Below are 115,343 nucleotides of genomic sequence, written 5' to 3'. Positions count from 1 at the left end.
CGGTAATAAAGACAATCAGTGGCTTGTGGGCAAACTGATGGATATTCTGTGCCAACAGCATGCCATCCAGTGAGGGGATGTTGATATCGAGGAAAATCACATCAACCCGATGCTGTTGCAGGTACTTCAGCACGTCCAGACCATCGTCAAAACAGGCTTCAATCTCGATTTTGCTGTGATGCTGAATCATCCAGCTCAGCTCCTGCTGCGCCAGGAATTCATCTTCCACAATAATGGCTTTCATAACAGATTCTCCGCCAGGCGCTGGCCATTCTTACTCAGCGTAAAGGAAATCTCGGTGCCCGGCTGATGCCGCACGATATTCAATCCCTGACCCGACAAAAGTTTTACCCGATGATGCACATTGAGCAGGCCGATTTTATTACCGGGCATTTCGTTACGCGCCACCCGTGCTATCACTTCGTCACTGATGCCCTGACCGGTGTCCCGCACCGAGATCCGTACCTGATCGCCCAGATCACGGACGCTCAGCGTCACCACGCCTTTGCCTTTACAGGGCTGGATGCCATGGACAATGGCATTCTCCACCAGAGGCTGGATCAGCAGACTCGGCAGCAGAAAATGGAGATCCTCATCGACGTCATAGATCATCGTCAGCTTATCGCCAAACCGGGCCTGCTCGATGGCGATGTAATCTTTCACCTGCCACAGCTCTTTACGGATGTCGATTAGCTCATCGTCGTTCAGTTCCAGGTTGTAGCGCAGATAGCGTGACAGATTTATCACCAGCTGACGGGCGGTATCGGGATTGAGCCGGATAGAAGAGGAGATAGCATTCAGGGCGTTGAACAGGAAATGAGGATTTATTTTACTTTGCAGCGCACGCAGTTCCGCTTTATTAGCCATCTCGCGCAACTGCTCGGCACGCGATACTTCAAGCTGGGTTGAGATGATTTGTGACAGGCCGATCGCCATCTCCTTCAGCGAGCCGGTAATACGGTGTGCGCGGCGATAGTAGATTTTCAGCGTGCCGGTGACTTTGCCTTTCTCCCACAGCGGGATCACAATCATGGAGTGAATATCTTTGGTGCGATGCGCTTCATCGTTGTTCTTAATGATAATTTTACCGCTGGCGATCGACTGCGCCGTGGTGGGGCTGATGCCATCATCCCCATGTTTATAATTATGTTCGCCATAGCCGACGTAGGCCAGAATCTGTTTTTTATCGGTCATCGCCACCGCATCGGCTTTGATCTCCCGTCGGATAATGTCACAGATGTTGCGCAGCGAGTCGCTGTTCACCTGACGGAACAGCGGCAGGGTTTTATTGGCGATCTCCAGCGCCAGCTTGGCCTGGCGGGCAGCAATCGCCTCTTTTTCCCCCTCGACGCTCTGCACCAGCAGCACAATGATGCCGATACTGGAGGCACCGAGGATCATCGGCAGAGCAATTTCTGACACAATCGCCAGCCCGAGTGAGGTGGGGCGCGCCCACACAACAATCAACAACATCGTCAGGGCTTCACAGAGCATGCCGCCGACGATACCGGCACGCCAGCGGTGCTCTTTCAGTACCCGGCGATTAATACCGCCCGCGACGATACCGGCAATGATGCTGGTAATCAGGCAGGGCACGGAGGTTACGCCGTGAATATCGATCAGAAAACGGTGCAGACCGGCAATAACCCCGGTGGCGATCCCGACCCAGGGACCAAACAGAATGCCACCCGCCATCACGGCGATGACCCGCACATTCAGCAGTGAACCATCGACATCGACACCCGACCAGGTACTGAACAGCGCAAACAGGGAAAAGATGGCAGTAACGGCTACTTTCTCCGCACGGGTGTGTTCATCTTTTTGCAGCAGCTGACGAAACGGGCGGGTGCGTGTCAGAAAGAACAGGCAGATCAGCATCAGGGCGGCGCGGTCAAATACTGCCAGTAACATCGTGAAGTGGGAGGACACAGGCGACTCGTCGGCAATGGAAAGTGCCTCTATGATAAAAAATGTGATCGCGAACCGCTAGCGTCCCGATCAATCACGGCGGGAGTTAGTGTTTCAGATCAATTTTTACGGCATATCTGCAAAAAGAGGAAAGGTTGAGTGCATTAAAGGGGAACAGTTTTTTCGCCCTGCAGAGGCTGGTCGCTAAGGTGCCGTTTTGCTATGTTGCGCGATGAGGTGCGCCAGTGACCGCTGGAAAACCGCGCCCATCGGGAGCAGCATATGCAACTTGTCACCGCCAGATTAACCCTGAGTAAATTACAGCCAGAAGACTGGCAACTGTTTCGTGCCGTCCATGAAGATCGCAACACCATGACCTGGGTGAGCGAAATCCCCGATGAAGCGGATATCCGCCAGCGCTTCACCGAGCGTCTGGCCCCCTGGCAGGCGAGCAGTTTTCATATGCTCTGCCTGGTTGCGCGACGTCGTGACAACGGTGAGCCGATTGGCCTGTTTGGCTGCAGCCCCGAATGGGAGCCATACCGTCAGGCGGAGGTGGGCTATATGCTGCTGCATCGCCACTGCGGTCAGGGATATGGCAGCGAAGCCCTGGCGGCGCTGTGTCAGTTTTTGCTTGAAGCCGATTTCCACAAACTCAAAGCGATGGTGATTGAAGGGAACTGGGCGTCACGCCGTATTCTGGAGAAAAACGGCTTTCAGCTGGAGGGCACGCTACGGGATAATTATCTGCTGAACGGCTGCTGGGTGAACGATTGGCTGCTGGGGCGGCTGAATCCGCAAAAATAAAAATATTTTCCGCCACCCTCGACAAAATGATCCTCGCCACGTTATGTTCGTAACGGGTCACCACAGTGACCCGCGTCGCTCGGACGGTCCGGGCGCTTACGTAATCCAGAGGACATCATGGCTGATAACAGCACACCCCGTCGTTTCTCGCGTATCGAACGTTTACCCCCTTACGTTTTCAACATCACCGCTGAACTGAAGATGGCTGCGCGTCGGCGCGGCGAAGATATCATCGACTTTTCAATGGGCAACCCGGATGGTCCGACTCCGCCACACATCGTCGAAAAGTTATGCCAGGTGGCGCAGCGTGACGATACCCACGGTTATTCCACTTCTCGCGGTATTCCGCGCCTGCGCCGGGCGATCTCGCGCTGGTACGCCGATCGCTATCAGGTTGAGATCGATCCTGAATCAGAGGCGATTGTCACCATCGGTTCCAAAGAGGGGCTGGCGCACCTGATGCTGGCGACGCTGGATCACGGTGATACCGTGCTGGTGCCCAATCCCAGCTATCCGATTCATATCTACGGTGCGGTGATTGCCGGGGCGCAGGTACGCTCGGTGCCGCTGGTGGCGGGTGTCGACTTCTTCAATGAGCTGGAACGCGCCATTCGCGAGAGCTATCCCAAGCCAAAAATGATGATCCTTGGCTTCCCGTCCAACCCCACCGCACAGTGTGTGGAGCTCGACTTTTTCGAACGGGTGATTGCGCTGGCGAAGCAGTACAACGTGCTGGTGATCCACGATCTGGCCTATGCCGATATCGTCTACGATGGCTGGAAAGCACCATCGATTATGCAGGTGCCGGGCGCGCGTGATGTCGCCGTCGAATTCTTTACCCTGTCAAAAAGCTACAACATGGCGGGCTGGCGTATCGGTTTCATGGTGGGCAACAAAGAGCTGGTCGCCGCGCTGGCGCGAATCAAAAGTTATCATGACTACGGCACTTTTACGCCACTGCAGGTGGCGGCGATTGCGGCGCTGGAAGGGGATCAACAGTGCGTGCGCGACATCGCAGAGCAGTACAAACGCCGCCGTGATGTGCTGGTCAAAGGATTGCATGAAGCGGGCTGGATGGTGGATAACCCGAAAGCCTCAATGTACGTCTGGGCAAAAATACCGGACCATTACGCACATCTGGGGTCGCTGGAGTTTGCCAAGAAACTGCTGCAGGAGGCGAAAGTCTGTGTCTCGCCCGGTATCGGGTTTGGCGACTATGGCGACACGCACGTGCGTTTTGCGCTGATAGAGAATAGCGATCGTATTCGTCAGGCGGTACGGGGAATTAAAGCGATGTTTCGTGCCGATGGCATATTGCCAGGCAGCATAAAAATGGAAGAAGAACGCTGACAGCCAGCAGGGGCGACTCAGGGGTCGCCCCGTGGCGGCACTGTCACGCCATTACTTCAGCAGCAGAACAAAGGTTCCGAACCAAAGTAACGCGAAAAAAGATATTCCCATCAAGGCATATTTCACAAAGCAACTCCTCTGAGCGGTTACGATGATGGCGATCCCAAACCAGTGCAACGCGAACAGATGTGGAAAAGAGATCGCCATTTACAGTCATGGTCTGCTCTTTTCCGGGTTGATCTGAATAACTCAGAACAGGATCGAGCGCTAATTTACGCGTAATCCTCCCCAAATGAAATAGGTCCGTTCTGAGATATTGCTCACAATTTTACGGCACTTCGATTTCAGGGATCGCCGACATGCCTACACGTAACTGAGCCAGATGCTGTTGGTCGCCATCCAGCACAATTTTCACCGGCAGACGTTGAACGACTTTAGTGTAGTTGCCGGTAGCGTTATCGGGAGAGATCGCCGAAAAAGTTACGCCGGTGGCCGGTGCGATGCTGTCCACATGACCTGTAAAGGTCTCGCCCGGCAGGGCGTCCACCCGGATCCGCACCCGCTGACCGGGACGCACATCGCTTAACTGCGTCTCAAGATAGTTAGCGGTAATGTAGGTTTGCTGCAGTGGCACCACCGCCAGCAGACGGGTGCCGGCTGATACGTACGCGCCGGTCCGCACCGAGCGCTGACCCACCATGCCGTCAACGGGCGCAGTAATGCGGGTGTAGGAGAGATTCAGTCTGGCCTGATCGACGCTGGCCTTCGCCGCTGCAACGTCCGCTTCTGCTGAACGCACCGCCGCCTGTAGCACTCCCACCTGTTTTACTGCCGACGCCAGCGCGGCCTGACTCTGATGCACGGCTGCCAGCGCCGAGCGCTGGTTTGAGCTGGCTTTCTGCTGATCGTCGGCTGCCACGGTACCGCTTTTATAGAGGCGGTTATAACGATCGGCGCTCTGACCGGCATACTGTGCAGAGGCTTCACTGGCCGCCACGATGGCTTTCTGCTGATCAATCACCGACTGCTGCTGCTCCAGCTGTGCCTGGCTGCTCAGCAGTTTCGCCTGGCTCACCTGCAGGTCAGCCTCCGCACTCTCAAGCGCCACACGATAGTCACGATCGTCCAGCGTCGCCAGCAGCTGACCCGCTTTGACCTGCTGATTATCCTGCACCTGCACGTGGCTGATGTAGCCCGAGACTTTCGGTGCCACCAGGGTGTAGTCCGCATTGACGTAAGCGTCGTTGGTGCGGTGATCATTGCCGGTCATCAGTGACCAGACCACAAAAGCGATGGCCAGTAACACCAGCAGCAACAGACTCAGCAGCAGGGTTCTTTTCATTTCGAAAGCACGCATATTCAGTTATTCCGGGAAGGGTTTTGAATCAAAGTTTGAGGCGGCCACACCCGTTTTGGCAGGATGGCGGTAAGCAATAACAGGCAGGCGGCAAAGCCGGTCAGCATCAGCCAGCTGTCGCTCAGACCAAGGATCGTGGCCTGATGCCTGACCAGGGTGGCGAATCCGCTGAGATTATCGGCGGCGCTGATGCTGCCATCCGGCAACAGCGGCAAGCTGCTGCTGGCCTGACTGGCCGTCGGCGCTGTCATCAGCCAGCTGCGACTGGCCGCCTGATTAATCAGCACACTGGAGTGAAACTGCTCACGATGCGAAAGGAAAACCTCAACCAGCGTAGAGGCAGCGATGCTGGAAAAGCCGCGCACCGTATTAAACATCGCCGAGGCAAACGGGCCTTCTGGCGGGGCCACAACGCTGGTGGCGCTCATCAGTATCGGCAAAATAATCATCGGTTGTCCGAACGCCTGCAGGATCTGCAGCAGCCAGAAATTCTGTCTCGCCCAGTCACTGGTGATCTGTGTGCCCAGCAGACAGGAGGTCACCAGCAAGCCGACGCCCGCCGTCAGCATCCAGCGGCAGTCGATCCAGCGGATATTCAGCAGGGCTGCAATCAGCGGTGCGATCAGCAGTTGCGGCAGGCCCACCGCCAGCGCCAGCGGGGCAAACTCAAGGGTGCGAAAGCCGCTGACCTGAGCAAAATAGGCCGAAGGCAGCGCGGAGCCAGAAAGCCCAAGGATGAGCACGCAGGCCAGGCCCAGCAAGCCATGCGCCAGATTTGGCCGTCGGAGCATCTGCAATTTAAACAGCGGCAGCGGGTGAAACCACTCATTAATCAGGAAAACCAGCAGCAGCGGCAGCGCGGTGAGCAACATACCGGTAATCAGTGGCGAGTTCAGCCAGTCGAGGCGCTCACCCTGGGTCAGCACCAGAATCAGCAGCGCAACACCACTGCAGCCGGTCACCATGCCGAACAGATCGATCTGCTGAAAGCGTTCCGGTCGCAGCGGATCCTGGGGCAATCCCCATCCTGTCAGCAGCATAGCGATCAGCATCAACGGCACGACCTGCCAGAACACCATCATCCAGCTGACGTGATCGGTCCACAACGAGGCCAGCGAGGCCGCCATATTGGGGCCAAACGTCGCGGTCAGGGCATAGCCCGCCAGGCCAAAAAGTTTAAAGGGCGGCGGCAGAAAGCGCAGGGCGACCGTCATCAGCATTGGCGGTAAGGCGCCGCCAAACAGGCCCTGCAATACGCGCAGGCTGATAAACAGCGTCGGATCCCGCACCAGCGGCAGCAGAATGCCAGTCAGCATAAATCCCGCCGACACGCCTAACGTAAAACGCCGCAGCGACAGGGTGACGGCAAACCAGGGCGCAATCATCATGGCGGCCACTTCTGCCGCCTGATAGCCAGAGATAATCCAGCTACCCTGATCGTAACTGATGCCGATCGCGGCACGGATATCGGCCAGCGCGATATCACTGACGCGATCGTTCAGCCCGGAGGTCAGGGCGGCGATGAGCACGCCGACTAATCCCAGTGCCAGTTGCAGTGTAAAAGGATGAGGGGCCGGCGCGGCGGCAGGCTTAGCGTTCATTGCAGGCGATCTCGTTATTATGATGCAGTGTACTGCGATGTGATACAGGTCGTAATATTACATCCCGGTATACTGTATTGCAATGTGGTACAGGCTGTAAAAAGTGCGGCATTCGCGCTACAGTAAGGCAGCTCAAACAGGACGACGCTATGGCACATCAACCCTCCAGCCGCGAGGATGAAAAAACGGGCGGTATACAGGTCATCGCCCGTGCGGCAAAAATTCTTAATGCGCTTGGCGAACAGCCCGGCGGCATGAGCCTCGGTGAGATCGCTCAGGCGGTCGAACTGCCGCGCTCAACGGTGCAGCGTATTGTTGCCGCGCTCGACAGTGCAGAGCTGGTGCGCAGCAGCGGGGCGGGCGGATTGCGTCTGGGGCCAGCGCTGTTAAAACTGATCTCCAGCGTACATACCGATGTGGTTGATCTGGTCAGTCCGCTGCTGGAAAAACTCTCTTCCGACACCAATGAAACCGTCTCGCTGGCGCGCGCCAGCGGCAGTCAGCTGGCGATAATTCACCACGTGGTGGCGTCGCGTGAGCTTCGGGTGGTTCCGCATATGGGACTCAATCTGCCGCTCTACAGCACCTCCGGTGGACGGGCGTTGCTGGCGCTGGAGTGTGAAAAAGATGTACGGACGATCGTTGGCGACGCCTGGCAGGAGTTAACCGATATGACGGTGAAAACGCTGCCTCAGTTGCTGCAACTTATCAGGGAAGTGCGCGAAACCGGTATCGCCGTGGATCGCGGTGAAACGCTGGAAGGTATCTCTACCATGGCGTTTGCGCTGGATACGCTGTTTGGTCGTTTTTCTGTCTCTTTGCTGGTGCCCTCTGCACGTTTTCTGCGACACGAAGCCCGTTTTCGTGACGAGATGCTGAAGTGTAAAGAGGCACTGGTGCGTGAAATCGGCAAAGTCGCCGCGATAGAAGGATAAGCATTCGATGAAAACCCTGCTGATGGCCATTGATCACTCTCCGGTAGCGGAAAAAGTGGTCGCCTTAACCATTGAAGAAGCGCTGGCGCATCGCGCCGAGGTGGTCGTGCTGTGCTGCGTCGATCCCGCTTACTCCTCCTGTAATCAGCCAATGGAAATTGATGCGGGTGAGGATCCGGCCGATTTTGTGGCTGCGCAGGATGAGCAGAATACGGCAGAAATGGTGGTGCGCCATGCACTGGCTCCGTTACTGCGTGCGGGCATTAATGCGCGGGGCATGATTCTGGCGGGTGACGCGGCAGATACTATCGTTGCCCAGTCGCAGCAGCTTAAGGCCAGCATGATTATCATGGGACGTCGCCATCTCTCCTCTTTGAATCGGCTGTTAAAAGGCTCAGTCAGCGCATCGGTTATTGAGCGCGCTCACTGTCCTGTGCTGATCGACGTGCGTAAGGATTAATCCCGCCGCATGAATGCTCTGCTTTTTATTACGCTGGCCGCGTTTGCGCTGCTGGCGCTGATTGTAATTGTACTGATCAAAACCACCCGGCTGCGTTTGTGGCAGGGGCTGATCATCTTTCTGCTGCCTCTGATACTGGCGAACCTGCTCTGGTTCAGCTGGGTTGCGCCGCATCAGTTGCAGGCCAGTCAGCGTGAGCAGGCGGTAAATCAACTGGCAAAGATGCCCGGTTATCGGGTGCTGCAGACTCAGGAACCGGCGTTATGGCTGTTGCTGACCCAGGAGCTGACCCGGCGCATCCGTGCGGGGGAGCCAGCTGAGAAGGCGACGGGCGAGCTACGTGGCTGGCTGATTGAGGTGATTAATCAGCGGCTGATGCGCGGAACTGACGCGGCGGTGGTCAACTATATCAGCGTCTCAGTTGAAGAGATGCGGGCGCTGAACCAAATCGATCCGGGCCTCTGCTTCCGTTATCTCTATCCGCAGGTGAGTGGCGGCATCAATCTGCTGACCACACTGCCGCCGTCGCTGAATCGCAAAGAGGCGGATGCCATGGAGCAGCTGCTGCTGAACAGTCCATTGCCCGATCAGCCACTGGATAAGGCGCTGGCGCAGGATGATCTGCAAAAAATTGTCGCCCGGCTCTATCAGCAGTGGGGGGATAAGCTGCAGCAGCTGAATATGCCTGCCGACACGGCGGTTGATCGCTCATCGCTGTGTGCCATGTCGATTGATCTCTACAGCGCGATTCTGGCATTACCTGACAAGCGCGCCGCTAACCTGTTACGTAGAATGATTGCACTGACTGGCCAGTAAGCGGCAGCGGAGCAGCGGAATGGCGGGCGAAAAAAAGCCCGCTAAGCGCGGGCAGGGAAGAGAGGAACAGATTTTTATTTTTGGCATTTCCTGGTGTGGTGCAGTCTTCGTTTTGTCTGAATGCATCTTGTCACGCCGTGCATGATAGTGATAGCCGTTTAATCGTATTACATTAATCGGTAAAAGCTTCTCAAGTTTTGAACTTTCGCGCATTAATCCTATGGATGCGCGGCATGCTGCGTCATAAACTGCGCGGCAACGTGAGGATAACTTAATGAAAAAACTAATAACCGGCGCACTGGCGCTGATTTTGCTGAGTGGATGTACTGCCAGCAAACCCGGGGCATTTGAACGTGTAGATGAAGATCCAGGCTCAAATACCGTGCAGTACCGTTTTGACCCGGTAAAGGTCAATCGTGATGCAATGAATATTGATCTGGCGAATTACTGCAGTAATAAAGGCTTTGATAAAGTCGAGGCGTTACCTGCGCAGGAGAGTCATATTCCGGGACTGCAGAAAGCGTGGTTCCAGTGTAATTATGCTGTGAAAAGCTAAATAAAACGGGCGGGATAATTATCCCGCCCTTAAAGTGTAATGCTTTTATTTTATGCTGTGTGACATCTTTGCCCGTTAGCGGCGATGGTGACCGCCATGATACCCACCGTGATAACCTCCATAGTAGCCTCCATGATATCCGCCGCCACCCCCGCGGTGCCAGCCATTGTCGTGTCTGGGGCTGATGATACAACCACTTAATAAGGTCATCAGCGCAACCACCGAAGCGACTTTAATTAATCTCTTCATCGGAAGCTTCTCCTCTTTTCCAATGACTATGACACTACGCTGGAAAAGTGGAGTGAAGATGCAGGCTTTGTAGAGTTATTTAAGAAGGTATGACGGAATATTTCAGAGGGCTGCGTTTTGCAGCGGAGAATAATAAAGAAATAAGAATGAACTGAATAGTAAATACTATCAAAGAGAATAGTCTCAAAATCAAGCGAAAATAATTCTCATTTGAAAGTTTTTACAACTACATTATTAGCATGTCAGTTCAATGGGAGAGAAACATGGCGCATGACGTTAAAAATATTCTGGCTTTACAGGCTGAACTGGGCGAATGCCCGCTCTGGTCAGTGGAAGAACAGGTGCTGTACTGTGTCGATATTCTGGCACCCGCCATTCACCGTTTTGATCCGGTCAGCGGTGAACTGCAAACCTTCCCGCAGGCGGAAGAGGTGGGATGCATCGGTCTGCGTGAGCAGGGCGGTCTGATAGCAGCATTACGTGGCGGTGTCTGGCTGCTGGATGCGCAGGGTAAGCCAGAGAGAAAGATCGCAGAGAATCCCGGTGTGGCTGCGCAAAGTCGCTTTAATGATGGCCGCGTTGATCCCTGGGGGAATTTCTGGTGCGGCAGCCTGTGGGAACCGCAGGACAAAAATGGCGGGCTGCTGTGCCGCGTGACGCCTGACCTGAAGCTGGAGGTCAAAGCGCGTGACATTAAAATTTCCAACGGGCTGGCCTTCTCTCCCGACCGGCGCTGGATGTATCACAGTGACACGCCGAATGAAGCGCTCTATCGCTATCCATTAAATGCGCAGGGCGAACCGGGCGAACGCACCCTGTTCCGCCGTTTCGACGCGAAAGGTGGATTGCCGGATGGTGCCGCAGTGGATAGCGAAGGATTTTACTGGTCCGCACAGTTTGATGGCGGACGCGTAGTACGCATCGATCCCCAGAGCAGCGAAATCGTCGATGAGATCCTGCTGCCGGTGAAGTGGCCAACCATGGTGGCCTTTGGTGGCGCCGATCTTAAAACGCTGTTTATTACCAGTTCACGGGAAGATCGCACCGAAGAGGAGCTGGCACGCTATCCGCAGTCAGGCGATATCTTTGCGGTGGACGTCTCGGTGGCGGGCATGGCAGAGCCGCGATTCCGCGGCTAAACGTGAACGGGCCGCTCTGGCGCGGCCCGTCGTGATGGTTAATGACGTTGCAATACAGGTGTTGCTGTAACAGAACTCTGTGGTAAGCGGATGGTGAGTGACAGGAACAGGGAGATGACCAGCAGCGTCATAATCAGGCTGAAGGTGACGGTGAACCCGCCAAACAGCGAGGCGACCAGTGAGCCCAGCACGCTTCCGATACCAAATCCGAGATAGAGCAGACCATAGTTTTTTGTCAGGTTGTTAAGGCCGAAAAAGTCACTGACCAGCGACGGGAATACCGTGATGGTACCGCCAAAGCTGAAGGCTACACAGGCGAGTGACAGGAAGAAGGTGATCTCATTCATTCGGGTAAACAGCAGCACGCTCATCCCGATCAGCGACACGATTTGCGCCAGTGAAATAACCCGGATGCGCATCATTTTGTCAGACAGTATGCCCAGCACCAGACGGCCACTCAGGTTGGCAATCGCAATCACCGTTACCGCACTGGCAGCGGTCTGCGTAGTCAGATGCACCAGCCCTTCGCCGATATCTTTGGCAACGCCTATCACATAGAGACCGCTCATGCAGGCTGTCAGGAACATCAGCGCCAGCATCCAGTACTGAGGCAGACGCACCGACTGTGCCAGTGTGTAATCCCGCGCATGTTGCTGACCATTCGTGCTGCTCCCGGTATCCTGAAGGGGGGCATCACGCATCAGCAGTGCACCGAGGATAATCATCGACATCGCGAGCACGCCCCAGATCATAAAGGTCTGCTCCAGACCCACCGTTGCCAGCAACGCCCCGCAGATAAATTTGAATCCCAGACTACCAAGACCGTAAGCGCCAATCGCACAGGCAGAGATCATCCCTTTGCGCTCCGGAAACCACTTCACGCAGTTTGAGAGCGTCATCAGGTAACCTGCGCCATCCGCCAGACCCACCAGCAGCCCGGCGCTGAAATAGAGCATCATCAGGTTATTAGCATGCGCGGTAAGCCAGAAACCCAGCGCCATCAGCACACCCGCCCCGATAGTGACGCGGCGTACGCCAAAACGTTCCTGTAATTTACCGGCCAGCGAGGAGGCAATAGCCAGCCCCAGACTCAGCAGACCAAACGAAAAAGCGACCTGACTGACCGTCGCATCCAGCTTCTGTGACAGCTGGCCGTTGAACAAACTCCATGTGTAGACTGACCCCAGCGCGAACTGAGTGATTACCGTTCCGAACAATGTAAGCCAGCGAGCACGCTGGTAAGAAGCCTGTTGAGTCTGGTTCATAATTTTTCTCTCCCATCCGGGAATCTGGAAACTGCGGTCAGAATAAAGCAGTGATTCGCGCGCGTGAGCAGTAAAGGCATGAACGGAACGGATCGGGGAATGAAATGCCATTCAGGCGGTATGAATGGCATCGGGAGGGGTTGGCAACGTCGCGTCAAAAGTAAGCAAAACGGCAGCTTAATGATTAAGCGTAATTAGCCGTAAGATAATGTTTCAATCAGATGATTCTGTGAGCAGGTTTTCAGATTATTTGCCAGGCTAAGAGTTCACTTATCAGGAGGAAATATGAAAGACCGGACATATGAATCCAGCACCAGTGAGGATGAAGTTTGCTGCATCATCGGTCAGGCGGTGATTGAACTCAGTACAGAACAACAGCCTGTGACCAAATCGACGCTGGCATTAAAACTGCTGTCGATGGCCGATCGTGATAGTGACGATGAGCGTGTTTTGCTCTACTGGATTGCGCGTAAAGCGATCAATAAACCACAGAAACTCCTTCAGCAGCAGTGGGCATAACGCCCATCCGGACGCGGGCCTCAGCCCGCCTCCGCGTCAGATGATTATCCGGCGACGACTTGCCGGCCAACGGGCAAACATCACGACATTGCCCAGTAAAATCATGACAAGGCCAGGGATGGCGCTGGCATGCCACTCATATCCTTCATAACGGGTAGAGAGTGCCAGCGCCACCAGCGGAAACAGCACCGTTGTATAGGCAGCCCGACTGGCTCCGATACGTCCCACCAGCGTAAAATAGGCCCCGAATCCCATCACCGATCCCACGATAGCCAGATAGATCAATGCCCCAAACCACTGTGTATTCCATGTCGGCTGCAGCGAAACACCCTGCAGCAGCGAGACCAGTGCCATGATCAGCGCACCGTATAACATGCCGTAACTGTTGGTTGTCAGCACGTCACGTTGCAGACGCTGATGCCGCTGACTGATCATATTGCCGAATGAAAATCCCAGCGTACCCAGCGCACTTAACCCAATGCCCCACATCAAGCCGGTCGAGGCCTGAGTGCTGCGCAGATCGTGCCAGAACAACGCAACAATGCCCGCCATGCCGAGCACTATCGCCGGAATCAGACGTGCGGAAGGGCGCTGACGGAAAAATATCCAGCTGTTAATGGCGTTATACATCACCGCCATAGAGAAAATGACCGACTCCAGTCCGCTGCTGATATAGCCAGAGGCGTAATAGAAGCAGACAAAGTTGAAGCCAAAAACGCAACAGCCCTGCAGCACACAGAAGAGGTGATCCTGCAGCGTCAGCCTGTGCAGACGCTTTATCAGCTTAAGCAGCAATAACATGACCAGCGAGGCCAGCAAAAAACGCCAGAAGACAGCGACAGTTACGGCGCTGATGCCTGCAGACTGTTGCGCATAAATCGCAATCCAGGTCGTGCCCCAGATCAGCACGACTGAGAGATACAAAAACAGGTTCATTACCAGATTCTCCACCGCAAAACGCCGAGTCTGCACCCGCAACGCTCCCTGGTCTTGCAGCGGATAGCGCAGGGTTTGCAAAATCTTGCGCATTTTTACTCTCTGTCCCGATGTGCTCTGTTTTCTGTCCCACGCAATCCGTAAACTGGCACTCTGTTTATCTGAACTGATACCCCGATGAGTCGCTTCCAGACCTTTGACATGCTGCAACGACACAAAGCACAACTGCGCGATCAGGTGCAGCTTCACAGCGGCATTCAGCTGGCAGCCTGGTTTAATAGTGGCGATCGCGTGACAAACCTCAGCGACCATCACACGCTGAGCCTTTACGTGGCGGGCGGCTACGATACCTGGCATAAAACCCCGCATGGCTGGCGTAACGGTGGCGCACCGGACCGCTTCTGTCTGATGCCGGCAGGCACGGAATCGACCTGGGATCTGCGTGCGGATCTCGCCTTTGTTCATCTCTATTGCAGCGAGAACCAGCTACGGCAACTGGCCGAACGGGTTTGGGACCGCAGTCCGGCGCAGTTAAACCTGCATGAGAAAGTCTTTTCTGCTGATGACCGCATTACCCAGCTCTATCGACACTTTCTGCTGAGCAGCGACTGGCAACAGCCCGCCAGCCAGCTGACGCTGAGCAGCGCATCAACACTCTTGCTGACCCATCTGCTGCAGCACTACAGTGAAGTAAAGTGGCAACTGCCCCAGGTGCGGGGTGGACTGGCTCCCGCGGTATTACGGCGGGTTCTGGAATTTATTGAAACCCATCTCGATCAGCCTTTAACCCTGTCTGTGCTGGCGCAGGAAGCGGCATTGAGTGAGTTTCACTTTGCCCGCATGTTCCGTCACACCACTGGCGAGGCACCACACCAGTTCGTGATGCGCCGTCGTATGGATCGTGCAAGGATATTGCTTGAGCGGCCCGATCTTACGCTGACCGATATTGCCCTTCAGTGTGGTTACCACTCTTCAGCCCACTTCAGCCATCGTTTCCGGCAGGTTTATGGTATGACGCCCTCGGCGTGTCGTCGGGAAAGTCGATGAACTTCTTAGCGGCAACAGGCACATTAGCAGCGTATAACAGTGCCACAAATCATTAACATAAATTATTATAAAAACTAACCCGTTTGGGCTGGTTCTCGTTTTCACTTTCTGCCGCTATCCTGTAAAAAAAGCATGAACCGCACTTTTTAGCATTGGGTAATTTCTCTGTTCAATCCCGCAATGAACTATTCACTGAAACATTTTTTAGTCCCAGCTATCATGCGCCCCACAGCAGAAATCTTAAGAAAAATCTTATATATCAGATCAGTATCAGATTTTTGCTGGCAAGTTTATCCTGTTACATATGGTTACATATTATCATTTCCTTTGGTTGACCCACTATTTCTAAACTCGCACCATGGGTGTTTATCTGAAAAATAAATTCAGGATTTACGCTCTTTCATCACGTCATATCGCCAGTAAATGGAATGTACTCGCTTCTGACCGCAGGTTCTGCTTTTCACTGAATGTTTAATAGCAGGAATGTTTTATGGCAGGGTAAGCCATTCTTAATATTTGACACTGGCTGTGGCGGTTTCTATCACTCCATAGAACAGGGACAGCCATGTCTAACTCTTCCTTTCAGTCCGAAATACCCAAGGCACGTATCAATTTAAAACTTGATTTGCATACGGGCGGGGCGAGCAAGAAAACCGAACTCCCCCTGAAATTACTGGTGGCGGGCGACTTCAGTAATGGTCAGGAGTCCGCGCCACTCTCTGAACGCAAAAAAGTTAATCTGAACAAAAATAACTTTGACTCAGTACTTTCCGAATATTCCCCAAAAGTAAATCTCACCGTTAAAAACACGCTTGCCGGTGACGGTAACTACTTTGACCGTGCCGAGTACATCAAGTGGAAATCGTTTCGTGAGACGGATGATTCCCGCTATATCGGTCTGGTGATGCCGCGTGTGCTGGGCCGCCTGCCGTATGGCCCGGATACCGTACCCGTGCGCAGCTTCAACTATGTTGAAGAAGTGAAAGGCCCGGATCACGACAAATACCTCTGGGCCAACGCATCCTTCGCCTTTGCATCCAACATGGTGCGCAGCTTTATCAATAACGGCTGGTGTGTGCAAATCCGTGGCCCGCAGGCCGGTGGTGCCGTTCAGGATCTGCCTATCCACCTGTATGACCTCGGCACCGGCAATCAGGTGAAAATTCCCTCTGAAGTGATGATCCCGGAAACCCGCGAATTTGAGTTCGCCAATCTCGGCTTTATTCCGCTCTCCTACTACAAGAACCGCGACTACGCGTGCTTCTTCTCGGCGAACTCGACCCAGAAACCAGCCCTGTATGACACCGCAGATGCGACAGCCAACAGCCGCATCAATGCGCGTCTGCCGTACATCTTCCTGCTGTCGCGTATTGCCCACTACCTGAAGCTTATACAGCGGGAAAATATCGGGACTACCAAAGACCGTCGTCTGCTGGAGCTTGAGCTGAACACCTGGGTTCGTAGTCTGGTGACTGAAATGACCGATCCGGGCGACGAGCTGCAGGCTTCTCACCCGCTGCGCGACGCGAAAGTGACGGTGGAGGATATCGAGGACAACCCGGGTTTCTTCCGCGTGAAGCTCTATGCCGTGCCGCACTTCCAGGTGGAAGGGATGGACGTCAACCTGTCGCTGGTCTCCCAGATGCCGAAAGCTAAATCCTGAGGCGAGGGAGAGCAGGGATGAAAATTTACCGCCCACTTTGGGAAGATGGGGCCGCTCTGGCCCCGCAACAATTCCAGCAGCAGGCCCGTTGGAATGAACGTGTTGCAGACATGGTCGCCCGGATGGGTATTTCTCATCCCTGGGGCGTGGTTGCGGCAGAATTTGATGATGCAGTGCTTGCGCTCTCGCGCCTGAATGCAACACGTCTGGTGGTGCGCTTTCAGGACGGGACCGCCGCTGCGCGCGTGCGCATGAGTCTTGATACCGTGCCGGAACAGCTGACCCGCATTCGCTCGCAGATTACCTCTCTTGAAATGGAGAAGCAGGCGCTGCTGGAAGATATCGCCGTTGGCACTCAGAGTCATGGTGAACGCCCGACCGGTCTGTAAAGTTTATACCAGTATTTTTGTACGGTCAGGGCGTGACAGGATGCGTGGAAGTGACCCTTCATGCAGAAGGCAGTGTGACGTCTGTGGGGCGCCTTTTCATGCGGGCAGGTCATTTCAGTGACTGGTCCTTTACTCCGCCGGGAGCATTATCCCGTCCCGGACAGAGTTTTGATGAAAGCACCTTTTTTAGTCTGATTCTGGCGCTTCTGCCATAACTGCTGGTATTGCAGTACCCGTTCCTCTGAATATGCCCGTATAAGCGTTAATCCTCCATATTTCCGTACGCGTCAAAATGGACAACTGGTCATGAATCACATCCCCCCACATAAAATCAAAACCGGTGGTGACCCGCGCACGCTACCGGATTATGCCGCCCTGCGTGATGAACTGAGTAAGCTGACACATCCGGCTCGCCCGGATGTGAACTGGCGTTATGCCGAAAAACGCTGTCTCTCACTGTTTGAGCAGAATGGTGTGGAGCTACAGACGCTGTCCTGGTACACGCTGGCCCGAACGCAACTGGCTGGTTTATTGGGGCTCAATGAAGGTCTGGCGATACTCGAGGCACTGATAAGCCATCAGTGGGGCGCACTCTGGCCGCAGCCTGTCCATGCCCGCATGAAAATCCTCAGCAGTCTGAGTCAGCGTTTACAGCAACTGATTCGCTCGCTCCCGCTAAATCACAGCGACCTTACCACAGGTTTTAATAACACAAACACAGCAGCAGCTTGCCCGGCTGGGTAAATTGCCTCCTGACTGGAATATTGAATACAGTCGACAGTTGCTGGAACAGGTCCGGGTACTTTGGCCGGAGCAGGCTAAGCCACTAATCCAGCAGTGGCAGCAACAGCTTAATGCTGCCGCATTGCCAACAGAACAGCTGAATGGCTGGTCTCAGGGAATGGCGACACTACAAAAACTGAGTGACAGGCTGAACGAACTGGATGTGCAGAAAGGAAAATACCTGACGGTCAGTGAGCTGAAGTCAGTCGTTTTTTCCGCTATGCAGTCCTTTAATCAATCCATACCGGCTGAAGAGCAGCTAAGGGTATTATCACAAAATCCAGCAGGCGAACCTTTGCCTGCGGCTGTCAGAGCTCAGCTGGAGATGCATCTGAAGCAACTGATTGCCCGTTATGCAGAAATAAAACAGGATTCATTAAAATAAAAAAGATATTCGAAGCACAGGTATCCAGCTAATAATCCAGACCTGGCAGGTCATAATCACAACTCATTCACTGGTGTTGATGGATTTGACCAAAGAACATAGTCAGGGCCGGCAAATGATTATTGATTCTGAGAAGAAAAAGGGCAAAGGGGGATAGCCGTCAGTAATGGCTTGTTATTGATTATTAAGAGTTTTAATTGACTGGGCGGGTTTAAGTACAGGGCAGGCCTGGTGTCCCCTGCAGGAATCGAACCTGCAACTAGCCCTTAGGAGGGGCTCGTTATATCCATTTAACTAAGAGGACAGCGGCGCGCAGTATAGCGCAAACAGGCCGTGAGATTCACTACGTCGCCGTCCGTTTGCTCATTCCGCCAGCAATTCCGGTTTTCTGCACGCGCTAACGTTACGTGCAGAAAGCGGATACAGCTGTACTGAAGTCCGGGATGTCATCCAGACTGAAGCGGCACCCCGACTCTTAAATCTTCACTCCCTCTTTACAGCAGCCACTTCCAGTAAACGTTTTTCAGACGCCCGCCTGGCAAATCGCCTTCAGCAAACAGACCAGAAAGGCAGACAGAGCGGTTCAATCTGCTCTGTCTGCCCTGGATTTACTCAGCCTTTTCCTGCTCTTCACGCTGGCGACGTTTCTCCTGCTTCTTCTTCTCAGCCTTCGCTTTAGCCACGGCCGCTTCACTCATGTCGTTGCGGATCTGCGCGTGGCTGATCAGGGCAAAAATCAGCGTGCCGCCGGTAATGTTGCCGAGCAGTGTCGGCAGGGCAAACGGCCAGAAGAATTCATGCCAGCTGATGCTGCCATTAAAGACCAGATAGAGCACTTCCACCGATCCCACCACGATATGCGCCAGATCGCCCAGCGCAACCAGCCAGGTCATCATCACAATCACCAGCAGTTTGGCACCCCCCGCCGAGGGGAACATCCAGACCATGGTGGCGATAATCCAGCCGGAGATCACCGCATTGGCAAACATCTCGCCGGGCGTATTTTCCATCACCTTCATACTGATGTTGGTAAACGCCTGACGGGTAGCTTCGTCAAATATCGGCATCTCATTAAACGCCAGCGCACCCAGTGCCGTCCCGATCAGGTTACCCAGCAAGACGATGCCCCATAAACGTAATAGCAGGGCGCCATTACTCCAGGTCGGTTTGTGCATCACCGGCAGGACTGCCGTGACGGTATTTTCGGTAAACAGCTGCTGACGCGCCATGATGACGATAACAAAACCAAAGGTATAACCCAGGTTTTCAAGCAGAAACGCCCCTGGTACGCCATCCAGATGCACCTGAAATATCCCCTTCGCCATCAGCGAGGCGCCCATGGATAAGCCCGCCGCAATGGCTGACCAGAGCAGCGCCATACCATCGCGCTCCAGCTCCTTCTCCCCATCCTGGCGGATCTCTTCATGGATGGCGGCGGCGCGGGAGGGTAAAGCCTCCTCATCGACTTCGATGTCAGTGCCCTTATCCTTCTCTTCACTCTCGACGTCGTTAGGACCCTGTTCATTACCTGATGAAGGCTTCATATTTTCTCCTGGTGATAGTGCTGTCGCGTAATAAGCGTAGCCGTTTTTTATTTGCCGATAATGTAACGATCGATGCGAATAAGCGTAACAACGTTTTTCGGAACTGCATTTTTATTCAGACTGCGGGTGATACCGCACGAATAAACCCATGGCATCGAAACTGAGCGGTGGCTCACACTTCGGCCCACAGCAACATTGTGGTAATATCCCGGCCACTTTTGGCTGGTGCGATTCCCCCCTCGATGTTGGAAATCATTACGCTCACTTGTGCATACGACGAACGTGCGCTGTTCCGGCAGCTCTCATTTCGCGTCTCTGCAGGCGACATTGTGCAGATTGAAGGCCCAAATGGTGCCGGTAAGACCTCACTCTTGCGGCTGCTGGCTGGCCTGAGCCGTCCTGAACAGGGTGAAATACGCTGGCAGCAGCGGCCAATCCTGCGGCAGCGCGAAGCCTGGCATCAGGCGATGCTCTATCTGGGCCATCATCCCGGTGTCAAAGGCGTGCTTACGCCGCTGGAAAACCTGCGTTTCTACCATCCTGATTGCAGTGATGCGCAGATCTTTGCTGCGCTGGAAAGCGTCGATCTCACGGGCGACGAAGAGGTGCCGGTTAGCCGGTTATCGGCGGGCCAGCAGCGTCGGGTAGCGCTGGCGCGTCTGTGGCTCAGCCAGGCCCGCATATGGATTCTCGACGAGCCGCTGACCGCCATCGACAAAGCGGGTGTTAAAAAATTAATGGCGAAATTCGCCCGGCATGCCGATAACGGTGGCGCAGTGATCCTGACAACCCATCAGGATTTGCCCGCGGATGCTGCGCGGGTGCGTAAAATTCGCCTCGGCGACGGGGAGGCAGGCTGATGCTGTTTCGCCTCATCCAGCGTGAATTGCGCATCGCCTTTCGCGGCGGGGCGGATGTAGTCAATCCGCTCTGGTTTTTCCTGATTGTTATTACCCTGTTTCCGCTGGGCATCGGACCTGACCCGCAACAGCTGGCGCGCATTGCACCGGGCATAGCCTGGGTTGCCGCGCTGCTGGCGTCGCTGCTGGCGCTGGAGCGGCTGTTTCGCGATGACTTCAGCGATGGCTCGCTGGAGCAACTGGTACTGCTGCCGACGCCGCTCCCGGTAACGGTTATCGGTAAAGTAGTGGCGCACTGGCTGGTCACAGGCGTGCCGCTGATAATCCTGTCGCCGCTGGCCGCGCTGCTGCTGTCACTGGATTTTAATGGCTGGCGGGCGATGGCCCTGACACTGCTGCTCGGCACGCCAACCCTGAGTTTTCTCGGCGCGATTGGTGTAGGTCTCACGGTGGGTTTACGGCGCGGTGGCGTACTGCTTAGCCTGCTGGTGCTGCCGCTGGCCATTCCGGTCTTGATCTTCGCCAGTGCGGCGATGGAGGCGGCCAGTCAGGGGTTGCCGATTAATGGCTATCTGGCGATTCTCGGCGCGATGCTGCTGGGCAGCGCCACGCTCTCCCCGTTTGCCACGGCGGCAGCGCTAAGAATTACTTTGCAATAACAGCCGTTGAAATAACCGCGCGTAAAAGACGCGGCAACACTCTTTTATCGTTAATGTGAGCATTTGATATGTGGAAAGCGTTACATCAGCTGGCCAGGCCCGAACGGCTCTATCAGTTTTCGGGGCGACTGGTGCCGTGGTTCGCCATCTCAGGACTGGCGGCGTTGCTGCTGGGCTGGGCCTGGGGCTTTGGATTTGCTCCCGCTGACTATCAGCAGGGCGACAGTTTCCGCATCATGTACATTCATGTGCCCGCCGCGATGTGGTCGATGGGCATTTATGCCTCGATGGCCATCGCCGCCTTTATCGGTCTGGTGTGGCAGATGAAAATGGCCGATCTGGTTTCCGCCGCCATGGCACCGGTGGGCGCGGTCTTTACCTTTATTGCGCTGGTCACCGGATCCGCATGGGGTAAGCCGATGTGGGGGACCTGGTGGATCTGGGATGCGCGCCTCACTTCGGAGCTGGTGCTGCTGTTCCTCTATATGGGCGTGATTGCGCTCTGGCACGCTTTTGATGACCGCCGCACCGCAGGCCGGGCCGCGGGTGTTCTCATCCTGGTCGGCGTAGTTAATCTGCCGATCATTCACTTCTCAGTGCAGTGGTGGAATACCCTGCATCAGGGCTCGTCGGGCATTCTCCAGCAGGCGATTGCGCCAGTGATGCGAACACCGCTGCGCTGGGCAATCATCGGTTATCTGCTGGTATTTATCACGCTGACCCTGATGCGGCTGCGCAACCTGATTCTGTTAACCGAACGTCATCGTCCCTGGGCGATTGATGTGGCGAAGCGAGGAGAGCAGGCATGACACCCGCCTTTTCCTCCTGGCACGCCTTCTTTGAGATGGGGGGCTACGCCTTCTATGTCTGGCTGGCGGTTGCCTGCACGCTGATTCCGCTTGTCGGGCTGACGCTGCATACCCTGTTGCTGCGCCGCCGCCTGCTGGCTGAGATCCGCCAGCGCGACGCGCGGGAACGCCGCATCCGGGCAGCGAAATCTAAAAAAGCCGCGGCTGAAGCGGCAGGAGAGACATTGTGAATACCCGTCGACGCAACCGCCTCTATGCGGCAGTGGCGATTCTGCTCGGCCTCGGCCTGGCCACCGCGCTGGTGATGTATGCGCTGCGCTCAAACATCGATCTGTTCTATACCCCAGGTGAAATCCTCTACGGCAAAGGCGAAGCGCACGAGAAGCCCGAAGCGGGTCAGCGGCTGCGCGTCGGCGGCATGGTGATGCCCGGCAGTGTCCGGCGCGATCCGAATACGCTTGCCGTGTCGTTCAAACTTTATGATGCCCGCGGCGTGGTTAGCGTCAGTTTTGAAGGCATCCTGCCGGATCTGTTCCGTGAAGGGCAGGGCGTCGTCGCGCAGGGCGTGCTGGCGGCGGGCAACCAGGTGATCGCCAAAGAAGTCCTGGCGAAACATGATGAGAAATATACGCCGCCGGAGATTGAAGACGCGATGAAGAGTAATCACACCGGCCCGCAGTCGCTGTATCAGGCGGGAAATAAATCATCATGATGCCCGAGATTGGTACTTTTCTGCTCTGCCTGGCACTGGGACTCTCCCTGCTGCTGAGCAGCTATCCGCTGTGGGGCGCAGTGCGCCAGGATGCCCGCCTGATGGCGATGGCGCGTCCGCTGGCCTGCGGTCTGTTTATCTGCATCGCGGCGGCTTTCGCGCTGCTGGTCTGGGCCTTTATCAGCAACGATTTTACCGTTGCCTACGTCGTCACAAACTCCAACAGCCTGCTGCCGGTTTATTATCGCATCGCCGCCACCTGGGGCGCGCATGAAGGATCGCTGCTGCTGTGGGTGTTGCTGCTCAGCACCTGGACATTGGCGGTGGCGATATTCAGTCGCGGTATGCCGCAGGATGCGCTGGCACGCGTGCTGGCGGTCATGGGTATGATCAATCTCGGCTTCCTGCTGTTTATCCTGCTGACCTCGAATCCATTTGGCCGCACGCTGCCGGACTTCCCGATAGACGGGCATGACCTGAATCCGATGCTGCAGGATATCGGCCTGATCTTCCATCCGCCGCTGCTCTATATGGGCTATGTCGGCTTTTCGGTGGCGTTTGCCTTTGCTATCGCCTCGCTGATGGCCGGACGGCTGGATACGGCCTGGGCGCGCTGGTCGCGTCCCTGGACCACGGCGGCCTGGGTCTTTCTGACGATTGGTATTGTCCTTGGCTCGGCCTGGGCCTATTACGAGCTGGGCTGGGGCGGCTGGTGGTTCTGGGACCCGGTTGAAAATGCGTCGTTTATGCCGTGGCTGGCAGGTACCGCCCTGATGCACTCGCTGGCGGTCACGGAAAAGCGAGGCACCTTTAAGGCCTGGACCGTGCTGCTGGCGATTACCGCGTTTTCGCTGAGCCTGCTGGGGACGTTCCTGGTGCGATCCGGGGTGCTGGTGTCGGTGCATTCCTTCGCCTCGGATCCGGCACGCGGGATGTTTATCCTCGCGTTTCTGGTGATTGTTATCGGCAGTTCGCTCCTGCTCTACGCTATTAAAGGCGGGCAGGTACGTGGCCGGGTGCAGAATGAAACCTGGTCGCGCGAATCGTTTTTGCTGAGTAATAACGTGCTGCTGATTGCCGCGATGCTGGTGGTTCTGCTCGGCACGTTGTTGCCGCTGGTGCACAAGCAACTGGGCCTGGGCAGCATTTCGGTCGGTGAGCCGTTCTTCAACACCATGTTCAGCTGGCTGATGGCGCCGTTTGCGCTGCTGATGGGGATCGGGCCACTGGTGCGCTGGCGTCGCGATGAGCCGCAGAAGCTGGCAAAGCGGCTGGCGCTGGCGCTGATCGTGACCCTGGCCTGTTCCGTCATCATTCCCTGGTGGCTGCAGGATCGCATTGAGGCGATGACCGTGGTTGGCCTGCTGATGTCACTCTGGATTATCGTGCTGACGCTGCTGGAACTGCATGAGCGCGCCACTCACCGTCATCCGTTCTTTGCCGGTTTACGTCACCTGTCGCGCAGTCACTGGGGCATGGTACTGGGCCATCTTGGGGTAGGGGTGACGGTGATCGGTATTGCATTCAGCACCCAGTACAGCGTGGAACGCGATGTGCGGATGAAGGCGGGTGATAGCATCGATATTCATCACTATCACTTTGTCTTCCGCGGCGTGCAGAATCTGCAGGGGCCTAACTACAGCGGCGGCATGGGCATCATCGATGTCACGCGCAACGGCAAACATGAAGCGACGCTGCAGGCAGAGAAACGCTTTTATACGGCCGCCCGCACCATGATGACCGAAGCGGCGATTGATGGGGGTTTCAGCCGCGATCTCTATGCGGCGCTGGGCGAAGAGCTGGAGGATGGCGGCTGGGCCGTGCGCATCTACTACAAACCCTTTGTCCGCTGGATCTGGTTCGGTGGCGCGCTGATGGCGCTGGGTGGGCTGTTCTGCCTGTTTGATCCCCGTTATCGCTCGCGCAAAAAAGCGGGAATTGAGGAGCGGACATGAACAAAAAAATCCTGTTTATTCCCCTGATGCTGTTTCTGTTGCTGGCGGCGGCGCTGCTGTGGCAGCTGACACGTAATGCCGATGGCGACGATCCGACCCGTCTCGAATCCGCTCTGATCGGCAAGCCGGTGCCGCTGTTCCGGCTGGAAGCACTCGATCAGCCAGGCAAAACCTACGACCAGCGCGTGCTGACAGATGGTAAACCGATATTGCTGAACGTCTGGGCGACCTGGTGTCCGACCTGTCGCGCCGAGCATCAGTATCTGAATACGCTGGCGGAGCAGGGCATTCGCGTCGTCGGGCTGAACTACAAAGACGATCGTCACAAGGCAGTTAACTGGCTGAATACGCTGGGCAACCCCTACGCGCTGAGCCTCTATGATGGCAACGGCATGCTGGGACTGGATCTCGGCGTCTATGGCGCGCCGGAAACTTTTCTGATCGACGGTAAGGGGATCATCCGTTATCGCCACGCGGGCGATCTCAATGCGCGCGTCTGGGATCAGGAAGTGAAACCCTTGTGGGTGAAATACAGTGCGGAGGCGGGATCATGAGAACGCTGTTACTGCTCTGCGGCCTGCTGTTCAGCATCAACCTATGGGCAAGCATCGACACGCTGCAATTTGACTCGGTGGCCCAGGAAGAACAATACCGCGACCTGACCGCTTCACTACGCTGTCCGAAGTGTCAGAACAACAGCATCGCCGACTCAAACGCCATGATTGCCGCCGATATGCGGCTGAAAGTCTATCAGCTGATGAAGCAGGGCCAGAGTCGCCAGCAGATCATCGACTATATGGTGGCGCGTTACGGTAACTTCGTCAGCTATTCGCCACCGGTCACGCCCTCAACCCTGGTTTTGTGGGCTGGTCCGGCGCTGTTTGCGCTGCTGGGCAGCGCGGTGATTATCCTGCGCAGCCGTCAGCGCAAAACCCGCAGCGAGCTGGATGAAGATGAGCAACAGCGTCTTAATGCGCTACTGAAGTCAGACAGGAAGCCGTAATGAGTGCATTTTGGATTACCCTTTTTCTGTTACTGCTGGTGGCCTGTACGCTGTTTCTGGCGGCGGGCTGGCGGCAACGACAGGCCAGCACAGGCGATCGCGATCGCCTTAATCAGCGCTTCTACCATCAGCGGATAGATGAGCTGGCACAGGACGAAGATCAGGGCGTCGTCACTGAGCGTCCACTGATGGAGCGGGAGTTACAGCAGACACTGCTGGCGGATATTCCACCGACACAGACGATGAAATCACACAGCAGCAGCCGCTGGATTTTGCTGCCGGGCCTGATCGTGCTGATTGGGGTATCGCTGGGAACTTACCTGAAAACCGGTGGCCTGGCACAGCTCACGGGCTGGAAGCAGGTGCAGCAGGCGTATCCTGAGCTGCGTGCCCGACTGATGGACCCTGGCGCTAAACCGCTGAGCATGGAGGAGCTGGCGCGTTTACAGCTCGGATTGCGTACCGCGTTGCAAACTGAACCGGATAATCTGGCTGACTGGACGATGCTGGGACGGCTCGGCATGGTGCTGAATAATGCCGACATCGCCAGCCAGGCATTTGAGCATGCGCTACAGCTTGCTCCCAACGATTTGGCGCTAAAACAGGATTATGCCGAAGTCCTGACGCGATCCCCCGATCCGCAGGATAACCGTCAGGCGTCACTGCTGCTGCAGGCATTGCTTAAAGCGGATCCGCAAAACCTGCGTACGCTGAGCCTGCTGGCATTTAATGCTTACGGACAGCAGCAATATGATCAGGCTATCGACGCATGGCAGACCCTGCTGGGTCTGTTGCCGGCCGGTGATTCGCGACAGGCGATGATCGCCCGCAGCATCGAAAAGGCCAGAAGTGCCGCCGGGCAACAGAGTCGTCAACTGGCACTGACCGTGACGCTGGCACCTAAGGCAGAAAAAATGTTACCGCAGGACGGAGTGTTGTATATTTCGGTTTCTGACGGTGCTTCACCGGTGCCGGTGGCTGTTAAGCGGATGCCGCTCAGTCACTTCCCGTTGTCGCTGACGCTGGATGACAGCAACGCCATGATGCCGGATCGCCTGCTTTCGGCGCAGCATCAGGTCGAGGTCCGGGTGCGAATCTCCCGCGACGGAAGCGCCAATCCCCGGCCGGGTGACTGGCTGGGCCTGAGCGCAGTGACGCCCTGGGATGGGCATCAGCCGATCGCGGTAGAGATTAATCAGCAGCTTCCCTGAACGCATCAACTGACCGCGTTCAGGATGATGCGTGCCATTGCCTGCTGCCTCTGGCACAAAGTCAGCTATGCTCATCGGGTAAGTCGATACGATACCGGGCTGTGACCTGAACGATGGGTAGACCTTTTTCATCCGCACAGGGAGATTGGAATGAATTATCGCCTGACCAGCCTGGCTGTCGCCAGCGTCCTTCTGGTAGGTTGTGCCAGTTCAAAGCCGGCGAATAGCGATCCTGCTCAGCGCAGCGATCCGTTCGAAGGCTTTAACCGCACGATGTTTAACTTTAACTACAACGTGCTGGATCCGTATGTATTGCGTCCGGTCGCTGTGGCCTGGCGTGATTATGTGCCGGTGCCGGCACGTACCGGCCTGAGCAATTTCCTCGGCAACCTGGAAGAACCTGCCAGCATGGTCAACGCCATCCTGATCGGTAACGGACGTGATGCAGGTATTCACTTCACCCGTTTCTTCCTGAACAGCGTGCTGGGACTGGGCGGCTTCATTGACGTTGCCGGTAAAGCGAATCCGGAACTGGCGCGTGAAGAGCCGCACCGTTTCGGTACCACGCTGGGTCACTATGGCGTCGGCTACGGGCCTTACGTTGAGTTGCCTGCTTACGGCAGCTTCACGGTGCGTCAGGATGGCGGCGACTACGTTGATACGCTTTATCCGATCCTTGGCTGGCTGACCTGGCCAATGTCGATTGGTAAATGGACGCTTGAAGGGATTGAGACCCGCGCGCAGCTGCTGGACTCTGATGCAATCCTGAAACAGCAGAGCGATCCGTACGCCTTCATCCGTAACGCTTACTTCCAGCGTCACGACTTCCTGGCGCGCGGCGGCAAGCTCAAGCCGGAAGATAATCCTAACGCAGCCGCGATTCAGGATGACCTTAAGGATATTGACGCCGAGTAATCGCCCGCGCTGAGCAGCCAGAGATGGCGGTTTTTGCCTCTTTGCGCAGCGCGTATGCTCGCTGAGCCATTAAGCGATCCACGGCCACAAAAAAGGGCGACTCACCAGAGTCGCCCTTTTTGATCGTATCATCTAGTCAGAACTTATAGTTAAAGTTCGCGCCGTAGAGCCAGGCCTTGCCTTCAGAGGTAAAGGTATAAGGACCTTCTTTCACCGTCACTTTCTGTCCGTGCATGTAAGAGATGCCTAAATCAACCGAGGCATCATCGTTAAAGGCGTAAGAAGTACCGGCACTCAGCCATAAACGATCCTGGTCCGGGATGGAGATAGAGCGCTTATCGGCCGGAACCGGGCTGTCATCAAACGCAATACCGGTACGGAACGTCCAGTTCTTGTCGTAGGAATAGGTTGTGCCCAGTGCAATGCGGTAGGCATCGTGGAAGCTTTCATCTTTATAGAACAGCGTCTGGCCGTTAGAGCCAGTGGCTTTCAGCTCCTGGAACTGGCTCCAGCTGGTGTAAGCCATGCTGTAGTGAACCGCCCACTGCGGGGCCACTTTATGCCAGCCTGACACTTCCCACATCTCTGGCAGATTCAGCGTTAACGCGCCAGGAACGGTGGTGCCGTTGGTGCCAAAAGGTACGCCTGACACTTCTGGATTATTCACCGCATTCAGCCGGGATGAGAGATTACTTTTGTAATCGCCATCAAAATCAACTTTCACTTCTGAACGATAGGTAAAGCCGAAGCGGTTATTTTCATCCACTTCATACAGGATGCCAGCATTCCAGCCGTAGCCCCACTCATCGCCTTTCAGATGGGCAACCTGCGTATCAGCCGGAACCCCCAGCCGCGCGCCTGACTCACCGGCATAACGCTCAATTTTGGCTTTAGCGTAAACCGCATCAAAACCGATGCCTGCACTAAAATGTTCATTAAACCGATAAGCGGTGCTGAGATTTAAATTGCCGGTCATCAGGTCAGTTTTACCGCCGTAACCGCCAGCGGTGTAGCCATTATTAAACTCTGTTGCTAAGCCGTAGTTTGAGGTTGCAGAGGCGCCAATCCACCACTGATCGTTGATGGGCTGGACGTAATGAATATTGGGTACCCACTGATTAGGGGCAATATTATTCGCATCCAGGCTGCGGCCACTGGGACTGCGACCACTGATATTTACATCCGGCGCAATATAGACAGCCCCGATAGAAAATTCCGGGCGATCCATTAACGCCATTGTCGCCGGGTTACGGCTGGCAGACGCCGCGGTATCACCCATTGCCCCTTCGCCTGAATATGCGCGACCTAAACCAATCGAAGAGAATTCATTTAACTGAAACCCAGCAGCGTAAACGTGGGAAGAGACAAGCGCCACTGCAGCCGCCACGGCTGACTTTGCAAACAGGTTTTTATGGTTCATGACCACAACCTCATGTGAATTATTATTTAACGCTATAACGTCGCGTAACAAAGGACGGCGGATTGTAGGGACTGATGTAAAGCGCACATATCAGACCAGTGCGGAGAGTATAGGTCCGACCTGTGTGCATGTTGCAATATTGTTTTTAAAATATTTCAGGTTTGATCGCTTAAAATTCGATCTGCATAACAAAAAGCCCCTGATCCTGGACAGCATAACCATTCCAGTTTGTTCTGGATCAATTTTTATTGTGATATTCGTCACTTAGCAACAGGTGCGTGGCGCATCTTTCAGCGAGCAGGTAAGATTTCGTCCATAAAATCGCTCAACCTATGCAATTGCTGGTCTGGAGAATGAAATGACTGATGCCATTAAAAAATGCAGTGCGACCGAAACCGCAGCCTGTTGTTGTGTTGATGTCGGCACGGTAATGGATAACACCGATTGCACCGCCAGCTGGTCAGAATGGTTTGCTCAGCGTGCCGATGCGGAAGCGAAATTAGCGCAACTGACCGAACGTGCCCGCGAGGTTGAATCAGAACCCTGTCTGATTGAATCGCGCTTCAGCGAAGTGGATCAGGGAGTGCAGCTGGATATCGATTTCACCTTCAGTTGCCAGGCTGAAACCATGATTTTTCAGCTCGGTTTGCGTTAAGTCCCATTACGCCGCGTCACTGCGGCGTTTTTCATTTTCGTGTTTCCCTTCGCACTTTTTCCCTTCCGATATTGGCGGCTCACCCGCTTGTGGTTAACACTGATCAGGTCAGACCTCTTCAGGCAATGATGCCACAGTCCCAGCCACAGGTGAGAACAATGAGCAAAGCGCAGCCGCTGCTGACGCGTGATGGTGAACGCATCGCAATAACCCACGGATTACGCACCCCTTTCTTACGCCAGGCGACCGGCTTCCATGGCATTCCCGCCATTGAGCTGGGACGTATGGTGGTCAGCGAATTAATGGCGCGCAGTGAACTGCCGGCTGAGGTGATCGAGCAACTGGTCTTTGGGCAGGTGGTGCAGATGCCGGAAGCGCCGAACATTGCGCGTGAAATTGTATTAAGCAGCGGGCTGAGTGTGCATACCGATGCCTACAGCGTCAGCCGTGCCTGCGCCACCAGCTTTCAGGCGGTAGCGAATGTGGCAGAAAGTCTGCTGGCGGGCACCATCTCTGCTGGTATCGCCGGTGGCGCAGACTCTTCGTCGGTGTTGCCGATTGGGGTCAGTAAAACGCTGGCCCGCGCGCTGGTGGATCTCAATAAAGCCCGCAGCTTCGGTCAAAAACTGCACATCCTGCGGCGTCTGCGTCCGCGTGATCTGCTGCCGGTCCCGCCCGCAGTGGCGGAGTATTCGACCGGCCTGCGCATGGGCGACACTGCGGAGCAGATGGCTAAGAGTCACGGCATCACGCGCGAAGCACAGGATGCGCTGGCGCTGCGATCCCATCAGCATGCCGCAAGGGCCTGGCAATCCGGGGTACTGAATCAGGAAGTCATGGCAGCCTTTGTGCCGCCGTGGAAAAGCGCCATCGATCAGGACAATAACGTGCGGATGAACGCCAAAGCGGAGGATTACGCCCGACTGCGTCCGGCATTTGATCGCCAGCACGGCAGCGTCACCGCGGCCAACAGCACGCCTCTCACCGACGGCGCGGCGGCAGTGATTCTGATGCGCGAGGGCCGCGCCCGTGAACTGGGCATCAGGCCGCTGGGCTATCTGCGCAGCTACGCCTTTACCGCCATTGGTGTGCAGCAGGATATGCTGCTGGGCCCGGCTTACGCTTCACCACTGGCACTGGATCGCGCCGGCATAACCCTGGCCGATCTGACGCTGATCGATATGCATGAAGCTTTTGCTGCCCAGACGCTGAGCAACCTGCACATGTTTCGCGACGAGCGCTTTGCCCGTGAGGTGCTGAATCGGCCACATGCGCTAGGCGAAGTGAATGAAGAGCGCTTTAACGTGCTGGGCGGATCGATCGCCTATGGTCATCCTTTTGCCGCCACGGGTGCGCGCATGATCACCCAGACGCTGAATGAATTACGCCGTCGCGGTGGCGGGTTAGGACTGGTCACGGCCTGCGCGGCAGGCGGCCTGGGTGCGGCAATGATTCTGGAGGCCGAATAATGGAGCAGAATGCGTTTCATCTGAAGATGCGACTGGATCACGTCGGCATCATTACGATCGATGTCCCTGGTGAGAAGATGAACACCCTGAAAGCGGAATTTGCCGGGCAGATCACCGCCATCATTGCGGAAGCGCGACGCGATCCGCAACTGGCTGGCCTGGTGCTGATTTCCGGCAAAGCGGACAACTTCATCGCGGGCGCAGACATCAGCATGATTGACCGCTGTAAGAGCGCGCAGGAAGCCGAAGCGCTGGCAAAACAGGGCCAGGAAGTAATGGCTGCGCTCGACGCGCTGCCGTTCCCGGTGGTCGCGGCAATCCACGGCACCTGCCTCGGTGGCGGGCTGGAACTGGCGCTGGCCTGTGATGCCCGTATCTGCTCGCTGGATGATAAAACCCGCCTCGGTTTGCCGGAAGTGCAACTCGGCTTACTGCCAGGCTCTGGCGGCACTCAGCGGCTGCCACGCTTAATCGGCGTGCAGCAGGCGCTGCCACTGATTCTGACCGGCAAAGCTCTGCGGGCGAAACAGGCCCGTAAGCTGGGCGTGGTCGATGACGCGGTGCCGCAGGCGATTCTGCTGGAGACCGCCATTGCCCGGGTGAAAAAGGGCAAGGTTAGTGGACGAACGCTGCCGCTGCGCGATCGTCTGCTGCAGGGTCCGGTTGGCCGTCAGGCGCTGTTTGCGCTGGCGACCCGACAGACCGCAGCCAAAACGCAGGGTAACTATCCGGCAGCAAAACGCATTATTGAGGTGGTACGCATCGGGCTGGAGCAGGGCAGTCGGGCCGGACATGAGGCTGAAGCACGCGCTTTTGGTGAGCTGGCGATGACGCCAGAATCTGTTGCGCTGCGCGGGATCTTTTTCGCGACTACGGCCATGAAAAAGGAGCGGGGCGGTGAAGCGGAACCCGGCACCGTTAAGCGTGTTGGTATCCTCGGCGGCGGCCTGATGGGCGGCGGCATCGCCAGCGTCACCGCAATCAATGCCGGGTTGCCGGTACGCATTAAAGATATCAGCCTGGAAGGGGTGAACCATGCGCTGAAAACCAGCTGGGAACTGCTGAGCAAAAAGGTTAAACGCCGCCAGCTCTCTCCGGCACAGCGTCAGCAGCAAATGGTACGTATCACGGGCGGCATCGATTATCAGGGCTTCTCACAGCACGACGTGGTAATTGAAGCCGTATTCGAAGATTTAGCCCTGAAGCAGCAGATGGTCAGCGAAGTGGAGGCCCACTGTCAGCCGCATACGCTGTTTGCCTCAAATACCTCTTCGCTGCCGATTGAGGCGATCGCCGCCGGCGCCCAGCGTCCTGAGAACGTCATCGGGCTGCACTATTTCAGTCCGGTAGAGAAAATGCCGCTGGTGGAGGTGATTCCTCATCTGAATACCTCTACCGCGACGCTGGTGACGATTGTGGCGCTGGCGCGCAGCCAGGGTAAAACTCCGATTGTGGTGGCGGACAAGCCGGGCTTCTATGTTAACCGCATCCTGACGCCCTATATAAATGAAGCGATGCGCTGCCTGCTGGAGGGCGAGCCGATTGACCATATTGATCGGGCGCTGGTGAAGTTTGGTTTTCCGGTCGGCCCGATTCAGCTGCTGGATGAGGTCGGTATCGACGTTGGCAGCAAAATCAGCCCCATCCTGTATCAGGCTTATGGTGAACGCTTTGCCGCCCCCGCTGCTTTTGATGCGGTGCTGAAAGATGGCCGCAAGGGGCGTAAAAACAGTAAAGGCTTTTATCGCTATGACCAGCCGCGCTGGCAGCGTAAAAAACCGGACGCTTCGCTGTATACGTTGTTGAAAGTCTCGCCGCAGGCCAGGCAGAGTGAAGCGCAGATTGCTGAACGCTGCGTGCTGATGATGCTGAACGAAGCGGCTCGCTGTCTTGATGAGCAGGTGGTTCGCTGCGCCCGCGATGGGGATATCGGTGCGGTGTTTGGCATCGGCTTTCCGCCTTTCTTAGGCGGCCCGTTCCACTACATGGACAAACTGGGCGCGGCGGAAGTGGTCAACAGATTAACCCGGCTTGCGCAGCAGCATGGCGAACGATTCACACCCTGTGAGGCGCTGATTCAGGCGGCTGCAAAATAGACGAAATTTTACATTTCTGCTGAAAATGGAATAACCAATCCGATTCAGCGGCTTAGAAAAGCGCCGCCAGAGTGTGCGGCGCAGCATGATTCTGAGAAGTGCTTATTTAATAAACAACCGGTTGACTATACTAAAGCCATTAGGGTAAAACACAGCGTTCATTCGCAGAGTGAAGAGTCAGGCGCTACGCGTCGGGCGATGTCGACAAACAACAGCGGTGCTTTATGCAAGTTTTTATCATGCGTCACGGCGATGCGGCTCTGGAAGCAGCCAGTGATTCAGTCAGGCCTTTAACCTTATGTGGCTGCAATGAATCACGTCAGATGGCCAACTGGCTTAACAGCCAGACGCCGGACATTGAGCGTGTCCTGGTGAGTCCCTATTTACGCGCGCAGCAAACGCTCGCGACCGTGCGTGAAGCCTTTCCCCTGCCGGAAAGCCAGGACGTTCTGCCGGAATTAACGCCGGGCGGCGATCCGGAGATGGTCGGGTGCTATCTGCAGGCCCTGGCGAATGAAGGCGTGAAATCGGCTCTGGTGATTTCACATTTACCGTTGGTGGGGTATTTAGTCTCTGAACTGTGCCCGCAGGAAGCACCGCCAATGTTCGCCACTTCCGCTATTGCCTGCGTGGAATTCGATCCCGCAGCGAGTGCCGGTAAACTGCTGTGGCAGGTCAGTCCCAAAAAGCTGGCTAAAGCAATCTGACGTCTGTGGGCCGATCATTCCGGCCCTTCTCAGGGCAATTCAGGCGGTTGCCACTCCTCAATCTCAATCAAAACCAGCAGCGCGGCGTCACCGCCGAACATTTTGGGTGCCTGATGAAAAGCCATCACCCACGGATGCTGGGCCAGCCACAGCGGCGTCTGCTGCTTCAAAATATGCTTTCCATGACCGGTCATGACGCTGGCGCAGAACAGATGTTCACGGCGGCAGGCGGCGATCAGTGCCCCCAGTTCCTGCTTGGCCTGCTGCTGCGTTAAGCCGTGCAGATCGAGGAAAATCTCCGGCGTATAGTCGCCACGACGTAATTTTTTCAGCTCAAAATGGCTGACATCGGCGCGCACATAACGGGTAGCACCTTCCGTTGAGAGCAGCGGCTGAAACTCATCCGAAAAGTAATGACTGTTGTCCGCCTGCTCTGAAAGCAGACGCTTTACCGGGATGTGGCGGGTTTTAACCGGCGCTTTGTGGACAAACGTGTCCTGTTTTAACTGGCGTGTACCCGTCATCAACTGGCGAAACAGCGCCTGGTCATCCGGGCTTAGTGGTGTTTTTTTACTCATGGCAGGTCAGTCATATCAGAAAAGGCTGTCACACAGCAGAGCCGATACCTTACCGTTAAGCGTCATTAAATGTCAGCTTTTTCACCTCGCTGCGCTGAATTCTCCCCGGCTTCATGGCACACTACTGGCCGATTTAGCAAAAGGCCTGCGGAGGGCTACGTGGACAAAATTTTCGTCGATGAGGCAGTGAACGAGCTGCACACCATTCAGGACATGCTGCGCTGGGCGGTAAGCCGCTTTTCCGCTGCCGGAATCTGGTACGGACATGGCACAGACAATCCCTGGGACGAAGCCGTTCAACTGGTCCTGCCGTCACTCTGGCTGCCGCTGGATATTCCTGAAGATATGCGCAATGCGCGTCTGACCGCCAGCGAACGTCTTCTGATCGTTGAGCGCGTCATTCGTCGCGTTAACGAGCGCATTCCGGTCGCCTATCTGACCAATAAAGCCTGGTTCTGCGGCCACGAGTTCTTTGTTGATGAGCGCGTGCTGGTGCCGCGTTCACCGATTGGCGAACTGATTGAGAACCGCTTTGCCGGTCTGGTCAGCACGCCACCTCATCATATTCTGGATATGTGTACCGGCAGCGGCTGCATCGCGATTGCCTGCGCCTATGCCTTCCCGGAAGCGGAAGTGGACGCGGTGGATATCTCTACCGGTGCGCTGGCGGTTGCCGAGCAGAACATTGAAGAACATGGTCTGATTCATCAGGTTACGCCGATTCGCGCTGACCTGTTCCGCGAATTGCCACCGCTGAAATATGATCTGATCGTCACCAATCCGCCGTATGTTGATGCGGAAGATATGGATGATCTGCCGAACGAATATCGCCACGAACCAGAGCTCGGGCTGGCGGCAGGCAGCGACGGCCTGAAGCTGGTGCGTCGCATTCTGGCCTGTGCACCGGATTATCTCAGCGAGCAGGGCGTACTGGTCTGCGAAGTGGGCAACAGCATGGTGCACATGATCGAGCAGTATCCCGACGTGCCCTTTACCTGGCTGGAATTCGACAACGGCGGTGATGGCGTCTTTACGCTGACGCGCCAGCAGATTGTCGACGCAAAACACCATTTCTCTTTTTACAAAGACTAAAAGTGGGGCGAAGCATCGCCCGCCGAACCCTGAGAAGGAAACAGCATGGCCGGAAACAGCATCGGACAATTTTTTCGAGTAACTACCTTTGGCGAGTCCCATGGGCTTGCGCTGGGCTGTATCGTTGATGGTGTGCCGCCAGGTATTCCGCTGACCGAAGCGGATATTCAGCATGATCTTGATCGCCGCCGTCCTGGCACATCGCGCTATACCACGCAGCGCCGCGAGCCGGATCAGGTGAAAATTTTGTCCGGTGTCTTTGAGGGTGTGACTACCGGTACTTCGATTGGCCTGCTGATTGAAAATACCGATCAGCGTTCGCAGGATTACGGCGCTATCAAAGATCTCTTCCGTCCGGGCCATGCTGATTACACCTACGAGCAGAAATATGGTCAGCGCGACTACCGTGGCGGTGGACGCTCGTCGGCGCGCGAAACCGCGATGCGCGTGGCGGCCGGTGCGATTGCCAAGAAATACCTGCAGATGAAACACGGTGTCGTGGTGCGCGGCTATCTGTCACAGATTGGTGACATCGCCTGTGAGCTGAAAGACTGGAGCATCGTGGAAGAGAATCCGTTCTTCTGCCCGGATGCGGACAAGCTGGAGGCGCTGGATGAACTGATGCGCGGCCTGAAAAAAGAGGGCGACTCCATTGGCGCTAAAGTCACGGTCATGGCAGATCACGTGCCGCCAGGCCTGGGCGAGCCGGTATTTGACCGACTGGATGCCGATCTGGCGCATGCGCTGATGAGTATTAATGCCGTTAAAGGCGTTGAAATCGGCGACGGCTTTGCGGTGGTTAACCAGCGCGGCAGTCAGCATCGCGACGAGATCCGCCACGATGGTTTCCAGAGCAACCACGCCGGGGGCATTCTGGGCGGCATCAGCAGCGGCCAGACCATCAGCGCCAATCTGGCGATGAAACCAACCTCCAGCATCACCGTGCCGGGTAAAACTATTACCCGCGACGGCGAAGAAGTGGAGATGATCACCAAAGGCCGCCACGATCCCTGCGTCGGGATCCGCGCAGTGCCGATCGCCGAGGCGATGATGGCGATCGTCCTGATGGATCATCTGCTGCGCCAGCGGGCGCAGAACGGTGACGTTAACAGCTCCGTACCGCGCTGGTGATGCCATGAAGGCTCTTCTGCTTACTCTGAGTGCGCTGTTGATCAGCGCCTCCAGCCTGGCGGCGACGCCGTGGCAACGCATCCAGCAGCCGATCACCGGCGCACCGCAGTCAATCGGCGGCTTTGCCAACGGCTGTATTGTTGGCGCCGAGGCGCTGCCGCTGAATTCACCGCACTATCAGGTGATGCGTCAGGATCAGCGGCGCTACTTTGGTCATCCCGATCTGATTCAGTTTATTCAGCGTCTCAGTACGCAGGTGCATAACCTGCAACTGGGCAACGTGCTGATTGGTGACATGGGCATGGCAGCAGGCGGACGTTTCAGCAGCGGTCACGCCAGCCATCAGACCGGGCTGGATGTCGATATCTGGCTGCAACTGCCGAAAACCCGCTGGAGCGCCCAGCAACTGCTGAAGCCGCAGCCGCTCGATCTGGTCGGGCCGGGTGACAAAAATGTGATTGCGCGCCACTGGCAGCCAGAAATTGATAGCCTGATTAAACTGGCCGCCAAAGATGATGATGTGACACGGATCTTCGTCAATCCGGCGATTAAAAAGCAGCTTTGTGCCGATGCGGGTAACGATCGTGACTGGCTGCGTAAAGTGCGCCCGTGGTTTGCTCACCGGGCCCATATGCATGTGCGCCTGCGCTGCCCGGCGGGCAGTATTGGCTGTGAAGATCAGCCCGCACCGCCTGCTGGCGATGGCTGCGGCGCAGAGCTGCAGAGCTGGTTCCTGCCGAAACAGCCTGGTTCGGGCGCGCCGGTGAAACGTGAGCCGCCGCCATTACCGCCTGCCTGTCAGGCCCTGCTGGATAAACATCTACTGTAAGGGATTCCATGGATTGGTTTGTGGTCAGCCCGCTGCTCGTCGGGCTGCTGTTTTTAATCGCCATGCTCGCCGGTTTTATTGATTCAATCGCGGGTGGCGGGGGATTACTTACGGTACCTTCGTTGCTGGCGGCGGGCCTCTCTCCGGCCCAGGCGCTGGCGACCAATAAACTGCAATCGGTCGGCGGATCGTTTTCCGCCAGTCTCTACTTTATCCGGCGTGGTGCGGTCAATCTGAATGAACAGTGGCTGAACATTGCCATGACGCTGCTGGGTTCCGTGCTGGGCGCGATACTGATTCAGCGCCTGCAGGCGGATTTCCTGCGCCAGATGCTGCCGCTGTTTTTAATCGCTATCGGTCTGTGGTTCCTGCTGATGCCGCGACTCGGCGAAGTGGATCGCGCGCGCCGTCTGCATGGTCTGGCCTTTGCCCTGGTCGGCGGCGGGGCCGTGGGATTCTATGACGGATTTTTCGGACCGGGCGCAGGATCTTTTTATGCGCTGGCTTTCGTCACGCTCTGCGGCTACAACCTTGCCAAAGCGACCGCCCATGCCAAGGTCCTCAACTTCACCTCGAACCTCGGCAGCCTGCTGTTCTTTATGTTCGGCGGCAAAGTAGTGTGGGGAACCGGCCTGATCATGATGCTCGGCGCTTTCTGCGGCGCGCGTCTGGGCGCAAGACTGGTGCTGAGCCGCGGACAGAAGCTTATCCGCCCGATGGTGGTGATTGTGTCTGCCGTCATGAGCATTAAATTACTGTGGGACAGCCATGGCAGCGCCGTTATGGCCTGGCTTGCCACGCTGCAATCGTAACCTAAAACCTGATACCGTCATGAACCCGACTCATCATTATGAACAGCTGATCACGCTGTTTGATCGCTGTTTCAGCGATGAATTTCAGACCCGTCTAATTAAAGGCGATGATGAACCGATCTATCTTCCTGCTGATGCCGAATCGCCGTGGAATCGTGTGGTCTTTGCTCACGGCTTCTACGCCAGCGCCTTGCATGAGATCTCTCACTGGTGCATCGCCGGTGAAGCGCGCCGCAAATTGGTCGATTTTGGCTACTGGTACTGTCCGGATGGCCGCGATGCGCTGACCCAGAGTCAGTTTGAAGCGGTGGAAGTGAAGCCACAGGCGCTGGAGTGGATGTTTTGTACGGCGGCAGGCTTTCCCTTCAACGTGAGTTGTGACAATCTCAACGGGGATTGTGAGCCGGATCGCATTGCGTTCCAGCGTAAAGTGCATGCTCAGGTCATGAGCTATCTGACGTCGGGCATTCCCGACCGTCCCGCGCGTTTTATTACCGCCCTGGCGGAATTTTATGGCAGGCCTTCATTAACAGCATCGCAGTTTCCCTGGCCGGACGATCTGTGATGCAGAAAGGCATTATTAAAAGAGGAATTGAGATGATCGCAGAATTTGAAGCGCGTATTCTGGCCCTGATTGACGACATGGTCGAGCATGCCAGTGACGATGAGCTGTTCGCCAGCGGTTATCTGCGCGGGCATCTGACACTGGCCGTCGCTGAAGTGGAGCAACTGGGCGAACATACGCCAGAAGCGCTGCAGATTCAGGTGACCCGCAGTCTGCAAAATGCCATTGCTGCCGGAGAACTCTCGCCGCGCGATCAGGCATTAGTGGTCGGGATGTGGGATAACCTGTTTGTTCAGGCACGCCAGCTCTCCGCGTAATGGTGCAGGGCGGCATGCCGCCCTTAGCGTCCGCTAAACGGCTTTTCCCTTCAGTAATTTCCTCACCCAGTAACGATTCGGATTGAGTGCTGCCAGGGTACTGGCATCCAGAGGCTGCGGCTCGCCCGCCAGCTGAGCTGCCAGTACTTCGGCCGCCAGCGGCGCACTGCACAGGCCGCGCGATCCCAGCGCCCCAAACAGATACAAGCCCTCAATATCGGGTGCGTCAGCGATATCGCTGCCTGCCGCCTGCTGTGCCGGTAAATCAGCATACTGCGCCAGCGTAGCAGCATAATCCGGCACGCCGCCCACCATCGGCAGGTGATCCCGGGTGGCGCAGCGCACCCCCATTCTTGCCTCTCCGTCACTGACATCCACCGTTTCGGCCCAGCTGCTGTCAGGCAGGCAATGCAGCAGGCGGCTGCGGTTCTCCTGCTGATCCTCCTCCCGATACGCGGTTGCGGTATCGCCACGGTGATAGCTGGCCCCGATACAGTGCGTACCAAACTGCGGGCTGACAGGCGTCAGATAGCCGTCGTAACAGAGCACCGTTTGCAGCGCGTTGAGGCCCGGCGTGGAGGGAACATGGCTTACCTGACCGGCCACCGGATAGGTCGGCAGCGGGGCGCTTTGCGCAAAGTCAGCAATCGCATGACCGTTTGCCAGTACGACGGTCGGATGACGTACCGCCGGACGATCGCTGAACGTCAGCGTCCAGTGATCATCCTCCCGGGAAAGCGCGCTCACCCGGTGCAGCCAGTGAATGCGCAATCCCTGGGTCTCGCCATGCGCCAGCATCGCGGTGGTCAGCTCTGCCGGTGAGAGCCAGCCGCCTTGCGGATAGAAAATGCCGCCACAGCCATGTTCAACATTTGCCCGTTTTTCAGCTTCTGCCACATCGACGCCACAGGCGATGATTTCAGGCAGGTCCATCGCCAGCATCTGATCGATCTTCTTACGGCTTTTCTCATCCCAGCCCAGCTGCAGCACACCGCTCCAGTCATGCTCATAGGTGACGGTTAATTGATCATAGAGCCGCCGGGCAAAGCTGAAGGCCGAGGGAAAAAAGGTGGCAAGTGCCGGGTCGTGCTGATTGAGCAGCGGATAGAGCGCTCCCTGACGATTGCCGGATGCGCCCAGCGCGGGCGCCTCATCGGCGCAATAAAGCGTTACCCGCCAGCCGCGACGCAGCAGCGCCAGCGCCAGGGTGGCACTGGCGACGCCGCCGCCAATCAGGGCTACATCACGCTGCTCCGCAGCCTGACGATGATACCAGGGCTGTGCGGCGGGCAGCGGAGGCGCATCCTGCAACGGCCCGCATAGCATTTCGCGCTTCGGACCAAATCCTTTGCGGCGGATGACCGCAAAGCCCGCCTGCTGCAGACCGCGCCGGACAATGCCTGCGGCGGTAAAGGTCGCGAAGGTCCCCTGCGGCCGCGCCAGTTTTGCCATCATGCCGAACAGCTCCGGCGTCCACATATCCGGGTTCTTTGAGGGCGCGAACCCATCCAGGAACCAGGCATCTACCTGACGATTCAGGCTCTCATCCAGCTGGCCCATCAGCAGGTTAATATCGCCCAGCCACAGGTCGAGCGTGATGCGGCCGCCATCAAACAGCAGACGCTGACAGCCGGGCAGGGCAGCGGGCCACTGCGCCTGCAGCGCCTCCGCCCAGGGGGCCAGTTCGGGCCAGTGCTGCTGCGCTGCGGTTAAATCTTCACGGGTTAACGGAAATTTCTCAAAGCTGATGAAATGCAGACGTTTTAAAGTGGCGTCGGGCTGTTCGCGCTGAAACGCATCGAACGCCTGCCACAGCGTCAGGAAATTAAGACCGGTGCCAAAACCGCTCTCCGCCACGATCAGCAGATCGCGCGGATGCTCAGCAAAACGCTGGGGAAAACCGTTGCCGCCAAGGAAGACATAGCGTGTCTCTTCCAGACCGTTGTCATTAGAGAAATAGACATCGCCAAACGCTCGGGAAACAGGTGTACCCTGTTCATTCCAGTTTAGCTTTGCATGTTCAACCGGGGTCAATTTCACGGTAAAGGCTCGTTTTTCAGGCAGTGGCGCGATTCTAGCGACCCGCGTGACATGACGCAAATTTACAAAAGGAAATAGCTGATCGGACTTGTTCGGCGTACAAGTGTACGCTAGAGTGCATGCCAATTAAGAAGAAGTGGATGAGGAAGATTGAATGAAACGTGCTGTGATTACTGGCTTAGGGATCGTTTCCAGTATTGGTAATAACCAGCAGGAGGTGCTGTCATCTCTGCGTGAAGGACGCTCTGGCATCACCTTTTCTGAAGAGATGAAAGATTCCGGCATGCGTAGTCACGTCTGGGGTAACGTTAAATTAGATACCACCGGCCTCATCGATCGCAAAGTTGTGCGCTTTATGAGTGATGCGTCCATCTATGCTTATCTTTCCATGGAAGAAGCGATTAAAGATTCTGGCCTCAGCGCTGAAGCGTATCAGAGCAACCCACGAGTGGGTCTGATTGCGGGTTCAGGCGGCGGCTCCCCACGTTTCCAGGTATTTGGTGCTGACGCAATGCGCAGCCCACGCGGCCTGAAAGCGGTTGGCCCTTATGTTGTCACCAAAGCGATGGCCTCTGGCGTCTCTGCCTGCCTCGCAACGCCATTCAAAATTCATGGCGTAAACTACTCGATTAGCTCCGCCTGTGCCACCTCTGCGCACTGTATCGGTAACGCCGTTGAGCAGATCCAGCTTGGCAAACAGGATATCGTTTTTGCGGGCGGCGGCGAAGAGCTGTGCTGGGAAATGGCCTGTGAGTTCGACGCCATGGGCGCGCTCTCTACCCGTTACAACGACACGCCAGAAAAAGCGTCACGCACTTATGACAATGAGCGCGACGGCTTTGTTATCGCCGGTGGCGGTGGCATGGTCGTCGTTGAAGAGCTGGAGCATGCGCTGGCACGTGGTGCGCATATCTATGCCGAAATCGTCGGTTATGGTGCCACTTCAGACGGTGCAGACATGGTTGCTCCATCAGGTGAAGGCGCAGTGCGCTGCATGAAGATGGCGATGCACGGTGTCGATACCCCGATTGACTATCTGAACAGCCACGGAACCTCTACCCCGGTGGGTGATGTGAAAGAGCTGGGTGCGATTCGTGAAGTGTTTGGCGATAACACGCCATACATCTCAGCAACGAAAGCGATGACCGGCCACTCTCTGGGTGCGGCTGGCGTGCAGGAAGCGATCTACTCGCTGCTGATGCTGGAGCATGGCTTTATCGCGCCAAGCATCAACATCACCTCGCTTGACGCGGCAGCAACCGGTATGAACATCGTCACTGAGCCGATGGAAAAAGAGCTGACTACCGTGATGTCTAACAGCTTTGGTTTTGGCGGTACCAACGCCACATTGACCATGCGTAAATATCAGGCGTAATTATTACGTCAGCACTCTGAAGGGCCGGCTTGCCGGCCCTTTTTGTTTTACAGCCCATCCGCTTTACCTCGTTCAACCCTCCGTTTTAGCCCTCCCGCTGCAGCAGCCGCAGCAATGTATCGCATCCTGCCACAATCTCGTCAGGCGTCAGTGCGGCAAAGCCCAGCATCCAGCCTTGCTGAGATGAAGGCCCGGCATAGAGCGGACTCAGACGCGGCAGCAGCAAACCCTGTTGAGCCGCCAATGCGCTTAATCGCGCTTCATCCTGTTGCAGTCTGACAGTTACCTGTAATCCGCCGCTGCTGACAATCGGCGTGATCCACGGCGACAGTTGCTGAGCGATTAGCGTCAGCAGCAGATCGCGACGGCTGTGATAGAGCTGACGCATCAGCCGCAGATGGCTGGCGAAATGTCCCTGTTGCAGAAAGGCGGCTGTGACAGCCTGCGGCAGCAGGGCGCTGTGTCCATCCAGCACGCTGCGTGCCTGGCCTATGGGGGTAATCAGCGCGGGCGGGACCACCATCCAGGCCAGCCGCAGGGAGGGAAACAGCGACTTCGAGAAGGTGCCCAGCGTAATCACCCGCTGATGGCGATCCAGTCCCTGTAGCGCAGGGATAGGACGTTCGTCGTAGTGAAATTCGCTGTCATAATCGTCTTCGATCAGCCAGCACCGGTTGCGCTGCGCCCAGTCCAGCCACGCCAGGCGTCGCGTCAGGCTCAGCGTCACGCCGGTAGGGTAATGATGCGATGGCGTCAGATACATCAGTTTTGCACTGCCGCTGGCGGGGATGGCACCTTCGGCATCGACCTCAATCCCGCGCACCTGTGCGCCGGCAGCCAGAAAGGCGTTACGCGCACCAGGATAGCCCGGCTCCTCCATCCATACCTCATCACCGGGATCGACGAACATCATTGCCAGTAACTGCAGTGCCTGTTGTGAACTGGTCAGAATGATCACCTGTTCCGGCTGGCATGCCACGCCCCGGGAAAGTGCCAGATAATCCGCGAGTGCGCTGCGTAACGGCAGGTAGCCGCAGGGATCGCCATATCCCATTGCGGCACTGCCTAGTGAACGCTGCACGCTGCTGCCGAGGCGTCGCCACGTGTCATGGGGAAAAGCGCGTAACTCCGGTGAACCGGCGGCGAATGCATGGGGAAAAGGGGGATCCTGACAGCCACCGGTTGCCAGTACCTGCTGGCCCCGCGCTGAGAAACGGACGGGCTGAGGCCGGGCCGGAAATGATGATGAGTGGGTGGGGATGATGATGGCAACAAAAGTACCGCGACCGGTCTCGCGTCGCAGATAGCCTTCACTTTCCAGCTGTCCGTAGGCCGCTTCCACCGTCACACGTGACAGACGCAGATCCTGCGCCAGCTGCCGACTGGACGGCAACTGCTGACCAGAATGCAGATGGTGCCGGTTGATCGCCAGTCGCAGGGTAGAGCAGAGCCGCTCGCGCACGCCGCCACTGGTCTGATGCTGGAAAAGTTGTAATAACGGTGAAGACATATGGGTCTTATACCTGATGGGGAATGGGTATCAGTAAGCAGTCCACTTTGCCGTAAACTGCAGACTCACCACAACAGGAGAATCGCTATGTCATCGGTTTTACGAATTCCGGCCGCCACCCCGCAGCAAAGCCTCGACTATCTGCAGGCAAAACTCGCTTTTTACACCGACGCCTGGGATCTGGCGGAAGATCTGGAACGGCAAATCCCGGATATCGTGGTAATCGATGCTCGCGCGCCGGAGGCTTATCGCGCCGGGCATATTTGCGGCGCGATCAACTTTCCGCATCGCGAGATGGATGCCACTACCACGGCCCGGCTCGATCGCAGCAAAGTTTATGTCACGTATTGTGACGGCATTGGCTGTAACGGCTCGACGAAAGCGGCCTGGAAACTGGCCTCGCTGGGATTTCAGGTGAAGGAGTTGATTGGCGGGCTGGATTTCTGGAAACGTGACGGTCATCCGCTGACCTGGGGTGATGCACCGGGCGAATGGCCAGTCGCCGCGCCCAAAGCATTCTGTGGCTGTTAACTCAGAGGACCACCCAGAGTAAAAGGGTGATGACGACCAGTGCGACAAAGAAGCCCAGCAGGGGGCGCTCTGCCAGAGGCTGAATCGCGGGCGGCAGCGACGCAACAAAGGGCGACCAGATCGGCTGCGGTTTAATCTCGCTGGCAGCCAGCGGCTGTTCGAGAAGTTTTTCTGCCCGGTCGGCGCGACGGCTGAACAGGAAGTTCAGCAGATCCTGGGTCTGCGTTACGGTGAGCACCGTCTGCGGTGTCGCCTGGAAACGCTGCTGGCTGTAATCCTCCAGTTGCTGCCGTTCCTGCTGATCAAGCGGCTGTTTCAGGGACGCTTCCAGCAATTGCAGCGTCGGTGCGCTGTGCTGACTCAACGTCTGACGTACCTGCAGATACTGTGTCAGCAGCGGGAAGTGGCGCGACGGGATGGGATCACCGCTGGTCAGATTCACCAGTTTCAGCGCAGCCGTCCACAGCTTACCGGTGGATTCGCCCGTGGCAGCGGCCAGGCGTACCACCTGCTGATTCAGCGTATGATGCTCGGCAGGCAGCAGCGTGCGATCGCTGACGCGGATCTGCTGCGGCTGAGGAATGGTCATCTGCCCGTTCTGCAGCATCGTCAGCACCTGGCGCAGCTGATCCTGGCTCAGCGCGCTCAGTACGGTCTGACCAAATTGCTGACGGATAAAATCGCTGACGGCCTGACGGTTATTCCCTTTCGGCAGCAGATCGGTGAGCTGGGTCATCAGCTGGCGTGTGGCATGCCCATTTTGCGTCTGCGTAAGGCGGCCATTAAGGTACTGTTCCGCTGCCGGAAAATGACGCGACTGCAACTCCGCTTCACTTTTTACGCCCACTTCATGGCGTACGCCCGCCCACAGTTCAGGCGCTTTAAGATTACTGAGCGATGAGATACGCACGATCAGCCGTTCTAACGTCGTGCGCTGCGCAGGGGAGAGGGGCTGTTCACCGGCCACTGAACCGTGACGCGTAACGCCAGTTTGCGGATTGACAGATGAACGATCGCCGACCGGCACACCGGGGCCGCTGAGTGGTTGCATGGCGGATTCCTTGGGAAAACAGAACAGCGTGGGGTGCGCCGGAAAATGAATAGGCCATGATAGCAAAAGCCCCCGGGAAATCCCACGGGGGACATGCGTTTCGGCGCGAGATTTACGCTTCAGCTGTAGCCTTTCTTCACTGCCATCCTCAACAGCACCCTCACTCGCCACAGCCGCGCTATTCAGGCCTGTGGGTGGCTCACCGGTTTACGGCGGGATAAGGGGGTACGCAGCCGCTGCGCCAGTATCACACCGCCAAGCGTCAGACCGCCGCCAATCCAGTGGTAACTGTGTAGTTGCTCATGCAGGAAAATCACCGCGATCACCGCGGTAAATACCGGGATCAGATTCATAAAGATACTGGTGGTGCTGGCACCCAGACGCTGCACACCGTGGATCCACAGGAACGGCGCGATGATCGAAGCAAACAGACCGGCAAAGGCCACCAGCGGCAGGTTGTGCCGGTTAAGCGCCACCTCGGGGGCCAGCAGAAAACCAGGCAACAGCAGTACGACACCAAATAAAATCTGCACATACAGGCTTTGCCAGATCGGCAGCGGCAGTGCCCAGCGTCGTGTCAGCACGCCATACAGCGCATAGGCGGCAGAGGCGGCCAGCATCAGCAGTTCACCTTTGCCCAGACCGTGATTCAGCAGCTGCATCACGTTGCCCTCACTGACCAGCCACACCAGACCGGTAAAGGAGATGATGCTGCCGAGCAGGATGCCCAGCGTCGGCGCAATCCGTAGGATCACCACGCTCAGCAGCACGGTGAGCAGGGGGATGAGGGCGCCGATAATGCCCATAAAGAGTGCGCTGACACTTTGTGCTGCGTAGTAGGCGAGACTCTGATAGAGCACCATGCCGAGCAGGCCAAGGATCGCCAGCCGCCAGAGGTGCGGTTTAATGACCTGACGCGTGCGCCACACGCCGGGCAGCACAAAGGGCGTCAGCACCAGCAGCGCCAGTAACCAGCGGTAGAATGAGATCGCCGCCGGATCGATCGCATCCGCCGAGAGTTTGCTGACAATTGAGTTGATCGACCAGATTATTACCGCAAAGAGCGGGTACAGGAAAAACATGCTGACTCTCCACACGCCATAATGAGGCGCAGTGTACGCTTGTCCGGATTTATTCAGATAGTTAATATCGGACAAATTTAGTTGTGGAGCGGACAGAATGACCCTGAAAGTGATCTACCAGCCGCCCCTTGACGCGCCGCAACTGCGCTACTTTATGCGTTATGAGCAGGCCAATGCCCGCACCGAATATCTGCCGCATGCGCATGCCTGGGGTCAGCTCATTATGGTGAAAAGCCACGTACTGGAGATGCAGGTCGAGGGTGAGCGATTGCTGACACCGGCAGATATTCCGGTCTGGATCCCACCGGGTCAGCTTCATAGTAGCTATAACCATCGTCAGGCACAGTTCCGTACTTTTAATCTGGCGGCTCCGTTATGCGCCGATCTGCCCCGGCGCGCCTGCCTGCTGCTGGTCGATCCCATTGCACATGCCATTATGGATGAGTTTGCTGAGCAGCAAATCGAGCAACCCGAAACGGATGCGCAGTGGCGGCTGTGCGAGGTGCTGCGCGATCGCCTGCAGCTGGCGCAGGTACAGGAGAGTTATCTGCCCACCTCTGACGATAAATTTCTGGCGCCGGTGTTACATGCGCTGGAAGCGCATCCGGGCGATAACACCACGCTGGCAGGCTGGGCGGCGCGGGTCTTTACCACCGAACGGACGCTGGCGCGTCGCTGCCAGCAGCAGCTTCATATGACCTTTGGCGAGTGGCGGCAGCGGCTGCGGTTTCTGCGCGCCATTGTGCTGCTGGAGCAGGGGGAAAGCGTGCAGAGCATCGCCCATGAGCTGGGATACAGTTCAGCTTCGGCGCTGATTGTGATGTTCCAGCAACAGGCGGGAACCACGCCCGAACGCTACCGTGCACGGTTAGGCTAACGCGTCGCTTTGTGCCAGAATAATTGCCTGATATGTAACTGACAGGAAAGCCGTGGTGAAAATTCTGGTCGATGAAAATATGCCTTATGCCCGTGAGCTATTCAGCCTTACCGGCGACGTGGTCGCGGTGCCGGGGCGTCCGCTGCCGGTGGCTGAACTGGCCGATGCCGATGGCCTGATGGTGCGCTCAGTCACCCAGGTTAATGAGGCCCTGCTGGCAGGAAAGCCGGTGAAATTTGTCGGAACCGCCACGGCGGGCACCGATCATGTCGACGAGAACTGGCTGCAGCAGGCGGGCATTGCGTTCTCTGCCGCACCCGGCTGTAACGCCATTGCGGTGGTGGAATATGTTTTTTCTGCGCTGCTGCTGCTGGCGGAACGCGATGGTTTCCAGCTGCGTGACCGCACTGTCGGCATCGTTGGCGTCGGTAACGTCGGTGGGCGACTGCAAAAGCGTCTTGAGGCCTGGGGCATCAAAACCCTGCTGTGCGATCCGCCGCGCGCCGATCGCGGTGACGAGGGGGATTTCCTGTCGCTGGAGGCCGTGACAGAGCAGGCTGATATTCTGACGTTCCATACGCCGCTGTTTAAAGAGGGCCCGTATAAAAGCTGGCATCTGGCGGATGCGGCGCTGCTGATGGCGCTAAAGCCTAATACTATTCTGATCAACGCCTGTCGCGGCCCGGTGGTGGACAACAGCGCGCTGCTGGAGGTGCTGAAAATGCGGCACGATCTTAGCGTCGTGCTGGATGTCTGGGAGCCGGAGCCGGATCTGTCGCTGGCGCTGCTGGATAAGGTCGATATCGCCACGCCGCACATCGCGGGCTACACGCTGGAAGGCAAAGCACGCGGCACCACCCAGGTGTTTGAAGCCTGGTGCGACTTTATTGGTCAGCCGCAGCAGGTGCCGCTCAGTACCTTACTGCCGGTGCCGGAATTCAGTGAAATCACCCTGAATGGCCCGCTGGATCAGCCAACGCTGAAACGCCTGGCGCATCTGGTGTATGATGTGCGCCGCGATGATGCCCCCCTGCGTAAAGTGGCGGCGAAACCCGGCGAGTTTGATCGCCTGCGCAAGCAGTATCAGGAGCGCCGCGAGTGGTCATCGCTGCAGGTGAACTGCGATGACGCCACAACCGCTGAGCTGCTGAACCAGCTGGGCTTTAACGCAATCATCTCCCCGGAATAGCGGGCGCTGCAGGTCAGGCGCCCTGGCGCGGTTTCCGCACTGAATTAATCAGTGAACGGAAGGCGCGCGCTGCTGGCATGTCTGCATGACGGCGGGTTCTGGGGGGATATACCCAATGGATTTCGGGTTGCATTGAGGCGGCAAGAGAACGAATCCCGATGAGCTTACTCATGTAAGTGATTCGGGTGAGTGAACGCAGCCAACAAAGATGCAACGTGAAAGACGACGGGGATAAATCTGAATCCCTGGGCGGTGAATATCACCGCCTTCTGTTTTTATGTCATTGTCTGGAGTAAACCAACATGTCTGACGGCTGGAATATTGCGCTACTTGGCGCGACAGGCGCAGTAGGGAACGCTGTACTGGAACTGCTGGCGGAACGCCAGTTCCCGGTTGGTGAATTATATTTGCTGGCCAGCGAAAACAGCGCGGGCGAAATCAAACGTTTCGAAGGCCGCTCGGTGCGGGTCGAAAATGCGGAGACGTTCGACTGGTCACAGGCGCAGCTGGCCTTTTTCGTGGCGGGACGTGACGCCTCGGCGCGCTTTGCCGAGGAAGCGGCCAATGCCGGTTGTCTGGTAATCGACAGCAGCGAGCTGTTTGCGCTGGAACCCGATGTGCCGCTGGTGGTGCCGGATGTGAATCCGCAGGTGCTGGCAGATTATCGCAATCGCAACATCATCAGCGTGGCGGATAACCTGGTAAGCCAGCTGCTGACCGCAATTAAACCGCTGGTGGATGCGGCCGGATTGAGTCGTTTACAGGTGACTAACCTGATCTCAGTCTCCAGCTACGGCAAAGTGGCTGTCGATGCGCTGGCCGGGGAAAGTGCCCGCCTGCTGAACGGTCTTCCGGCCGATGAACACCATTTTGGTCGTCAGCTGGCGTTTAACCTGATGCCACAACAGGCCGACGCAGAAGGCAGCGTGGAGAGTGAGCGTCGCCTGATTGATCAGGTGCGTAAGGTATTGCAGGACGAAGGCTTACCGATTGCGGTCAGCAGCGTACAGGCTCCGGTGTTCTACGGTAATGCGCAGATTGTGCATATCGAAAACCTGCGCCTGCTCTCTGCTGAAGAAGCGCGTGCCGAACTGGCGCTGGCGTCAGATATTCGTCTGAGCGAAGAGGATGAAGTGCCGACGCCGGTCACGGATGCCTCAGGCAACGGCGAACTGAGCATCGGCGCTGTGCGCAACGACTACGGTATCCCGGAGCTGCTGCAGTTCTGGTCAGTAGCGGACAACATTCGTTTTGGCGGCGCGCTGATGGCGGTGAAAACCGCTGAGAAACTGGTTCAGGAGTATCTGTAACCATGTCCGATGGTCAGACGCAAAAACTGGCGCTCGGCATCGAGTATGACGGTAGCCGTTACTACGGCTGGCAGCGTCAGAATGAAGTCCGCAGCGTGCAGGAGAAGGTAGAACGCGCGCTGTCGAAAGTCGCCGATCATCCGGTCAGCATTTTTTGTGCTGGCCGCACCGATGCAGGCGTACACGGGACGGGGCAGGTGGTCCATTTCGAGACCACCTCGCAGCGGCCTGATGGCGCCTGGACGCTGGGCGTCAACGCTAATCTGCCGCCGGATATTGCGGTGCGCTGGGTGAAAGCGGTGCCGGATGAATTTCATGCCCGCTTCAGCGCCACGGCCCGACGCTATCGCTACCTGATCTACAATCAGCGTCTGCGTCCGGCGGTGCTGGCGCAGGGCGTGACGCACTTTTACCATCCTCTGGATGCAGAGAAGATGCAGCGCGCCGGGCAGTGTTTGTTAGGCGAGAATGATTTCACCTCATTCCGAGCCGTGCAGTGCCAGTCGCGTACACCGTGGCGCAACGTGATTCACCTCAACGTGACGCGTCAGGGTCCCTACGTGATTGTGGATATCAAAGCCAATGCCTTTGTGCATCACATGGTGCGCAATATCGTGGGCAGCCTGATGGAGATAGGCTGCGGCAATAAGCCGGAGTCATGGATGGCAACGCTGCTGGCGGCGAAGGATCGGACATTAGCCGCAGCCACAGCCCGGGCAGAGGGGTTGTATCTGGTGGCGGTGGATTACCCATCCCACTTTGCTTTACCACAGCCGTCGATGGGACCGTTGTTCCTCGCGGATTAATTCACTTTCAGGACTTAAAAGGGCGCGCCATGGAGTTTCTCCATTTTCTGGTTGATTTTATTCTGCACATTGATGTGCATCTTGCCGAACTGGTTGCACAGTACGGTATCTGGATTTACGCTATTTTGTTCCTGATTTTGTTCTGCGAAACCGGTCTGGTGGTGACGCCCTTCCTGCCGGGTGACTCGTTGCTGTTTGTGGCGGGCGCACTGGCGGCGTTGCCGGGTAACGATCTTAATGTGCATGTGATGGTGGCATTATTAGTGGTGGCCGCGGTTCTGGGCGATGCGGTGAACTACACCATTGGCCGCCTGTTTGGCGAACGGTTGTTCAGTAACCCGAACTCGAAGATTTTCCGTCGCAGCCATCTGGATAAAACCCATGCGTTTTATGCCCGTCACGGCGGAAAAACCATTATCCTGGCGCGCTTCGTGCCGATCGTGCGAACCTTTGCGCCGTTTGTTGCCGGTATGGGCCATATGTCCTATCGCCACTTCGCGCTGTTCAACGTAACGGGTGCGCTGCTCTGGGTGCTGCTGTTCTCCTATGCCGGCTACCTGTTTGGCGATCTGCCGGTGGTGCAGGAAAACCTGAAGCTGCTGATTGTGGGCATTATCCTGGTCTCGATTCTGCCAGGTGTGATTGAAGTCTGGCGTCATCGCCGTCAGGCTAAGCAACAGAAGCAGCCGTAAGGCTGCGCTCAGGGGTAAGACCAGATTTTTATCCACAGTCTGAACAGGTTGTGGTTTAATGAGCGACATTTACCGTCTGCTGAAGCGGTTTTCAGCAGTATCAAGACGACTGGACCAGGTCAGTTTTAAACAGAAAGGTCATCAATGAGCTGGATTGAACGCATTCTTAATAAAAGCACCGGAACGCCTGTGCGCAAAGCCAGTATCCCGGAAGGGGTCTGGACCAAGTGTGACAGCTGTGGTCAGGTGCTCTACCGCGCCGAGCTGGAGCGTAATCTTGAGGTCTGCCCGAAGTGTGACCATCACATGCGGATGCACGCCCGTGAGCGCCTCGGCAGTGTCCTCGATCAGGGGACGATGGTTGAGCTGGGTAGTGAACTTGAACCTAAAGATCTGCTCAAGTTCCGTGACTCCAAAAAGTACAAAGATCGTCTGATCGCGGCCCAGAAAGACACCGGTGAGAAAGATGCGCTGGTGGTCATGAAAGGTCAGCTGCACGGCATGCCGGTTGTTGCGGCGGCCTTTGAATTTGCCTTTATGGGCGGTTCAATGGGCTCTGTGGTCGGTGCGCGTTTTGTACGTGCGGTTGAGCAGGCGTTAGAAGATAACTGCCCGCTGATCTGCTTCTCCGCCAGCGGCGGGGCGCGTATGCAGGAAGCGCTGCAGTCGCTGATGCAGATGGCGAAAACCAGTGCGGCACTGGCAAAAATGCGTGAGCGCGGTCTGCCTTATATTTCCGTGCTGACTGACCCGACTATGGGTGGTGTTTCGGCCAGTTTTGCCATGCTGGGCGACCTCAATATCGCGGAACCTAAAGCACTGATCGGCTTTGCCGGCCCACGCGTTATTGAGCAGACCGTGCGTGAAAAACTGCCGCCGGGCTTCCAGCGCAGTGAGTTTCTGATTGAAAAGGGCGCGATTGATATGATCATTCGCCGTCCGGAAATGCGCTACAAACTGGCAAGCCTGCTGGCAAAAATGATGAACCTGCCGGCACCGCTGCATGATGGTGAACAGTCCGCTCCGGCGACGACTGAATCGGAAAGCAACGAGGCCTGACAGGAGATAGAGAGGTGCGTCCAAAGCACCTCTTACCAATGCACCGTATACCGCAGCAGCAGCCTGCCAGGTATAAATAAGCAAAACGGGACATATGGACAATCTTCACCTTCCCCAAGCCACGTCGCCTTTGGCCACGTGGCTTTATTATCTTGAGCACCTGCATACTCAGGCCATTGAACTGGGTCTGGACCGTATTCGTCAGGTAGCGCTTCGTCTCGACCTGCTGAAACCCGCTCCTTTTGTCTTTACCGTGGCCGGTACTAATGGCAAAGGCACCACCTGTCGCACCCTGGAAACGCTGCTGATCGCCGCGGGTTACCGCGTTGGCGTGTACAGCTCACCGCATCTGGTGCGCTATACCGAGCGCGTTCGGGTTCAGGGAGAGGAGCTGAGTGAAGCGCAGCACTGCGCCAGTTTTGCGGAGATTGAAGCCGGACGTGCAGATATTTCGCTGACCTATTTTGAATTTGGCACGCTCTCTGCGTTGAATCTGTTCCGCCAGGCGCAGCTGGATGTCGTGATCCTCGAAGTCGGCCTCGGTGGACGGCTGGATGCGACAAACATCGTGGATGCCGATGTCGCGGTGGTCACCAGCATTGCACTCGATCACACCGACTGGCTTGGCCCGGATCGCGAAAGCATTGGGCGTGAAAAAGCCGGTGTGTTCCGGGCGGGAAAACCTGCGGTCGTGGGTGAACCGGATATGCCGCAGAGTATTGCCGTGGTCGCACAGGAAAAAGGTGCGCAGCTGATGCAGCGCAACCGTGACTGGTCGTGGCATGCGCAGGCAGAAAGCTGGTCACTGCGTGATGCGACAGGTGAGCTGAACGATCTACCGCTGCCACAGGTGCCGCTGCCTAACGCGGCGACCGCGCTGGTGGCGCTGCGGGTCTCCGGGCTTGAGGTCAGTGAGGCGCAGATTCGCGCCAGCCTGCCGCTGGCGATGCTGCCAGGCCGTTTTCAGACCCTCAGCGAATCACCGCGCGTTATTCTGGATGTCGCCCATAACCCGCATGCGGCAGCATATCTGGCGTCGCGGCTGGCTGCACTGCCGAAACGCGGCAAAGTGCATGCCGTGGTGGGCATGCTGCATGATAAAGATATCGCCGGAACGCTGGCGGCGCTGGCACCGGTGGTCGATGCCTGGTACTGCGCGCCCCTCGAGGGTCCGCGCGGCGCCAGTGCTGAGCAACTGCTGAACAACCTGCCGCAGGGCGAGGCTTTTAGTTCGGTTGAGCTCGCCTGGCAGCAGGCACGCCAGCGGGCAGCGCCGCAGGACATTGTGCTGGTCTGTGGTTCATTCCACACCGTTGCACAGGTCATGGAATCGATTGAAACGGAGAAAGGACGTGGCAAGTAAGTTTCAGAACCGTTTAGTCGGCACCGTTATTCTGGTCGCCGTTGGCGTGATTGTGCTGCCAGGGCTGCTGGATGGTCAGAAAAAGCATTACAAAGAGGAGTTCGCCGCCATTCCGCTGGTGCCGAAACCTGACGATCAGCAGGACAGCGAAATGGTGCCGCCGGTAACCCAGTCGCTGCCGGCACAGCCGCCGGAAGGCGCGGGCAATGCGGTCAGCAGCAGCAATGGCAATGGCAACGGTAAAACCAACGCTACGGCAGAGCAGGGTCGGACTCAACCGGAAGACGAGAGCGATCCGGTAGTGGTCTCGCCGCCGCCGGTTCATCAGTCTGTGCCCGCACAGACGGTGACGAAGCCGAAGGTCGTTGAGCAGCAGAAACCGAAAGTAACAGAGCAGCCTAAGCAGAAGCCGGTCGAACAGCAGAAGCCAAAAGTCGTGGAGCAGCCTAAACCTAAACCGGTTGAACAGCCTAAAGTGGTCGAACAGCCGAAGCAGGAAGAGCCGCCGAAAACGGCAGAGACGACAGCGCCGGCAGGGCAGGCTTATGTGGTGCAGTTAGGTGCGCTGAAAAACGCCAGCAAAGTGAATGAGATTGTCGCGCAGCTGCGGCTGTCGGGCTATCGCGCCTTTACCGTGCCTTCAACGCCGGTACAGGGTCAGATCACCCGCATTTACGTTGGGCCTGATGCGTCGAAAGCCAAAATGCAGAGTGCGGTTGGCGAGCTGAAAAGTATCTCAGGACTGGGCGGTGTCGTGAAACCCTACAGCGCCCGCTAAAACGGGCGATTGGCGCTGCCGATAGCAGTAACAGGCAGCGTCTTTTACCCCTCAGACAGCGCGTTTAATGCGCGCTGCCGCGAAAAAAATTGACGATTTTCAACGGCCTGTCCGGCCGAGAATCACCCGGGCGATAGCGTTTTTTTTCATCGCCTTTTTTATGGATGCAGAAAAAGAAAACCGCTACGCAAACGTTTTCTTTTTCTGTTAGAATGCGCCCCGAACTGGATGCAGGGGTGCAATTGCACTGGCGCTGGAAGAGTTCATGATCTGGATTGATTACGTCATTATTGCGGTAGTTGGTTTTTCGGCTCTGGTCAGCCTGGTCCGTGGGTTTGTCCGTGAAGCCTTATCTCTTGTTACCTGGGGATGCGCGTTTTTTGTCGCCAGTCATTACTACGCCTACCTTGCAGTCTGGTTTACAGGTTTTGACGACGAACTGGTTCGTAACGGTATCGCTATCGGTGTGCTGTTTGTGGCGACCCTGATTGTGGGGGCCATTGTGAACTACGTTATCGGCACGCTGGTGGAAAAAACCGGCCTGTCGGGAACCGACCGGGTGTTGGGCGTCTGTTTCGGGGCATTGCGTGGTGTGCTGATCGTAGCCGCTTTGCTGTTCTTCCTCGATACATTCACTGGCTTTTCCAAAAGTCCGGACTGGCAACAGTCTCAACTCATTCCCGAGTTCAGTTATATAATCAGGTGGTTTTTTGATTACCTGAAAAGCACGTCGAGTTTTTTACCCCGGTGATGTGACCGGGAGTGCGGCTTAATGAGGAAATGACAACATGTGCGGTATTGTCGGTATCACCGGTTTCATGCCGGTCAACCAGTCGATCTATGACGCGTTAACGGTGCTCCAGCACCGCGGGCAGGATGCCGCAGGCATTTGTACTATCGATGCGCTGAAATGTTTTCGCCTGCGAAAGGCAAACGGCCTGGTCAGCGACGTTTTCGAAGCACGCCACATGCAGCGTCTGCAGGGCAATATGGGGATCGGTCACGCGCGTTATCCAACCGCGGGAAGCTCCAGTGCCTCTGAAGCGCAGCCATTCTATGTAAACTCCCCGTATGGCATCACCCTGGCGCACAACGGTAACCTGACCAACGCCCACGTGCTGCGTAAGCACCTGTTTGAAAAGGGCCGCCGTCACGTTAATACCACCTCAGATTCTGAAATCCTGCTGAACATCTTTGCGCAGGAGTTAGATCGTTTTCAAAACGATCCGCTGACAGCCGACAACATCTTTGCTGCGGTTGCTGCCGTGCATCAGCAGGTGCGCGGTGCCTATGCGGTGGTGTCGATGATTATCGGCCACGGTATGGTCGCCTTCCGTGATCCTAACGGTATCCGTCCGCTGGTGCTGGGCAAGCGCGTTATCGCTGATGGTCGCACCGAATATATGGTCGCCTCCGAGAGCGTGGCGCTGGATACGCTGGGCTTTGAGTTCATCCGTGACGTTGCACCGGGTGAAGCGGTCTATGTGACTGAAGCGGGCCAGCTGTCTACCCGTCAGTGCGCTGAAAATCCGAAAAGCAATCCGTGCCTGTTCGAGTATGTCTATTTTGCACGTCCCGACTCCTTCCTCGACAAAATCTCGGTCTACAGCGCCCGTGTTCGTATGGGCACCAAGCTGGGTGAGAAAATTGCGCGCGAGTGGGAAGATCTCGATATCGACGTTGTGATTCCGATTCCTGAAACCTCCACCGATATCGCGCTGGAAATTGCACGTATTCTCGACAAACCCTATCGCCAGGGCTTCGTGAAGAACCGGTACGTTGGCCGTACTTTTATCATGCCGGGCCAGCAGTTACGCCGCAGCGCGGTACGCCGCAAGCTCAACGCTAACCGCGCCGAATTCCGTGATAAAAACGTGCTGCTGGTGGATGACTCTATTGTTCGCGGTACCACCTCAGAGCAGATCATTGAGATGGCGCGTGAAGCGGGCGCAAAAAGGGTTTATCTGGCGTCAGCGGCGCCGGAAATTCGTTTCCCGAACGTCTACGGTATCGATATGCCCAGCGCCACGGAACTGATTGCGCATGGCCGTGAAGTGGAAGAGATTCGCCAGCTGATTAAAGCCGATGCGCTGATCTTCCAGGATCTGGACGATCTGATCGAAGCGGTTCGCGAAGAGAATCCGGACATTGCACAATTTGAGTGCTCGGTGTTCAACGGCATTTACGTGACGAAAGATGTCGATCAGCAATATCTGGAGTATCTTGAGTCGCTGCGTAATGATGATGCCAAAGCGCTTCAGCGGCAGAACGAAGTCGAAAACCTCGAGCTGCACAACGAAGGCTGATACCTTCAGCAGGCGGGCAGCATAAAACAGGGCGGGAGCAATCCCGCCCTGTTTGTTTTCAGAAACCCGCAGGCCGCGTATGATGGCCCATTGGCTGACATAAGGTTGGAATATGAAACGACTCATCATTGGCATCTCTGGCGCAAGCGGGGTGATCTATGGCGTGCGCATGCTGCAGGTGTTGCAGCAGGTGGAAGAAGTAGAAACGCATCTGGTCATGAGTCAGGCGGCGCGTCAGACGCTGGGACTGGAGAGCGATTATTCGCTGCGTGACGTGCAGGCGCTGGCCGATGTGGTGCATGACGTGCGCGATATTGCAGCAAATATCTCATCTGGATCGTTTAAAACGCTGGGCATGGCGATTTTACCCTGCTCAATGAAAACGCTCTCTGGCATCGTCCACAGTTACAGTGACTCGTTGCTGACCCGTGCGGCTGACGTGGTGTTAAAAGAGCAGCGTAAGCTGGTGCTGTGCGTGCGCGAAACCCCGCTGCATGTTGGCCATCTGCGAATGATGACCACCGCCGCAGAGCTGGGTGCCATTATCATGCCACCCGTGCCGGCATTTTATCATCGGCCTGAAACGATCGATCAGCTGATCGATCAGACCGTTAACCGGGTTATCGACCAGTTTGATATCGAATTATCGGAAGATCTCTTCACGCGCTGGCAGGGTGCATAAAGTTCCGCTGGCGCACTTATTTAGTGCATAAGCGCGCCTCGGATCACTCTTCGTGCATTTGACGCACCAAAAGTTAACAACGTCGCTTTTTCTCTTTTACTTCACTGCTATATTCCCCTCACAAACACAGCGTTTTCGCCTGTCTGACATCACGCTAACAGCGTGGTTAACTTGCAGAACTGGCATGAAACATGCAAATTACTTTGCGCAAACACATCACGAACCACATAACAAAAAGCACTTCACTTGAGGGTAATCTATGAAAAAGCGTGTTCTGGCTCTTTCCCTGATGCTGGGCTTATCCAGTGCTGCCAGCGTCTTCGCGGCGGTTCCGGGTTCAATCCGTATCGGCACAGATCCAACTTACCCACCGTTTGAGTCGAAAAACGCGCAAGGCAAGTTAGTGGGCTTCGATATCGACCTCGCTAACGAAATCTGTAAACGTATTCATACCCAATGTACCTATGTAGAGAGCGACTTTGATGCGCTGATCCCTTCGCTGAAAGCGAAGAAAATTGATGCCATCATCTCCTCACTTTCCATCACAGCGAAACGTCAGGAAGAGATCGCCTTCTCGGAAAAACTCTACGCCGCTAACGCGCGTTTAGTCGCGCCGAAAGGATCGAAAATTGAGCCGACCATTGAGTCCCTGAAAGGCAAAAACATCGGCCTGCTGCAGGGCACCACGCAGGAAACATACGCCAATCAGAACTGGCGGCCAAAAGGGGTAAACGTCACGCCTTATGCAAACCAGGATCTGGTCTATCAGGATCTGAATGCCGGTCGTATTGATGCTGCCTTCCAGGATGAAGTGCAGGCCAGCGAAGGATTCCTGAAGCAGCCGGTCGGTAAAAATTACGCCTTCGCCGGTCCGGCCGTGAAAGATGACAAGATTTTTGGCGTCGGTACCGGCATGGGACTGCGTAAAGATGACAGCGAACTGAAAGCCGCCATCGACAAAGCCTTTGCTGACATGCGTAAAGATGGCACCTACGACAAGATTGCGAAGAAATACTTCGATTTCAACGTGTACGGCGACTAACCATCCTGTCGCTTTACCCTCTGTGTCCGTTTTGCCGGGTCTGAGCCGGTTCTGCCAGGTGCAGAATCGGGTTCTTTTCCGCTAATGGCGGATGGCATCTGCAACAGAGAAGTAAAGCTAAACTGCCCGTCTCGCTTGCGGGCAGCGTTTCGTTTTCACCCCACGACAGGACCCTTTCGATGCTGTATGGCTATTCTGATGTAATTCTTCGGGGCACGCTGGTGACGCTGGAGCTGGCGCTCACTTCCGTCGTGCTGGCAGTGCTGCTGGGCCTGATTGGCGCAGGCGCGAAACTGTCGCGCAGCCGGCCACTGGCGATGATTTTTGAAGGCTACACCACGCTGATTCGTGGCGTGCCAGACCTTGTACTGATGCTGCTGATCTTCTACGGTCTGCAGATTGTCCTCAACCAGATAACCGATGCGCTGGGTATGGCGCAGTTTGATATCGACCCGATGGTCGCCGGTATCATCACGCTCGGCTTTATCTATGGTGCCTACTTCACCGAAACGTTCCGCGGCGCCTTTATGGCCGTGCCTCAGGGGCAGATTGAAGCAGCAACCGCGTTTGGCTTTACCGGCGCGCAGGTGTTCCGCCGCATTCTGTTTCCGGCCATGATGCGCTACGCGCTGCCAGGCATCGGCAACAACTGGCAGGTGATTCTGAAAGCCACTGCGCTGGTCTCGCTGCTGGGGCTGGAAGATGTGGTGAAGGCGACGCAGCTGGCAGGAAAAAGTACCTGGCAGCCGTTCTACTTCGCCATTGTGGCCGGTGTGATTTATCTGGTATTTACCACGCTGTCAAACGGTGTGCTGTGGTGGCTCAACCGGCGCTATACGGTAGGTGTAAAGAGGGCGAGTTATGATTGATATTATTCAGGAATACTGGAAATCGCTGCTCTGGACTGACGGTTATCGTTTTACCGGTGTAGCTATCACCCTGTGGCTGCTGATCCTCTCGGTCACCATTGGCGGATGTCTGGCAATCCTGCTGGCGATAGCGCGGGTTTCCCCTAACCGGTTTATCAGCTTTCCGGTCTGGCTCTTCACCTACGTCTTTCGCGGCACGCCGCTCTATGTGCAGCTGCTGGTGTTCTACTCCGGCATGTACACGCTGGAGATTGTGAAAGGCACTGAACTGCTGAATGCCTTTTTCCGCAGTGGTCTGAACTGTACGCTGCTCGCCTTTACCCTCAACACCTGCGCCTACACCACGGAAATTTTTGCCGGTGCGATTCGCTCGGTGCCACACGGTGAAATTGAGGCGGCACGGGCGTACGGCTTCTCTACTTTTAAACTCTATCGCTGCATTATCCTGCCATCGGCGCTGCGTACGGCACTGCCGGCCTACAGCAACGAAGTGATTCTGATGCTGCACTCCACGGCGCTGGCCTTCACCGCCACCGTGCCGGATCTGCTGAAAATCGCGCGGGATATTAACTCGGCGACCTATCAGCCGTTTACCGCCTTTGGTCTGGCGGCTGTGTTGTACCTGATTATCTCTTACGTGTTGATCAGCCTGTTCCGCCTGGCGGAACGTCGCTGGCTGGCCCACGTGAAACCCTCTTCATCGCATTGAGTAGAACTATGGCTGACAATAAATTAAGCGTCACCGAATTGCATAAGCGTTACGGTGAACATGAAGTGCTGAAAGGGGTCTCGTTAACTGCTAAAGCGGGCGATGTGATCAGTATCATTGGATCGTCCGGCTCAGGGAAAAGTACCTTTTTACGCTGCATCAACTTCCTCGAAAAACCGAGTGAAGGCAGCATCATGGTGAATAACCAACAAATCACCTTAGTCCGTGACAAAGATGGTCAGCTCAAAGTGGCTGACAAAGAGCAGCTGCGCGCGTTACGTACCAGCCTGACCATGGTGTTCCAGCACTTTAATCTGTGGAGTCACATGACCGTGCTGGAAAACGTGATGGAAGCGCCGATTCAGGTGCTGGGGCTGAGTAAAGCGGCGGCGCGTGAGCGTGCCATCAAATACCTCGATAAAGTCGGAATTGATGCGCGGGCACAGGCAAAATATCCGGTTCACCTCTCCGGCGGTCAGCAGCAGCGTGTGTCGATTGCGCGCGCGCTGGCGATGGAGCCAGAGGTGTTGCTGTTTGACGAACCCACTTCGGCGCTTGATCCGGAGCTGGTCGGGGAAGTACTGCGCATCATGCAGAAGCTGGCTGAGGAGGGCAAAACCATGGTGGTCGTGACCCACGAGATGGAGTTTGCCCGTCACGTCTCCAGCCATGTCATTTTCCTGCATCAGGGTAAAATCGAAGAGCAGGGACCGCCTGCGGAACTGTTCGGCAGCCCGAAAAGCCCGCGTTTACAGCAGTTCCTCAAGGGATCGCTGAAGTAACGGTTAGATGTTAGTTAAGGCGAGGGAATCAGGGCACCGGCGTAACGTGCCCTGCGCAGAATAAGTGCGAGCCGCGTTTGAGATTTTGCGTCATCTCTGCGTTCTGCCCTCGCACTCTGCATCCATGCTGAGATATCACTTTTGCAGTAGCTTCAGCGCCGTATCCTCATCGGTCACCAGTCCCGATACCCAGCCGCCCTGTAATGCGGCACGGATTGCTGGATACTTGCGCTCGCTACCCGCAAAGCCAATAATTTTACGCTGAGTGCGGCTTTCCAGTCGCACGCTGGTCAGTAGCTCATCCGTTTCGCCCCATACCCGCTCACCCTGCTGATTGAAAAAGTGACCGAGCATTTCGCCCACCACGCCGCGCCCATTTAGCGCCTCGACCTGCGCATCTGTGATGAATCCCTCGGCATTCAAAGGACAGCCCGGCATCACTTCGCCAATACCCACAAAAGCCACGTCCGCCTGTAATGCGCGATCAATGACGCGCTGGTAAACCTTATGCTGAACCCACATCGCTTTATCCTCTGGGGTGTCGGCGTATAAGGGGGCGGGGATAAAGAAATACTTACCTTGCATCTTTTCGGCCATCTTCAACGGTACGTCATAGCGAGTACCGGAATCATCCCGCGCGATGGCACCAATCATGGAAACGCAATGATGCTGCGGGCGATCAACCCAGGGTAGCGCATCAATCATTGAGCGCAGGGTTTTACCGGAACCAATACCGAACACCTGAGGCGTTTCCTCATTGATGAATTGTGTCATCACCGCCGCGCCTTCAACTGCCAGCATTTGTTGAATAGCCTCATCATTCAGACTGGCAGATGGCACAACGCGGCACAAATCCAGACCAAACTTCGCCTGTACCTCACGCGCCAGCTGCAGACAGTGTGTGACGGGATGATCAATTTTTACGTTCACCATGCCCATTTCACGTGCACTGGATACCAGCCGCTGCGCTACCTGTCGTGACAATCCCAATGCCTGCGCAATCTCCTGCTGTGTCACGCCTGCGACGTAATACATCCATGCGGCACGTGCGGCCAGCTCCTGCTTTTTTTCTTCTCTGCTCATCACGATGTTCCGTCGAATTTGAGGGGACATCTTAACGCCGTGCGGGTCGAAAAGCACTAACTGAGCAAAAGCCCGGAATGGGAGCAAAAATATTATTTGTGACTCAGCTCGCAGAAGGATCTTCGTAATAAGCACTATGCTACAGGTCATCGGGCAAATGCCCGTAGGTGTGGCAAATGTTTAAATGAGGCGATTATGAACAACCAATCAGTGTGGATGCACATCGGCGCGGGATCTTTTCATCGTGCACATCAGGCGTGGTATCTGCATAAACTGCGTGAGCAGGGTGATGAAAGCTGGAGCATCGCGCTCGGCAATATCCGTAATGACGCAGTGCCGCTGCTCAATCAGCTCGCGGCGCAGCAGGGAGAATATGTGCTGGAAACCGTGACGCCTGAAGGTAAGCGCGACTACGAAACCATCACTTCGCTGCGCAAAATTTTGCCCTGGGACAGTGATATCAGTGCGTTGATCGAGCAGGGGGCCAGTGCGGAAACGCGTGTGATTAGCTTTACCGTGACCGAAGCGGGTTACTACCTGACGCCCGCGTTTACCCTGGATCTCAATCAGGCAGATGTGAAGGCCGATCTGGGTGGCGATATCCGCACCCTTTACGGTGCACTCAGCCATATTCTGACACAGCGTGTTGCGCAAGGCGGTCCGCCGGTTACGCTGCTGAACTGCGACAATCTGCGGCACAATGGTGAGCGTTTCCGTGACGCCTTCCTGGCGTTTCTTACGGCCAAAGGCGATACCGCGCTGGCCGACTGGGTGCGCACGCAAACCCGTTCACCGAATACCATGGTTGATCGCATTACACCCCGTCCTACTCCGGAGGTGGCAGAACGCGTGCAGGCGGCGACCGGCAAACAGGATGGCGCAGCAGTAATGGCCGAATCTTTTATTCAGTGGGTCATTGAGGATGATTTTATTGCCGGGCGCCCGGCGCTGGAAAAGGTCGGTGTTGAACTAGTGGAATCGGTACTGCCGTGGGAAGAGGCGAAAATTCGCATCCTCAATGCGACACATGCTGCGATTGCCTGGGCGGGCACACTGATTGGTCTGAACTATATCGATGAGAGCACCAGCCATCCGGCGATTTATCAACTGGCTCACGACTATGTGACCCAGGATGTCATTCCTTCTCTGTCTCCCAGCCCGCTTGATTTAGCGGATTATCGTGACGTGGTGCTGGCCCGCTTCAGTAATCCTTACATTAAAGATACCAATCAGCGCGTCGGTGCCGATGGTTTATCCAAAATTCCCGGCATGGTGACGCCAACCCTGCAACAGTGCTACCAGCGCGGTGCGCAGCCCACCGCAACGGCGGTGATTCCGGCACTGTTCTTCCTGTTTATGCAGCGATGGGCCGATGACAATTTACCCTATTGCTATCAGGACGGTGCGCTACAGGTCGATACGCTGCGTAAGCAGTTCGCCAGCGCCGATCCGCTCCATGCATACCTGAGTGATAGCGCGCTGTTTGCGGAACTGGCATCTGATAAGGCGTTTCATGAATTAGTCACCCGCCGTGTTGCGAGTTTGCAGCAGTGGCTGAAACAGCCTGAACTGGCGGCGGTGTAATTATGTATCTCGGCATTGATATTGGTACCTCAGAGCTTAAAGCGCTGATCATTAATACGCACGGTGAGATTGTGGCGGCTCAGCACGCCGCGCTGAGCGTGCAGCGTCCCCATCCCCACTGGGCTGAACAGGATCCTGAATGCTGGTGGCAAGCCTGCAGCGAGGTTCTGGCGGGATTACGTCATCAGTTTCCTCTGGCATGGGCCGCGATTCGCGCTATTGGATTATCGGGACAGATGCACGGGGCCGTGTTGCTGGATGCCGGGGGGAAGGTGCTGCGTCCGTGTATCCTCTGGAACGACACGCGCAGTGCACCGCAGTGTGAAAGGCTACGGAAGAGCAATCCCCGGATAATGGAAATTAGCGGCAATATGATTATGCCCGGCTTCACTTTGCCGAAACTGCACTGGGTCGCGGAAAATGAGCCAGAAATTTTCAGCCGCATCGATAAGGTCCTGCTGCCGAAAGATTACCTGCGCTGGCGTCTTACCGGGCGCTTTGTCAGTGAGCCTTCGGATGCTGCCGGAACGCTGTGGCTCGATGTCTCCCGGCGTGACTGGTCGGAAGAACTGCTGGCCATCACCGGACTGAAGCGTGCCCAAATGCCTGAACTGGTAGAAGGCAGTGCCATAAGTGGACGCCTGCAGCCGACGCTGGCGAGCGAGTGGGGTTTATCTACTGCGGTTACTGTCGCGGGAGGCGGCGGTGACAATGCCGCATCGGCAGTCGGTGTGGGGGCGGTGAATCCCGGTGATGCGTTTATCTCATTGGGTACCTCCGGTGTGATTTTTGTCGTAAACGACCGCTTACGGGCTGACCCTCAATGCGGGGTGCACGCCTTTTGCCATGCGTTACCGGGCCGCTGGCACCAGATGAGTGTGATGCTTAGCGCAGCCAGTTGTCTGCGCTGGTTGTGCAATCTGCTGTCGGTCAGTGAAAGCCAGCTGATGGAGGAGATGGTCCAGTTCAGTGATGAGCAAGTGCGTAGCGCCCCGGTTTTCCTGCCCTATCTGTCTGGTGAACGCACACCACATAACGATCCTGACGCATCCGGTTCTTTCTTCAATCTGCGCCATGAAACCCCGCGCGCCTTGCTGGGCTATGCGGTGGTTGAAGGCGTGGCATTTGGGCTGGCTGATGGGTTGAGTGTGCTCGGCGATGCCAGGCATCACATTCAGCAGTGCAGCCTGACCGGTGGTGGCGCACGTAGCACATTGTGGGCTCAATTGATTGCCGATGTGCTGCAACTGCCCATTGTTACCCATCCCGCCAGCGCATCTGGCGCGCTGGGTGCGGCACGTTTAGCGTGGCTGGCTGATGGCGGCCTTGAGCATGAGGTGTGTCTGAAGCCGGCTGTGCAGGCGCGCTACCAACCGGACGAGACGCGCGCTGCCGTGCTGCAAAAGCGGCTATGTCTGTTCCGGGAACTCTACGTCCAGCAACAACAGGTGCGCAGTTTGCTGCCTGCATAACGACTAACCAGACAGAAGGTAATTGTGATGCAATCGAACGAATACTGGTTTGGCTTACCGAAAAAGATGTTCTGGGGTTTCCTCGCTATCGCAATCTTTATGGCGGGTGATGGCTTTGAAATGGCGTTTCTGTCGCGCCATATCACCGATATGGGCTTTACGCCCGCGCAGTCTGCAGTCGTATTCACCTTCTATGGCTTAGCGGCAGCCCTGGCGGCCTGGGCATCTGGCGTGGTAGCCGAGTTGATCACACCGCAGCGCGCGATGATGATTGGCTTTGTGTTATGGATCGTGATGCATACGCTGTTTATGTCGCTGGGGCTTGGCCTGCGCAACTATCCGCTGATGGTGCTGTTCTACGGCATTCGCGGGCTGGCTTATCCGCTGTTTATCTACTCTTTCATGATGATGCTGGTGCAGGTCTTACCGCGCGAAAAACTGGCGGCGGCGACCGGCTGGTTCTGGGCGATGTATTCTGTCGGCATCGGGGTGATTGGCAGCTATCTGCCAAGTCTCACCATTCCGATGCTGGGGGAAACGGGGACGCTGTGGCTGGCTATTATCTGGGTGGCCTGTGGTGGGATCCTCGCATACTTCAGCCTGCGCAAGGTACCGGTGGATCGCTCTCGTGTGAATTTGCCGATGCGTGACAAGATGACAGAGATGGCGCGTGCCGTGACCATCCTGTTCACCAATCAGAATGTGTTTTATGCCTGCCTGATTCGCATCATCAACACGCTGTCGCTGTTTGGTTTCGCCATTATCATGCCACTACTGTTTGTCGATCGTCTCGGCTTTACCATCTCTGAATGGCTACAAATCTGGGCGGTGTTCTTCTTTGTCACTATATTTACGAATATCTTCTGGGGCCTCACGGGAGAGAAGCTGGGCTGGATCCGTCAGGTGCGCTGGTTTGGTTGCCTGGGGATGGCCATCTCCAGCCTGACCTTTTATTATCTGCCGCTGTATGCGGGTCATAACTTCTGGGTCGCATTAATCCCTGCGGTAATGCTGGGCATTTTTGTCGCCGCGTTTGTACCGATGACCGCTGTATTTCCCACGCTGGAACCGCATCATAAAGGCGCTGCGGTCTCTATTTACAACCTCTCCGCAGGACTCAGTAACTTTGTGGCACCGGCTATCGCCTCAGTCATGCTGCCGTTCTTCGACATTGTCGGTGTGGTATGGGCCTATACCGGGCTATACGTGTTCGCTGGCGTGCTGACCTTTATTATTCGTGTGCCACAACCGGGGCATACGCGTGAAGAGAAGGTAGTGAAGTCGCGTGTAGCAGAGCAGCGTAACTAACGAAACATACGGCGGCCCAGGGCCGCCGTATGTTTATCCTGCGACATCCTGCAGCGCTTCCTGCAAATCGTACCAGCGGAAACCAAAGCCTGAGGCTTCCAGCCGTTTTGGCAGCACATGCTGTCCTCCCAGCACCAGCACCGACGATTCGCCCATCATCAGTTTAATGGCGCTGGCAGGCGTGCGCATAAAGGCCGGACGATGCATCACCCGGCCCAGGGTGGCGGCAAACTGCTCGTTACGCACCGCGTAGGGAGCGACCATATTGAACGGACCCCGCAGATCATCATGCTCCAGCAGCCAGATAATGGCGTTTAGCATGTCATCAATGTGAATCCACGGCATGTACTGTTTACCACTGCCAATCGGCCCGCCGATGCCGAGTTTAAAGGGCAGCTTCATTTTGCTGAGTGCGCCGCCCTCAGACGCCAGCACCACGCCGGTTCGCAGCAGGCAGACGCGGGTGCGTTCGCTTTCAGCCGCGAGCGCCAGCTGCTCCCAGCGGGCGCAGAGCTGATGAGTAAACTCATCCTGACCCTGATCCTCTTCAGTCAGTACCAGATCGCCGGTGTTACCATAAAAGCCGGTTGCCGAACCTGAGATCAACACGGACGGTGGTGTGGCGCTGGCGTTGATCAGTGAGACGATCTGCTCGGTTATCTGCCAGCGACTTTCACACAGCTGCTGTTTATGCGGCTCCGTCCAGCGTTTGTCGGCAATAGGTTCTCCCGCCAGATTAATGACCGCATCGATCGTATCCAGGTTCGACTGTTGCGCCAGCCCTGACCAGAGCGCGACCTCTTCGCCCAGTTTTTCACGTGCGCTGACCACGTCACGCGTCACCACACTGATCTGATGCCCCAGCTGTTGCAGGCGCGGAATCAGGTGACGGCCAATCAGTCCCGTGCCACCGGTAATAAGAATGTGCATGTTGCGGCTCCCTTGATGTTTTTGTTATTTGCATCTTTCAGCATAGAAGAGTCGAGCCACTCTATCGTGAGTCGCGTCGCGCTTTCTTATTCCGGAGGCAGAGATCGGATCAGCTCAGCGTTGCCTTCCCAAATAAAAATCGGTAAACATGATGCAACCCTGACAGCCAATTGAGGTAACCGATGAATTATCCGTCCATCACCCTGTGGTCAGATTCATCATTTTTCAGTCCTTACGCCATGTCGGCCTATGTTGCTCTTACCGAAAAAGGGATCCCTTTCCAGCTGAAGCGCGTCGATTTGTCGCAGAATCAGCAATACGCCGCGGCTTACCGCGAGCTGTCGCTGACCTGCCGGGTCCCGACCCTGCAGATTGATGCGTTCCTGTTAAGCGAATCCTCGGCGATTACCGAATATCTTGAAGAGCGCTTTCCGGCGCCCGAATTTGAGCGCCTCTATCCCCGCGACCGCGAGAAGCGTGCCCGCGCCAGAGAGATCCAGGCCTGGCTGCGCAGTGACTTCCTGTGGATACGTCAGGAGCGTCCCACAGAAGTGCTGTTTGCCGGTGAGCGCTTTGCGCCGCTGACCGCATCAGCGCAGCAGGCGGTGGATAAACTGGTTATGGCCGTCGATCGCCTGCTGCCTGACGGGCAACAGAACCTGTTTGGCGAGTGGTCAATTGCGGATACCGATCTGGCGGTGATGCTTAACCGGCTGGTATTGCATGGCGATCCTTTGCCCGCGCGTCTGCGGGATTATGCTGAGTTTCAGTGGCAGCGAGCCTCAGTACAGCTGTGGTTAGCAGAAAGTGGTAAAAATCGGTAACAGCCAGGGCTTGCTCAGGCTGCCGGAAGTGATTACCTTACGCCACATAAAAATAAAGACGTGGCAAACTGCGTACCCAAGTGTACGCCAAACAGGAAAGGGTTACGGATGGTGGATCAAACTGCGGGTGACGGCATCGAGTGGGTCGATATCGTAAACGAAGAGAATGAAGTTGTTGCTCAGGCAACACGTGCGCAGATGCGCGCTGAGTGCCTGCGTCACCGCGCTACCTATATTGTGGTTCATGACGGTATGGGCAAAATTCTGGTGCAGCGTCGCACAGAGATAAAAGATTTTATGCCGGGCAAGCTGGACGCAACCGCAGGCGGCGTGGTGCAGAGCGGTGAAGATATGCTGGAGTCTGCGCGACGTGAAGCGGAAGAGGAGTTAGGAATTGCTGCGGTGCCGTTTGCTGAGCATGGCAAATTCTACTTCGAAGATCAGCACTGTCGCGTCTGGGGCGGTCTGTTCAGTTGTGTGTCACATGGGCCATTCGCCATGCAGGAATCGGAAGTCGATGAGATTATCTGGATGACGCCCGATGAGATCACCGCACGTTGTGATGAGTTCACTGACGATTCGCTTAAAGCGCTCTCTCTGTGGATGAGCCGCAACGGCGATAACCGGGCCTGAAAACGGGCGCTTTAACGCCTCAGCGATCCGCATTAAAGCCTCTAGCTCTGTTACCGGCGAAAAAAAGGCATGCCCTGGGGCATGCCTTTTGCGTTCTTACCTGACGCTTAGCCTTGTTCAGCCTGCTGAGACTGAATAGCGGTTAAGGCGATGGTATAGACGATGTCATCAACCAGCGCACCGCGCGACAGGTCGTTAACCGGCTTACGCATACCCTGCAGCATCGGCCCGATTGAGATCAGATCGGCTGAACGCTGTACCGCTTTATACGTGGTGTTACCGGTGTTCAGATCCGGGAAGATAAAGACGGTGGCGCGACCGGCAACCTGTGAATCTGGCGCTTTCGACTTCGCCACATCTTCCATGATCGCGGCGTCATACTGCAGCGGACCATCAATGACCAGATCAGGACGTTTTTCCTGCGCGATACGCGTTGCTTCACGCACTTTTTCAACGTCGCTGCCTGCACCTGACGTGCCGGTAGAGTAGGAGATCATCGCAACACGTGGATCGATACCAAAGGCTTTAGCAGAGTCGGCTGACTGAATAGCGATCTCAGCCAGCTGCTCAGCGGTGGGATCCGGGTTAATCGCGCAGTCACCGTAAACCAGCACCTGCTCCGGCAGCAGCATAAAGAACACCGATGAAACCAGTGAGCTGTTAGGCGCAGTTTTGATCAGCTGCAGAGGCGGACGAATGGTGTTGGCGGTGGTGTGAACCGCACCTGAAACCAGGCCATCCACTTCGCCACTCTCCAGCATCATGGTGCCCAGCACCACGTTATCTTCCAGTTGTTCCTGGGCGACCACTTCGGTCATCCCTTTGCTCTTACGCAGCTCAACCAGACGCGGCACGTAGTTTTCACGCACCTGTTCCGGATCAACAATCTCAACCCCTTTGCCCAGTTCAACACCCTGAGCCGCAGCAACACGCTGAATCTCATCCGGGTTGCCTAAGAGTACGCAGGTGGCGATACCGCGTTCAGCACAGATAGCGGCCGCTTTAACCGTACGCGGCTCATCACCCTCTGGCAGCACGACGCGTTTGCCCGCTTTACGCGCCAGCTCAGTCAGCTGATAGCGGAAGGCCGGTGGCGACAGGCGACGGCTGCGCTCTGACGTGGCGGTCAGTGACTCAATCCAGTCAGCATTAATGTAGCTGGCAACATATTCCTGCACTTTCTCGATGCGCTGCGTATCATCAGCGGGCACTTCAAGATTAAAGCTCTGCAGGCTCAGAGAGGTCTGCCAGGTATTGGTTTTCACCATAAACACCGGCAGGCCGGTCTGGAAGGCACGGTCACAGAGGCGCGCGATACGATCGTCAATCTCGTAGTTACCGGTCAGCAGGATAGCGCCAATCTCAATGCCGTTCATGGCGGCCAGACAGGCGGCGACAAGTACATCCGGGCGGTCTGCGGAAGTCACCAGCAGTGAGCCTGGACGGAAATGCTCCAGCATGTGCGGGATACTACGGGCGCAGAAGGTGACCGATTTAACCCGGCGGGTCTGAATCTCACCTTCGTTGATGATGCGCGCGTCCAGGTGACGACACATATCAATTGCGCGGGTGGCGATCAGATCAAAGCTCCACGGCACGCAGCCCAGCACCGGCAGCGGGCTGTCTGAGAACAACTGCTTAGGATCGATATTGGCGATGCTGGCTTTTGACGAGTCATCAAAAATTTCTGACAGGTCAGGGCGGGTACGCCCCTGATCATCGACCGGCGCGTTGAGTTTATTGATGATCACGCCAGTGATATTTTTATTCTTCTGACCGCCGAAGCTGCTCTGCGTCAGTTCAATGCGCTCTTTCAGTTGGGCCGGAGAGTCATTGCCCAGCGCCATCACGAAGACGATTTCCGCATTCAGGGTTTTCGCGATTTCATAATTCAGCGCGTTGGCGAACTGATGCTTACGGGTAGGGACCAGACCTTCAACCAGCACCACTTCCGCATTCTGCGTGTTGGCATGGTAACGGGAGATGATCTCTTCCATCAGCACATCCTGCTGGTTCGATCCCAGCAGTGATTCAACACGTGACATCTGCAGCGGTTCAGCGGCAGGAATCGAAGAGTTCTTACGGATAATAGTGGTGGTTTGATCCGGCGTATCGCCGCCGGTACGCGGCTGAGCAATCGGCTTAAAGACGCTGAGCCGAACGCCTTTGCGCTCCATGGCGCGGATAACGCCGAGGCTGACGCTGGTCAGGCCGACGCTGGTGCCGGTCGGAATGAGCATAATTGTACGTGACACGTTTGAACCTCTCAGTAATGGCAGGGTGTCAAAAACAACTCCGTCAGCTTGGGCTGACGGAGAGAAGTGTTTACGCAGTCAGACGCGCGGCGTCCTGGGCGATGACCAGCTCTTCGTTGGTCGGGATCACCAGCGCCGGGCGGGTGCCTTCTTTATTGATGTAACCAGACTTGCCGAAACGGGCCGCCAGGTTGCGATCGTGATCGACGTCAAAGCCCAGCAGTGCCAGTTTTTTCAGTGAGAGTTCACGAACCATCGCGGCGTTTTCACCGATGCCGCCAGTAAATACCACGGCGTCCAGGCGGCCATCCATCAGCGCAGTGTAGCTGCCGATATATTTCGCCAGGCGATGACAGAAGACATCCATTGCGCGCTTCGCATCTTCTTTGGTGGTGTAGTTATCTTCCACGTAGCGGCAGTCGCTGGTGACTTCAGTCAGACCTAACAGGCCAGACTCTTTGGTCAGCAGTTTATTGATGGCATCGACGCTCATACCCAGCGTATCGTGCAGGAAGAAGATAATTGCCGGGTCGATGTCGCCACTGCGGGTACCCATCACTAGGCCTTCCAGTGGGGTCAGGCCCATTGAGGTGTCCACACACTCGCCGTTGCGAATGGCAGAGACAGAACCGCCGTTACCGAGGTGGCAGGTAATAATATTCAGTGACTCAAGCGGCTTGTTGAGCATTTTGGCCGCTTCATGGGTCACATAGAAGTGGCTGGTACCATGCGCGCCATAGCGACGAACGCCATGCTCTTTATACAATTTGTACGGCAGCGCATAGAGATAAGACTCTTCCGGCATTGTCTGATGGAAAGCGGTGTCAAATACCGCGACATTCTTATCTGACAGGTGCGGGAAGTTTTTCATCGCTTCATCAATACCGATCAGATGAGCCGGATTGTGCAGCGGTGCAAAAGAAGAGGCGTCTTTGATGCCCTGTACCACTTCTTCAGTGATGATGACTGACTGAGTCAGCTTCTCGCCGCCATGAACGATACGATGGCCGATTGCAGCAATTTGTGCCGAAAGCTCAGGTTTTTGTGCCAGAATGGTTTTAACGATAAAGTTCAGCGCTTCACTATGCGCTGCGCCAGCACCCAGAGGCGCTTCCTGTTTTTCGCCTTCCAGCTTCCATTTGATGCGGGCTTCAGGAAGGTGGAAACATTCCGCCAGGCCAGACAGGAATTCTTCACCGCTGGCAGGGTTGAGGATGGCAAACTTAAGGGAAGAGCTGCCACAGTTCAGAACCAGAACTAACTTACTCGACATGGAAGTACCTATTTTTTGAGAGTGGCTAAATAAAACGCAATCAGACTAACAGCGTAGCCCATGAAAGCTGGTAGATTAATGACAAACATCATGCGGTAGACAGAATTCTGCATTTCCGCAAAAAAATTCGGCAATCTTACGCGAAAATTTGAAGATTGCCTCGTCTGAACCTGGCTCAGGCCTCTTCCCAAAAGCGCAATCCGCTTCCGGAAAGGGGGTAAAACGGCGTCAGAATAGCTGGAGTCACCTTTAAAGACAAAAATAATTGAAGGATGTCACGTAAAGTTGTGTAGTTATAACTATTTTTTAATTTTTACAGCATTAGTTGAGGTGAGCCATGGCGAATGAATCTGGCAGTACCAATTGGTTTCGGATGTTTCAGCGCGGCCAACACTATATGAAGACCTGGCCGGCTGATAAGCGCCTGGCACCCATGTTCCCGGAAAACCGTGTTTCATCGGCAACGCGTTTTGCTATTCGCTTTATGCCACCTTTGGCGATTTTTACGCTGACCTGGCAGATCGCGATGGGCGGTCAGTTAGGCCCGGCCGTGGCGACCGCGCTGTTTGCCTGTACCCTGCCGATGCAGGGATTATGGTGGCTGGGAAAGCGTTCTGTGACGCCGCTGCCGCCGACGCTGCTTAACTGGTTTCATGAAGTTCGTGCCCGGCTGGAAGAAGCGGGGCAGGCGACAGCGCCAGTAGAAGGCAAGCCGACCTATCAGGCGCTGGCCGATCTGCTAAAGCGGGCGTTCAAACAACTCGACCGCACTTTCCTCGACGATCTCTGACCTATCCCGGGCTGGCGGTAAAATATTTACCGCTAACCTGCGGCCAAATCAAAGAATGGTGATACGGCGATTTCCGTGTCGCTAACGCTGTGCAATGATTTCTCCATTGTCGATTAACTGAGCGGTCTCTGACCGGGAGTAAATGATGGAAATGACCCATGCGCAGCGTTTGATTCTCACTAATCAGTACAAAATGATGGCCATGCTTGAGCCGGAAAATGCGGAGCGTTTTCGTCGTTACCAGACCATCATCGAACGCGGTTATGCGCTGCAGATGCGGGAGCTGGACAAAGAGTTTGGCGAACTCAGCGAAGCGATCTGCCGGACGGTAATCGATATTATGGAAATGCATCACGCTCTCCACGTCTCCTGGTCGAACCTTAAAGAGAAAGGTGAGCTTGAAGAGCGCCGTCTGGCCTTTCTGGGCTTCGATGCGGCAACGGAAGCGCGCCTGCTGGGTTATGTCCGTTTTATGGTCAATACAGAAGGGCGTTATACGCACTTCGATTCCGGCACCCATGGTTTTAATGCGCAGACCCCAATGTGGGAAAAGTATCAACGGATGTTAGCTTTGTGGCAGACTTGTCCGCGCCAGTACCATTTAAGTGCAAACGAAATTGCGCAAGTGATTAATGCCTGATGAGGAGGAGCGCGTGACCTACAGAGGTTTTCTATTTGATTTAGACGGCACGCTGGTGGATTCACTGCCAGCGGTTGAACGAGCCTGGAGCCAGTGGGGTGCCCGTCATGGCATCGCGGCTGATGAGATTCTGGATTTCATTCATGGCAAACAGGCGATCACCTCTCTGCGTCATTTCATGGCAGGCCAGTCGGAAGAGGCTATTCAGGCGGAGTTTGTTGCGCTGGAGCAGGCTGAAGCGGCGGACACCGACGGTGTGCAGGCGCTGCCAGGGGCCAACGCGTTGCTGAACCGGCTGAACGAACTGCAGATTCCCTGGGCGATTGTCACTTCCGGTTCAGTGCCGGTCGCACATGCACGTCATAAAGCCGCAGGCTTACCGAAGCCTGCCGTGTTTATTACCGCTGAACAGGTGGCTAAGGGCAAACCGGAGCCCGATCCCTACCTGCTTGGCGCGGAGAAGCTGGGATTAGCGGCGACATCGTGCGTGGTTGCAGAAGATGCACCTGCCGGAATCTTATCCGGCCTGAATGCTGGCTGTGCGGTGATTGCCATCAATGCGCCGGCGGAGACACCCCGGCTGGATGAGGTAGCGCTTCAGCTCGACTCACTGGCATCACTGGTGATAACCCGCGAGTCTGACGGCAGCTTTACCTTCCGTCAGCAGGCTTAAAGGCTGGCCCGGCGGCCAGACCGCCGGGCTTAGAGTGGCGTATCCTGCGAGATTTCATCCAGTGACAGGCTGAAGCTCGGAATAAACACCTCAACGAAGTAATCCATCTCCGGCGAACGCCGAAGTGCCAGGGTCTTTTCCAGCCGCGCTTTGGCCAGTAAAAATTCGTTGTTCCCGGCAGACAACTCCTCAAGACATTTTACATATGCACAGAGCGCATCCGCCTGTTTCAGAACAGCCTGCTCCTCTTCGCTGTGCAGATGCTCATCGATCAGCGGGCGATAGATCGCCTGAAACTCTTCAGGCAGCATCTCAATCAGCTTCTGCTGAGCAATCTTCTCGATTTTCTTATATTCGTGGGCGATCTGCGCGTTGTAATACTTTACCGGAGTCGGTAAATCGCCGGTGAGCACTTCACTGGCATCGTGGTAAAGCGCCAGCATGGCAATGTGATCGGCATTAAGCGACCCGTTGAATTTAAGGTTTTTGATCACGGCCAGGGCATGCGCCACCATAGCGACCTGCAGACTGTGTTCGGAGACATTTTCGGTGCGCACATTGCGCATCAGCGGCCAGCGATTGATCAGCTTAAGACGGGAGAGATGAGCAAAGAAGTGGCTTTGTGTCATGAGCGTTCCTGTTGGCTGGCGGGGGAGAGACAGGCTCTGGCTCTCCCCAAATAGCGTCAGTATACGCGGGCCTGATTATTGACGATAGCCTTGCAGGAAGCGGCCAAATTTATTGATCGCCATCTCAAGATCATCCACACGAGGCAGCGTAACAATGCGCAGGTGATCGGGCCATGGCCAGTTAAAGGCACTGCCCTGAACCAGTAGCACCTTCTCCTGTAACAGAAAATCCAGCACCATCTTCTGATCGTCGAAAATGTTGAATTTTTTGGCATCGATTTTCGGGAACATATAAAGCGCGCCCTGCGGCTTCACACAGCTGACGCCTGGGATATCATTAATCAACTCCCAGGCGCGCTGCCGCTGCTCGTAGAGACGACCACCCGGCATGATAAATTCGCTAATGCTCTGGTAGCCGCCCAGCGCCGTCTGAATCGCATGCTGCGCCGGTACGTTGGCACACAGGCGCATCGAGGCGAGCATCTCCAGTCCTTCTATATAGCCTTTAGCATGTTTCTTTGGCCCGTTCAGTACCATCCAGCCCTGACGGAAACCGGCAACGCGATAGGTTTTAGAAAGGCCATTAAAGGTAACAGTCAGCAGATCGGGTGCCAGCGCTGCGATGCAGTGATGCTGTGCATCGTCATAGAGGATCTTGTCGTAGATCTCATCGGCGAAAATAATCAGGTTATGCTGACGCGCAATTTCAACCACCTCTAACAGCAGCTCTTTGCTGTAGACCGCGCCAGTGGGGTTATTCGGGTTGATAATCACGATGCCGCGGGTACGAGGCGTTATCTTGCTGCGGATATCATCGAGGTCAGGGAACCAGCCTGCTGATTCGTCACAGAGATAGTGCACTGCTTTACCGCTGGAGAGGGAAACCGCAGCCGTCCATAACGGATAGTCGGGGGCCGGCACCAGCATTTCGTCGCCGCTGTTCAGTAACGCCTGCATCGCCTGCACGATGAGTTCTGAAACACCGTTGCCAATGTAGATATCTTCTACGGTGACATCGCGCATGTCGCGCGCCTGGTAGTGCTGCATGATCGCTTTACGGGCGGAATAGAGACCCTTGGAGTCACAATAGCCCTGAGAGCTGGGAAGGTTACGAATAACATCGACCAGTATCTCATCCGGTGCTTCAAAACCAAACGGCGCCGGATTGCCGATGTTCAGCTTCAGTACTTTGTTACCTTCTTCTTCGAGGCGCTTAGCCTCTTTCAGTACCGGGCCACGGATGTCATAGCAGACGTTATCGAGTTTTCCGGATTTATCAATTTGAAAAGTCATTGTTACCGCCTTAATGGGCAGAATCCTTTTGGCTGCCACAGAAATCCAACCAGCACAATGTACTCTCCTGACAGTCACAAAAGAAGGGTGCCGCCCCGTTTTGGCGGGTTCAACAACTTTTTGCCCGGTGCGCAGCGTAAAAAATATTTGTTGTCGCGTAAACTGGTTAATAAAACCATAAATTGGCATTAATGCAGGATTTTAACTTGCCCAAAGCGCTGCTGAACCGACATATGGCTTTAGCATCATGAACGCTATCTGGAAGTTATTGAAATGGAACTTTTCTTTGCACCTGAAATATACACTTAGAGAAATAGTTAAAGGATATTTTATAAATGTTCAAATTATGGACGATTTTATAACGTGCCTGAAGATTACGCCTTAACGCTGCTTAAGAGTGGCGCGTTTAAGGCCTTGTGTTCGCCGGAAAAGTGCCAAAAGCAGAGCTTCATATGGCACCTTTATTGCAGGATTGTGAGCCGTACTTAACACTTCCTCACTAAATTTCAGAACGCTGAAGGCTTAAAAAGTGATCAATAATGTGGCATAAGGGTCTGGAAATGCCTTTAGCACAAAATTTACAGCGCTTTTCACAAAATCATTTCCATTTTGAAGTCAAAAATGATTAAGTATAATTTATTATTTAGTGCACTTTGCCGCTTCGCTTTGATAGCCCGTAAAGTGCGCTTTCTATCCCACACGATTCTTTCTGGTGGGAATAAGACAACTACGCAGCTTCCTGCATTTGCGCACCCAGCGCCATCGGTTCAGAAGTTGTATCTGTCTTGAATAGCACTATGACCCTTCAGAGGAGTCAACAGTGCAGGATCCACATAAACTTTTTTTGTGTCAGTCTTCACACAGGACTGTCATTGAGCACCATTACTGCTTATCACTTTGATAAGCTTGTGATAACACCAGGGTAGTAGTTCGTAAAAATCTTATAAGTGAAGAAAAAACATGACTAATGCAAATCGTCCGATACTGAATCTCGACCTCGATCTGCTGAGAACCTTCGTTGCCGTTGCGGATTTGAATACCTTTGCAGCAGCCGCTGCAGCGGTCTGCAGAACCCAGTCAGCAGTCAGTCAGCAGATGCAGCGTCTGGAACAATTGGTAGGTAAAGAGCTGTTTGCCAGACATGGACGTAATAAGCTTCTGACAGAGCACGGTATCCAGCTTTTAGGCTATGCGAGAAAAATTCTTCGTTTTAACGACGAAGCCTGCACATCTCTGATGTACAGCAACATTCAGGGCGTGCTGACTATTGGCGCCTCTGATGACACCTCTGACACTATTCTGCCGTTCCTGCTAAACCGGGTGACCTCGGTGTATCCGAAACTGGCAATCGATGTGCGGGTTAAACGTAATCCGTTTATGATGGAAATGCTCAATCAGGGTGAAGTGGACCTGGTTGTGACCACTTCCAGCCCGGGCAATTTTACCTATCAGGTACTGCGTACTTCACCTACCTTGTGGTACTGCGCAGCGGATTATATCTTCCAGCGTGGCGAAGCCATTCCATTGGTATTGCTGGATGAGCCAAGTCCTTATCGTGATATGGCTATCGATCATCTCAACGAAGCGGGCATCCCGTGGCGTATCTCTTATGTCGCTTCCACACTGGCTGCAGTGCGCGCTGCGGTGAAAGCGGGACTGGGTGTGACGGCACGTCCGGTCGAGATGATGAGCCCGGAACTGCGTGTTATGGGTGCAGCTGAAGGACTGCCGGTACTGCCGGATACGCAATATCTGCTGTGCCGTAATCCAGACAGCGATAATGAACTGGCGCTGGCTATCTTCAATGCCATGCAGTCCACCAATGATCCTTATAACCTGAGCAATAATCCCGACGGTTCACTGTTGCTGGATGATGAAGAGTAATTTCGCTAACGTGTTGTACTCAATACCTGCGTGATTGCCTTAATAAACGCTTATAAATAAGCCTCTCCTTCCCTGAAAAGAACGAGAGGCTTTTTTGTGTCTGACCCCCGCCCGATGTCCCTTACTGACTCATCTGCCTCTCCTGACCCGACTAAAAAAATTTCAGCATCTACTGAATTGAAATTTCCAGACCAAAAAACCGAACGTTTTGTTCCGAATCACCGTTTCAGGTGGGGAAAATTAACGCATAAAGGGCAAAAGTGTGTTCTGGATCAAAAAAATAGCCCTGGAAAGGGGAGGGAAAATTCAGTGATACCTGTCAAAATATGTTTGTTAAATGCACGATCCATGCATGTGAATACCCGCTACACTAAAATTAACCCTACAGACTGAAGCGATTTAGCTGGAAAGCGGGGCATCATTTGTTAATAATATGATGCAGGTGTGAAATAATGTTTGGATACTTTTGTCAAAGTTGACAAAAGGTTATAGAAAGGAGTAAAAAACCCCATAAAATAGCTGCTTATTACGTAATAACAGCGACATTTGAAAGGTTTTTATCCTTCCCTTGAATCGATGTGGTCAGTTTGCTGCGGGAAACGCGTGCAGGATGCCAGCGCCACTTTTGATGAGTAAGCAATGAGTATGTCAACTACCACCGAAATCATCGCTCAGCACTGGGCGTTTATCGTATTTATCGTTATTGCCTTTGGCCTGTGTGCTTTCATGCTGACCGGAGGATGGCTGCTTGGCGGCAGAGCGCGCGCCCGCTACAAAGACACGCCATTCGAATCGGGCATTGAATCCGTTGGTGATACCCATATCCGCCTGTCGGCGAAATTTTATCTGGTTGCGATGTTTTTCGTCATCTTCGACGTCGAAGCCCTCTTTTTATACGCATGGGCGACTTCAATCCGTGAAAGCGGTTGGATCGGCTTTGTGGAAGCCGCAATTTTCATTTTGGTGCTCCTGGCGGGTCTGGTCTATCTGGTACGCATTGGCGCACTGGACTGGGCTCCAGCTCGCCGTCGCGTGGTGGTCAAAACCACTACGGTCAGCCACACCAATCCTCATAAGCAGTAAAAGAGAGGCAATAAGATGGACTATACGCTCACCCGCATAGACCCGAACGGTGGTGAGAACGACCGTTATCCTCTGCAAAAGCAGGAAATCGTCAGCGATCCGCTGGAGCAGCACGTTCATCGCAGCGTTTATATGGGCAAACTCGAAAATGCCCTGCATGACATGGTGAACTGGGGGCGTAAAAACTCCCTCTGGCCTTATAACTTTGGCCTGTCCTGTTGTTACGTTGAGATGACAACATCGTTCACCGCGGTCCACGACGTGGCACGTTTTGGCGCCGAAGTTATGCGCGCTTCGCCACGTCAGGCCGATTTCATGGTCATTGCCGGTACGCCGTTCACCAAAATGGCCCCGGTTATTCAGCGTTTGTACGATCAGATGCTGGAACCCAAATGGGTGATTTCCATGGGTGCCTGCGCCAACTCTGGCGGCATGTATGACATCTATTCCGTGGTGCAGGGTGTCGATAAATTCCTGCCGGTCGATGTTTATATTCCTGGCTGTCCGCCACGTCCTGAAGCGTATATGCAGGCACTGCTGCTGTTGCAGGAGTCGATCGGCAAAGAGCGCCGTCCGCTCTCGTGGGTGGTTGGCGATCAGGGCGTTTATCGCGCCAACATGCCATCTGAGCGTGAAAGAAAACGCGGCGAGCGCATTGCAGTCACAAACCTGCGCAGCCCGGACGAAGTTTAAAACCGTATGGATGGAAAACAGCGCCTGCAGCAGAACATCACAATTTAATGCATGGCCCCATCCTGACGCCTTCATTTGAGTGCCTGAGACCAGGCCGGAATGGTGAGTAACGTATGACAGATTTGACCACGCAAGATCTCGCTCAGCCTTCATGGCAAACCCGTGATCACCTTGATGACCCGGTGATCGGCGAGTTGCGTAACCGTTTTGGGCCGGATGCCTTCACTGTTCAGCCAACCCGTACCGGTATTCCGGTGGTGTGGGTGAAGCGTGAACAGATACTGGAAATTATCGAGTTCCTGCGTAAATTACCCAAGCCTTACGTCATGCTTTATGACCTGCATGGCGTGGATGAGCGTTTACGTACCCACCGTGCAGGCCTGCCTGCGGCGGATTTTTCCGTTTTCTACCACCTGCTGTCGATTGAACGCAACCGCGACATCATGCTCAAGGTGGCACTCTCTGAAAACGATATGCATCTGCCGACCATCACCCGCCTTTTCCCGAATGCCAACTGGTATGAGCGTGAAACCTGGGAGATGTTTGGTATCACCTTTGATGGTCACCCGCATCTGACGCGCATCATGATGCCGTCGACCTGGGAAGGCCATCCGCTGCGTAAAGATTACCCGGCGCGCGCCACCGAATTCGATCCGTTTACGCTGACCAAGCAGAAAGAAGATCTGGAGATGGAAGCGCTGACCTTTAAGCCTGAAGACTGGGGCATGAAGCGCAGCACCACCAACGAAGACTTCATGTTCCTGAACCTCGGGCCTAACCACCCGTCGGCGCACGGGGCATTCCGCATCATTCTGCAGCTGGATGGTGAAGAGATTGTCGACTGCGTGCCTGACATCGGCTATCACCACCGTGGTGCCGAAAAGATGGGCGAGCGTCAGTCGTGGCACAGCTACATTCCTTACACTGACCGCATCGAGTACCTCGGCGGCTGCGTAAACGAAATGCCGTACGTACTGGCGGTGGAGAAACTGGCCGGTATCGTGGTGCCCGATCGCGTTAATGTGATCCGCGTGATGCTCTCTGAGCTGTTCCGCATCAACAGCCACCTGCTCTATATCTCCACCTTTATTCAGGACGTCGGGGCCATGACGCCGGTGTTCTTTGCCTTTACCGACCGTCAGAAAATCTATGACGTGGTTGAGGCGATTACCGGTTTCCGTATGCACCCGGCGTGGTTCCGCATCGGTGGTGTCGCGCATGACCTGCCGCGAGGCTGGGAACGTCTGCTGCGTGACTTCCTCGACTGGATGCCAAAACGTCTTAAAGAGTATGACAAAGCGGCACTGCGCAACAGCGTACTGATTGGCCGTTCCAAAGGCGTTGCTGCTTACAACATGGAAGAGGCGCTGGCGTGGGGCACTACCGGTGCTGGTCTGCGTGCTACCGGTCTCGACTTTGACGTACGTAAATGGCGTCCCTACTCCGGCTACGAAAACTTCGATTTTGAAATCCCGGTCGGCGACGGCATCAGCGATGCTTACAGCCGCGTCATGCTGAAAATGGAAGAGATGTGGCAGTCGCTGCGCATTCTTGAGCAGTGTCTCAACAACATGCCAGAGGGTCCGTTTAAAGCGGATCATCCGCTGACCACGCCGCCACCGAAAGAGCGCACGCTGCAGCACATTGAAACGCTGATCACGCACTTCCTGCAGGTTTCGTGGGGGCCGGTGATGCCAGCCAATGAGTCGTTCCAGATGATTGAAGCGACGAAAGGGATCAACAGCTACTACCTGACCAGCGATGGCAGCACCATGAGCTACCGCACCCGCGTGCGTACGCCGAGCTTCCCGCATCTGCAGCAGATTCCTTCAGTAATCCGTGGCAGCCTGGTATCCGACCTGATCGTATATCTGGGTAGTATCGATTTTGTTATGTCAGACGTGGACCGCTAATTATGCACGATCAACACATTGCCATTAAAACGATCGACCCTAACGAGGTCTTCGTGCTGAGCGCGGAAGAGCATCACGCCATTGAGCACGAAAAACACCACTATGAAGATGCGCGTGCAGCCTCCATTGAAGCGCTGAAGATCGTGCAGAAACAGCGCGGATGGGTGCCGGACGGCGCTATCAATGCGATTGCCGAGGTTCTGGGTATCCCGGCGAGTGATGTTGAAGGTGTGGCGACATTTTACAGCCAGATCTTCCGTCAGCCGGTTGGCCGTCATGTGATCCGTTACTGTGACAGCGTGGTCTGTCATATCACCGGTTATCAGGGCATCCAGTCAGCACTGGAACAGCAACTGAATATCAAACCGGGTCAGACCACTGCCGATGGCCGCTTTACACTGCTGCCAACCTGCTGTCTGGGTAACTGCGATAAGGGGCCAACGATGATGGTGGATGAAGACACGCATGTGCATCTGACGCCGGAAGGCATCCCTGGTTTGCTGGAGCAGTATCAATGACAATTAAACAGATCATTCGCACTGCAGAAACTCATCCGCTGACCTGGCGGATGCGTGACGACAAGCAACCTGTCTGGCTTGACGAATATCGCAGTAAAAACGGCTATGCCGGTGCGGAAAAAGCGCTGAAAAGCATGTCGCAGGATGAAATCGTTGCGGCAGTCAAAGATTCAGGCCTGAAAGGGCGCGGCGGTGCGGGCTTCTCCACCGGGCTGAAGTGGAGCCTGATGCCGAAAGATGAGTCGATGAACATCCGTTACCTGCTGTGTAACGCCGATGAGATGGAGCCGGGCACCTATAAAGACCGCCTTCTGATGGAGCAGATGCCTCACCAGCTGGTGGAAGGAATGCTGATCAGCGCCTTTGCGCTGAAGGCTTACCGTGGCTATATCTTCTTACGTGGCGAATACATTGAAGCCGCGGTGCATCTGCGTCGTGCGATTGCTGAAGCGACGGAAGCGGGCTATATCGGTAAAAATATTCTCGGTACCGGCTTTGACTTTGAGTTGATTGTCCACACCGGCGCAGGTCGTTATATCTGCGGCGAAGAGACGGCACTGATTAACTCACTGGAAGGCCGTCGTGCCAATCCGCGTTCGAAACCGCCATTCCCGGCGAGTGCGGGCGCGTGGGGCAAACCGACCTGCGTGAACAACGTGGAAACCCTCTCCAACGTTCCGGCGATTCTGGCCAACGGCGTGGAGTGGTACAAAAACATCTCTAAAAGCGAAGATGCCGGTACCAAAATGATGGGGTTCTCCGGACGGGTTAAAAATCCCGGCGTCTGGGAGCTGCCATTTGGTATCACCGCACGTGAAATCCTTGAGGATTATGCGGGCGGTATGCGTGACGGACTGAAGTTCAAAGCCTGGCAGCCCGGCGGGGCAGGGACTGACTTCCTGACCGACCAGCACCTGGATCTGCCCATGGAGTTTGCCAGCATCGGCAAAGCGGGCAGTCGTCTGGGTACGGCGCTGGCGATGGCGGTCGATCACGAGATCAACATGGTCTCGCTGGTGCGTAACCTGGAAGAGTTCTTTGCCCGTGAGTCGTGCGGCTGGTGTACACCGTGTCGCGATGGCCTGCCGTGGAGCGTCAAAATTCTGCGTGCGCTGGAGCAGAAGCAGGGTCAGCCAGGCGATATCGAAACCTTACTGCAACTCTGCCGTCAGCTTGGCCCGGGTAAAACCTTCTGTGCGCACGCGCCGGGTGCGGTTGAGCCACTGCAGAGTGCGATTAAATATTTCCGTGAAGAGTTTGAAGCCGGCATGGCACCGCAGGTGTTTGGCAATACCCGCGCCATTGGCGGGATCCAGCCAAACCTGCTGAAAGCGCGCTGGTAATTCGCCGAAGAACACGGAACAGGCCTGGTGCCGCCGCCCCGACAATGTCGTGCGTCGGGGCAAGAATATGATTAACGCTCGTCTCTGACGAGCCTTACGGAAGCATGTCACTATGGCTACAATTCATGTAGACGGTAAAGAGTATGATGTGAACGGAGCGGACAACCTGCTACAGGCATGTCTCTCTCTGGGCCTTGATATTCCTTACTTTTGCTGGCATCCGGCGCTGGGAAGCGTTGGGGCCTGCCGCCAGTGTGCGGTAAAGCAATTCCAGAATGCCGAAGATACCCGCGGCCGTCTTGTCATGTCCTGCATGACGCCGGCCTCTGACGGCACATTCATCTCCATCGATGATGGCGAAGCGAAAGAGTTCCGCGAAAGCGTGGTGGAGTGGCTGATGACCAACCACCCACACGACTGTCCGGTGTGTGAAGAGGGCGGTAACTGTCACCTGCAGGATATGACAGTAATGACCGGCCACAGCTTCCGCCGCTATCGCTTCACCAAACGTACCCACCGTAATCAGGATCTCGGCCCGTTCATCTCCCATGAGATGAACCGCTGTATCGCCTGTTACCGCTGCGTGCGTTACTACAAAGATTATGCCGATGGCAAGGATCTGGGTGTCTACGGCGCACACGACAACGTCTACTTCGGTCGTCCGGAAGATGGCACGCTGGAGAGCGAATTCTCCGGTAACCTGGTTGAAATCTGCCCGACCGGCGTCTTCACCGATAAAACGCACTCCGAACGCTATAACCGTAAATGGGATATGCAGTTTGCGCCGAGCATCTGCCAGCAGTGCAGTGTGGGCTGTAACACCAGCCCGGGTGAGCGTTATGGTGAGTTACGCCGTATCGAAAACCGTTATAACGGCACCGTAAACCACTATTTCCTGTGTGACCGTGGCCGCTTTGGCTATGGCTACGTGAACCGTAAAGATCGCCCACGCCAGCCGATGCTGCTGCGCGGCAACGACTGGGTGACGCTGAACGCAGAGCAGGCGGTCAATGCCGGTGCAGATTTGCTGCGTCAGGCGAAAAAAGTGATCGGTATCGGCTCGCCGCGCGCCAGCATTGAAAGTAACTTCGCGCTGCGTGAACTGGTCGGTGCAGAGAACTTCTCTACCGGCATGCCAGCGGGCGAGCAGGCCCGGCTTGAACTGATGCTGAAAATTCTGCGTGAGGGCGGTATCTATACGCCATCGCTGCGTGAAATTGAAAGCTACGATGCGGTGCTGGTGCTGGGCGAAGATCTGACCCAGGTGGGCGCACGCGTGGCGCTGTCAGTGCGTCAGGCCGTGAAAGGCAAAGCGCGCGACATGGCTGCCGCTCAGAAAGTAGCAGACTGGCAGATCGCCGCGATCCTGAACATCGGACAGAATGCGAAACATCCGCTGTTTATCACCAACGTCGATGAAACCCGTCTGGATGATATCGCGGCATGGAGCTATCGCGCACCGGTTGAAGATCAGGCGCGTCTCGGTTTCGCTATCGCCAGTGCGCTGGATGAAACCGCTCCGGCGGTGACCGATTTCGACAGCAAACTGAACGGCAAAATGGATGTCATCGTGCAGGCGCTGGCCGGCGCGAAAAAACCGTTAATTATTTCCGGGACCCATTCCGGCAGCAGCGCGATGATCGAAGCGGCTGCCAACGTGGCCAAAGCGCTCAAAGCGCGCGGTGCCGACGTCGGGATTACGCTGCTGGCGGGACACGCCAACAGCGTGGGTCTTGGCCTGATGGGCGGCAATCCTCTGGAAAGCGCGCTGGAGCAACTGAGCAACGGTGAAGCCGATGCGCTGGTGGTACTGGAAAATGACCTCTATCGCCATGCACCGAAAGCGCTTGTTGATGCGGCGCTGGCCCAGACCACTAACGTGATTGTGGTTGATCATCAGCGCACCGCGACGCTGGAGAAAGCGGGTCTGGTGTTATCAACCGCCAGCTTCGCCGAAAGTGATGGCACCTCGATCAACCATGAAGGCCGCGCACAGCGTTTCTTCCAGGTTTACGATCCTTCTTACTATGACAACAACGTAGTGATGCTGGAGAGCTGGCGCTGGCTGCATTCGCTGCACAGCACGCTGGAAAGCCGTCACGTCGACTGGACGCAGCTGGACCACGTGATCGATGCGGTGGTGAGTCATCTGCCACAGCTGGCCGGAATCAAAGATGCGGCACCGGATGCCAGCTTCCGTATTCGTGGACAGAAACTGTCGCGTTCACCGCACCGTGCCAGTGGCCGTACCGCGGCGCGCGCCAATATCAGCGTGCACGAACCGCGTCAGCCGCAGGATCAGGACACGATGTTCGCCTTCTCAATGGAAGGGAACAACCAGCCAGGCGCACCGCGTTCGCAGATTCCGTTTGCCTGGGCACCGGGCTGGAACTCACCACAGGCGTGGAACAAGTTCCAGGTTGAAGTGGGCGGCAAACTGCGTAATGGCGATCCGGGTGTACGGCTGTTTGAAGCCAGCGCAGCCAGTCTGCCCTGGTTCAGCAACGTTCCGGCGGCATTCGTCAGTGAAGCGCAGTGGCGCGTGGCCCCTCTCTACCAGCTGTTTGGTAGTGAAGAGATGTCACAGCGTTCACCGGTCTTCCAGCAGCGTATGGCACCGCCTGCCCTGGTGATTAACCCGGAAGATGCAGCGAAGCTGGGCGTCAACAATGGCGCGGCGGTTGAGTTCATCTGTGCCGGTGAGACAGTGCGTCTGCCGGTCCGTTTCTCGGCGTCACTGCAGGCGGGACAGATTGGTCTGCCGCTGGGCATGCCGGGCGTTCCGCCATTCCTGGCGAACGGTAAAATCGACACTCTGCAGGAGGCGGCGCAATGAGCTGGTTAACACCGGACGTTATCGACATTCTGCTGGCCATTGTTAAAGCCATCGTGATTCTGCTGGTGGTTGTGGCCTGCGGCGCGTTCATGAGCTTCGCCGAGCGTCGTCTGCTCGGCCTGTTCCAGAACCGTTACGGACCAAACCGCGTAGGCTGGGGCGGCTCGCTCCAGCTGGTAGCGGACATGATCAAAATGTTCTTTAAAGAGGACTGGGTTCCGCCGTTTACCGACCGCTTTATCTTTACCCTTGCGCCGGTTATCGCCTTTGTTTCACTGCTGCTGGCCTTTGCTATCGTGCCGGTTTCGCCAACCTGGATGGTGACAGACCTGAATATCGGTCTGCTGTTCTTCCTGATGATGGCGGGCCTTGCGGTCTACGCGGTGCTGTTTGCCGGCTGGTCGAGTAATAATAAATACTCGCTGCTGGGCGCGATGCGCGCCTCGGCGCAGACCCTGAGCTACGAAGTGTTCCTGGGTCTGTCGCTGATGGGTGTGGTAGCGCAGGCGGGCTCGTTCAATATGAACGATATCGTCAACAGCCAGACGCACCTGTGGAACATCATTCCGCAGTTCTTCGGTTTCGTAACCTTCTGTATTGCTGGCGTGGCGGTGTGTCACCGTCATCCGTTTGACCAGCCAGAAGCGGAGCAGGAACTGGCGGACGGTTATCACATCGAATATGCCGGTATGAAGTTCGGCCTGTTCTTTGTCGGCGAATATGTGGCGATCACCACCGTTTCAGCGCTGATTGTGACGCTGTTCTTTGGTGGCTGGCACGGCCCATTCCTGCCGCCGTTCATCTGGTTCGCCCTGAAAACGGCGTTCTTTATGATGATGTTCATCCTGATTCGTGCTGCGCTTCCGCGCCCACGCTACGACCAGGTGCTGTCATTCGGCTGGAAAGTGTGTCTGCCGTTGACGCTGTTGAACCTGCTGGCGACTGCCGCAGTGATTCTCTACACAGCGCCGTAAGGGGTTAACAAATGACTTTGAAAGATATTGTCGTAGGCTTTGGCACGACAGTTCGCAGTATCTGGCTGATCGGGCTGCACGCCTTTGCCAAACGTGAAACTCAGATGTATCCGGAAGAGCCGGTTTATCTGCCACCACGCTATCGTGGCCGTATCGTGTTAACCCGCGATCCGGATGGTCAGGAGCGTTGCGTCGCCTGTAACCTGTGTGCGGTTGCCTGCCCGGTTGGCTGTATCTCGCTGCAGAAAGCTGAAACCAAAGATGGCCGCTGGTACCCGGAGTTCTTCCGTATCAACTTCTCACGCTGCATCTTCTGCGGCATGTGTGAGGAAGCCTGTCCAACCACGGCGATTCAGCTGACCCCCGATTTCGAACTGGGTGAGTTTAAGCGTCAGGATCTGGTGTATGAGAAGGACGATCTGCTGATTTCGGGGCCGGGTAAATATCCGGAGTACAACTTCTACCGCATGGCAGGTATGGCGATTGACGGTAAAGATAAGGGCGAAGCAGAAAACGAAGCGAAGCCTATCGACGTCAAAGGCTTATTACCTTAAGGAGCAAGGCATGGAATTTGCGTTTTATCTTTGCGGGCTGGTGGCGGTGCTGACGACGTTGCGCGTCATTACCCACACTAATCCGGTACATGCGTTGCTGTACCTGATCGTTTCGCTGTTATCGATCGCGGGCGTCTTCTTCTCTATGGGAGCCTATTTTGCCGGTGCGCTGGAGATCATCGTTTACGCCGGTGCCATTATGGTGCTGTTCGTCTTCGTGGTCATGATGCTGAACCTGGGCAAACAGACCGAGAAGCAGGAGCGTGAGTGGCTCAGCCCGTCACTGTGGATTGGTCCGGGTATCGTCTCGTTGCTGCTGCTGGTCGTAATGGTCTACGCCATCCTGACCGCCAACGATCAGGGCATCGATGGCACCATCATCGACGCCAAAGCGGTCGGCATCAGCCTGTTTGGTCCTTACGTACTGGCGGTTGAACTGGCCTCAATGCTGCTGCTGGCTGGTCTGGTCGTGGCGTTCCATATCGGTCGTGAAGAGCGTCAGGGCGAAGTCCTGAGTAACCGTAATGCTGACGCCGCTCAGGTGAAAAAGGAGAACGCATGATCCCGTTACAACATGGATTGATTCTTGCTGCCGTGCTGTTTGTCCTTGGACTGACGTCGCTGGTAATACGCCGCAATCTGCTGTTTATGCTGATCGGCCTTGAAATCATGATCAACGCCGCCGCCTTAGCCCTGGTGGTTGCCGGGAGCTATTGGGGTCAGGCCGATGGACAGGTGATGTATATCCTGGCGATCAGCCTGGCGGCAGCGGAAGCCAGTATTGGTCTGGCACTGCTGCTTCAGCTCTATCGTCGTCGTCAGACGCTGAACATTGATACTGTGAGCGAGATGCGCGGATGAATCTTCTCTATTTAACTGTCTTGTTTCCGCTGATCGGCTTTCTGCTGTTAGCGTTTTCGCGCGGTCGCTGGTCAGAGAACCTGTCGGCCACGATTGGTATGGGATCGGTGGGTCTGGCGGCCCTGACCACGGCGATGGTCGGTTTTGACTTCTTCGCTAACGGTCAGCAAGCCTACACGCAGGCGCTCTGGACCTGGATGCATGTCGGCAACTTCGACATGAAGGTGAACCTGACGCTGGATGGCCTGTCGCTGACCATGCTGTCTGTCGTGACCGGTGTCGGTTTCTTCATTCACATGTTCGCCTCCTGGTACATGCGTGGAGAAGAGGGCTACTCCCGCTTCTTCGCCTATACCAACCTGTTTATCGCCAGCATGGTTGTTCTGGTGCTGGCCGATAACCTGATGCTGATGTATCTGGGCTGGGAAGGGGTAGGCCTCTGCTCTTATCTGCTGATCGGTTTCTACTACAGCAATCCGGAAAACGGCAAAGCGGCGATGAAAGCATTTATCATCACCCGCGTGGGCGACGTCTTCCTGGCATTTGGTCTGTTCATCCTCTACAACGAGCTGGGCACGCTGAACTTCCGCGAGATGATGGAGCTGGCTCCTGCGCACTTTGCCGCAGATAACCATATGCTGCAGTGGGCAACGCTGATGCTGCTGGGTGGCGCGGTCGGTAAATCGGCTCAGCTGCCGTTACAGACCTGGCTGGCAGATGCGATGGCTGGTCCGACACCGGTTTCGGCACTGATCCACGCCGCGACCATGGTGACAGCAGGTGTCTACCTGATTGCCCGTAGCCACGGTCTCTTCCTGCTGACGCCGGAAGTGCTGCATCTGGTCGGGATTATCGGGGCGATAACCCTGGTGCTGGCAGGCTTTGCCGCGCTGGTACAGACCGACATCAAACGTGTTCTCGCTTACTCCACCATGAGCCAGATTGGCTACATGTTCCTGGCGCTGGGTGTTCAGGCGTGGGATGCGGCGATTTTCCATCTGATGACGCACGCCTTCTTTAAAGCGTTGCTGTTCCTCTCTTCGGGTTCAGTGATTCTGGCCTGCCATCACGAGCAGAACATTTTCAAAATGGGTGGCCTGCGTAAGAGCATTCCGCTGGTCTACACCTGCTTCCTGGTGGGCGGCGCGGCGCTGGCGGCACTGCCGCTGATTACGGCGGGCTTCTACAGTAAAGATGAGATCCTGTTTGGCGCACTGGCTAACGGTCACATCAACCTGATGGTTGCGGGTCTGGTGGGGGCGTTCCTGACCTCTATCTATACCTTCCGTATGATCTTCATCGTGTTCCACGGCGAAGAGAAAATTCATGCGCACGCCGGTAAGGGCATTACCCATCATCTGCCGCTGATTGTGCTGCTGCTGCTCTCCACCTTTATTGGTGCGCTGATCACGCCGCCGCTGGCAGGTGTACTGCCAGCCAATGAGTTCGGTGAAGCGGGCAAAGTGGGACTTGAAATCACCTCGGGCGTTGTAGCGATTGTCGGCATTCTGATCGCTGCCGCGCTGTGGCTGGGCAAACGTGAGCTGGTTACCCGTATCGCAAACAGTGCACCAGGCCGTTTCTTCGGCACCTGGTGGTTTGCGGCCTGGGGCTTCGACTGGCTCTACGATAAAGTGTTCGTCAAACCTTATCTGGGTATTGCGTGGCTGCTGAAGCGCGACCCACTGAATGGCCTGATGAACCTGCCTGCGCTGCTGTCACGTATTGCCAACAAAGGCCTGGTAGTCAGTGAGAATGGCTACCTGCGCTGGTACGTTGCGTCAATGAGTGTGGGCGCCGTGCTGGTGCTGGCTCTGCTGCTGGTGATTTAAAGATTGATGAGCGGGGCAGGTTAGCTAATCTGCCCATTGAGAATGTCAAAAATTGTCCTGAGCAAGGGCGTTATCGTCGCGGCCAGTTTGGTTACCGCCAGCGCACAGCAACCGGAGCATACCGAGGTATGTGAGGATTGCGAGCACTGCCGGGAGCCAAAATGGCAAGTAAGATAGCCCGAACTAAGACAAAGAAAAGGGAAGTGTGCCGTGTTATTACCTTGGCTAATTATCATACCCTTCGTCGGTGGTCTGATCTGCTGGCTCACTGAGCGCCTTGGCGCGAAGGTGCCACGCTGGATCGCACTGATCACTATGGGGCTGACGTTGGTGCTTTCACTGCAACTCTGGTTGCAGGGAGGCTATTCACTGACGCAGGCAGCGGGCATTCCGCAGTGGCAGTCAAGTTTCTCCGTTCCGTGGATCCCACGCTTCGGCATCAGCTTCCATTTAGCCATTGATGGCCTGTCGCTGCTGATGGTGGTGCTGACCGGCCTGCTCGGTCTGATGGCGGTGCTCTGTTCCTGGAATGAGATTTCAAAGTATCAGGGCTTCTTCCACCTGAACCTGATGTGGATCCTGGGCGGCGTAATCGGTGTTTTCCTCTCCATCGACCTGTTCCTGTTCTTCTTCTTCTGGGAAATGATGCTGGTGCCGATGTACTTCCTCATCGCGCTCTGGGGTCATAAAGCATCGGACGGCAAAACCCGTATTTCCGCCGCGACCAAATTCTTCATCTACACCCAGGCTTCAGGTCTGGTGATGCTGATTGCGATTCTGGGCCTGGTGTTTGTCCACTACAACGCGACTGGCGTCTGGACATTCAACTACGAACAGCTGCTGCAGACCCCAATGTCGAGCGGTGTTGAATATCTGCTGATGCTGGGCTTCTTTATCGCCTTTGCGGTGAAGATGCCGGTGGTACCGTTGCACGGCTGGCTGCCGGATGCGCACAGTCAGGCACCAACGGCTGGTTCTGTCGACCTGGCGGGTATCCTGCTGAAAACCGCAGCTTACGGTTTACTGCGTTTCAGTCTGCCGCTGTTCCCGAATGCGTCAGCCGAGTTTGCGCCAATCGCCATGTGGTTGGGCATCATCGGTATCTTCTACGGTGCCTGGATGGCCTTCTCGCAGACTGATATCAAACGTCTGATTGCTTACACCTCGATTTCGCACATGGGCTTTGTGCTGATTGCCATCTACACCGGCAGCCAGCTGGCGCTGCAGGGCGCGGTGATTCAGATGATTGCGCACGGTCTCTCCGCTGCAGCACTCTTCATTCTGTGTGGTCAGCTGTATGAGCGTCTGCATACTCGTGATATGCGTCAGATGGGTGGCCTGTGGTCGCGCATCAAATGGATTCCGGGTCTGTCGCTGTTCTTTGCCGTTGCCAACCTCGGTATGCCAGGCACCGGTAACTTCGTCGGCGAATTTATGATTCTGACCGGCAGCTTCCAGGTGGTGCCGATGATTATCATCATCGCGACCTTTGGTCTGGTGTTTGCCTCGATTTACTCGCTGGTGATGATGCAGCGCGCTTATTACGGCGAAGCGAAATCGAAAGATCCGCTGCCAGGCATGTCACCGCGTGAGTTTATGACCATCGGTGTTCTGGTGGTGCTGCTGGTGCTGCTGGGCGTCTATCCACAGCCGATTCTGGATACTTCGCACGCTGCCATGAGCAATATTCAGCAGTGGTTTACCGCTTCAATTTCAACTACAAGGCCGTAATTCGCCATGACAATAACTCCTCACCAATTGATTGCGTTGCTACCGCTGTTAATCGTCGGATTGACGGTGGTGGTTGTGATGCTGTCCATTGCCTGGCGACGCAACCACTTCGTTAACGCCACGCTAACGGTAGTTGGCCTGAACCTGGCGCTGCTCTCGCTGTACTTTGTCGGTCAGGTCGGGGCGATGGATGTCACGCCGCTGCTGCGCGTCGATGGCTATTCGATGTTCTATACCGCGCTGGTCATGCTGGCGAGTCTGGCGACCTGTACCTTTGCCTATCCATGGCTGGCAGGCTTCCCGGACAACAAAGATGAGTTCTACCTGCTGGTGCTGATTGCAGCACTAGGTGGCATCGTGCTGGCCAGTGCTAACCATCTGGCTTCGCTGTTCATCGGTATTGAGCTACTTTCGCTGCCGCTGTTTGGTCTGATTGGCTACGCCTTCCGCCAGAAACGTTCACTGGAAGCCGCACTGAAGTACACCATTCTTTCGGCGGCGGCCTCGTCGTTCCTGCTGTTTGGTATTGCGCTGATCTACGCCGACTCCGGTAACCTGAGCTTTGTGGCGCTGGGCCAGAGCCTGACTGACAGCATGATCCACGAGCCACTGCTGCTGGTGGGTCTGGGTATGATGATTATCGGTCTGGGCTTTAAGCTCTCACTGGTTCCGTTCCACCTCTGGACCCCCGATGTTTATCAGGGTGCGCCTGCGCCGGTTTCAACCTTCCTGGCCACCGCCAGCAAGATTGCTATCTTCGGTGTCATCATGCGTCTGTTTATGTACGCGCCGGTGACCGACAGCGAAGCGGTGCGCACAGTGCTGGCCATGATCGCCTTCGTGTCGATTCTGTTCGGTAACCTGATGGCGATTTCGCAGAGCAACATCAAGCGTCTGCTGGGTTACTCCTCTATCGCCCACCTCGGTTATCTGCTGGTGGCGCTGATTGCGGTGAAAGATCATCAGCTGTCGCTGGAAACCTCTGGCGTTTACCTGGCCGGTTATCTGTTCAGCAGCCTGGGTGCCTTTGGTGTGGTGAGTCTGATGTCCAGCCCATATCGTGGCCCGGATGCTGACTCGCTCTACTCCTACCGCGGTCTGTTCTGGCATCGACCTATTCTGTCAGCGGTGATGACGGTGATGATGCTGTCACTGGCGGGTATCCCGATGACGCTGGGCTTTATCGGTAAATTCTACGTTATCGCTTCAGGCGTCAGTGCGCACCTGTGGTGGCTGACCGGTGCTGTAGTCGCGGGTAGTGCGATTGGCCTCTACTACTATCTGCGCGTGACGGTGAGTCTCTACCTCAGCCCGCCGGAACTACATACCCGTGATACCCCGGCTAACTGGGCATTTACGGCCGGTGGTGTGGTGGTACTGATCTCTGCCATTCTGGTGCTGCTGTTAGGGGTTTACCCGCAGCCGCTGATCAGACTGGTGCAGATGGCTCAGCCGCTGATGTAAGCGCGTTGCTGCGACTGACGAATCAGGCCTCCGGGCCTGATTTTTTTTTGCCTGTAAGAGAGTGTCACCAGCAGGTGCTGGCGACACCGCGCTGATGTAGAGTGTGTGGTTTAAAGGAGATACCATGGACTTTAACTGGCAGGATAAACACCATAGCGAACTGACCCCCTCACAGCTCTATGCACTGCTGGCGTTGCGCAGTGCCGTGTTTGTGGTGGAACAGCAGTGCGCTTACCTTGATGTGGATGGCAAAGATTTGCAGGCGGAAAACCGGCATCTGCTGGGAATGGCGGATGACCAACTAGTGGCCTATGCGCGACTACTCTCCCCGGAGGATGAGACCAGCCCGGTGAAAATCGGACGGGTGATTGTTTCAGATCGGGTTCGTGGTGCGCGGCTGGGGAATCGTCTGATGGAGCAGGCAATCAACAGTTGTCAGCAGCACTGGCCGGGCCGCGATCTGTTTCTCTCCGCGCAGGCGCATCTGGAAAGTTTCTATGGGCAGCATGGCTTTGTCGCGGTGGGGGAGAACTACCTGGAAGATGGGATCCCTCACGTCGATATGCTGAAGAACGCGCCATAAAAAAGGCGAGGCCTGAGCCTCGCCTTTTTTACATCAACCCACCGTCATCTGGCGGTCATCGACATATTTACGCTGATCCGGCGCAGGCGGGAAATATTGATAGAGCCAGGTTTCACTCAGCGTCTCATCTTTGCTGCGCAGGAACAGACGCATCTCTACCGGCTCGGTGGAATCGCTATTCGGATACCAGTCAAACAGGATGCGATAGCCCTTAAGCGGATCGACATACAGAATCTCAACCTGCTTCACGCTACCGGATGAAACGGTAATCACCGGCTCAATCCCTTTCGGCGCAGCAGCCTGCAGATCGCCACCAATAAAATCAATGGCGAAGCGGCGGCACCAGGTTTCCGGGAAGTGTTCGCCAGGCGCCCAGCCTTCCGGGAAACCACCGATACCGGTACGGGTTGCATCCACGCGCGCCAGACCGCTACGCACCGGCGGCAGACCACTCCAGTAAAGCTTGTAGGAGAAGTTCAGCTCGCTGCCCGCTTTGACCGGCTCAGCCGGTTGCCAGAAGCAGACCACGTTATCCAGCGTTTCACCCGTGGTCGGGATCTCCATCAGGTTAATCGCGCCTTTGCCCCACTTACCGACCGGCTCAACCCACAGGCTGGGACGTTTGTCATACCAGCCAATCACATCCTGATAATCTTTGAAGTCGTGATTAAGCTGCAGCAGGCCAAACCCACGCGGATTCTCATCTTCATAGGCGTTGAACTGCAGACGCTGAGGATTATTCAGCGGGCGGGCAATCCATTCGCCTTTACCGGTCCACATCGCCAGACGATCGGAGTCATGGATCTGCGGATGGTAAGTGTTACACATGCGGCGTTCGTTGGTGCCGCAGCTGAACATACTGGTCATTGGCGAGATGCCAATCTGACGGATCTCTTTACGGGCAAACAGGTGGTTTTCCACCTCCATCACCACGCGTTTCTCTTCGCAATGGATGATGAATTTATAAGCACCGGTGACGCTGGCACCATCCAGCAGGGCGTAGCAGGTAAAGGTGGTATCTTCCGCTTTTGGCGTTTCAAACCAGAAGGCGGTGAAATCGGGAAACTCCTCCTGGCCATTGCTGAAGGTGTTGATCGCTACGCCACGCGCCGAGAGGCCGTACTGGAAAGTATCGTCAACGGCACGGAAGTAGCTTGCGCCAAGGAAGGAGACGATGTCGCGACGGGCCAGTTCCGGTTTTTTAAAGGCGCGGAAACCGGCGAAGCCGAGGTCAGTTTTGCCCTCCAGCTGCTTCGTATCAACTTTGGCGTCGTTGTAGTTGAACAATTCGGGACGGAAGTGAATTTCGCGCGCTTCGCGACTCTCGCCGTCAACAGAGAACATGCGGATGCGCCGCTTGAAGCCCATACCGACATGGAAGAACTGAACGTCCAGTTGACGATCGGGCAGGTTGTTCCAGAGTGAGTGGTTGGCGTCGTACTGAATTTCGTTGTACGCCTGCGGGGTCAATGTGGCCAGCGTCTCCGGCAGCGCGCCCGGTGCTCCGCCCCAGGGTTTTTTCGCCAGTGCAGCCGCGTTTTTCTTCAATACGTCGAAATCGAAGCGTACGGCGGTTCCGTCAGCAATGCCATCTTCTGCCCATGCGGATTGCGCAAACAGCGTTGACAGGCCGGTCATGCCGCTGACGGCGGAGAAGGCCATTGACGCTTTCATAAACATTCTTCGATTCATGCCAGAGATTATTCCTTAGCTGTTCGAGGGTGTCGTGACTGTCGTGCAAAATGCACTTTCATGGCCCGATAATCACAGGCAACAGAGGGGTACGACAGTAGGGTTACTGGAAAATTCAGTCACGACAAAATTTATCAGATTAATCAAAGAAGCGAAGCGAAATTCCGCGGTTGCCGCTGCGTCTTACACTTCTTTGCGTAGCGAAACGGCGCACAGCCTGCACTGAGCAAGATTAACAGATGAAAAATCAGGTGATTCCTGGAGCAGGAAATCAGCAGAGCGCCAGATTATGACTATAGTTAATGAACTGCTTTGCAATTCACACGGAGGAAACGATGGTAAATCAGACAAATCAATTCGAAACGGGCCTCGATGACGATATTGCGTTACTGACTGAAACGCTGGAAGAAGTCCTTAAGGCATCAGGCGATCCGGCCGATCAGAAGTACATTGAGCTTAAAAGCAAAGCCGAACAGGCGCTGAACGATGTGAAATCTCGTGTCAGCCAGGCGTCCGATAGCTACTACTATCGCGCTAAACAAGCGGCTTACCGTGCAGACGATTACGTGCACGAAAAACCGTGGCAGGGTGTCGGTATCGGTGCAACAGCCGGTCTGGTACTCGGTCTGCTGCTGGCGCGTCGTTAATCGCGATTCGCTGACCCAGTTGTAGCAGACAACTGTAGTAAAAAAGCGGCGGGGCAATCCCGCCGTTTTTATTGGTTTTTAACTCCCTGAACACCTTCACCACCCTTGTTCCTGCTTCACCCTCGCTATCTTTATGCGCAACGTGCCTGAGACGCAGTGGTCACAATCCCTGGTGATGCCGATTGTGTCTGGCGGGAGGAGTTCGTACAGTAAAGCAAACGTGAAAAGGAGAACTCAACGTGATTAGAGTAGAGATGCTGTCGACCGGGGATGAGGTGCTGCATGGCCAAATCGTCGATACCAACGCAGCCTGGCTGGCGGATATGTTGTTCCAGCAAGGGTTGCCTATGACCAGCCGTACCACGGTAGGAGATTCACTCGAATCGCTAATCGCCACGCTACAGGCGCGCAGCCATGAGGCAGATGTGCTGATTGTGAATGGCGGTCTGGGGCCGACCAGTGACGATCTCAGTGCGCTGGCAGCCGCCAGAGCCTGTGGCGTTGAGCTTGAGGTGCAGCAGGAGTGGCTGGAACAGATGGAAGCCTGGTTCGCCAGCCGGGGACGCGTGATGGCGGCCAGCAATCGCAAGCAGGCGGAAATCCCGGCCAATGCGGAACTGATTGATAATCCGGTCGGTACCGCCTGTGGCTTTGCCCTGCAACTCAATCGCTGCTGGATGTTCTTCACGCCTGGTGTGCCGTCTGAATTTAAAGTGATGGTGGAGCAGCAGATCATCCCCCGTCTGAAAGCGAAATTTTCGCCGCCCGAGCCACCGATTTGTCTGCGGCTGACCACCTTTGGTCGCGGTGAAAGCGATATTGCCGCCGAACTGGAGCCGCTGGCGCTGCCGGAAGGCGTGGTCATGGGATATCGCTCGTCCATGCCGATCATTGAGATCAAGCTCACCGGCCCGGCCAGTCAGCGGGTAGCGATGGAGCAGGTGTGGCAGCAGGTGCGCCTGCAACTGGCGGAGTGCACCATTTTCGAAGGCACCGAAGGCTTACCGGCGCTGCTGGCACGTGAGCTGGAGCAGCGCGGTGAGCAGCTGGCAATCAGTGAGCAATACACCGCCGGACTGCTCTACTGGCAGTTGGCTGGCGCCAGCGTGCCGCTACGTGGGGCTGACATCCTGCCATCCCGGCAGGAGACGCTGGAGCAGCAGGTGATCCGCACCCGCGAACTTGCTGCACAGCAGCAGGCCGCGCTGGCGCTCTCTGTTGGCAGCCTGGAGCAGGAGGAGATTTCGGTGGCGCTGCATACGCCGGATGGCAGTTTTGGTCAGCGCGTGAAGTTCAGTACCGGTCGCCATAATCTGGAGACGCGGCAGAAGGTGGTGGCAATGATGGCGATGAACATGCTGCGCCGCTGGTTACACGGCAGCGAAGTGAGCACCGGTCACGGCTGGATTGATGTGGTTGAAACTGTCAGACAGTAATATCAGTGAAAATAAAACGGGCGCCTGAGGCGCCCGTTTCGTTTCAGAATGCTGACCAACTTAGCCTTGGTGGCTTTTAGATCGAGCCTGCGAAGGGAACACGGTCAGATCGGAAAGACGCAAAAGCGTCATCCCTGACTGCTCGGCCCGCGCGATTACGCACCTCATCCCTGAGGTGCGCCCTTAGCCGGGCCAACGCTTTGCGTTGTTCAAAAACGCTCCCGGCGTTTTTATCCGGGCGGCGGGACGCTTTCCTATTCTGACCGTGTTCCCTGCGCTTCTGGCTGATCAATAGCTGTCAGGTTTACCCGTATTTAACTTGGGCAGCAATCTGACAAACGCCACCTCAGTTATAACTCAAGCTCAATCTCGCCTTTGGCTTTGCAGCAGCAGGGCAGGATCTCATCCTGCTGCACAAAGGCCAGCGGCCGCTGTGGGTAATGCACTTCGCCTTTCAGCAGCCGCATCCGGCAAGAGCCGCAATAACCTTCGCGGCACTGAAACTCCACGCAGAGATTGTTGGCTTCCAGCAGCGTCAGCAGATTGGTATGCTCGTCTGTGCATTCCAGCCGGGTGCCGGAACTGCGCAGAATAACAACGTCGCGGCTCATAATTAAAGCTGGAAGTCGTCGAAGTCGTTAGCGCCTACTTCAGAATCGATCTGACCCACCAGATAGGAGCTCACTTCCACTTCCTGCGGCGCAACCTGAACGTTGTCAGAGACCAGCCAGGAGTTAATCCATGGGATTGGGTTTGAGCGCGTCTGGAACGGCAAATCAAGGCCGACAGCCTGCATACGGATATTGGTGATGTACTCAATGTACTGGCAGAGAATATCTTTGTTCAGGCCGATCATTGAGCCGCCGCTGAACAGATATTCTGCCCACTCTTTCTCCTGCAGCGCTGCTTTCTTAAACAGCTCGAAGCACTCTTCACGGCACTCTGCCGCAATCTCTTTCATCTCCGGATCGTCTTCACCGCTGCGCAGCAGATTCAGCATGTGCTGGGTGCCGGTCAGGTGCAGCGCTTCATCGCGGGCAATCAGCTTGATGATTTTGGCATTGCCTTCCATCAGCTCACGCTCAGCGAACGCGAATGAACAGGCGAAGCTGACATAGAAACGGATCGCTTCCAGCGCATTGACGCTCATCAGGCAGATATAGAGCTGCTTCTTCAGGGCGCGCAGGCTGACGACGACCGGTTTGCCGTTGACCTGATGCGTGCCTTCACCCAGCTGATGCCAGTAGTTGGTCATCTCAATCAGATCGTCGTAATAGCGTGAGATATCCTGAGCACGCGCCAGAATCTGCTCATTGGTGACGATATCGTCAAACACCACTGCCGGATCGTTAACGATATTACGGATGATGTGGGTGTAAGAACGGGAGTGAATCGTCTCTGAGAACGCCCAGGTTTCAATCCAGGTTTCCAGTTCAGGAATCGAGATCAGCGGCAGCAGCGCGACGTTCGGGCTGCGGCCCTGAATAGAATCCAGCAGCGTCTGATATTTCAGGTTGCTGATAAAGATATGTTTTTCGTGGTCCGGCAGCGCCTGGTAATCGATGCGATCGCGTGAAACGTCGACCTCTTCCGGACGCCAGAAGAAGGAGAGCTGCTTTTCGATCAGCTTTTCAAAGATGTCATATTTTTGCTGGTCGAAGCGCGCCACGTTTACGGACTGACCGAAAAACATCGGCTCTTTCAGCTGATCATTTTTGTTCTGTGAGAAAGTGGAGTAAGCCATAAAAGTTGTCCAAAAGTAGACGAAGCCAGGCCTCGTGAAATGAATGAGGCGGGAGATTCTCCCGCCTGACCATTAGATCTTACAGGCGCCGCTCTCGCAGCCATCATCCTGGATAGAAGGTGCCAGGTCATCCTGCGCATCTTCAGCACCGTCACGGGTGTTTTGATAGTAGAGCGTTTTCACGCCGAACTTATACGCCGTCAGCAGATCTTTCAGCAGCTGTTTCATCGGCACTTTACCGTTGGTGAAGCGCGACGGATCGTAGTTGGTGTTGGACGAAATCGCCTGGTCGATGAATTTCTGCATCAGACCCACCAGTTGCAGGTAGCCATCGTTGTTCGGCATTTCCCACAGCAGTTCGTACTGATCTTTCAGACGCTCATACTCCGGTACGACCTGACGCAGGATGCCATCTTTCGACGCTTTGATGCTGATGTGACCGCGCGGAGGCTCAATACCGTTGGTGGCATTGGAGATCTGCGACGAGGTTTCAGACGGCATCAGCGCAGACAGGGTCGAGTTGCGCAGGCCGTGCGTTTTAATCTCTTCACGCAGGCTTTCCCAGTCGAGATGCAGCGGTTCGTTGCTGATCGCGTCCAGATCTTTCTTGTAGGTGTCGATAGGCAGAATGCCCTGCGCATAGGTGGTTTCATTGAACCACGGGCAGGCACCTTGCTCTTTCGCCAGCTCGTTTGAGGCTTTCAGCAGGTAATACTGAATCGCTTCAAAGGTTTTGTGCGTCAGGCCATTGGCGCTGCCATCGGAGTAGCGCACACCATGCTTCGCCAGATAGTAGGCGTAGTTGATGACGCCGATACCCAGAGTACGACGACCCATCGCGCCACGCTGGGCAGCAGGGATTGGGTAATCCTGATAGTCGAGCAGCGCATCAAGCGCACGTACGGCCAGGGTAGCCAGCTCTTCCAGATCGTCGAGGCTTTCGATGGCGCCGAGGTTGAACGCAGAGAGCGTACACAGGGCAATCTCACCGTTTTCGTCGTTAACATCTTCCAGCGGTTTGGTCGGCAGGGCGATTTCCAGGCAGAGGTTAGACTGGCGAACCGGCGCGATGCTCGGGTCAAACGGGCTGTGGGTGTTGCAGTGATCGACGTTCTGAATGTAGATACGGCCGGTAGAGGCGCGTTCCTGCATCATCAGTGAGAAGAGATCGACCGCTTTAACACGCTGCTTGCGGATGCTCTGATCCTGCTCATATTTGGTATAGAGGCGCTCAAACTCATCCTGATTGGCGAAGAATGCGTCATACAGGCCAGGCACGTCAGACGGGCTGAACAGGGTGATATCTTCGCCTTTCAGCAGGCGCTGATACATCAGCTTATTGAGCTGTACACCATAGTCCATGTGACGCACGCGGTTGCCTTCAACACCACGGTTGTTCTTCAGCACCAGCAGGCTTTCGATTTCCAGATGCCACATCGGGTAGAACAGCGTGGCTGCGCCGCCACGAACGCCGCCCTGAGAACAGGACTTCACCGCGGTCTGGAAATGCTTGTAGAACGGGATACAGCCGGTATGGAACGCTTCACCGCCGCGAATCGGGCTGCCCAGCGCACGGATACGACCGGCGTTGATACCGATGCCGGCACGCTGAGAGACATATTTCACAATCGCGCTGGAGGTGGCGTTGATGGAGTCCAGGCTGTCGCCGCATTCGATCAGCACACAGGAGCTGAACTGACGTGTTGGGGTGCGTACGCCAGACATGATTGGCGTCGGCAGGGAGATTTTAAACGTCGAGATCGCATCATAGAAACGCTTGATGTAATCCATACGCGTGTCGCGCGGGTAGCCGGAGAAGAGGCAGGCGGCGACCAGTATGTAGAGGAACTGCGCGCTTTCGTAGATTTCACCCGAAACGCGGTTCTGCACCAGATATTTGCCTTCCAGCTGCTTCACAGCGGCATAGGAGAAGTTCATGTCACGCCAGTGGTCGAGGAACTCGTCCATCTGCGCAAACTCTTCCTGGCTGTAATCTTCCAGCAGGTGGCGATCATATTTGCCCATGTCGACCATCTTAACGACCTGGTCATAGAGCTTTGGCGGCTCAAACTGACCATACGCTTTTTTGCGCAGGTGGAAGATCGCCAGGCGGGCAGCCAGGTACTGATAGTCAGGGGCATCGCGGGAGATGAGGTCTGCTGCGGCCTTGATGATGGTCTCATGAATGTCAGAGGTTCTGATGCCATCATAGAACTGAATGTGAGAGCGCAGCTCAACCTGTGAAACTGAGACGTTGTTCAGCCCTTCAGCTGCCCAGTCCAGCACACGGTGAATTTTGTCGAGATCAATGCGCTCCTGGCGGCCATCGCGTTTAGTAACGAGCAGACTCTGGTTCATGTCGCGTTTTTACCTTTGCGTGAGTATCCAAAAATTAAAAGAAATCCCGGTTTATACACAGCCTATTCATTGTGAATAATGTGTGGATAAACACTACATCTAGGGGGTGATGGGAAAAGCCATAACTACATGGGGGCATATTTTAGTATTTTACGGCCGCTTAACAAGAGCAAAAAATGATGGCTGGAGGGGTTGTAATTCTTGCGAAATTTCTTAGCCCACGCCTTGTAAGGCCTGGCATCATGTCAACCAGATCACACTTTTTTTTCTTATTATGATCGGGCGCGTGTTTCTTATTCAATCCTCAGGATTCAGCAGGAAAAGGGATGAAAAATGGCTAAAAGCCGCTAGCGGGTTGCTGGTCAGCAGAGAATCGGATGCGGTAACGCTGAAGAGGATGGAACCGGGCTGATGTAACCTATTGGCAGACATCAGAATGCCTCTGGCGCGGTGAGTGCTGTGACCGGCACAGGGAGAACGGGCGCAGAAGAGGGGATGCCCGCCCTGATTCAGGCGGGCGGGTCACTCAGACGGCGCGGTGGGTGTGCACCATATAATTCACGTCAGTGCCGGGAGCCAGTTTGAAGCGGTTAGTCACCGGGTTGTAGTGCAGGCCAATGATGTGGCGTTCACGCAGGGCCGTTTCATCGACCCAGCCCAGCAGTTCGGAAGGACGGATAAATTTCTTCACGTCGTGGGTGCCGCGCGGCAGCATGCGCAACACATATTCCGCACCAAATATCGCCAGCAGCCAGGCTTTTGGATTGCGGTTCAGCGTAGAGAAAAAGACTTCGCCGCCGGGTTTGACCAGCTTCGCACAGGCGTGAACCACTGAGCGCGGATCCGGCACGTGCTCCAGCATCTCCATGCAGGTCACCACATCATATTTTCCGGCGTGCTGCTCCGCATGCTCTTCAACGGTCTGCTGCACGTAGTCCAGCGTCACTCCGCTCTCCAGGGCATGCAGGCGCGCCACGGCCAGCGGTTCCGCGCCCATGTCCAGACCCGTGACCACGGCGCCTTCGCGCGCCATGCTTTCGGCTAAGATGCCGCCGCCGCATCCGACGTCGAGCACGGTTTTACCGAACAAGCCGTTGCTATGCTGCGCGATATAGCCCAGGCGCAGCGGGTTAATGCGGTGCAACGGTTTAAATTCACCCTCCAGATCCCACCAGCGCGAGGCAACGGCCTCAAACTTGGCAATTTCCTGCGCATCGACGTTCTGCTGATGATTCTGCGGTTGTGCATTCATTGAATCGTAACTCCTGACAAAATGTGCCCACAGTATAAACGCTTAACCGCAGATGGCACACCTTTCAGGCGCAAGGAAAAGCGGGTGAAATCGGTGGTTAGCGTTCACCAGAGCATTGCAGTGTGATATACTTTCGCACCTTTAAAATCCGGGATTAAGTAGAGGGATAGCGGCTCCATGAGCGACCTTGCGAGAGAAATTACACCGGTCAATATCGAAGAAGAATTAAAAAATTCTTACCTCGGTTACGCCATGTCGGTCATCGTTGGCCGAGCTTTACCCGATGTGCGTGATGGCCTGAAGCCGGTTCATCGTCGCGTACTTTTTGCGATGAGTGTACTGGGTAACGACTGGAACAAACCCTATAAAAAATCTGCCCGCGTCGTCGGTGACGTTATCGGTAAATATCACCCGCATGGTGATTCCGCCGTTTACGACACCATTGTACGTATGGCCCAGCCTTTCTCCCTGCGTTACATGCTGGTGGACGGACAAGGCAACTTCGGTTCCATCGACGGCGACTCCGCCGCGGCGATGCGTTATACCGAAATTCGCATGTCGAAAATCGCCCACGACCTGTTAGCTGACCTGGAAAAAGAGACCGTCGATTTCGTACCGAACTACGACGGCACTGAGCAGATCCCTGAAGTTCTGCCGACCAAAATTCCTAACCTGCTGGTGAACGGCTCTTCCGGTATCGCCGTGGGTATGGCAACCAACATTCCGCCGCATAACCTGCGTGAAGTGATTAACGGCTGCCTGGCTTACATTGAAAATGAAGACATCAGCATTGAAGAGCTGATGGAGCACATTCCGGGGCCTGATTTCCCGACCGCCGCTATTATCAATGGTCGCCGTGGCATCGAAGAAGCGTACCGCACCGGACGCGGTAAAATTTATATTCGTGCGCGTGGCGAAGTGGAAGCTGATGCTAAAACGGGCCGCGAGACCATCATCATTCATGAGCTGCCGTATCAGGTTAACAAGGCACGCCTGATTGAGAAGATTGCGGAGCTGGTGAAAGAGAAGCGTGTCGAAGGCATCAGCGCACTGCGCGATGAGTCTGATAAAGACGGCATGCGTATCGTGATTGAGATCAAGCGCGATGCGGTCGGCGAAGTCGTGCTGAATAATCTCTATTCACTGACCCAGTTGCAGACCTCGTTTGGTATCAACATGGTCGCCCTGCATCAGGGTCAGCCGAAGATCATGGCGCTGAAGGAGATTCTGGACGCCTTTGTTCGCCATCGTCGTGAAGTTGTGACGCGTCGTACTATCTTTGAACTGCGTAAGGCGCGCGATCGTGCGCATATCCTGGAAGGTCTGGCGATTGCGCTGGCGAATATCGATCCGATCATCGAGCTGATTCGTCGTGCACCAAACCCGGCAGAAGCGAAAGCGGGTCTGATTGCGCAGGCGTGGGATCTCGGTAACGTGTCAGCGATGCTGGAACGTGCCGGTGATGACGCCGCGCGTCCGGAGTGGCTGGATCCACAATATGGCATCCGTGATGGTCAATACTATCTGACCGAGCAGCAGGCTCAGGCGATTCTGGATCTGCGTCTGCAGAAACTGACCGGCCTTGAGCACGAGAAGCTGCTGGATGAGTATAAAGCGCTGCTGGAGCAGATCGCTGAGCTGCTGCGCATTCTGTCGAACGCGGACCGTCTGATGGAGGTGATCCGCGAAGAGCTGGAGCTGATGCGTGATCAGTTCGGTGATGAGCGTCGCACAGAGATTACCGCCAACACGGCTGACATTAATATCGAAGACCTGATCAATCAGGAAGATGTTGTGGTGACATTGTCGCATCAGGGCTATGTGAAGTATCAGCCGCTGACCGACTATGAAGCGCAGCGTCGTGGTGGTAAGGGCAAATCAGCCGCACGTATCAAAGAAGAGGACTTCATTGATCGTCTGCTGGTCGCCAATACGCATGACACGATTCTTTGCTTCTCCAGCCGTGGCCGTCTCTACTGGATGAAGGTTTACCAGCTGCCGGAAGCAAGCCGTGGCGCACGTGGACGTCCAATCGTCAACCTGCTGCCGCTGGAAGCCAACGAGCGTATTACGGCGATTCTGCCGGTACGTGAGTATACCGAAGGCTTTAATATCTTTATGGCGACCGCGCTCGGTACCGTGAAGAAGACCGCACTGAAAGAGTTCAGCCGTCCACGCAGCGCGGGCATTATTGCCGTGAATCTGCGTGACGACGATGAGCTGATCGGTGTGGCGCTGACCAACGGTAACGATGAAGCGATGCTGTTCTCAGCGGCCGGTAAAGTGGTGCGCTTTGCAGAAACCGCAGTCCGTGCGATGGGTCGTACCGCCTCTGGCGTACGCGGCATCAGGCTGGCTGAAGGCGATCGCGTTGTGTCATTGATTGTGCCGCGTGAAGAGGGTGCAATTATGACCGTGACGCAGAATGGTTACGGCAAGCGTACGGCCAACAGCGAATACCCGACCAAGTCGCGTGCGACTCAGGGTGTTATTTCAATCAAAGTGACCGAACGTAATGGTCCGGTGATTGGCGCCGTTCAGGTCGTTGATGGCGATCAGATTATGATGATCACCGATGCCGGTACGCTGGTGCGTACCCGCGTTTCAGAAGTCAGCGTCGTGGGTCGTAATACCCAGGGTGTGATTCTGATTCGTACCGCAGAGGATGAGAACGTCGTGGGTCTGCAGCGTGTTGCCGAGCCGGTTGAAGAAGAAGAGCTGGATTCAATCGACGGTAGCGTGGCGGAAGGCGAGGAAGATATCGCGCCGGAAGCAGAGAACGACGATGAAGAGATTGCGCCGGAAGCGGATGCAGAAGACGAAGACGACGCGGCTGAAGACGAAGAGTAATTTGTCTGGCGTGAGCTGAGGTTCGTTGCAGAAACGGCAGGTCAGGGGAAACCCGGCCTGCCGTTTTTTTTTGTGTGATGGGGAGATTGCAGGGGGCAGAGAGCTTATGGCTGGGAGCTGGGAGCTGATGGCTGTGAGTCGGGAGCCGTCGCAAGGCCTGCTGTGCCCGATCGCAAAGGATTCCCGCATCCATGCGGATCGGCCACGCCATCCCTGGCGTAGACGCTTTGCTCTTCGGGCACAGCAGGCCTTTCTTATTGGGATGGTGGAACCGCTTTGAGTAGATAAAGATGTTGCTTTGGCTGTCTTAAAAGATTCCCAAACCGCCCGCTAAGCCTGCGGCTGGCTGGCTTTTTACGCCCGATAAAGCTAGTGTATGGGCATTAAAAATCGATGATGCGACTAACCTTGCCAACTGCGAGTTACCTTTGAAATATCCTGTCTCTTTCCGCACTACGCTTCGCATCTCGCGCTATCTTTTCCGCGCGCTGGCGCTGCTAATCTGGACGCTGGGCGCCGTTCTTACTGCGTTTTACATTATCAGCGTGCTGCACAATAAAGAGACGCAGGTTCGGCAGGAGTTTGCCAGCAACTACGGCACGATACAGTGGTATGTGCGCCATTCGGCGGACATGATGCGTGAGCTGAAATATATCACCGAGAACCGCTTAACCAACGCCAGCAGCGGTCTGGATGTGCTGACCGGTATGATGCCAGGCAAAACATCCCAGCCGCAGTTTACGCCCCTGTTTTCGGATGGCGACTGTACCTCGATGAGCAATACCTGGCGCAACTCGCTCGATTCACTCAGTTACTACATCAATTACTGGAAAAGTAACTTCGCCTCATCGTATGAGCTGAATCGGGTGTTCTTTATCGGTGGCGAGAGTCAGTGTCTGGCCGACTTCACGATTGGCAGCAGCAATGCTGACCGGGAACGCAGCCTGAAATCGCTGCGTGAGAATGTGCTGCGCTATCGCAATAGCAGCGAAGAAGATCGCCGCAATCCGATGTACTGGATTAACAGCAGTGCTCAGCCAGGCGTCGGAACCTTCTTTATGGTGGTGCCCGTCTACGTTGCTAATAAGTTACAGGCGCTACTGGGCGTCGAACAGAATATCCGGCTGGATGAGTTTATTCAGCCGGGCAGCCTGCCGATTATCGCGTCCATTACCGATGAAAATTATCGTCCACTGCTAAATTCGCGGCGCGGCGGGCTGGGCTTCTCGCTCGATAGTCTTCCTGATGATAAAACCTGGTTCGGATACCTGAATGGTTATCGTCAGCTGGTTCTGAAAAAGCCGCTGCCGCCTTCCGATCTTAACGTGGTGTGGTCGATATCTACCGACGTGATGGTGGATCAGCTCAAGCTGATGATCATTAATGCGCTGCTGCTCAATATTTTCAGCGCTGTCATTCTGTTTACCCTCGCCTGGCTGTTTGAGCGCCGGATGTTCCTGCCGGCGGAGGAGAACGCGCACCGGCTGGAAGAGCATGAGCAGTTTAACCGTAAGATTGTCGCCTCTGCGCCGGTCGGGATCTGTATTTTACGCACCAGCGACGGCACCAATATTCTGAGTAACGAGCTGGCGCACAATTATCTGACGTTGCTGACGCAGGAAGATCGCCTGCGGCTGAATGAGATTATTGGCGGGCAGCAGGTCAACTTTGTCGATGTGCTCACCGGCAGTAATACCAATTTGCAAATCAGCTTTGTGCATTCGCGCTATCGTAATGAGAACGTGGCGATTTGCGTGCTGGTCGATGTCTCGGCGCGCGTGCGGATGGAGCAGTCGCTGCAGGAGATGGCCCACGCGGCAGAGCAGGCGAGCCAGTCAAAATCGATGTTCCTTGCCACGGTCAGTCACGAACTGCGCACGCCGCTTTATGGCATTATTGGTAATCTCGATCTGCTGCAGACCAAAGAGCTGCCCAGCGGTATCGACTCGCTGGTGACGGCGATGAACAACTCCTCCAGCCTGCTGCTGAAAATCATCAGCGATATTCTCGACTTCTCAAAAATCGAGTCAGAGCAGCTGAAAATTGAGCCGCGTCCGTTTGCACCTCGTGAAATCGTGACCCACATCGTCGGCAACTATCTGTCGCTGGTGGTGAAGAAGCGGCTTACGCTCTACTGCTTTATAGAACATGACGTTCCGCAGGTGCTGGACGGCGATCCGCTGCGTCTGCAGCAGGTGATCTCGAACCTGCTGAATAACGCGATTAAGTTCACGCATACGGGCTGTATTATCCTCCACGCTTACGTTGCGCAGGGCTATCTGGCATTCCGCGTCCGTGATACTGGCGTCGGCATTCCGGCGAAAGAGCTGCCACGCCTGTTTGATCCTTTCTTCCAGGTGGGAAATGGCGTGCAGCGTAATTTCCAGGGCACCGGGCTGGGACTGGCGATCTGTGAAAAGCTGATCAATATGATGGACGGCGACATTGAGGTCGACTCAGAGCCAGGCATGGGCAGCCAGTTTACTGTGCGTATTCCAATCTACAAAGGGCAGAAGCCGTCACTGATGCTGCTGGAGGATTTACAGGATAAGAAAATCTGGCTGGCGATGCGCAACGAGTACCTCGCGGAATTTATCACGCGTCAGATTCAGCAGCAGGGCATTCAGGTCGCGGAGTATAACGGTAAGCCTGGCCATGACGATGTGGTGATGACCGATTACGAACTGGATATTGATGTTCCGTTGCGGGCGCTGGTCACTTTCGATGGATCGCATGTGGATATGCCGCGTGAACGTCAGCCTGGCCGCTGGATCCACTCTACCGCCACGCTGCATGAGGTTCCGGCGCTGCTGGCGCGCATCTATCGAATCGCACTGGGCAACGACGCCGCAGATGCGCTGTTGCTGGCCGCACCGGTAGAAGAGAAAGTGCATAACGATGACATCATGGTGTTGATTGTCGATGACCATCCGATTAACCGCATGCTGCTGTCGGAACAGCTCGGCACGCTGGGCTATCAGGTGAAGACTGCGCAGGATGGCGTTGATGCACTTAATGTACTGAGTCGTAATGAGATTGATATCGTACTGACCGACGTGAACATGCCGAATATGGATGGTTATCGCCTGACGCAGCGGTTGCGTCAGCTGGGCCATCTCTTCCCGGTCGTTGGCGTGACGGCGAATGCGCTGGCGGAAGAGAAACAGCGTTGCATGGATGCGGGCATGGATAACTGCCTGTCGAAACCGGTGACGTTAGATGTGCTGAAAGTGACGCTGGCAATCTATGCTGATCGGGTACGTAAAACGCGGATGGGGTAGGGCAGGAAAGGGCAGAGGCGAGGCGGTGCAGGCTGCACCGCCTCAGGAAGTAACTTAGTCTCTTTCGACCTGAGTCTGGCTGACAGACGACAGGTAGTTCAGCAGTGCGATATCGTTATCCACGCCCAGTTTCATCATCGCTGATTTCTTCTGGCTACTGATGGTTTTGATACTGCGGTTCAGCTTCTTGGCAATCTCGGTGACCAGGAAACCTTCTGCAAACAGACGCAGCACTTCGCTCTCTTTCGGTGACAGGCGTTTGTCGCCATAACCACCCGCGCTGATTTTCTCCAGCAGTTTCGCAACGCTTTCCGGCGTATATTTCTTGCCTTTCTGCAGTGCAGCCAGTGCCTTTGGCAAATCGGTTGGCGCGCCCTGTTTCAGTACAATCCCTTCGATATCGAGATCAAGCACTGAACTCAGAATCGCCGGGTTATTGTTCATGGTCAGAACAATAATCGAGAGATCCGGGTAGTGGCGTTTAATATATTTAATCAGCGTAATACCATCGCCATACTTCTCACCTGGCATAGAGAGGTCGGTGATCAGGACGTTGGCGTCAAGCTTGGACAGATTATTGATCAGTGCTGTTGAGTCTTCGAACTCACCTACAACGTTAACCCATTCAATTTGTTCCAGAGATTTTCGGATACCGAAAAGGACAATTGGATGGTCATCGGCAATAATTACGTTTAAGTTATTCATCTTATTGGTTACCTTGCTGCAGCAGTTGATTGACGTAAGCGTCAATATCACTGGTGGTATTTGTAATGTTTGAATCGTCACACGCTTTAATGTGGTGTTCTAACTCTTCACAAAGCTGTTTGCCGGGAGTCAGATTGAGCATGGCAAACACGCCCTTTAGGCGATGCGCTGTCTGAGCAAGCGAGGCGTAGTCCTTTTCCGCCGACTCAGTATACAGCCTCTTCACATCAACCGGTACTGTCTCCGTAAACAGCTGGAAATAGCCGCCGCTCATCAATGGCGTGGCCGCGTCGTCTTCCGTGTCGTTATCCATCACATCATGCGACAGTTGCTTCTCTATCAGTGCCAGCAATGCATCCAGCAGCGCATTACTGAGATTGAAATTGACCCGATACTGCTGGTCGTTCAGTGCATGGTGCCCCAGTTCATCTTCCGCCAGCAGCAGTGCCCAGCCGCTAAGCTTTGATGGATCGTCGGTCACCAGCACATCGTGATCCTGACCGGAAATGCGCTCGTCGGGTGTCAGACAACGCGCTCCCCAGTTTTCCAGATGGCGGCAGACAATTTTATGCACGTCCTCCACGGTGATCTCCACCAGCGCGGTAACGCCATCCAGAATTTTTTCCTCTTCTTCTTCGCGCTTCTGCTCCAGCACCAGCGGCAACTGCATGTTGTAGCGCGTGCCGATATCCGCTTTTGCCACGATATCCAGGCTGCCGCCCATCTGCTTGCAGAGCTGCTTACAGAGGAAGAACGCCATGCCAGAAGCCTGTCCGTAGCGATCCTGACTGGTATCACCCAGGAACGGGAAGTCGACATTGGCCAGTTCATCCACCGTCAGGCCCGCACCGGTGTCCACCAGTTCGATAATCAATCTATCGGCCTGCTTGTCCGCAGCCTTAACTTCCAGGGTGATTTTCCCCCAGCGGGTGGTGGTCAGGGCGTAGTGCATCAGCGTGGTCAGCACTTTACGCAGGGCGCGACGGTCGCCAAAGCGCGTCTCATCATTAGCCAGGTGATTATTCACCACCAGCGACAGCCCTTTGCGGCGCATCAGCGGCAGGCTTTCCAGTGCGATCTCATCCAGCAGTTCCTGCAGGTTAAAGACGGTCGCATCGGGTGACCAGTCGTGCGCCTCAAGCCGGTTCAGCAGCACGATATCATCCACCAGCCGCGCCAGCCCCTGACTCTCATCGAGCAGGTCCAGCACGGTCTCATCGGCATCACGCTGGCTGAGCTGTACCAGCTGCGTCACCATCTTCTCCAGGGGTTGATTCAGCGCATGGCCCAGATTGTGCAGCAGCTGCTGTCGCATCTGATGGTTACGATCCAGCACCTGCTGCGCTTTTTGCAGCTTCTTATTCACCAGCAGCTCGCGATCCTGGTCACGCATCATAAACAGCTGGGTATGCGGCGACAGCACGCTGCGGGCGTGGCGAATCTCATACACTTCGTTATTGATGGTGGCCTGCAGCACGCCCTGATGCTGGTCGGACATATTAATGATCTTCTGCAGATTGAGGTGAGGCAAAAGATGTTCAGCAATCTTATTGCTCAGCAGGGTGCGGTTGCTGGCAAAGTCATACACCAGCAGACCGACCGGCAGACTGGCCACTATCTCTTCATTCAATACCCGCAGCGAATCGAGTTCAGCGCTCTGGTTCTCGCTGGGACGCAGCGACTGCTGGCGCAGCAGTACGATACCCGCCAGTGAAAGCAGGAACAGCAGCAGGTTAATCAGCAGCGGCCAGAGCAGATTATGCAGGGTGTCGATAATCAGACGGCCAATCGGCACCTGATAAACCAGCTGCAGCGAGGTGCTGGGCAGGGTGGCCGTAATCTCGATATTGGGATTAACCAGTGAGATGCGGGTATTTTCCACCTCCTGCTGTTCACTGCTGCTGGCAGGCATTGAGCTGTCCTGACGCAGCTGGAAATTTTCCAGCGGCATGTTCTGCGGAACAATATCGTTAACCGGCAGATCAAAGGCGACCACCGTGGCCAGATGGCCTGGCTGGTTAAAGGTGGTACGCAGCGTGAAATAGTGATCGTTCTGGAAGGCGAGGTGGCGCAGCGGTGAGAAACTCTCGCGCTCATCGAGCGCATTCGCCTGCTGCAACATCTCAGCACGACGACCATCGACCATTGAACTGATGGCGCTCTCTTTATAGCGCGTCGCCATATCTTTCAGCGGCAGGGTCGAGATCATAATCAGGCTATTGTCCTGACCATTTAAAAAGTACATCGACCAGGTGGGATTTTCTGCGCCCCACAGCGTGTCGAGATAGTTCGACATCCGCATGGTCATGTCCAGCGTGCTGCTGTCATGTGAGCCGAAAATCAGCGCTTCCGTTTTACGCCGGGTTTTTTCCAGGTAGTAGACGTCAGGACGCAGTCGCGTCTCCTGCAGGTTACTGCCGGGTGTTGCACCTGCCGCACTGGTAGAGAGGTTTTCATAGATCTGCCAGGTGGCAAAGCGATAGGCATCAATGCGCTTCTGAACGTCACGTGCCAGATCGTCCATGGCATAGCGCTTCCCGGTCAGCCAGGCATTCACCGAGTTATGCACCATAAAGCCCAGCGCCAGCAGGAGCACCAGATTGAAAACCACAAAAAAGCGGGTGACGTTGCCGGAGGTCAGTGGAAACTTATACAACATAGCGTGTCAGGTACCTGAATTATTGCGCAACTTTTCGCGCACTGGCGGCTACCGCTAACAGCAACAGGGCGATCGCTAAAAATGCGCCGCTGAGGCTGATCCATTGCGAAATGAATCCGATTAAAGCCGGACCTGAGAGAATACCCGCATATCCCAGTGTTGTCATGGCAGAAATCGCCAGGTTCGAAGGCATATCCTGTTGATTCCCGGCAGCATTGAACAACATCGGCACCGTGTTAGATAAACCAAAGCCGACCAGCAGGAAAGCCAGCAGGGCGATCTCCGGCCACGGCAGCCAGACGGCCAGACTCATGCCAGCTGCGGCGGTCAGCGCGCCAGTCAGCATCACCGGGTAGCGACCAAAACGCTGGATGATCTTATCGCCGCTAAAACGGCCCAGCGTCATCGCTACGGAAAACACCGCATAGCCCAGTCCGGCCCAGGCGGGTGACATCTCCGGGTTCTGCAGCAGCAGCAGCGCGCCCCAGTCCAGCACGGCCCCTTCCGCCAGGAACAGGATAAAGCAGAGCAGGCCAAGAAACGCGACCCAGCCGCGTGGGATCACCAGCCAGGGTTGATCGGGCTGATGCAGGCGTTCATTCATTAAGACCGGCAGTCGCCACAGCAACAGCAATAACATCACTGCCATCACCACCAGCGTGGCGGCCAGGGGTGTAAAAGACTGGCTCAGCAACAGGCTGACCGTGCCCGCACCCAGAATCCCGCCAAGACTGAAGAAGCCATGGAAGCCGGACATCATCGGTTTATCCGCCGCCTGCTCAACCTGAACCGCCTGATAATTCATCGCCACATCCAGCATGCCCAGCCCGGCGCCAAACAGCATCAGCGCAGCCGCCATGACCAGATGAGAGTCAGCCGTGGCCAGTAGCGGCATCATCATCAGCACTAACAGGGTAGAGAAGCACATCACCCGACGGCAGCCAAACCGCGCCACCAGTGTGCCGGTCACCGGCATCGCGGCCAGCGAACCAATACCCAGACAGAGCAGTAACGCGCCCAGTGATGCGCCGCTGAGCTGCAGACGATCGCGGGCAAACGGCACCAGCGGAGCCCAGGCTGACATTCCTAAGCCATTGATCAAAAAGATGGTGCGCGTGCCCCAGTTCAGGCGGCTCTGATGTTTGTTTTGTTGTGCAGCGTCCAGTGCGGTCATAGGTCAGATTCATCAATGGTAAAGCGGAAAAGTGTAGCACTGGCCGTGAGTCAGTGGTCGTTGCGCCTCTTATCAGGAAGGGGATTGCAACATGGCATAAATGACAAAACCGGGAGTTTACCGACTTTTGTCGCGCTGCGAATTTTTTCCAGAACTTTCCTGGCATGACCACCGCCCCGCAGAATGACTTAACTCAAATTTCACTGTCGTTTTTCAACGACTTGCTGCTGAAAAATCGGAACAGGGCCACTGATAAATGATGGCTGAATCGCTTAATGAACAAATTTTTTTTTCAGCCCTGATGTTCCGGTGGTGGTGATTTTTTAACCTTT

101 protein-coding genes, 1 tRNA gene and 5 pseudogenes (1 of these 107 only partly in view) are annotated in these 115,343 nt (G+C 55.6%); 78 read left to right on the top strand and 29 right to left on the bottom strand.

Annotated features, from left to right (window positions below):
* A protein-coding gene (locus HFD95_RS09745) for a LytTR family DNA-binding domain-containing protein (protein WP_003848909.1) crosses the window boundary here: on the bottom strand, positions 1 to 244 show its start. 485 nt of this gene lie to the left of the window's left edge; only the first 244 of its 729 coding nucleotides appear in the window; its start codon is at positions 242 to 244; its stop codon lies beyond the left edge, outside the window.
* Positions 241 to 1,911, bottom strand: a complete 1,671-nt coding sequence (locus HFD95_RS09740; protein WP_010257859.1) for a sensor histidine kinase — start codon at positions 1,909 to 1,911, stop codon at positions 241 to 243. The genes HFD95_RS09745 and HFD95_RS09740 overlap by 4 nt, the downstream gene beginning before the upstream one ends.
* Before the next feature lie 279 nt (positions 1,912 to 2,190).
* Between HFD95_RS09740 and HFD95_RS09735 the strand changes: the two genes are divergently transcribed.
* Both HFD95_RS09735 and alaC read left to right on the top strand, forming a co-directional pair.
* A complete protein-coding gene (locus HFD95_RS09735) occupies positions 2,191 to 2,715 on the top strand; it encodes a GNAT family N-acetyltransferase (protein ID WP_010671373.1) in 525 nt (174 codons plus the stop codon).
* Positions 2,716 to 2,832: 117 nt separating this feature from the next.
* Positions 2,833 to 4,065 carry an alanine transaminase gene (gene alaC / locus HFD95_RS09730; RefSeq protein WP_033744233.1) on the top strand — a complete coding sequence of 411 codons (1,233 nt, stop codon included), beginning with the start codon at positions 2,833 to 2,835 and terminating at the stop codon, positions 4,063 to 4,065.
* Positions 4,066 to 4,116: 51 nt separating this feature from the next.
* On the opposite strand, the gene ypdK is transcribed toward alaC, so the two are convergent.
* From ypdK to HFD95_RS09715, 3 genes are all read right to left on the bottom strand, one after another.
* Complete coding sequence (ypdK, locus tag HFD95_RS09725) at positions 4,117 to 4,191, bottom strand: membrane protein YpdK (RefSeq protein WP_099257831.1); 75 nt, start codon at positions 4,189 to 4,191, stop codon at positions 4,117 to 4,119.
* 202 nt (positions 4,192 to 4,393) lie between these two features.
* Positions 4,394 to 5,422 (bottom strand): HlyD family secretion protein, encoded by a 1,029-nt coding sequence (locus tag HFD95_RS09720; protein WP_122889723.1) that lies wholly within the window; start codon positions 5,420 to 5,422, stop codon positions 4,394 to 4,396.
* Between the two features lie 2 nt (positions 5,423 to 5,424).
* Entirely contained in the window at positions 5,425 to 7,023 is a 1,599-nt protein-coding gene (locus HFD95_RS09715; protein ID WP_033788121.1) for an MFS transporter, read from the bottom strand.
* A gap of 149 nt (positions 7,024 to 7,172) precedes the next feature.
* On the opposite strand from HFD95_RS09715, the gene HFD95_RS09710 reads away from it, so the two are divergent.
* The 5 genes from HFD95_RS09710 (at position 7,173) to HFD95_RS09690 (ending at position 11,178) form a co-directional block, all read left to right on the top strand.
* Positions 7,173 to 7,958 (top strand): IclR family transcriptional regulator, encoded by a 786-nt coding sequence (locus tag HFD95_RS09710; protein WP_010257875.1) that lies wholly within the window; start codon positions 7,173 to 7,175, stop codon positions 7,956 to 7,958.
* Positions 7,959 to 7,965: 7 nt separating this feature from the next.
* Positions 7,966 to 8,418: a universal stress protein gene (locus HFD95_RS09705; RefSeq protein WP_010257878.1), complete on the top strand. Its 453-nt coding sequence runs from the start codon at positions 7,966 to 7,968 to the stop codon at positions 8,416 to 8,418.
* Between the two features lie 9 nt (positions 8,419 to 8,427).
* Positions 8,428 to 9,234, top strand: coding sequence for a hypothetical protein (locus HFD95_RS09700; protein WP_010257881.1), 807 nt, complete (start codon positions 8,428 to 8,430; stop codon positions 9,232 to 9,234).
* Between the two features lie 274 nt (positions 9,235 to 9,508).
* Complete coding sequence (locus HFD95_RS09695) at positions 9,509 to 9,790, top strand: lipoprotein (RefSeq protein WP_033758553.1); 282 nt, start codon at positions 9,509 to 9,511, stop codon at positions 9,788 to 9,790.
* Positions 9,791 to 10,302: 512 nt separating this feature from the next.
* Positions 10,303 to 11,178, top strand: a complete 876-nt coding sequence (locus HFD95_RS09690) for an SMP-30/gluconolactonase/LRE family protein (protein WP_167430176.1) — start codon at positions 10,303 to 10,305, stop codon at positions 11,176 to 11,178.
* Positions 11,179 to 11,216: 38 nt separating this feature from the next.
* Here the strand turns inward: HFD95_RS09690 and HFD95_RS09685 are convergent, their stop codons facing one another.
* Complete coding sequence (locus HFD95_RS09685; RefSeq protein ID WP_022624176.1) at positions 11,217 to 12,443, bottom strand: OFA family MFS transporter; 1,227 nt, start codon at positions 12,441 to 12,443, stop codon at positions 11,217 to 11,219.
* 285 nt (positions 12,444 to 12,728) lie between these two features.
* Between HFD95_RS09685 and HFD95_RS09680 the strand changes: the two genes are divergently transcribed.
* Complete coding sequence (locus HFD95_RS09680; RefSeq protein ID WP_010257893.1) at positions 12,729 to 12,962, top strand: hypothetical protein; 234 nt, start codon at positions 12,729 to 12,731, stop codon at positions 12,960 to 12,962.
* Between the two features lie 36 nt (positions 12,963 to 12,998).
* Here the strand turns inward: HFD95_RS09680 and HFD95_RS09675 are convergent, their stop codons facing one another.
* Positions 12,999 to 13,898 (bottom strand): DMT family transporter, encoded by a 900-nt coding sequence (locus HFD95_RS09675; protein WP_031292220.1) that lies wholly within the window; start codon positions 13,896 to 13,898, stop codon positions 12,999 to 13,001.
* 177 nt (positions 13,899 to 14,075) lie between these two features.
* Between HFD95_RS09675 and HFD95_RS09670 the strand changes: the two genes are divergently transcribed.
* The 6 genes and pseudogenes from HFD95_RS09670 (at position 14,076) to HFD95_RS09650 (ending at position 18,165) form a co-directional block, all read left to right on the top strand.
* Positions 14,076 to 14,945, top strand: coding sequence for a helix-turn-helix domain-containing protein (locus tag HFD95_RS09670; RefSeq protein ID WP_167430175.1), 870 nt, complete (start codon positions 14,076 to 14,078; stop codon positions 14,943 to 14,945).
* Positions 14,946 to 15,510: 565 nt separating this feature from the next.
* Positions 15,511 to 15,762 (top strand): annotated as a pseudogene (locus tag HFD95_RS22295) (type VI secretion system contractile sheath small subunit); the annotation flags it as partial.
* A 6-nt stretch (positions 15,763 to 15,768) separates the two neighbouring features.
* Positions 15,769 to 16,608, top strand: a pseudogene (gene tssC, locus HFD95_RS09665) (type VI secretion system contractile sheath large subunit); the annotation flags it as partial.
* Between the two features lie 17 nt (positions 16,609 to 16,625).
* Positions 16,626 to 16,841 (top strand): annotated as a pseudogene (tssK, locus tag HFD95_RS09660) (type VI secretion system baseplate subunit TssK); the annotation flags it as partial.
* A 143-nt stretch (positions 16,842 to 16,984) separates the two neighbouring features.
* Positions 16,985 to 17,212, top strand: a pseudogene (locus HFD95_RS22120) (hypothetical protein); the annotation flags it as partial.
* A 91-nt stretch (positions 17,213 to 17,303) separates the two neighbouring features.
* Positions 17,304 to 18,165 (top strand): annotated as a pseudogene (locus tag HFD95_RS09650) (VasL domain-containing protein).
* A gap of 229 nt (positions 18,166 to 18,394) precedes the next feature.
* On the opposite strand, the gene HFD95_RS09645 reads toward HFD95_RS09650, so the two are convergent.
* Both HFD95_RS09645 and HFD95_RS09640 read right to left on the bottom strand, forming a co-directional pair.
* Positions 18,395 to 18,469 (bottom strand) — tRNA-Arg (locus HFD95_RS09645).
* 304 nt (positions 18,470 to 18,773) lie between these two features.
* A complete protein-coding gene (locus HFD95_RS09640; protein WP_033788160.1) occupies positions 18,774 to 19,709 on the bottom strand; it encodes a formate/nitrite transporter family protein in 936 nt (311 codons plus the stop codon).
* A 242-nt stretch (positions 19,710 to 19,951) separates the two neighbouring features.
* On the opposite strand from HFD95_RS09640, the gene ccmA reads away from it, so the two are divergent.
* The 10 genes from ccmA to mlaA all read left to right on the top strand — a co-directional run bounded on the left by ccmA (position 19,952) and on the right by mlaA (position 27,833).
* Complete coding sequence (ccmA, locus tag HFD95_RS09635) at positions 19,952 to 20,569, top strand: cytochrome c biogenesis heme-transporting ATPase CcmA (RefSeq protein WP_022625094.1); 618 nt, start codon at positions 19,952 to 19,954, stop codon at positions 20,567 to 20,569.
* Positions 20,569 to 21,228, top strand: coding sequence for a heme exporter protein CcmB (gene ccmB / locus HFD95_RS09630; RefSeq protein WP_031590560.1), 660 nt, complete (start codon positions 20,569 to 20,571; stop codon positions 21,226 to 21,228). Before ccmA ends, ccmB begins: the two co-directional genes overlap by 1 nt.
* Positions 21,229 to 21,296: 68 nt before the next feature.
* Positions 21,297 to 22,037, top strand: a complete 741-nt coding sequence (locus HFD95_RS09625; protein WP_010257913.1) for a heme ABC transporter permease — start codon at positions 21,297 to 21,299, stop codon at positions 22,035 to 22,037.
* On the top strand, positions 22,034 to 22,267 hold the full coding sequence (ccmD, locus tag HFD95_RS09620) for a heme exporter protein CcmD (RefSeq protein ID WP_010257916.1): 234 nt from the start codon (positions 22,034 to 22,036) through the stop codon (positions 22,265 to 22,267). Before HFD95_RS09625 ends, ccmD begins: the two co-directional genes overlap by 4 nt.
* The gene (gene ccmE / locus HFD95_RS09615; RefSeq protein ID WP_010671430.1) at positions 22,264 to 22,749 is read left to right on the top strand and encodes a cytochrome c maturation protein CcmE; all 486 of its coding nucleotides are present in this window, start codon (positions 22,264 to 22,266) and stop codon (positions 22,747 to 22,749) included. Before ccmD ends, ccmE begins: the two co-directional genes overlap by 4 nt.
* Positions 22,746 to 24,704 carry a heme lyase CcmF/NrfE family subunit gene (locus HFD95_RS09610; protein ID WP_167430173.1) on the top strand — a complete coding sequence of 653 codons (1,959 nt, stop codon included), beginning with the start codon at positions 22,746 to 22,748 and terminating at the stop codon, positions 24,702 to 24,704. Before ccmE ends, HFD95_RS09610 begins: the two co-directional genes overlap by 4 nt.
* Positions 24,701 to 25,258, top strand: coding sequence for a DsbE family thiol:disulfide interchange protein (locus HFD95_RS09605; RefSeq protein ID WP_010257920.1), 558 nt, complete (start codon positions 24,701 to 24,703; stop codon positions 25,256 to 25,258). Before HFD95_RS09610 ends, HFD95_RS09605 begins: the two co-directional genes overlap by 4 nt.
* Positions 25,255 to 25,707, top strand: coding sequence for a cytochrome c-type biogenesis protein (locus HFD95_RS09600; RefSeq protein ID WP_181955260.1), 453 nt, complete (start codon positions 25,255 to 25,257; stop codon positions 25,705 to 25,707). Before HFD95_RS09605 ends, HFD95_RS09600 begins: the two co-directional genes overlap by 4 nt.
* The gene (ccmI, locus tag HFD95_RS09595) at positions 25,707 to 26,918 is read left to right on the top strand and encodes a c-type cytochrome biogenesis protein CcmI (protein ID WP_064690263.1); all 1,212 of its coding nucleotides are present in this window, start codon (positions 25,707 to 25,709) and stop codon (positions 26,916 to 26,918) included. Before HFD95_RS09600 ends, ccmI begins: the two co-directional genes overlap by 1 nt.
* A gap of 150 nt (positions 26,919 to 27,068) precedes the next feature.
* A complete protein-coding gene (mlaA, locus tag HFD95_RS09590) occupies positions 27,069 to 27,833 on the top strand; it encodes a phospholipid-binding lipoprotein MlaA (protein WP_010257927.1) in 765 nt (254 codons plus the stop codon).
* Positions 27,834 to 27,969: 136 nt separating this feature from the next.
* On the opposite strand, the gene fadL is transcribed toward mlaA, so the two are convergent.
* Entirely contained in the window at positions 27,970 to 29,253 is a 1,284-nt protein-coding gene (gene fadL, locus HFD95_RS09585) for a long-chain fatty acid transporter FadL (RefSeq protein WP_010671434.1), read from the bottom strand.
* Positions 29,254 to 29,611: 358 nt separating this feature from the next.
* Here fadL and HFD95_RS09580 point away from each other — a divergent pair, with 358 nt between their 5' ends.
* The 4 genes from HFD95_RS09580 (at position 29,612) to sixA (ending at position 34,180) form a co-directional block, all read left to right on the top strand.
* Positions 29,612 to 29,908, top strand: coding sequence for a YfcZ/YiiS family protein (locus HFD95_RS09580; protein ID WP_010671435.1), 297 nt, complete (start codon positions 29,612 to 29,614; stop codon positions 29,906 to 29,908).
* A 158-nt stretch (positions 29,909 to 30,066) separates the two neighbouring features.
* Positions 30,067 to 31,377 (top strand): acetyl-CoA C-acyltransferase FadI, encoded by a 1,311-nt coding sequence (gene fadI, locus HFD95_RS09575; protein ID WP_033767497.1) that lies wholly within the window; start codon positions 30,067 to 30,069, stop codon positions 31,375 to 31,377.
* Positions 31,377 to 33,473, top strand: a complete 2,097-nt coding sequence (fadJ, locus tag HFD95_RS09570; protein ID WP_167430172.1) for a fatty acid oxidation complex subunit alpha FadJ — start codon at positions 31,377 to 31,379, stop codon at positions 33,471 to 33,473. The genes fadI and fadJ overlap by 1 nt, the downstream gene beginning before the upstream one ends.
* Positions 33,474 to 33,697: 224 nt before the next feature.
* A complete protein-coding gene (sixA, locus tag HFD95_RS09565; RefSeq protein WP_010257941.1) occupies positions 33,698 to 34,180 on the top strand; it encodes a phosphohistidine phosphatase SixA in 483 nt (160 codons plus the stop codon).
* A 29-nt stretch (positions 34,181 to 34,209) separates the two neighbouring features.
* On the opposite strand, the gene smrB is transcribed toward sixA, so the two are convergent.
* Positions 34,210 to 34,758, bottom strand: coding sequence for an endonuclease SmrB (gene smrB, locus HFD95_RS09560; protein WP_010257944.1), 549 nt, complete (start codon positions 34,756 to 34,758; stop codon positions 34,210 to 34,212).
* Between the two features lie 159 nt (positions 34,759 to 34,917).
* Here smrB and prmB point away from each other — a divergent pair, with 159 nt between their 5' ends.
* The 6 genes from prmB to HFD95_RS09530 are packed head-to-tail and all read left to right on the top strand — an operon-like array spanning position 34,918 to position 39,504.
* Positions 34,918 to 35,850 (top strand): 50S ribosomal protein L3 N(5)-glutamine methyltransferase, encoded by a 933-nt coding sequence (prmB, locus tag HFD95_RS09555; protein ID WP_010257947.1) that lies wholly within the window; start codon positions 34,918 to 34,920, stop codon positions 35,848 to 35,850.
* A gap of 45 nt (positions 35,851 to 35,895) precedes the next feature.
* Positions 35,896 to 36,981, top strand: coding sequence for a chorismate synthase (gene aroC / locus HFD95_RS09550; RefSeq protein ID WP_010257950.1), 1,086 nt, complete (start codon positions 35,896 to 35,898; stop codon positions 36,979 to 36,981).
* Positions 36,982 to 36,985: 4 nt separating this feature from the next.
* Positions 36,986 to 37,810 carry a penicillin-insensitive murein endopeptidase gene (gene mepA / locus HFD95_RS09545; RefSeq protein ID WP_010257953.1) on the top strand — a complete coding sequence of 275 codons (825 nt, stop codon included), beginning with the start codon at positions 36,986 to 36,988 and terminating at the stop codon, positions 37,808 to 37,810.
* 8 nt (positions 37,811 to 37,818) lie between these two features.
* Positions 37,819 to 38,622, top strand: a complete 804-nt coding sequence (locus tag HFD95_RS09540) for a sulfite exporter TauE/SafE family protein (RefSeq protein WP_010257955.1) — start codon at positions 37,819 to 37,821, stop codon at positions 38,620 to 38,622.
* A 19-nt stretch (positions 38,623 to 38,641) separates the two neighbouring features.
* On the top strand, positions 38,642 to 39,187 hold the full coding sequence (locus HFD95_RS09535) for an elongation factor P hydroxylase (protein WP_122458001.1): 546 nt from the start codon (positions 38,642 to 38,644) through the stop codon (positions 39,185 to 39,187).
* Positions 39,188 to 39,219: 32 nt separating this feature from the next.
* A complete protein-coding gene (locus HFD95_RS09530; protein WP_010257960.1) occupies positions 39,220 to 39,504 on the top strand; it encodes a YfcL family protein in 285 nt (94 codons plus the stop codon).
* A gap of 33 nt (positions 39,505 to 39,537) precedes the next feature.
* On the opposite strand, the gene mnmC is transcribed toward HFD95_RS09530, so the two are convergent.
* Positions 39,538 to 41,544, bottom strand: a complete 2,007-nt coding sequence (gene mnmC, locus HFD95_RS09525) for a bifunctional tRNA (5-methylaminomethyl-2-thiouridine)(34)-methyltransferase MnmD/FAD-dependent 5-carboxymethylaminomethyl-2-thiouridine(34) oxidoreductase MnmC (protein ID WP_167430171.1) — start codon at positions 41,542 to 41,544, stop codon at positions 39,538 to 39,540.
* A 154-nt stretch (positions 41,545 to 41,698) separates the two neighbouring features.
* On the opposite strand from mnmC, the gene fabB reads away from it, so the two are divergent.
* Entirely contained in the window at positions 41,699 to 42,919 is a 1,221-nt protein-coding gene (fabB, locus tag HFD95_RS09520; protein WP_010257968.1) for a beta-ketoacyl-ACP synthase I, read from the top strand.
* A gap of 85 nt (positions 42,920 to 43,004) precedes the next feature.
* Here fabB and HFD95_RS09515 read toward each other — a convergent pair whose 3' ends face one another.
* Positions 43,005 to 44,429 carry a PLP-dependent aminotransferase family protein gene (locus HFD95_RS09515; protein WP_167430170.1) on the bottom strand — a complete coding sequence of 475 codons (1,425 nt, stop codon included), beginning with the start codon at positions 44,427 to 44,429 and terminating at the stop codon, positions 43,005 to 43,007.
* Positions 44,430 to 44,516: 87 nt separating this feature from the next.
* On the opposite strand from HFD95_RS09515, the gene HFD95_RS09510 reads away from it, so the two are divergent.
* On the top strand, positions 44,517 to 44,960 hold the full coding sequence (locus tag HFD95_RS09510; RefSeq protein WP_010257974.1) for a rhodanese-like domain-containing protein: 444 nt from the start codon (positions 44,517 to 44,519) through the stop codon (positions 44,958 to 44,960).
* A 1-nt stretch (position 44,961) separates the two neighbouring features.
* Here HFD95_RS09510 and flk read toward each other — a convergent pair whose 3' ends face one another.
* Both flk and HFD95_RS09500 read right to left on the bottom strand, forming a co-directional pair.
* Positions 44,962 to 46,011, bottom strand: coding sequence for a flagella biosynthesis regulator Flk (gene flk / locus HFD95_RS09505; protein ID WP_010257977.1), 1,050 nt, complete (start codon positions 46,009 to 46,011; stop codon positions 44,962 to 44,964).
* Between the two features lie 182 nt (positions 46,012 to 46,193).
* The gene (locus tag HFD95_RS09500) at positions 46,194 to 47,093 is read right to left on the bottom strand and encodes a DMT family transporter (RefSeq protein WP_010257979.1); all 900 of its coding nucleotides are present in this window, start codon (positions 47,091 to 47,093) and stop codon (positions 46,194 to 46,196) included.
* 97 nt (positions 47,094 to 47,190) lie between these two features.
* On the opposite strand from HFD95_RS09500, the gene HFD95_RS09495 reads away from it, so the two are divergent.
* The 15 genes from HFD95_RS09495 (at position 47,191) to hisP (ending at position 61,557) form a co-directional block, all read left to right on the top strand.
* A complete protein-coding gene (locus HFD95_RS09495; RefSeq protein WP_010257982.1) occupies positions 47,191 to 47,970 on the top strand; it encodes a helix-turn-helix domain-containing protein in 780 nt (259 codons plus the stop codon).
* Between the two features lie 55 nt (positions 47,971 to 48,025).
* Complete coding sequence (pdxB, locus tag HFD95_RS09490) at positions 48,026 to 49,159, top strand: 4-phosphoerythronate dehydrogenase PdxB (protein ID WP_111534460.1); 1,134 nt, start codon at positions 48,026 to 48,028, stop codon at positions 49,157 to 49,159.
* A gap of 302 nt (positions 49,160 to 49,461) precedes the next feature.
* On the top strand, positions 49,462 to 50,469 hold the full coding sequence (locus tag HFD95_RS09485; protein ID WP_167430169.1) for an aspartate-semialdehyde dehydrogenase: 1,008 nt from the start codon (positions 49,462 to 49,464) through the stop codon (positions 50,467 to 50,469).
* A 2-nt stretch (positions 50,470 to 50,471) separates the two neighbouring features.
* Entirely contained in the window at positions 50,472 to 51,275 is an 804-nt protein-coding gene (gene truA, locus HFD95_RS09480; protein WP_008926481.1) for a tRNA pseudouridine(38-40) synthase TruA, read from the top strand.
* A gap of 29 nt (positions 51,276 to 51,304) precedes the next feature.
* On the top strand, positions 51,305 to 51,967 hold the full coding sequence (locus HFD95_RS09475; RefSeq protein ID WP_010257990.1) for a DedA family protein: 663 nt from the start codon (positions 51,305 to 51,307) through the stop codon (positions 51,965 to 51,967).
* A gap of 144 nt (positions 51,968 to 52,111) precedes the next feature.
* A complete protein-coding gene (gene accD / locus HFD95_RS09470) occupies positions 52,112 to 53,026 on the top strand; it encodes an acetyl-CoA carboxylase, carboxyltransferase subunit beta (protein WP_010257992.1) in 915 nt (304 codons plus the stop codon).
* Positions 53,027 to 53,120: 94 nt separating this feature from the next.
* On the top strand, positions 53,121 to 54,389 hold the full coding sequence (gene folC, locus HFD95_RS09465) for a bifunctional tetrahydrofolate synthase/dihydrofolate synthase (protein ID WP_010257994.1): 1,269 nt from the start codon (positions 53,121 to 53,123) through the stop codon (positions 54,387 to 54,389).
* The gene (dedD, locus tag HFD95_RS09460) at positions 54,379 to 55,167 is read left to right on the top strand and encodes a cell division protein DedD (RefSeq protein ID WP_010671447.1); all 789 of its coding nucleotides are present in this window, start codon (positions 54,379 to 54,381) and stop codon (positions 55,165 to 55,167) included. Before folC ends, dedD begins: the two co-directional genes overlap by 11 nt.
* Positions 55,168 to 55,432: 265 nt before the next feature.
* A complete protein-coding gene (cvpA, locus tag HFD95_RS09455; RefSeq protein ID WP_003854265.1) occupies positions 55,433 to 55,918 on the top strand; it encodes a colicin V production protein in 486 nt (161 codons plus the stop codon).
* Positions 55,919 to 55,955: 37 nt separating this feature from the next.
* The gene (purF, locus tag HFD95_RS09450) at positions 55,956 to 57,473 is read left to right on the top strand and encodes an amidophosphoribosyltransferase (RefSeq protein ID WP_010258001.1); all 1,518 of its coding nucleotides are present in this window, start codon (positions 55,956 to 55,958) and stop codon (positions 57,471 to 57,473) included.
* 112 nt (positions 57,474 to 57,585) lie between these two features.
* Positions 57,586 to 58,155, top strand: a complete 570-nt coding sequence (locus HFD95_RS09445) for a UbiX family flavin prenyltransferase (RefSeq protein WP_010258003.1) — start codon at positions 57,586 to 57,588, stop codon at positions 58,153 to 58,155.
* A gap of 259 nt (positions 58,156 to 58,414) precedes the next feature.
* A complete protein-coding gene (argT, locus tag HFD95_RS09440) occupies positions 58,415 to 59,197 on the top strand; it encodes a lysine/arginine/ornithine ABC transporter substrate-binding protein ArgT (protein ID WP_010258004.1) in 783 nt (260 codons plus the stop codon).
* A gap of 179 nt (positions 59,198 to 59,376) precedes the next feature.
* Positions 59,377 to 60,066, top strand: a complete 690-nt coding sequence (locus HFD95_RS09435) for a histidine ABC transporter permease HisQ (protein ID WP_010258006.1) — start codon at positions 59,377 to 59,379, stop codon at positions 60,064 to 60,066.
* Complete coding sequence (locus HFD95_RS09430; RefSeq protein WP_010258010.1) at positions 60,059 to 60,775, top strand: ABC transporter permease; 717 nt, start codon at positions 60,059 to 60,061, stop codon at positions 60,773 to 60,775. Before HFD95_RS09435 ends, HFD95_RS09430 begins: the two co-directional genes overlap by 8 nt.
* An 8-nt stretch (positions 60,776 to 60,783) precedes the next feature.
* Complete coding sequence (gene hisP / locus HFD95_RS09425) at positions 60,784 to 61,557, top strand: histidine ABC transporter ATP-binding protein HisP (RefSeq protein WP_010258014.1); 774 nt, start codon at positions 60,784 to 60,786, stop codon at positions 61,555 to 61,557.
* A gap of 135 nt (positions 61,558 to 61,692) precedes the next feature.
* On the opposite strand, the gene HFD95_RS09420 is transcribed toward hisP, so the two are convergent.
* A complete protein-coding gene (locus HFD95_RS09420; RefSeq protein WP_010258017.1) occupies positions 61,693 to 62,640 on the bottom strand; it encodes a sugar-binding transcriptional regulator in 948 nt (315 codons plus the stop codon).
* Between the two features lie 195 nt (positions 62,641 to 62,835).
* On the opposite strand from HFD95_RS09420, the gene dalD reads away from it, so the two are divergent.
* The 3 genes from dalD to HFD95_RS09405 are packed head-to-tail and all read left to right on the top strand — an operon-like array spanning position 62,836 to position 67,004.
* A complete protein-coding gene (dalD, locus tag HFD95_RS09415; RefSeq protein ID WP_010671449.1) occupies positions 62,836 to 64,224 on the top strand; it encodes a D-arabinitol 4-dehydrogenase in 1,389 nt (462 codons plus the stop codon).
* A 2-nt stretch (positions 64,225 to 64,226) separates the two neighbouring features.
* On the top strand, positions 64,227 to 65,696 hold the full coding sequence (gene xylB / locus HFD95_RS09410) for a xylulokinase (RefSeq protein ID WP_167430168.1): 1,470 nt from the start codon (positions 64,227 to 64,229) through the stop codon (positions 65,694 to 65,696).
* Positions 65,697 to 65,723: 27 nt separating this feature from the next.
* Positions 65,724 to 67,004, top strand: a complete 1,281-nt coding sequence (locus HFD95_RS09405; protein ID WP_010258025.1) for an MFS transporter — start codon at positions 65,724 to 65,726, stop codon at positions 67,002 to 67,004.
* 33 nt (positions 67,005 to 67,037) lie between these two features.
* Here the strand turns inward: HFD95_RS09405 and HFD95_RS09400 are convergent, their stop codons facing one another.
* Positions 67,038 to 67,934, bottom strand: coding sequence for a TIGR01777 family oxidoreductase (locus tag HFD95_RS09400; RefSeq protein ID WP_010258028.1), 897 nt, complete (start codon positions 67,932 to 67,934; stop codon positions 67,038 to 67,040).
* Between the two features lie 182 nt (positions 67,935 to 68,116).
* Here HFD95_RS09400 and yfcF point away from each other — a divergent pair, with 182 nt between their 5' ends.
* Together yfcF and yfcD are read left to right on the top strand one after the other, a co-directional pair.
* On the top strand, positions 68,117 to 68,758 hold the full coding sequence (yfcF, locus tag HFD95_RS09395) for a glutathione transferase (protein WP_010258032.1): 642 nt from the start codon (positions 68,117 to 68,119) through the stop codon (positions 68,756 to 68,758).
* Positions 68,759 to 68,866: 108 nt separating this feature from the next.
* Positions 68,867 to 69,391 (top strand): NUDIX hydrolase YfcD, encoded by a 525-nt coding sequence (gene yfcD, locus HFD95_RS09390; RefSeq protein ID WP_010258035.1) that lies wholly within the window; start codon positions 68,867 to 68,869, stop codon positions 69,389 to 69,391.
* Positions 69,392 to 69,498: 107 nt separating this feature from the next.
* Here the strand turns inward: yfcD and pta are convergent, their stop codons facing one another.
* Both pta and ackA read right to left on the bottom strand, forming a co-directional pair.
* Positions 69,499 to 71,631 (bottom strand): phosphate acetyltransferase, encoded by a 2,133-nt coding sequence (gene pta, locus HFD95_RS09385; protein WP_031292718.1) that lies wholly within the window; start codon positions 71,629 to 71,631, stop codon positions 69,499 to 69,501.
* 85 nt (positions 71,632 to 71,716) lie between these two features.
* Positions 71,717 to 72,919, bottom strand: coding sequence for an acetate kinase (ackA, locus tag HFD95_RS09380; RefSeq protein ID WP_010258040.1), 1,203 nt, complete (start codon positions 72,917 to 72,919; stop codon positions 71,717 to 71,719).
* A 337-nt stretch (positions 72,920 to 73,256) separates the two neighbouring features.
* Here ackA and yfbV point away from each other — a divergent pair, with 337 nt between their 5' ends.
* The 3 genes from yfbV (at position 73,257) to HFD95_RS09365 (ending at position 75,022) form a co-directional block, all read left to right on the top strand.
* Positions 73,257 to 73,709, top strand: a complete 453-nt coding sequence (gene yfbV / locus HFD95_RS09375) for a terminus macrodomain insulation protein YfbV (RefSeq protein WP_010258042.1) — start codon at positions 73,257 to 73,259, stop codon at positions 73,707 to 73,709.
* Between the two features lie 145 nt (positions 73,710 to 73,854).
* Positions 73,855 to 74,349: a YfbU family protein gene (locus HFD95_RS09370; protein ID WP_010671451.1), complete on the top strand. Its 495-nt coding sequence runs from the start codon at positions 73,855 to 73,857 to the stop codon at positions 74,347 to 74,349.
* A gap of 13 nt (positions 74,350 to 74,362) precedes the next feature.
* Entirely contained in the window at positions 74,363 to 75,022 is a 660-nt protein-coding gene (locus HFD95_RS09365) for a sugar phosphatase (RefSeq protein WP_010258046.1), read from the top strand.
* Between the two features lie 29 nt (positions 75,023 to 75,051).
* On the opposite strand, the gene yfbR is transcribed toward HFD95_RS09365, so the two are convergent.
* The gene (gene yfbR / locus HFD95_RS09360; protein ID WP_010671453.1) at positions 75,052 to 75,651 is read right to left on the bottom strand and encodes a 5'-deoxynucleotidase; all 600 of its coding nucleotides are present in this window, start codon (positions 75,649 to 75,651) and stop codon (positions 75,052 to 75,054) included.
* Between the two features lie 75 nt (positions 75,652 to 75,726).
* On the bottom strand, positions 75,727 to 76,944 hold the full coding sequence (locus tag HFD95_RS09355) for a pyridoxal phosphate-dependent aminotransferase (RefSeq protein ID WP_010258051.1): 1,218 nt from the start codon (positions 76,942 to 76,944) through the stop codon (positions 75,727 to 75,729).
* Positions 76,945 to 77,904: 960 nt separating this feature from the next.
* Between HFD95_RS09355 and lrhA the strand changes: the two genes are divergently transcribed.
* The 15 genes from lrhA (at position 77,905) to HFD95_RS09280 (ending at position 95,213) form a co-directional block, all read left to right on the top strand.
* The gene (gene lrhA, locus HFD95_RS09350) at positions 77,905 to 78,828 is read left to right on the top strand and encodes a transcriptional regulator LrhA (RefSeq protein WP_010258055.1); all 924 of its coding nucleotides are present in this window, start codon (positions 77,905 to 77,907) and stop codon (positions 78,826 to 78,828) included.
* A 639-nt stretch (positions 78,829 to 79,467) separates the two neighbouring features.
* Positions 79,468 to 79,911 (top strand): NADH-quinone oxidoreductase subunit A, encoded by a 444-nt coding sequence (locus HFD95_RS09345; protein WP_010258058.1) that lies wholly within the window; start codon positions 79,468 to 79,470, stop codon positions 79,909 to 79,911.
* A gap of 15 nt (positions 79,912 to 79,926) precedes the next feature.
* Entirely contained in the window at positions 79,927 to 80,604 is a 678-nt protein-coding gene (locus HFD95_RS09340; protein ID WP_003854245.1) for an NADH-quinone oxidoreductase subunit B family protein, read from the top strand.
* Between the two features lie 113 nt (positions 80,605 to 80,717).
* Positions 80,718 to 82,517, top strand: coding sequence for an NADH-quinone oxidoreductase subunit C/D (gene nuoC, locus HFD95_RS09335; protein ID WP_010258063.1), 1,800 nt, complete (start codon positions 80,718 to 80,720; stop codon positions 82,515 to 82,517).
* Between the two features lie 2 nt (positions 82,518 to 82,519).
* Complete coding sequence (gene nuoE, locus HFD95_RS09330) at positions 82,520 to 83,035, top strand: NADH-quinone oxidoreductase subunit NuoE (RefSeq protein ID WP_010258066.1); 516 nt, start codon at positions 82,520 to 82,522, stop codon at positions 83,033 to 83,035.
* 2 nt (positions 83,036 to 83,037) lie between these two features.
* A complete protein-coding gene (gene nuoF, locus HFD95_RS09325) occupies positions 83,038 to 84,378 on the top strand; it encodes an NADH-quinone oxidoreductase subunit NuoF (RefSeq protein WP_029519446.1) in 1,341 nt (446 codons plus the stop codon).
* Between the two features lie 112 nt (positions 84,379 to 84,490).
* On the top strand, positions 84,491 to 87,214 hold the full coding sequence (gene nuoG, locus HFD95_RS09320) for an NADH-quinone oxidoreductase subunit NuoG (RefSeq protein ID WP_022625073.1): 2,724 nt from the start codon (positions 84,491 to 84,493) through the stop codon (positions 87,212 to 87,214).
* The gene (nuoH, locus tag HFD95_RS09315) at positions 87,211 to 88,188 is read left to right on the top strand and encodes an NADH-quinone oxidoreductase subunit NuoH (RefSeq protein WP_003854240.1); all 978 of its coding nucleotides are present in this window, start codon (positions 87,211 to 87,213) and stop codon (positions 88,186 to 88,188) included. The genes nuoG and nuoH overlap by 4 nt, the downstream gene beginning before the upstream one ends.
* 11 nt (positions 88,189 to 88,199) lie before the next feature.
* Positions 88,200 to 88,742, top strand: a complete 543-nt coding sequence (gene nuoI, locus HFD95_RS09310; RefSeq protein ID WP_003854239.1) for an NADH-quinone oxidoreductase subunit NuoI — start codon at positions 88,200 to 88,202, stop codon at positions 88,740 to 88,742.
* Between the two features lie 10 nt (positions 88,743 to 88,752).
* The gene (gene nuoJ, locus HFD95_RS09305) at positions 88,753 to 89,304 is read left to right on the top strand and encodes an NADH-quinone oxidoreductase subunit J (protein WP_010258075.1); all 552 of its coding nucleotides are present in this window, start codon (positions 88,753 to 88,755) and stop codon (positions 89,302 to 89,304) included.
* The gene (gene nuoK / locus HFD95_RS09300) at positions 89,301 to 89,603 is read left to right on the top strand and encodes an NADH-quinone oxidoreductase subunit NuoK (protein ID WP_003854236.1); all 303 of its coding nucleotides are present in this window, start codon (positions 89,301 to 89,303) and stop codon (positions 89,601 to 89,603) included. The genes nuoJ and nuoK overlap by 4 nt, the downstream gene beginning before the upstream one ends.
* Positions 89,600 to 91,435, top strand: a complete 1,836-nt coding sequence (gene nuoL, locus HFD95_RS09295; RefSeq protein WP_010258078.1) for an NADH-quinone oxidoreductase subunit L — start codon at positions 89,600 to 89,602, stop codon at positions 91,433 to 91,435. Before nuoK ends, nuoL begins: the two co-directional genes overlap by 4 nt.
* Before the next feature lie 210 nt (positions 91,436 to 91,645).
* A complete protein-coding gene (gene nuoM / locus HFD95_RS09290; protein WP_167430167.1) occupies positions 91,646 to 93,166 on the top strand; it encodes an NADH-quinone oxidoreductase subunit M in 1,521 nt (506 codons plus the stop codon).
* 6 nt (positions 93,167 to 93,172) lie between these two features.
* Positions 93,173 to 94,630, top strand: a complete 1,458-nt coding sequence (gene nuoN, locus HFD95_RS09285; protein ID WP_010258083.1) for an NADH-quinone oxidoreductase subunit NuoN — start codon at positions 93,173 to 93,175, stop codon at positions 94,628 to 94,630.
* A 124-nt stretch (positions 94,631 to 94,754) separates the two neighbouring features.
* Positions 94,755 to 95,213 carry a GNAT family N-acetyltransferase gene (locus HFD95_RS09280; RefSeq protein WP_167430166.1) on the top strand — a complete coding sequence of 153 codons (459 nt, stop codon included), beginning with the start codon at positions 94,755 to 94,757 and terminating at the stop codon, positions 95,211 to 95,213.
* A 33-nt stretch (positions 95,214 to 95,246) separates the two neighbouring features.
* Here HFD95_RS09280 and HFD95_RS09275 read toward each other — a convergent pair whose 3' ends face one another.
* Entirely contained in the window at positions 95,247 to 96,905 is a 1,659-nt protein-coding gene (locus HFD95_RS09275; RefSeq protein ID WP_029519710.1) for a glucan biosynthesis protein D, read from the bottom strand.
* A 335-nt stretch (positions 96,906 to 97,240) separates the two neighbouring features.
* Here HFD95_RS09275 and elaB point away from each other — a divergent pair, with 335 nt between their 5' ends.
* Together elaB and HFD95_RS09265 are read left to right on the top strand one after the other, a co-directional pair.
* The gene (gene elaB / locus HFD95_RS09270) at positions 97,241 to 97,552 is read left to right on the top strand and encodes a stress response protein ElaB (RefSeq protein ID WP_010258091.1); all 312 of its coding nucleotides are present in this window, start codon (positions 97,241 to 97,243) and stop codon (positions 97,550 to 97,552) included.
* A gap of 239 nt (positions 97,553 to 97,791) precedes the next feature.
* On the top strand, positions 97,792 to 98,988 hold the full coding sequence (locus tag HFD95_RS09265) for a nicotinamide mononucleotide deamidase-related protein YfaY (RefSeq protein ID WP_010671458.1): 1,197 nt from the start codon (positions 97,792 to 97,794) through the stop codon (positions 98,986 to 98,988).
* A gap of 350 nt (positions 98,989 to 99,338) precedes the next feature.
* On the opposite strand, the gene yfaE is transcribed toward HFD95_RS09265, so the two are convergent.
* From yfaE to ubiG, 4 genes are all read right to left on the bottom strand, one after another.
* Complete coding sequence (gene yfaE / locus HFD95_RS09260; protein ID WP_010258095.1) at positions 99,339 to 99,599, bottom strand: class I ribonucleotide reductase maintenance protein YfaE; 261 nt, start codon at positions 99,597 to 99,599, stop codon at positions 99,339 to 99,341.
* 2 nt (positions 99,600 to 99,601) lie between these two features.
* On the bottom strand, positions 99,602 to 100,732 hold the full coding sequence (gene nrdB / locus HFD95_RS09255) for a class Ia ribonucleoside-diphosphate reductase subunit beta (RefSeq protein ID WP_010258096.1): 1,131 nt from the start codon (positions 100,730 to 100,732) through the stop codon (positions 99,602 to 99,604).
* 72 nt (positions 100,733 to 100,804) lie between these two features.
* Positions 100,805 to 103,090 (bottom strand): class 1a ribonucleoside-diphosphate reductase subunit alpha, encoded by a 2,286-nt coding sequence (gene nrdA / locus HFD95_RS09250; protein WP_010258098.1) that lies wholly within the window; start codon positions 103,088 to 103,090, stop codon positions 100,805 to 100,807.
* Between the two features lie 526 nt (positions 103,091 to 103,616).
* Positions 103,617 to 104,342 carry a bifunctional 2-polyprenyl-6-hydroxyphenol methylase/3-demethylubiquinol 3-O-methyltransferase UbiG gene (gene ubiG, locus HFD95_RS09245; protein ID WP_010671459.1) on the bottom strand — a complete coding sequence of 242 codons (726 nt, stop codon included), beginning with the start codon at positions 104,340 to 104,342 and terminating at the stop codon, positions 103,617 to 103,619.
* 177 nt (positions 104,343 to 104,519) lie between these two features.
* Between ubiG and gyrA the strand changes: the two genes are divergently transcribed.
* Together gyrA and rcsC are read left to right on the top strand one after the other, a co-directional pair.
* A complete protein-coding gene (gene gyrA, locus HFD95_RS09240) occupies positions 104,520 to 107,192 on the top strand; it encodes a DNA topoisomerase (ATP-hydrolyzing) subunit A (protein WP_064690246.1) in 2,673 nt (890 codons plus the stop codon).
* A gap of 428 nt (positions 107,193 to 107,620) precedes the next feature.
* On the top strand, positions 107,621 to 110,473 hold the full coding sequence (rcsC, locus tag HFD95_RS09235) for a two-component system sensor histidine kinase RcsC (RefSeq protein WP_167430165.1): 2,853 nt from the start codon (positions 107,621 to 107,623) through the stop codon (positions 110,471 to 110,473).
* A 54-nt stretch (positions 110,474 to 110,527) separates the two neighbouring features.
* Here rcsC and rcsB read toward each other — a convergent pair whose 3' ends face one another.
* From rcsB to HFD95_RS09220, 3 genes are read right to left on the bottom strand one after another with little or no spacing between them, the layout of a single operon-like run.
* Positions 110,528 to 111,178 carry a response regulator transcription factor RcsB gene (gene rcsB / locus HFD95_RS09230; RefSeq protein ID WP_009089068.1) on the bottom strand — a complete coding sequence of 217 codons (651 nt, stop codon included), beginning with the start codon at positions 111,176 to 111,178 and terminating at the stop codon, positions 110,528 to 110,530.
* Position 111,179: 1 nt separating this feature from the next.
* A complete protein-coding gene (gene rcsD / locus HFD95_RS09225) occupies positions 111,180 to 113,837 on the bottom strand; it encodes a phosphotransferase RcsD (protein ID WP_010248389.1) in 2,658 nt (885 codons plus the stop codon).
* Positions 113,838 to 113,856: 19 nt separating this feature from the next.
* The gene (locus tag HFD95_RS09220) at positions 113,857 to 115,011 is read right to left on the bottom strand and encodes an MFS transporter (RefSeq protein ID WP_167430164.1); all 1,155 of its coding nucleotides are present in this window, start codon (positions 115,009 to 115,011) and stop codon (positions 113,857 to 113,859) included.
* Positions 115,012 to 115,343: the final 332 nt, after the last annotated feature.

This window comes from Pantoea sp. EKM10T (genome assembly GCF_011800685.1).
GTDB classification, from domain to species: Bacteria; Pseudomonadota; Gammaproteobacteria; order Enterobacterales; family Enterobacteriaceae; genus Pantoea; species Pantoea agglomerans.
Note: the sequence above shows the minus strand (reverse complement) of the source record. Positions and strands in the feature narration are given on the sequence as shown.

Bases quoted from the DNA above. Each gene is read 5' to 3' on its own strand.
- HFD95_RS09740 (WP_010257859.1), bottom strand. From the start codon at position 1,911: ATGTTACTGGCAGTATTTGACCGCGCCGCCCTGATGCTGATCTGCCTG.
- HFD95_RS09735 (WP_010671373.1), top strand. From the start codon at position 2,191: ATGCAACTTGTCACCGCCAGATTAACCCTGAGTAAATTACAGCCAGAA.
- alaC (WP_033744233.1), top strand. From the start codon at position 2,833: ATGGCTGATAACAGCACACCCCGTCGTTTCTCGCGTATCGAACGTTTA.
- HFD95_RS09720 (WP_122889723.1), bottom strand. From the start codon at position 5,422: ATGCGTGCTTTCGAAATGAAAAGAACCCTGCTGCTGAGTCTGTTGCTG.
- HFD95_RS09715 (WP_033788121.1), bottom strand. From the start codon at position 7,023: ATGAACGCTAAGCCTGCCGCCGCGCCGGCCCCTCATCCTTTTACACTG.
- HFD95_RS09710 (WP_010257875.1), top strand. From the start codon at position 7,173: ATGGCACATCAACCCTCCAGCCGCGAGGATGAAAAAACGGGCGGTATA.
- HFD95_RS09705 (WP_010257878.1), top strand. From the start codon at position 7,966: ATGAAAACCCTGCTGATGGCCATTGATCACTCTCCGGTAGCGGAAAAA.
- HFD95_RS09700 (WP_010257881.1), top strand. From the start codon at position 8,428: ATGAATGCTCTGCTTTTTATTACGCTGGCCGCGTTTGCGCTGCTGGCG.
- HFD95_RS09695 (WP_033758553.1), top strand. From the start codon at position 9,509: ATGAAAAAACTAATAACCGGCGCACTGGCGCTGATTTTGCTGAGTGGA.
- HFD95_RS09690 (WP_167430176.1), top strand. From the start codon at position 10,303: ATGGCGCATGACGTTAAAAATATTCTGGCTTTACAGGCTGAACTGGGC.
- HFD95_RS09685 (WP_022624176.1), bottom strand. From the start codon at position 12,443: ATGAACCAGACTCAACAGGCTTCTTACCAGCGTGCTCGCTGGCTTACA.
- HFD95_RS09680 (WP_010257893.1), top strand. From the start codon at position 12,729: ATGAAAGACCGGACATATGAATCCAGCACCAGTGAGGATGAAGTTTGC.
- HFD95_RS09675 (WP_031292220.1), bottom strand. From the start codon at position 13,898: ATGAACCTGTTTTTGTATCTCTCAGTCGTGCTGATCTGGGGCACGACC.
- HFD95_RS09670 (WP_167430175.1), top strand. From the start codon at position 14,076: ATGAGTCGCTTCCAGACCTTTGACATGCTGCAACGACACAAAGCACAA.
- HFD95_RS09640 (WP_033788160.1), bottom strand. From the start codon at position 19,709: ATGAAGCCTTCATCAGGTAATGAACAGGGTCCTAACGACGTCGAGAGT.
- ccmA (WP_022625094.1), top strand. From the start codon at position 19,952: ATGTTGGAAATCATTACGCTCACTTGTGCATACGACGAACGTGCGCTG.
- ccmB (WP_031590560.1), top strand. From the start codon at position 20,569: ATGCTGTTTCGCCTCATCCAGCGTGAATTGCGCATCGCCTTTCGCGGC.
- HFD95_RS09625 (WP_010257913.1), top strand. From the start codon at position 21,297: ATGTGGAAAGCGTTACATCAGCTGGCCAGGCCCGAACGGCTCTATCAG.
- ccmD (WP_010257916.1), top strand. From the start codon at position 22,034: ATGACACCCGCCTTTTCCTCCTGGCACGCCTTCTTTGAGATGGGGGGC.
- HFD95_RS09610 (WP_167430173.1), top strand. From the start codon at position 22,746: ATGATGCCCGAGATTGGTACTTTTCTGCTCTGCCTGGCACTGGGACTC.
- HFD95_RS09605 (WP_010257920.1), top strand. From the start codon at position 24,701: ATGAACAAAAAAATCCTGTTTATTCCCCTGATGCTGTTTCTGTTGCTG.
- HFD95_RS09600 (WP_181955260.1), top strand. From the start codon at position 25,255: ATGAGAACGCTGTTACTGCTCTGCGGCCTGCTGTTCAGCATCAACCTA.
- ccmI (WP_064690263.1), top strand. From the start codon at position 25,707: ATGAGTGCATTTTGGATTACCCTTTTTCTGTTACTGCTGGTGGCCTGT.
- mlaA (WP_010257927.1), top strand. From the start codon at position 27,069: ATGAATTATCGCCTGACCAGCCTGGCTGTCGCCAGCGTCCTTCTGGTA.
- fadL (WP_010671434.1), bottom strand. From the start codon at position 29,253: ATGAACCATAAAAACCTGTTTGCAAAGTCAGCCGTGGCGGCTGCAGTG.
- HFD95_RS09580 (WP_010671435.1), top strand. From the start codon at position 29,612: ATGACTGATGCCATTAAAAAATGCAGTGCGACCGAAACCGCAGCCTGT.
- fadI (WP_033767497.1), top strand. From the start codon at position 30,067: ATGAGCAAAGCGCAGCCGCTGCTGACGCGTGATGGTGAACGCATCGCA.
- fadJ (WP_167430172.1), top strand. From the start codon at position 31,377: ATGGAGCAGAATGCGTTTCATCTGAAGATGCGACTGGATCACGTCGGC.
- sixA (WP_010257941.1), top strand. From the start codon at position 33,698: ATGCAAGTTTTTATCATGCGTCACGGCGATGCGGCTCTGGAAGCAGCC.
- smrB (WP_010257944.1), bottom strand. From the start codon at position 34,758: ATGAGTAAAAAAACACCACTAAGCCCGGATGACCAGGCGCTGTTTCGC.
- aroC (WP_010257950.1), top strand. From the start codon at position 35,896: ATGGCCGGAAACAGCATCGGACAATTTTTTCGAGTAACTACCTTTGGC.
- mepA (WP_010257953.1), top strand. From the start codon at position 36,986: ATGAAGGCTCTTCTGCTTACTCTGAGTGCGCTGTTGATCAGCGCCTCC.
- HFD95_RS09540 (WP_010257955.1), top strand. From the start codon at position 37,819: ATGGATTGGTTTGTGGTCAGCCCGCTGCTCGTCGGGCTGCTGTTTTTA.
- HFD95_RS09535 (WP_122458001.1), top strand. From the start codon at position 38,642: ATGAACCCGACTCATCATTATGAACAGCTGATCACGCTGTTTGATCGC.
- HFD95_RS09530 (WP_010257960.1), top strand. From the start codon at position 39,220: ATGATCGCAGAATTTGAAGCGCGTATTCTGGCCCTGATTGACGACATG.
- fabB (WP_010257968.1), top strand. From the start codon at position 41,699: ATGAAACGTGCTGTGATTACTGGCTTAGGGATCGTTTCCAGTATTGGT.
- HFD95_RS09515 (WP_167430170.1), bottom strand. From the start codon at position 44,429: ATGTCTTCACCGTTATTACAACTTTTCCAGCATCAGACCAGTGGCGGC.
- HFD95_RS09510 (WP_010257974.1), top strand. From the start codon at position 44,517: ATGTCATCGGTTTTACGAATTCCGGCCGCCACCCCGCAGCAAAGCCTC.
- flk (WP_010257977.1), bottom strand. From the start codon at position 46,011: ATGCAACCACTCAGCGGCCCCGGTGTGCCGGTCGGCGATCGTTCATCT.
- HFD95_RS09500 (WP_010257979.1), bottom strand. From the start codon at position 47,093: ATGTTTTTCCTGTACCCGCTCTTTGCGGTAATAATCTGGTCGATCAAC.
- HFD95_RS09495 (WP_010257982.1), top strand. From the start codon at position 47,191: ATGACCCTGAAAGTGATCTACCAGCCGCCCCTTGACGCGCCGCAACTG.
- HFD95_RS09485 (WP_167430169.1), top strand. From the start codon at position 49,462: ATGTCTGACGGCTGGAATATTGCGCTACTTGGCGCGACAGGCGCAGTA.
- truA (WP_008926481.1), top strand. From the start codon at position 50,472: ATGTCCGATGGTCAGACGCAAAAACTGGCGCTCGGCATCGAGTATGAC.
- HFD95_RS09475 (WP_010257990.1), top strand. From the start codon at position 51,305: ATGGAGTTTCTCCATTTTCTGGTTGATTTTATTCTGCACATTGATGTG.
- accD (WP_010257992.1), top strand. From the start codon at position 52,112: ATGAGCTGGATTGAACGCATTCTTAATAAAAGCACCGGAACGCCTGTG.
- folC (WP_010257994.1), top strand. From the start codon at position 53,121: ATGGACAATCTTCACCTTCCCCAAGCCACGTCGCCTTTGGCCACGTGG.
- cvpA (WP_003854265.1), top strand. From the start codon at position 55,433: ATGATCTGGATTGATTACGTCATTATTGCGGTAGTTGGTTTTTCGGCT.
- purF (WP_010258001.1), top strand. From the start codon at position 55,956: ATGTGCGGTATTGTCGGTATCACCGGTTTCATGCCGGTCAACCAGTCG.
- HFD95_RS09445 (WP_010258003.1), top strand. From the start codon at position 57,586: ATGAAACGACTCATCATTGGCATCTCTGGCGCAAGCGGGGTGATCTAT.
- argT (WP_010258004.1), top strand. From the start codon at position 58,415: ATGAAAAAGCGTGTTCTGGCTCTTTCCCTGATGCTGGGCTTATCCAGT.
- HFD95_RS09435 (WP_010258006.1), top strand. From the start codon at position 59,377: ATGCTGTATGGCTATTCTGATGTAATTCTTCGGGGCACGCTGGTGACG.
- HFD95_RS09430 (WP_010258010.1), top strand. From the start codon at position 60,059: ATGATTGATATTATTCAGGAATACTGGAAATCGCTGCTCTGGACTGAC.
- hisP (WP_010258014.1), top strand. From the start codon at position 60,784: ATGGCTGACAATAAATTAAGCGTCACCGAATTGCATAAGCGTTACGGT.
- HFD95_RS09420 (WP_010258017.1), bottom strand. From the start codon at position 62,640: ATGAGCAGAGAAGAAAAAAAGCAGGAGCTGGCCGCACGTGCCGCATGG.
- dalD (WP_010671449.1), top strand. From the start codon at position 62,836: ATGAACAACCAATCAGTGTGGATGCACATCGGCGCGGGATCTTTTCAT.
- xylB (WP_167430168.1), top strand. From the start codon at position 64,227: ATGTATCTCGGCATTGATATTGGTACCTCAGAGCTTAAAGCGCTGATC.
- HFD95_RS09405 (WP_010258025.1), top strand. From the start codon at position 65,724: ATGCAATCGAACGAATACTGGTTTGGCTTACCGAAAAAGATGTTCTGG.
- HFD95_RS09400 (WP_010258028.1), bottom strand. From the start codon at position 67,934: ATGCACATTCTTATTACCGGTGGCACGGGACTGATTGGCCGTCACCTG.
- yfcF (WP_010258032.1), top strand. From the start codon at position 68,117: ATGAATTATCCGTCCATCACCCTGTGGTCAGATTCATCATTTTTCAGT.
- yfcD (WP_010258035.1), top strand. From the start codon at position 68,867: ATGGTGGATCAAACTGCGGGTGACGGCATCGAGTGGGTCGATATCGTA.
- pta (WP_031292718.1), bottom strand. From the start codon at position 71,631: ATGCTCATTCCGACCGGCACCAGCGTCGGCCTGACCAGCGTCAGCCTC.
- ackA (WP_010258040.1), bottom strand. From the start codon at position 72,919: ATGTCGAGTAAGTTAGTTCTGGTTCTGAACTGTGGCAGCTCTTCCCTT.
- yfbV (WP_010258042.1), top strand. From the start codon at position 73,257: ATGGCGAATGAATCTGGCAGTACCAATTGGTTTCGGATGTTTCAGCGC.
- HFD95_RS09370 (WP_010671451.1), top strand. From the start codon at position 73,855: ATGGAAATGACCCATGCGCAGCGTTTGATTCTCACTAATCAGTACAAA.
- yfbR (WP_010671453.1), bottom strand. From the start codon at position 75,651: ATGACACAAAGCCACTTCTTTGCTCATCTCTCCCGTCTTAAGCTGATC.
- HFD95_RS09355 (WP_010258051.1), bottom strand. From the start codon at position 76,944: ATGACTTTTCAAATTGATAAATCCGGAAAACTCGATAACGTCTGCTAT.
- lrhA (WP_010258055.1), top strand. From the start codon at position 77,905: ATGACTAATGCAAATCGTCCGATACTGAATCTCGACCTCGATCTGCTG.
- HFD95_RS09345 (WP_010258058.1), top strand. From the start codon at position 79,468: ATGAGTATGTCAACTACCACCGAAATCATCGCTCAGCACTGGGCGTTT.
- HFD95_RS09340 (WP_003854245.1), top strand. From the start codon at position 79,927: ATGGACTATACGCTCACCCGCATAGACCCGAACGGTGGTGAGAACGAC.
- nuoC (WP_010258063.1), top strand. From the start codon at position 80,718: ATGACAGATTTGACCACGCAAGATCTCGCTCAGCCTTCATGGCAAACC.
- nuoE (WP_010258066.1), top strand. From the start codon at position 82,520: ATGCACGATCAACACATTGCCATTAAAACGATCGACCCTAACGAGGTC.
- nuoG (WP_022625073.1), top strand. From the start codon at position 84,491: ATGGCTACAATTCATGTAGACGGTAAAGAGTATGATGTGAACGGAGCG.
- nuoH (WP_003854240.1), top strand. From the start codon at position 87,211: ATGAGCTGGTTAACACCGGACGTTATCGACATTCTGCTGGCCATTGTT.
- nuoI (WP_003854239.1), top strand. From the start codon at position 88,200: ATGACTTTGAAAGATATTGTCGTAGGCTTTGGCACGACAGTTCGCAGT.
- nuoJ (WP_010258075.1), top strand. From the start codon at position 88,753: ATGGAATTTGCGTTTTATCTTTGCGGGCTGGTGGCGGTGCTGACGACG.
- nuoK (WP_003854236.1), top strand. From the start codon at position 89,301: ATGATCCCGTTACAACATGGATTGATTCTTGCTGCCGTGCTGTTTGTC.
- nuoL (WP_010258078.1), top strand. From the start codon at position 89,600: ATGAATCTTCTCTATTTAACTGTCTTGTTTCCGCTGATCGGCTTTCTG.
- nuoN (WP_010258083.1), top strand. From the start codon at position 93,173: ATGACAATAACTCCTCACCAATTGATTGCGTTGCTACCGCTGTTAATC.
- HFD95_RS09280 (WP_167430166.1), top strand. From the start codon at position 94,755: ATGGACTTTAACTGGCAGGATAAACACCATAGCGAACTGACCCCCTCA.
- HFD95_RS09275 (WP_029519710.1), bottom strand. From the start codon at position 96,905: ATGAATCGAAGAATGTTTATGAAAGCGTCAATGGCCTTCTCCGCCGTC.
- elaB (WP_010258091.1), top strand. From the start codon at position 97,241: ATGGTAAATCAGACAAATCAATTCGAAACGGGCCTCGATGACGATATT.
- yfaE (WP_010258095.1), bottom strand. From the start codon at position 99,599: ATGAGCCGCGACGTTGTTATTCTGCGCAGTTCCGGCACCCGGCTGGAA.
- nrdB (WP_010258096.1), bottom strand. From the start codon at position 100,732: ATGGCTTACTCCACTTTCTCACAGAACAAAAATGATCAGCTGAAAGAG.
- nrdA (WP_010258098.1), bottom strand. From the start codon at position 103,090: ATGAACCAGAGTCTGCTCGTTACTAAACGCGATGGCCGCCAGGAGCGC.
- ubiG (WP_010671459.1), bottom strand. From the start codon at position 104,342: ATGAATGCACAACCGCAGAATCATCAGCAGAACGTCGATGCGCAGGAA.
- gyrA (WP_064690246.1), top strand. From the start codon at position 104,520: ATGAGCGACCTTGCGAGAGAAATTACACCGGTCAATATCGAAGAAGAA.
- rcsB (WP_009089068.1), bottom strand. From the start codon at position 111,178: ATGAATAACTTAAACGTAATTATTGCCGATGACCATCCAATTGTCCTT.
- rcsD (WP_010248389.1), bottom strand. From the start codon at position 113,837: ATGTTGTATAAGTTTCCACTGACCTCCGGCAACGTCACCCGCTTTTTT.
- HFD95_RS09220 (WP_167430164.1), bottom strand. From the start codon at position 115,011: ATGACCGCACTGGACGCTGCACAACAAAACAAACATCAGAGCCGCCTG.